100 protein-coding genes and 2 riboswitches (2 of these 102 only partly in view) are annotated in these 115,343 nt (G+C 50.9%); of the genes, 30 read left to right on the top strand and 70 right to left on the bottom strand.

The window, feature by feature from the left end; all coding sequences use genetic code 11:
* Positions 1 to 348, top strand: partial view of a chromate transporter gene (locus V8F51_RS13570; RefSeq protein WP_337100806.1) — the 3' portion only. Its footprint begins 291 nt before the window's first position; the window shows 348 of its 639 coding nt (coding positions 292–639); its start codon lies off the left edge, out of view; its stop codon occupies positions 346 to 348.
* On the top strand, positions 335 to 880 hold the full coding sequence (locus V8F51_RS13565) for a chromate transporter (protein ID WP_337100805.1): 546 nt from the start codon (positions 335 to 337) through the stop codon (positions 878 to 880). Before V8F51_RS13570 ends, V8F51_RS13565 begins: the two co-directional genes overlap by 14 nt.
* A 318-nt stretch (positions 881 to 1,198) precedes the next feature.
* On the opposite strand, the gene V8F51_RS13560 is transcribed toward V8F51_RS13565, so the two are convergent.
* Positions 1,199 to 2,023, bottom strand: coding sequence for a sugar phosphate isomerase/epimerase family protein (locus tag V8F51_RS13560; RefSeq protein ID WP_337100804.1), 825 nt, complete (start codon positions 2,021 to 2,023; stop codon positions 1,199 to 1,201).
* A gap of 20 nt (positions 2,024 to 2,043) precedes the next feature.
* The gene (yidC, locus tag V8F51_RS13555) at positions 2,044 to 2,889 is read right to left on the bottom strand and encodes a membrane protein insertase YidC (protein ID WP_337100803.1); all 846 of its coding nucleotides are present in this window, start codon (positions 2,887 to 2,889) and stop codon (positions 2,044 to 2,046) included.
* A gap of 457 nt (positions 2,890 to 3,346) precedes the next feature.
* Here yidC and V8F51_RS13550 point away from each other — a divergent pair, with 457 nt between their 5' ends.
* Together V8F51_RS13550 and V8F51_RS13545 are read left to right on the top strand one after the other, a co-directional pair.
* On the top strand, positions 3,347 to 4,861 hold the full coding sequence (locus V8F51_RS13550; RefSeq protein WP_337100802.1) for an ABC transporter substrate-binding protein/permease: 1,515 nt from the start codon (positions 3,347 to 3,349) through the stop codon (positions 4,859 to 4,861).
* Positions 4,854 to 5,576 (top strand): amino acid ABC transporter ATP-binding protein, encoded by a 723-nt coding sequence (locus V8F51_RS13545; RefSeq protein ID WP_337100801.1) that lies wholly within the window; start codon positions 4,854 to 4,856, stop codon positions 5,574 to 5,576. Before V8F51_RS13550 ends, V8F51_RS13545 begins: the two co-directional genes overlap by 8 nt.
* A 62-nt stretch (positions 5,577 to 5,638) precedes the next feature.
* Here the strand turns inward: V8F51_RS13545 and V8F51_RS13540 are convergent, their stop codons facing one another.
* The 5 genes from V8F51_RS13540 to V8F51_RS13520 all read right to left on the bottom strand — a co-directional run bounded on the left by V8F51_RS13540 (position 5,639) and on the right by V8F51_RS13520 (position 12,042).
* On the bottom strand, positions 5,639 to 6,736 hold the full coding sequence (locus tag V8F51_RS13540; RefSeq protein ID WP_337100800.1) for a glycoside hydrolase family 88/105 protein: 1,098 nt from the start codon (positions 6,734 to 6,736) through the stop codon (positions 5,639 to 5,641).
* Positions 6,737 to 6,752: 16 nt separating this feature from the next.
* Complete coding sequence (locus V8F51_RS13535) at positions 6,753 to 7,628, bottom strand: carbohydrate ABC transporter permease (RefSeq protein ID WP_337100799.1); 876 nt, start codon at positions 7,626 to 7,628, stop codon at positions 6,753 to 6,755.
* A gap of 19 nt (positions 7,629 to 7,647) precedes the next feature.
* On the bottom strand, positions 7,648 to 8,607 hold the full coding sequence (locus V8F51_RS13530; RefSeq protein ID WP_337100798.1) for an ABC transporter permease: 960 nt from the start codon (positions 8,605 to 8,607) through the stop codon (positions 7,648 to 7,650).
* A gap of 84 nt (positions 8,608 to 8,691) precedes the next feature.
* A complete protein-coding gene (locus tag V8F51_RS13525; RefSeq protein WP_337100797.1) occupies positions 8,692 to 10,254 on the bottom strand; it encodes an extracellular solute-binding protein in 1,563 nt (520 codons plus the stop codon).
* A gap of 225 nt (positions 10,255 to 10,479) precedes the next feature.
* Entirely contained in the window at positions 10,480 to 12,042 is a 1,563-nt protein-coding gene (locus V8F51_RS13520; protein ID WP_337100796.1) for an extracellular solute-binding protein, read from the bottom strand.
* Positions 12,043 to 12,213: 171 nt separating this feature from the next.
* Here V8F51_RS13520 and V8F51_RS13515 point away from each other — a divergent pair, with 171 nt between their 5' ends.
* A complete protein-coding gene (locus tag V8F51_RS13515) occupies positions 12,214 to 14,487 on the top strand; it encodes an AraC family transcriptional regulator (RefSeq protein WP_337100795.1) in 2,274 nt (757 codons plus the stop codon).
* 665 nt (positions 14,488 to 15,152) lie between these two features.
* On the opposite strand, the gene V8F51_RS13510 is transcribed toward V8F51_RS13515, so the two are convergent.
* The 4 genes from V8F51_RS13510 to V8F51_RS13495 all read right to left on the bottom strand — a co-directional run bounded on the left by V8F51_RS13510 (position 15,153) and on the right by V8F51_RS13495 (position 20,537).
* Positions 15,153 to 17,168 (bottom strand): translation factor GTPase family protein, encoded by a 2,016-nt coding sequence (locus V8F51_RS13510; protein ID WP_337100794.1) that lies wholly within the window; start codon positions 17,166 to 17,168, stop codon positions 15,153 to 15,155.
* A gap of 103 nt (positions 17,169 to 17,271) precedes the next feature.
* Positions 17,272 to 17,805 carry a YceI family protein gene (locus V8F51_RS13505; protein ID WP_337100793.1) on the bottom strand — a complete coding sequence of 178 codons (534 nt, stop codon included), beginning with the start codon at positions 17,803 to 17,805 and terminating at the stop codon, positions 17,272 to 17,274.
* Between the two features lie 786 nt (positions 17,806 to 18,591).
* Positions 18,592 to 20,070 (bottom strand): MATE family efflux transporter, encoded by a 1,479-nt coding sequence (locus V8F51_RS13500; RefSeq protein ID WP_337100792.1) that lies wholly within the window; start codon positions 20,068 to 20,070, stop codon positions 18,592 to 18,594.
* Between the two features lie 179 nt (positions 20,071 to 20,249).
* Positions 20,250 to 20,537 carry a hypothetical protein gene (locus V8F51_RS13495; RefSeq protein WP_337100791.1) on the bottom strand — a complete coding sequence of 96 codons (288 nt, stop codon included), beginning with the start codon at positions 20,535 to 20,537 and terminating at the stop codon, positions 20,250 to 20,252.
* Between the two features lie 230 nt (positions 20,538 to 20,767).
* Between V8F51_RS13495 and V8F51_RS13490 the strand changes: the two genes are divergently transcribed.
* From V8F51_RS13490 to V8F51_RS13450, 9 genes are all read left to right on the top strand, one after another.
* Complete coding sequence (locus V8F51_RS13490; protein ID WP_337100790.1) at positions 20,768 to 22,879, top strand: multicopper oxidase family protein; 2,112 nt, start codon at positions 20,768 to 20,770, stop codon at positions 22,877 to 22,879.
* A gap of 132 nt (positions 22,880 to 23,011) precedes the next feature.
* Positions 23,012 to 23,515 carry a hypothetical protein gene (locus V8F51_RS13485; protein ID WP_337100789.1) on the top strand — a complete coding sequence of 168 codons (504 nt, stop codon included), beginning with the start codon at positions 23,012 to 23,014 and terminating at the stop codon, positions 23,513 to 23,515.
* Between the two features lie 133 nt (positions 23,516 to 23,648).
* Positions 23,649 to 24,143, top strand: a complete 495-nt coding sequence (locus V8F51_RS13480) for a hypothetical protein (RefSeq protein WP_337100788.1) — start codon at positions 23,649 to 23,651, stop codon at positions 24,141 to 24,143.
* Between the two features lie 182 nt (positions 24,144 to 24,325).
* Positions 24,326 to 26,599, top strand: a complete 2,274-nt coding sequence (locus V8F51_RS13475; RefSeq protein WP_337100787.1) for a PAS domain S-box protein — start codon at positions 24,326 to 24,328, stop codon at positions 26,597 to 26,599.
* A gap of 113 nt (positions 26,600 to 26,712) precedes the next feature.
* Positions 26,713 to 28,314: a histidine kinase N-terminal 7TM domain-containing diguanylate cyclase gene (locus tag V8F51_RS13470; RefSeq protein WP_337100786.1), complete on the top strand. Its 1,602-nt coding sequence runs from the start codon at positions 26,713 to 26,715 to the stop codon at positions 28,312 to 28,314.
* Between the two features lie 69 nt (positions 28,315 to 28,383).
* The gene (locus tag V8F51_RS13465; RefSeq protein ID WP_337100785.1) at positions 28,384 to 29,751 is read left to right on the top strand and encodes a TrkH family potassium uptake protein; all 1,368 of its coding nucleotides are present in this window, start codon (positions 28,384 to 28,386) and stop codon (positions 29,749 to 29,751) included.
* An 87-nt stretch (positions 29,752 to 29,838) separates the two neighbouring features.
* The gene (locus tag V8F51_RS13460; RefSeq protein ID WP_337100784.1) at positions 29,839 to 30,534 is read left to right on the top strand and encodes a futalosine hydrolase; all 696 of its coding nucleotides are present in this window, start codon (positions 29,839 to 29,841) and stop codon (positions 30,532 to 30,534) included.
* Positions 30,531 to 31,361, top strand: a complete 831-nt coding sequence (locus V8F51_RS13455) for a 1,4-dihydroxy-6-naphthoate synthase (RefSeq protein ID WP_337100783.1) — start codon at positions 30,531 to 30,533, stop codon at positions 31,359 to 31,361. The genes V8F51_RS13460 and V8F51_RS13455 overlap by 4 nt, the downstream gene beginning before the upstream one ends.
* A 150-nt stretch (positions 31,362 to 31,511) precedes the next feature.
* The gene (locus tag V8F51_RS13450) at positions 31,512 to 32,852 is read left to right on the top strand and encodes a glycosyl hydrolase family 28-related protein (RefSeq protein WP_337100782.1); all 1,341 of its coding nucleotides are present in this window, start codon (positions 31,512 to 31,514) and stop codon (positions 32,850 to 32,852) included.
* A gap of 9 nt (positions 32,853 to 32,861) precedes the next feature.
* On the opposite strand, the gene V8F51_RS13445 is transcribed toward V8F51_RS13450, so the two are convergent.
* The 15 genes from V8F51_RS13445 to V8F51_RS13375 all read right to left on the bottom strand — a co-directional run bounded on the left by V8F51_RS13445 (position 32,862) and on the right by V8F51_RS13375 (position 50,492).
* The gene (locus V8F51_RS13445; protein WP_337100781.1) at positions 32,862 to 34,283 is read right to left on the bottom strand and encodes a glycosyl hydrolase family 28-related protein; all 1,422 of its coding nucleotides are present in this window, start codon (positions 34,281 to 34,283) and stop codon (positions 32,862 to 32,864) included.
* A 14-nt stretch (positions 34,284 to 34,297) separates the two neighbouring features.
* Positions 34,298 to 35,710 (bottom strand): sugar transferase, encoded by a 1,413-nt coding sequence (locus V8F51_RS13440; RefSeq protein WP_337100780.1) that lies wholly within the window; start codon positions 35,708 to 35,710, stop codon positions 34,298 to 34,300.
* A 41-nt stretch (positions 35,711 to 35,751) separates the two neighbouring features.
* The gene (locus tag V8F51_RS13435) at positions 35,752 to 36,876 is read right to left on the bottom strand and encodes a glycosyltransferase family 4 protein (protein ID WP_337100779.1); all 1,125 of its coding nucleotides are present in this window, start codon (positions 36,874 to 36,876) and stop codon (positions 35,752 to 35,754) included.
* Position 36,877: 1 nt separating this feature from the next.
* Positions 36,878 to 38,023 carry a glycosyltransferase gene (locus V8F51_RS13430; RefSeq protein ID WP_337100778.1) on the bottom strand — a complete coding sequence of 382 codons (1,146 nt, stop codon included), beginning with the start codon at positions 38,021 to 38,023 and terminating at the stop codon, positions 36,878 to 36,880.
* Positions 37,989 to 39,194, bottom strand: coding sequence for an O-antigen ligase family protein (locus V8F51_RS13425; RefSeq protein WP_337100777.1), 1,206 nt, complete (start codon positions 39,192 to 39,194; stop codon positions 37,989 to 37,991). The genes V8F51_RS13430 and V8F51_RS13425 overlap by 35 nt, the downstream gene beginning before the upstream one ends.
* A gap of 61 nt (positions 39,195 to 39,255) precedes the next feature.
* Positions 39,256 to 40,350 carry a glycosyltransferase family 4 protein gene (locus tag V8F51_RS13420; protein WP_337100776.1) on the bottom strand — a complete coding sequence of 365 codons (1,095 nt, stop codon included), beginning with the start codon at positions 40,348 to 40,350 and terminating at the stop codon, positions 39,256 to 39,258.
* A 20-nt stretch (positions 40,351 to 40,370) separates the two neighbouring features.
* Positions 40,371 to 41,735 carry a polysaccharide deacetylase family protein gene (locus V8F51_RS13415; protein ID WP_337100775.1) on the bottom strand — a complete coding sequence of 455 codons (1,365 nt, stop codon included), beginning with the start codon at positions 41,733 to 41,735 and terminating at the stop codon, positions 40,371 to 40,373.
* Positions 41,736 to 41,785: 50 nt separating this feature from the next.
* Entirely contained in the window at positions 41,786 to 43,069 is a 1,284-nt protein-coding gene (locus tag V8F51_RS13410) for a lipopolysaccharide biosynthesis protein (protein WP_337100774.1), read from the bottom strand.
* 11 nt (positions 43,070 to 43,080) lie between these two features.
* A complete protein-coding gene (locus V8F51_RS13405) occupies positions 43,081 to 44,184 on the bottom strand; it encodes a DegT/DnrJ/EryC1/StrS family aminotransferase (RefSeq protein ID WP_337100773.1) in 1,104 nt (367 codons plus the stop codon).
* A complete protein-coding gene (locus V8F51_RS13400) occupies positions 44,181 to 44,768 on the bottom strand; it encodes an acyltransferase (protein ID WP_337100772.1) in 588 nt (195 codons plus the stop codon). Before V8F51_RS13400 ends, V8F51_RS13405 begins: the two co-directional genes overlap by 4 nt.
* An 18-nt stretch (positions 44,769 to 44,786) precedes the next feature.
* Positions 44,787 to 46,118 carry a nucleotide sugar dehydrogenase gene (locus V8F51_RS13395; RefSeq protein WP_337100771.1) on the bottom strand — a complete coding sequence of 444 codons (1,332 nt, stop codon included), beginning with the start codon at positions 46,116 to 46,118 and terminating at the stop codon, positions 44,787 to 44,789.
* Positions 46,119 to 46,139: 21 nt separating this feature from the next.
* Positions 46,140 to 47,153 (bottom strand): Gfo/Idh/MocA family protein, encoded by a 1,014-nt coding sequence (locus tag V8F51_RS13390; protein ID WP_337100770.1) that lies wholly within the window; start codon positions 47,151 to 47,153, stop codon positions 46,140 to 46,142.
* Positions 47,154 to 47,201: 48 nt separating this feature from the next.
* The gene (locus tag V8F51_RS13385) at positions 47,202 to 47,822 is read right to left on the bottom strand and encodes a YveK family protein (RefSeq protein ID WP_337100769.1); all 621 of its coding nucleotides are present in this window, start codon (positions 47,820 to 47,822) and stop codon (positions 47,202 to 47,204) included.
* 21 nt (positions 47,823 to 47,843) lie between these two features.
* Entirely contained in the window at positions 47,844 to 48,866 is a 1,023-nt protein-coding gene (locus V8F51_RS13380) for a polysaccharide deacetylase family protein (protein WP_337100768.1), read from the bottom strand.
* Between the two features lie 240 nt (positions 48,867 to 49,106).
* Positions 49,107 to 50,492: a glycosyl hydrolase family 28-related protein gene (locus V8F51_RS13375; RefSeq protein ID WP_337100767.1), complete on the bottom strand. Its 1,386-nt coding sequence runs from the start codon at positions 50,490 to 50,492 to the stop codon at positions 49,107 to 49,109.
* Positions 50,493 to 50,575: 83 nt separating this feature from the next.
* Positions 50,576 to 50,660, bottom strand: a riboswitch (cyclic di-GMP riboswitch).
* A 93-nt stretch (positions 50,661 to 50,753) separates the two neighbouring features.
* Positions 50,754 to 50,838: riboswitch (cyclic di-GMP riboswitch) on the bottom strand.
* A 319-nt stretch (positions 50,839 to 51,157) separates the two neighbouring features.
* Between V8F51_RS13375 and V8F51_RS13370 the strand changes: the two genes are divergently transcribed.
* Entirely contained in the window at positions 51,158 to 52,537 is a 1,380-nt protein-coding gene (locus tag V8F51_RS13370; RefSeq protein ID WP_337100766.1) for an NAD-dependent epimerase/dehydratase family protein, read from the top strand.
* Positions 52,538 to 52,637: 100 nt separating this feature from the next.
* On the opposite strand, the gene V8F51_RS13365 is transcribed toward V8F51_RS13370, so the two are convergent.
* The 10 genes from V8F51_RS13365 to V8F51_RS13320 form a co-directional block, all read right to left on the bottom strand.
* Entirely contained in the window at positions 52,638 to 53,318 is a 681-nt protein-coding gene (locus V8F51_RS13365) for a GNAT family N-acetyltransferase (RefSeq protein WP_337100765.1), read from the bottom strand.
* Positions 53,319 to 53,839: 521 nt separating this feature from the next.
* Positions 53,840 to 54,766: a hypothetical protein gene (locus tag V8F51_RS13360; RefSeq protein WP_337100764.1), complete on the bottom strand. Its 927-nt coding sequence runs from the start codon at positions 54,764 to 54,766 to the stop codon at positions 53,840 to 53,842.
* A 226-nt stretch (positions 54,767 to 54,992) separates the two neighbouring features.
* Positions 54,993 to 55,322 (bottom strand): ArsR/SmtB family transcription factor, encoded by a 330-nt coding sequence (locus tag V8F51_RS13355; RefSeq protein ID WP_337100763.1) that lies wholly within the window; start codon positions 55,320 to 55,322, stop codon positions 54,993 to 54,995.
* Position 55,323: 1 nt separating this feature from the next.
* Complete coding sequence (locus tag V8F51_RS13350) at positions 55,324 to 55,758, bottom strand: SRPBCC family protein (protein ID WP_337100762.1); 435 nt, start codon at positions 55,756 to 55,758, stop codon at positions 55,324 to 55,326.
* 239 nt (positions 55,759 to 55,997) lie between these two features.
* Positions 55,998 to 57,221 carry an amidohydrolase family protein gene (locus V8F51_RS13345; protein WP_337100761.1) on the bottom strand — a complete coding sequence of 408 codons (1,224 nt, stop codon included), beginning with the start codon at positions 57,219 to 57,221 and terminating at the stop codon, positions 55,998 to 56,000.
* A gap of 34 nt (positions 57,222 to 57,255) precedes the next feature.
* Positions 57,256 to 57,972: an ABC transporter ATP-binding protein gene (locus tag V8F51_RS13340; protein ID WP_337100760.1), complete on the bottom strand. Its 717-nt coding sequence runs from the start codon at positions 57,970 to 57,972 to the stop codon at positions 57,256 to 57,258.
* Positions 57,959 to 59,797 (bottom strand): branched-chain amino acid ABC transporter ATP-binding protein/permease, encoded by a 1,839-nt coding sequence (locus tag V8F51_RS13335; RefSeq protein WP_337100759.1) that lies wholly within the window; start codon positions 59,795 to 59,797, stop codon positions 57,959 to 57,961. Before V8F51_RS13335 ends, V8F51_RS13340 begins: the two co-directional genes overlap by 14 nt.
* Positions 59,798 to 59,834: 37 nt before the next feature.
* Positions 59,835 to 60,716 carry a branched-chain amino acid ABC transporter permease gene (locus V8F51_RS13330; protein WP_337100758.1) on the bottom strand — a complete coding sequence of 294 codons (882 nt, stop codon included), beginning with the start codon at positions 60,714 to 60,716 and terminating at the stop codon, positions 59,835 to 59,837.
* 50 nt (positions 60,717 to 60,766) lie between these two features.
* The gene (locus V8F51_RS13325; protein WP_337100757.1) at positions 60,767 to 62,014 is read right to left on the bottom strand and encodes an ABC transporter substrate-binding protein; all 1,248 of its coding nucleotides are present in this window, start codon (positions 62,012 to 62,014) and stop codon (positions 60,767 to 60,769) included.
* 43 nt (positions 62,015 to 62,057) lie between these two features.
* Positions 62,058 to 63,287, bottom strand: coding sequence for an amidohydrolase family protein (locus tag V8F51_RS13320; protein WP_337100858.1), 1,230 nt, complete (start codon positions 63,285 to 63,287; stop codon positions 62,058 to 62,060).
* Positions 63,288 to 63,513: 226 nt separating this feature from the next.
* On the opposite strand from V8F51_RS13320, the gene V8F51_RS13315 reads away from it, so the two are divergent.
* Positions 63,514 to 65,217: a PucR family transcriptional regulator gene (locus tag V8F51_RS13315; RefSeq protein WP_337100756.1), complete on the top strand. Its 1,704-nt coding sequence runs from the start codon at positions 63,514 to 63,516 to the stop codon at positions 65,215 to 65,217.
* Between the two features lie 285 nt (positions 65,218 to 65,502).
* Here V8F51_RS13315 and hxlB read toward each other — a convergent pair whose 3' ends face one another.
* From hxlB to V8F51_RS13300, 3 genes are all read right to left on the bottom strand, one after another.
* On the bottom strand, positions 65,503 to 66,066 hold the full coding sequence (hxlB, locus tag V8F51_RS13310; RefSeq protein ID WP_337100755.1) for a 6-phospho-3-hexuloisomerase: 564 nt from the start codon (positions 66,064 to 66,066) through the stop codon (positions 65,503 to 65,505).
* A 13-nt stretch (positions 66,067 to 66,079) separates the two neighbouring features.
* Positions 66,080 to 66,712 (bottom strand): 3-hexulose-6-phosphate synthase, encoded by a 633-nt coding sequence (gene hxlA / locus V8F51_RS13305; protein ID WP_337100754.1) that lies wholly within the window; start codon positions 66,710 to 66,712, stop codon positions 66,080 to 66,082.
* 127 nt (positions 66,713 to 66,839) lie between these two features.
* Positions 66,840 to 67,163 (bottom strand): winged helix-turn-helix transcriptional regulator, encoded by a 324-nt coding sequence (locus V8F51_RS13300; protein WP_337100753.1) that lies wholly within the window; start codon positions 67,161 to 67,163, stop codon positions 66,840 to 66,842.
* Between the two features lie 146 nt (positions 67,164 to 67,309).
* Here V8F51_RS13300 and V8F51_RS13295 point away from each other — a divergent pair, with 146 nt between their 5' ends.
* Both V8F51_RS13295 and V8F51_RS13290 read left to right on the top strand, forming a co-directional pair.
* Positions 67,310 to 69,466 (top strand): YhgE/Pip domain-containing protein, encoded by a 2,157-nt coding sequence (locus V8F51_RS13295; RefSeq protein WP_337100752.1) that lies wholly within the window; start codon positions 67,310 to 67,312, stop codon positions 69,464 to 69,466.
* Between the two features lie 121 nt (positions 69,467 to 69,587).
* Positions 69,588 to 70,154 carry a beta-class carbonic anhydrase gene (locus V8F51_RS13290; RefSeq protein WP_337100751.1) on the top strand — a complete coding sequence of 189 codons (567 nt, stop codon included), beginning with the start codon at positions 69,588 to 69,590 and terminating at the stop codon, positions 70,152 to 70,154.
* An 85-nt stretch (positions 70,155 to 70,239) separates the two neighbouring features.
* Here the strand turns inward: V8F51_RS13290 and V8F51_RS13285 are convergent, their stop codons facing one another.
* Entirely contained in the window at positions 70,240 to 71,034 is a 795-nt protein-coding gene (locus V8F51_RS13285) for an APH(3') family aminoglycoside O-phosphotransferase (protein ID WP_337100750.1), read from the bottom strand.
* A 194-nt stretch (positions 71,035 to 71,228) separates the two neighbouring features.
* Here V8F51_RS13285 and V8F51_RS13280 point away from each other — a divergent pair, with 194 nt between their 5' ends.
* A complete protein-coding gene (locus V8F51_RS13280) occupies positions 71,229 to 72,167 on the top strand; it encodes a phosphotransferase family protein (RefSeq protein WP_337100749.1) in 939 nt (312 codons plus the stop codon).
* Between the two features lie 22 nt (positions 72,168 to 72,189).
* On the opposite strand, the gene V8F51_RS13275 is transcribed toward V8F51_RS13280, so the two are convergent.
* Positions 72,190 to 73,104 (bottom strand): NAD(P)/FAD-dependent oxidoreductase, encoded by a 915-nt coding sequence (locus V8F51_RS13275; protein ID WP_337100748.1) that lies wholly within the window; start codon positions 73,102 to 73,104, stop codon positions 72,190 to 72,192.
* A 329-nt stretch (positions 73,105 to 73,433) separates the two neighbouring features.
* Between V8F51_RS13275 and V8F51_RS13270 the strand changes: the two genes are divergently transcribed.
* The 5 genes from V8F51_RS13270 to V8F51_RS13250 all read left to right on the top strand — a co-directional run bounded on the left by V8F51_RS13270 (position 73,434) and on the right by V8F51_RS13250 (position 78,532).
* Complete coding sequence (locus tag V8F51_RS13270; RefSeq protein ID WP_337100747.1) at positions 73,434 to 74,846, top strand: hypothetical protein; 1,413 nt, start codon at positions 73,434 to 73,436, stop codon at positions 74,844 to 74,846.
* Between the two features lie 27 nt (positions 74,847 to 74,873).
* The gene (locus tag V8F51_RS13265; RefSeq protein ID WP_337100746.1) at positions 74,874 to 75,395 is read left to right on the top strand and encodes a hypothetical protein; all 522 of its coding nucleotides are present in this window, start codon (positions 74,874 to 74,876) and stop codon (positions 75,393 to 75,395) included.
* A 237-nt stretch (positions 75,396 to 75,632) separates the two neighbouring features.
* Complete coding sequence (locus tag V8F51_RS13260) at positions 75,633 to 77,096, top strand: hypothetical protein (RefSeq protein ID WP_337100745.1); 1,464 nt, start codon at positions 75,633 to 75,635, stop codon at positions 77,094 to 77,096.
* A 114-nt stretch (positions 77,097 to 77,210) separates the two neighbouring features.
* Positions 77,211 to 77,768: a hypothetical protein gene (locus tag V8F51_RS13255; protein ID WP_337100744.1), complete on the top strand. Its 558-nt coding sequence runs from the start codon at positions 77,211 to 77,213 to the stop codon at positions 77,766 to 77,768.
* The gene (locus tag V8F51_RS13250; protein ID WP_337100743.1) at positions 77,753 to 78,532 is read left to right on the top strand and encodes a hypothetical protein; all 780 of its coding nucleotides are present in this window, start codon (positions 77,753 to 77,755) and stop codon (positions 78,530 to 78,532) included. Before V8F51_RS13255 ends, V8F51_RS13250 begins: the two co-directional genes overlap by 16 nt.
* Before the next feature lie 111 nt (positions 78,533 to 78,643).
* Here V8F51_RS13250 and V8F51_RS13245 read toward each other — a convergent pair whose 3' ends face one another.
* Positions 78,644 to 79,687, bottom strand: a complete 1,044-nt coding sequence (locus V8F51_RS13245) for an anthranilate phosphoribosyltransferase (protein ID WP_337100742.1) — start codon at positions 79,685 to 79,687, stop codon at positions 78,644 to 78,646.
* Between the two features lie 12 nt (positions 79,688 to 79,699).
* Positions 79,700 to 80,317, bottom strand: a complete 618-nt coding sequence (locus V8F51_RS13240) for an ANTAR domain-containing response regulator (protein WP_337100741.1) — start codon at positions 80,315 to 80,317, stop codon at positions 79,700 to 79,702.
* A 393-nt stretch (positions 80,318 to 80,710) separates the two neighbouring features.
* Between V8F51_RS13240 and nirB the strand changes: the two genes are divergently transcribed.
* Genes nirB through cobA form a run of 3 tightly spaced genes read left to right on the top strand, consistent with a single transcriptional unit; the run spans position 80,711 to position 84,285 of the window.
* On the top strand, positions 80,711 to 83,152 hold the full coding sequence (gene nirB / locus V8F51_RS13235; RefSeq protein ID WP_337100740.1) for a nitrite reductase large subunit NirB: 2,442 nt from the start codon (positions 80,711 to 80,713) through the stop codon (positions 83,150 to 83,152).
* A 13-nt stretch (positions 83,153 to 83,165) separates the two neighbouring features.
* Positions 83,166 to 83,480 carry a nitrite reductase small subunit NirD gene (gene nirD, locus V8F51_RS13230; RefSeq protein WP_337100739.1) on the top strand — a complete coding sequence of 105 codons (315 nt, stop codon included), beginning with the start codon at positions 83,166 to 83,168 and terminating at the stop codon, positions 83,478 to 83,480.
* A 28-nt stretch (positions 83,481 to 83,508) separates the two neighbouring features.
* Complete coding sequence (cobA, locus tag V8F51_RS13225) at positions 83,509 to 84,285, top strand: uroporphyrinogen-III C-methyltransferase (protein WP_337100738.1); 777 nt, start codon at positions 83,509 to 83,511, stop codon at positions 84,283 to 84,285.
* A 614-nt stretch (positions 84,286 to 84,899) separates the two neighbouring features.
* On the opposite strand, the gene V8F51_RS13220 is transcribed toward cobA, so the two are convergent.
* The 20 genes from V8F51_RS13220 to V8F51_RS13125 all read right to left on the bottom strand — a co-directional run bounded on the left by V8F51_RS13220 (position 84,900) and on the right by V8F51_RS13125 (position 105,026).
* On the bottom strand, positions 84,900 to 85,511 hold the full coding sequence (locus V8F51_RS13220; protein WP_337100737.1) for a flavin reductase family protein: 612 nt from the start codon (positions 85,509 to 85,511) through the stop codon (positions 84,900 to 84,902).
* A gap of 32 nt (positions 85,512 to 85,543) precedes the next feature.
* Entirely contained in the window at positions 85,544 to 86,140 is a 597-nt protein-coding gene (locus V8F51_RS13215) for a sigma-70 family RNA polymerase sigma factor (protein ID WP_337100736.1), read from the bottom strand.
* Positions 86,141 to 86,150: 10 nt separating this feature from the next.
* Positions 86,151 to 86,714, bottom strand: a complete 564-nt coding sequence (locus V8F51_RS13210; RefSeq protein ID WP_337100857.1) for a hypothetical protein — start codon at positions 86,712 to 86,714, stop codon at positions 86,151 to 86,153.
* 314 nt (positions 86,715 to 87,028) lie between these two features.
* Positions 87,029 to 87,970, bottom strand: a complete 942-nt coding sequence (locus tag V8F51_RS13205) for a methylenetetrahydrofolate reductase (protein ID WP_337100735.1) — start codon at positions 87,968 to 87,970, stop codon at positions 87,029 to 87,031.
* A 222-nt stretch (positions 87,971 to 88,192) separates the two neighbouring features.
* Positions 88,193 to 89,293, bottom strand: a complete 1,101-nt coding sequence (locus tag V8F51_RS13200; protein WP_337100734.1) for a toxic anion resistance protein — start codon at positions 89,291 to 89,293, stop codon at positions 88,193 to 88,195.
* A gap of 70 nt (positions 89,294 to 89,363) precedes the next feature.
* On the bottom strand, positions 89,364 to 90,134 hold the full coding sequence (locus tag V8F51_RS13195; protein WP_337100733.1) for a hypothetical protein: 771 nt from the start codon (positions 90,132 to 90,134) through the stop codon (positions 89,364 to 89,366).
* A gap of 142 nt (positions 90,135 to 90,276) precedes the next feature.
* Positions 90,277 to 91,311, bottom strand: coding sequence for an ATP-grasp domain-containing protein (locus tag V8F51_RS13190; RefSeq protein WP_337100732.1), 1,035 nt, complete (start codon positions 91,309 to 91,311; stop codon positions 90,277 to 90,279).
* Entirely contained in the window at positions 91,308 to 92,120 is an 813-nt protein-coding gene (locus tag V8F51_RS13185) for an HAD family hydrolase (RefSeq protein ID WP_337100731.1), read from the bottom strand. The genes V8F51_RS13190 and V8F51_RS13185 overlap by 4 nt, the downstream gene beginning before the upstream one ends.
* Before the next feature lie 14 nt (positions 92,121 to 92,134).
* Entirely contained in the window at positions 92,135 to 93,295 is a 1,161-nt protein-coding gene (locus V8F51_RS13180) for a cysteine protease StiP family protein (RefSeq protein WP_337100730.1), read from the bottom strand.
* Positions 93,292 to 94,719, bottom strand: a complete 1,428-nt coding sequence (locus V8F51_RS13175) for a phosphoribosyltransferase family protein (protein WP_337100729.1) — start codon at positions 94,717 to 94,719, stop codon at positions 93,292 to 93,294. Before V8F51_RS13175 ends, V8F51_RS13180 begins: the two co-directional genes overlap by 4 nt.
* Positions 94,664 to 95,809, bottom strand: coding sequence for an HpcH/HpaI aldolase/citrate lyase family protein (locus V8F51_RS13170; protein ID WP_337100856.1), 1,146 nt, complete (start codon positions 95,807 to 95,809; stop codon positions 94,664 to 94,666). The genes V8F51_RS13175 and V8F51_RS13170 overlap by 56 nt, the downstream gene beginning before the upstream one ends.
* Before the next feature lie 291 nt (positions 95,810 to 96,100).
* A complete protein-coding gene (locus tag V8F51_RS13165; RefSeq protein ID WP_337100728.1) occupies positions 96,101 to 96,847 on the bottom strand; it encodes a TerC family protein in 747 nt (248 codons plus the stop codon).
* A gap of 31 nt (positions 96,848 to 96,878) precedes the next feature.
* Positions 96,879 to 98,144, bottom strand: a complete 1,266-nt coding sequence (locus tag V8F51_RS13160; RefSeq protein WP_337100727.1) for a TerD family protein — start codon at positions 98,142 to 98,144, stop codon at positions 96,879 to 96,881.
* Positions 98,145 to 98,252: 108 nt separating this feature from the next.
* Positions 98,253 to 98,834, bottom strand: coding sequence for a TerD family protein (locus tag V8F51_RS13155; RefSeq protein WP_337100726.1), 582 nt, complete (start codon positions 98,832 to 98,834; stop codon positions 98,253 to 98,255).
* 120 nt (positions 98,835 to 98,954) lie between these two features.
* The gene (locus V8F51_RS13150) at positions 98,955 to 99,530 is read right to left on the bottom strand and encodes a TerD family protein (RefSeq protein ID WP_337100725.1); all 576 of its coding nucleotides are present in this window, start codon (positions 99,528 to 99,530) and stop codon (positions 98,955 to 98,957) included.
* Positions 99,531 to 99,569: 39 nt separating this feature from the next.
* Positions 99,570 to 100,163 carry a TerD family protein gene (locus V8F51_RS13145; RefSeq protein WP_337100724.1) on the bottom strand — a complete coding sequence of 198 codons (594 nt, stop codon included), beginning with the start codon at positions 100,161 to 100,163 and terminating at the stop codon, positions 99,570 to 99,572.
* Positions 100,164 to 100,472: 309 nt separating this feature from the next.
* Complete coding sequence (locus tag V8F51_RS13140; protein ID WP_337100723.1) at positions 100,473 to 101,411, bottom strand: MBL fold metallo-hydrolase; 939 nt, start codon at positions 101,409 to 101,411, stop codon at positions 100,473 to 100,475.
* A gap of 261 nt (positions 101,412 to 101,672) precedes the next feature.
* Positions 101,673 to 103,052: a sugar phosphate nucleotidyltransferase gene (locus tag V8F51_RS13135; RefSeq protein ID WP_337100722.1), complete on the bottom strand. Its 1,380-nt coding sequence runs from the start codon at positions 103,050 to 103,052 to the stop codon at positions 101,673 to 101,675.
* Between the two features lie 13 nt (positions 103,053 to 103,065).
* Positions 103,066 to 104,199 carry a glycosyltransferase family 4 protein gene (locus V8F51_RS13130; RefSeq protein WP_337100721.1) on the bottom strand — a complete coding sequence of 378 codons (1,134 nt, stop codon included), beginning with the start codon at positions 104,197 to 104,199 and terminating at the stop codon, positions 103,066 to 103,068.
* 14 nt (positions 104,200 to 104,213) lie between these two features.
* Positions 104,214 to 105,026 carry a DUF6492 family protein gene (locus V8F51_RS13125; RefSeq protein ID WP_337100720.1) on the bottom strand — a complete coding sequence of 271 codons (813 nt, stop codon included), beginning with the start codon at positions 105,024 to 105,026 and terminating at the stop codon, positions 104,214 to 104,216.
* A 222-nt stretch (positions 105,027 to 105,248) separates the two neighbouring features.
* On the opposite strand from V8F51_RS13125, the gene V8F51_RS13120 reads away from it, so the two are divergent.
* The 3 genes from V8F51_RS13120 to V8F51_RS13110 are packed head-to-tail and all read left to right on the top strand — an operon-like array spanning position 105,249 to position 108,008.
* The gene (locus V8F51_RS13120; protein ID WP_337100719.1) at positions 105,249 to 105,893 is read left to right on the top strand and encodes a LysE family translocator; all 645 of its coding nucleotides are present in this window, start codon (positions 105,249 to 105,251) and stop codon (positions 105,891 to 105,893) included.
* Positions 105,894 to 105,937: 44 nt separating this feature from the next.
* Positions 105,938 to 106,942 (top strand): N-acetylglucosamine kinase, encoded by a 1,005-nt coding sequence (locus tag V8F51_RS13115; protein ID WP_337100718.1) that lies wholly within the window; start codon positions 105,938 to 105,940, stop codon positions 106,940 to 106,942.
* A gap of 7 nt (positions 106,943 to 106,949) precedes the next feature.
* Positions 106,950 to 108,008: an MJ1477/TM1410 family putative glycoside hydrolase gene (locus V8F51_RS13110; protein ID WP_337100717.1), complete on the top strand. Its 1,059-nt coding sequence runs from the start codon at positions 106,950 to 106,952 to the stop codon at positions 108,006 to 108,008.
* A gap of 204 nt (positions 108,009 to 108,212) precedes the next feature.
* Here V8F51_RS13110 and V8F51_RS13105 read toward each other — a convergent pair whose 3' ends face one another.
* From V8F51_RS13105 to V8F51_RS13075, 7 genes are all read right to left on the bottom strand, one after another.
* Positions 108,213 to 109,271, bottom strand: coding sequence for an ABC transporter substrate-binding protein (locus tag V8F51_RS13105; protein WP_337100716.1), 1,059 nt, complete (start codon positions 109,269 to 109,271; stop codon positions 108,213 to 108,215).
* 26 nt (positions 109,272 to 109,297) lie between these two features.
* Positions 109,298 to 110,158 (bottom strand): ABC transporter permease, encoded by an 861-nt coding sequence (locus V8F51_RS13100; protein ID WP_337100715.1) that lies wholly within the window; start codon positions 110,156 to 110,158, stop codon positions 109,298 to 109,300.
* Positions 110,158 to 110,952: an ABC transporter ATP-binding protein gene (locus tag V8F51_RS13095; RefSeq protein WP_337100714.1), complete on the bottom strand. Its 795-nt coding sequence runs from the start codon at positions 110,950 to 110,952 to the stop codon at positions 110,158 to 110,160. The genes V8F51_RS13100 and V8F51_RS13095 overlap by 1 nt, the downstream gene beginning before the upstream one ends.
* A gap of 306 nt (positions 110,953 to 111,258) precedes the next feature.
* Positions 111,259 to 111,825 (bottom strand): class I SAM-dependent methyltransferase, encoded by a 567-nt coding sequence (locus V8F51_RS13090; protein WP_337100713.1) that lies wholly within the window; start codon positions 111,823 to 111,825, stop codon positions 111,259 to 111,261.
* 16 nt (positions 111,826 to 111,841) lie between these two features.
* A complete protein-coding gene (locus tag V8F51_RS13085; protein WP_337100712.1) occupies positions 111,842 to 113,896 on the bottom strand; it encodes a methyl-accepting chemotaxis protein in 2,055 nt (684 codons plus the stop codon).
* A gap of 193 nt (positions 113,897 to 114,089) precedes the next feature.
* The gene (locus tag V8F51_RS13080) at positions 114,090 to 115,157 is read right to left on the bottom strand and encodes a sensor histidine kinase (protein WP_337100711.1); all 1,068 of its coding nucleotides are present in this window, start codon (positions 115,155 to 115,157) and stop codon (positions 114,090 to 114,092) included.
* Positions 115,154 to 115,343 carry the end of a response regulator transcription factor gene (locus V8F51_RS13075; protein ID WP_337100710.1) on the bottom strand. 485 nt of this gene lie beyond the right edge of the window, so 190 of the gene's 675 nt are visible here — the last part of the coding sequence; its start codon lies beyond the right edge, outside the window; the stop codon is at positions 115,154 to 115,156. The genes V8F51_RS13080 and V8F51_RS13075 overlap by 4 nt, the downstream gene beginning before the upstream one ends.

Below are 115,343 nucleotides of genomic sequence, written 5' to 3'. Positions count from 1 at the left end.
ATGATCGCTTTGCTCTCCTTCGTGCAATACTTAAGCAGCGCAGCGTTCGTGCAAGGCATGATCGGCGCGGTGACGCCTGTTATTGCGGTCATGCTTGGCATGATGGCGTATGAATTCGGCGAGCGCGCCGTGAAGGGACTCGGCATTTACGTCGGCATCGGCTTCTTCGCCCTCTCGTTCGGTCTGCTTCAAGGCATTCATCTGCATCCTGCTATCGTCATTGTATTATTCCTAGGCTACGGAGCGTTTCACCTGAAGACGGTTGCTGCTATTAAGCGGAGAAAAGAACGCAAGCTGGATCAGCATAAGCCGCAGCAGAAGGAGGGCGTGACTCGTGGATTGGATTAATTTGATTATCGGCTTTTTTATCGCCAACGTGCTTGGCTACGGAGGAGGACCTGCCTCCATACCGCTTATGTATAGGGAAATCGTTACGAACCATGAATGGACGACGTCAACGGAATTTTCCAACATCCTCGCCCTCGGCAACGCGCTTCCCGGTCCTATCGCGACGAAGATCGCCGCTTTCGTGGGCTATGATGTCGCAGGCTTTGGCGGTTCGTTGCTCGCCCTCGCGGCTACCATCGTTCCGTCGGCGGTTGCGCTCATTCTGCTGCTGAAAGTGCTGCAGAAGCATCGCCAATCGCCGGTCGTGAAAGGGATGACGCTGCTCGTTCAGCCCGTCATCGCGATCATGATGCTGCTGCTCACTTGGCAGATGGCCGAGAGCTCCGTCGAATCGATCGGCGTCATTCAATCGCTGATTATCGCGGCGGTCGCCTTCTGGGCGATGCAATTCCGCAAGATCCATCCAGCAATCGTCATTGTGGCCGCCTTCGTTTATGGCGGATTGGTTATCCCGCACTTAAACGTGCTTTAAACAATGCGAAGAAGGGGATGTCTCCCCGAGCAGACGTTCAGTCTGCTCGAAGGGACATCCCCTTCTTTTTTCTATTTCAGGCGTCAAAGTCAAATAGCGTAAACCTTTTTCGCTATTTGGCTCATGGCGGATGATAAACGAGGAATAACGTAAGATTTTTTCGTTATTTTCAATTAGCAAGCGCCAATTGGTGCATTACGGTAGGTTGGTCAGGGAAATAGCGCAAATTGTATTCGCTATTGGACACCTGTTAACCGCTTTAAGTAGATTAACGAAAGTTTCTTGCGCTATTCTCTTCCACCATGCTCCTTAACACGCTTACACACGCCGGCGGATACCTTCAATGTACGATTTGGAATGCTCCATCTGTTGCTCCTTAGCCTCTTCCATAACAATATGGACATGCGGCTTGTAACGGTTCAACAGCTTCATGTACAACTCATAGTTCATTTCGCCAAAGCCGGCAGGCATTGTACCCAAGCTGCCGTCAGGCAGCAGGATTCGGTCCTTCGCATGGGCGGCGATAATTCGGTCGCCGAGCAGCTCGAACGCCTCCTCGATTACCTCGTTCTGACGCGCGAAGTTGGACTCGTTAAGCAGATTACCGGGATCGATCACGACGCCAACCATAGAGGACGGCACTTCTTCCAGCATACGCGCCAGCTCCGGCGCCGCGCCGATCAGATGCCCGCCTGCAGCTTCCAGCCCGACGTATACGCCCCATCGCTCCGCTTCCTCCGTTAATTCCTCAAGCGTCGACTTCATAACCGCCCAATCCCGATCCGTATAATCGCCGCCTTCATAACGCCCCGTCTCGGCCGCAACCATCGGCGCGCCGAACTGCTTCGCATAACGAAGCAGCTCCTTGAACCGATTCACGTTGGCGCGGCGAACTTCCTCATTGCGGTCGAACAAATGCACGTAGCAGCCTAACACGGAGATGGAAACGCCGTTCCGATCGAACTGCTCGCCAATCGCGCTCGCAAGGCCCGGACTCAGGTTGCCGGGCTTGCTGAAGTCGATATCGCTAATCGCCTTCCATAACGCCAGCTGAACATGCGCAAACCCTTTCTCTGCTACTTTAGGGGCAAGCTCTTTATACGGCAGACTGCCGAACAGGTGGGCTAATACACCAACGGACATTCGTTGCAACTCCCTTGAATTTACGCTTTCTGCCCAGCCGCCTTCACATTCTCGGCTTCGGCCCCAGGCTTAGGCGCGTATATTTTTTTGGCCAAATAAGATTGCGCGATCATAAACAGACCGCCGGTTACCCAGTAGAGCGAGATAGCAGCCGGAGCTGTAAAGGCGAATACCGTCATCATAATCGGCGACAGGTAGCCGATGAACTGCATCTGCTTTTGTTGGCCCGTCATGTCCACGCCGATCTGCGACACTTTGAACTGGACCAAATAAACGAGTCCGGCCAAGATCGGAAGAACGTAATCCGGCGACCCGAGCTGGAACCACAAGAAAGAGTGTTCCGCAAGCTCCGGTGTCAGCTTAATAGCGGAATATAAACCGGTCAGAATCGGCAATTGAATCAGCATCGGCAGACAACCTATCGCTAGCGGGTTCACCTGATGCTTCTGATACAGCTGCATCGTCTCCTGCTGCATCTTCTGCTTCGAATCGGCATCACTCTTGCCTTTGTACTTATCTTGAAGCTGCTTCATCTCCGGCTGGAGCGCAGCCATCTTCTCTTTCATCGTCGCTTGCGAGCGGTATTGTCTCATCATAAGAGGCAATAGCACCAAGCGGATAATAATCGTAATCGCCATCACGGCGATACCGTAATTGCCGTCGAACAACTTGGCCATATACTGAATCGAAGCCGACAGCGGATAAATCACATAATGGTTGAAGAAACCCGGCGTGTCGCCGTCGATTGTGCCGCTAGCCGTACTGCAGCCGCTAACGAGCAGCAGCACAGCGAGCATAAGTCCGATCATAATAAAGCGATTGTTCCTTAGAAAAGAAGTGAATCCATTGTTAATGTTTGTTTGCATGTAAATCCTCCTCGTTTGTTTGAACTAGCGTGTACAAACGAGGCTTTACAGTCGGTTATGTCGTCATCCGGCGATTCCTTTCGCTTCTCTCTCCTAACCAGCCAATGGCGAATTGGAATAGTCCGCCATAACGCTTCGGGATATAGCGGCAGCAGCAAGCTGACCACTATGCTTCCCTCCGTAAAAGCATAAGCGTTCGTGTTCACATGAGATGCATACGCATAGGCGAACGAGCAAAGCAAACTAATCGATAATAAGTACGGAAATATATCATGCCATTCCAGTTCTAACAATGGATTCACCTCCCTTCCGTTTCGTTGTTATACGGCTTAAATGCACGGCCGTTCCCTGCAAATAAATAACACCAAGCCAAATAGTAATTTGGGTTGATGGAAATAGTAACGATAAGCTATAGTACCATAGTTGTAAATTCATAATCCACCTGAGAGAGGCTGCCATGACCAGACATAAGCTCAAACGAATCTATACGGCGCTATCCGCCGTCGCAATTCTCATACTCACCATAAGTTTCATCCAGCAGTCACTTCCTCGGCAGCAAAGCTTACCCAGACTGAATGGGGACGTCGCCCACGCGGCGCCTTCCGAAAGCAAGCCTAAGCTTATCATGGGCACATCGCCTGATTACCCGCCTTACGAGAGCGTGGATGCTCTTCATGGCGGAGAAATCGTCGGACTTGATATCGATATAGCCAAGTATATCACCAGCCGCCTAGGATATGAACTGGAAATCGCGAGTATGGATTTCAACGGGCTTATCGCCGCTTTGCAGACGGGCCGCGTTGACTTCGTCATGTCCGGCATGTCCGTGACGGAGGAACGGAAGCAAAACGTAGATTTCTCCAACACTTACTACATCGCGCGCAATACCATCGTCTCCAAGTCCGACTTGCCTTACGCTTCCCCTGAAGCCTTAAAGGGCAAGCGGGTCGGCGTTCAGCTCGGATCGACACAGGATACATACGCTGAATCCCTTCAGGATGTAGAGCTCAAGAAGCTGAACCGCATTCCCGATCTCGTCCAGGAGCTGAAGACGGGACGCGTCGATGCTCTTATCGTGGAAGACGCAGTAGCGGTTGAATATACGAGCGCCAATCCCGATCTTGTCCAGCACTTCGTTCCGGCAACCGAGAAGGAGAACGGATATGCCGTTGCGTTTCCGAAGCAATCGCCGCTCGTCGGCGAATTCAATCGCGTACTCGCGGAAATTAGCCAGAACGGGAAGCTCGACGAAATGATTAAGCAATGGTTCGCGACAGAGGACGAGGATGAGGAATCCGGTGTCCTGAAGAAGCTGAACTTGGATTTCGGCATGCTCGCTCCGTACGCACCATACATGCTGCGCGGCATTTACGTGACGCTGCTGTTCACGCTCGTCTCGGCCCTGTTCGGTTTCGTCTGGGGTACGATATTGTCGCTGTTCAAAATATCAGGCGTAAAGCCGCTGCAATGGTTCGCGACTGTCTACACGTCGGTGTTCCGCGGTACGCCGTTGCTGCTGCAGCTGTTCCTGATCTATTATGCGACGCCGCAGTTGTTCCACTACGATATTTCGCCGTTGCTTGCCGCAGGTCTCGCATTCGGGCTCAACTCCGCCGCCTATTTGTCGGAGACGATCCGAGGCGGCATCATGTCCGTCGATCGCGGCCAGCGAGAAGCTGCTATGGCGCTTGGCATCCCATACCGGACGATGATGATCAGCATTATTTTGCCGCAGGCGCTGCGCTCCATATTGCCCGCGCTCGTCAACGAATGCGTCGCCTTGTTGAAGGAGTCGTCGCTCGTATCCGTAATCGGTGTGCAAGACTTAATGCGACGGGCTAATGTCGTCCAATCGATTGAATTCCGGGCGCTCGAAGCACTGCTGTTCGTAGGCGTAATCTACTACGTACTCGTGCTCATTCTGACATCACTCGCCCATCTGCTTGAAAGGAGGCTTCGCCGCAGTGATTAATGTAACGGATCTAACCAAAACCTTCGGCAAAAACCAAGTGCTAAAGGGCATCACAACGACCGTCGAACGCGGCGAGGTCGTTGCGCTGATCGGACCTTCCGGCTCAGGAAAATCGACGTTTCTCCGCTGTCTGAACTTGCTCGAGACACCGACCTCGGGCAGCATCGTCATCGACGGTACGGTCATCACCGACAAAAGAACGGATATCACAAAGGCAAGACAGCACATCGGCATGGTATTTCAGCATTTTCATCTATTTCCGCATATGACGGTCATCGACAACATTACATTTGCGCCTTGCAAGGTGAAGAACATGCCGATCGAAGAGGCCCGCTTCAAAGCGAAGGAGCTGCTGAGGCGCGTCGGACTGGCCGACAAAGCGGACAGCTACCCGTCTAAGCTATCCGGCGGCCAGAAGCAGCGCGTCGCGATCGCCCGCAGCCTCGCGATGGAGCCCGATATTATGCTGTTCGACGAGCCTACGTCGGCTCTCGATCCCGAGATGGTGAAGGAAGTGTTGACTGTCATTCGCGGCTTAGCCGACAGCGGCATGACCATGCTCATCGTGACGCATGAGATGCGATTCGCGCGCGATGCGGCAAGCACCGTCTACTTCCTTGACGGAGGCCGATTAGTTGAACGCTCCGAGCCCGCAAGCTTCTTCGACAAGCCGCAAAGCGAACGAGCGATAAAGTTTCTAGAGCAGGTGCTCTAAATAGATAAGAGCTGTCCTATATAAGAGCGGTTAGCCCGCTCTTATGGACAGCTCTTTTTCGCTTACTCGCCGATCAGCGCCTGCATCTCGACACACGCCATGACGAAAGCGCCAACGCCATGCAGATCATTCTCGCTCGTCGGACGAGTGACGTAATTCTCGTAATCGCCGGCCGACGTTCCAATGCAGATGTCCGGCAAAATAAATCGGCCCCGCTCATCAACACGGCATACCATCGCCAGTCCCTCAAAGCCCCGCTTCGCCGCATGCAAGCCATCTTCGCCTATAAGCCCAAGCTTGTATGCCTTAGCCAGCGTATAGACGAACAAGCAAGTGCAGGACGTCTCCAGCCAATTATCGGCCAAATGCCCCTTATCCACGACCTGATACCAAAGACCGCTCTCTGCGTCCTGGTATCGCATCAGTGCCTTCGCGAAATCGGCTAGCGAGGCGGCAAGCTCGTCGCGTCCCTCATGCTCCTCGGGCAGCTCATCCATAAACTGCGCGATTGCAAGTCCGTACCAGCCAAGCGAACGGCCCCAGAACTCGGGTGAACAGCCGGTCTCCTTATTCGCCCACGGCATCATGCGGCTCTCGTCCCACCCATGGTACAACAAGCCCGTCCGCTCATCGTACATATGCCGGTGCATGAGCTGTTCTTGATGCAGCACCATGTCGCGCAATCCATTATTTCCGTATGCCCGTGCGTATTTCAAAGCGAAGACGCCGCCCATGTAGAGACCGTCCAGCCACATATTGTACGGGTACTTATCCTTATGCCAGAAGCCGCCCTCCGAGGTACGGTTAAGCGTTTGGAATAACGAGCATAACTTATCGGCCGCGGCGCGATACTTGCTCCCGCCGTTCCGCTCATCAAGGCGGAACAGCAATAAGCCTGCTTGAATCGCATCAAGTTCATCGCGCGCAAAGTAGAAGCTGCCATGATCGTCGACCAATTGATCAACGTAACGCTTGATATATGCGTCGTATCGCTCGTCGCGATCCGCCTCCCACAGCATTTCCATGCCGCATAGGAAGACGCCCTGATGATAATGCCAGCGGCCCGCCGGAGGAAGCTCTTCCGGCAAGTAAACGCTCATTAACGAATCGCAGGCCGCTCTTGCCCATTCAATCGGTGTTGCAGTCGTCTGGTGTAACATGAATATGCTCTCCTCTCTATCCTTTGATCGAGCCGATCAAAGCGCCCTTGGCAAAATGCTTCTGCAGGAACGGATACACGGCCAGGATCGGCAGCGTAGCCACAACGATAACAGCCATCTTCACCGCTTGGTCCGGCGGCGGCACCGAGGAGTCCAGCTCCGAGCTGTAGTCAAGTCCGCTCGCCAATACAACGATCTGCCGCAGCAGCACTTGAATCGGCCATTTGGCGCTGTCATCAAGATAGAGAATGGCGCTCAAGTACGTGTTCCAATAGGTAACGGCATAGAACAGCGAGATCGTTGCGATGGCCGGCATCGACAAGGGCAGCACAATACGGAACAGGATGCCGAAGTCGTTGCAGCCGTCGATTTTCGCCGATTCTTCAAGCCCTTCGGGAATGTTCTGAAAGAAGTTTTTCAGAATAATGAGGTTGAACGCGCTGATCGCCGATGGAATAATCAAGGCTAAGTAGCTATCGATCATGCCAAGCTCCTTCACAACGAGGAACGTCGGGATGAGGCCGCCGCTGAACAGCATCGTGAAGACGACAAGGAACATGACGGCACGGCGGCCGTCAAGATCACGGCGCGACAGCCCGTAAGCCATTAAAGCAGTCATAAGCATGCTGAATACCGTGCCGACCGCCGTCACCCCTATCGAGACGCCCATCGCTCGGAAGATCGTATCGGTCGAAAAGATAAATTTATACGCGTCCCAACTCCATATCGTCGGGATGAGAATGAACTTCTTCATCGCCATCTCCGCGCTTGTCGTGAAGGAGCCTGCCACCACATGGAGGAACGGCAGCACGGTAACTAGCGCGATGACAGCCAGGAGCGTAAAGTTGACCGCCTGAAAGAGGCGCCCGCTTAATGTTTTGTCTTCTACCACTTGAGATTGCCCCCTTCCATTAGTAAACGCCCTCTTCGCCCATCTTCTTGGACAGCTTGTTGGCAAGCATGACCAGGACAAGCCCGATGAACGATTTGAAGAAGCCGATCGCCGTGGCATAGCTGAACTTGCCCTGCTTCAGAGCGGCCGTATATACGTAGGTATCGATGATTTCCGCGACTTCGCGGTTCATCGAGTTGAGCAGCAGGTACACATGCTCGAAGCCAAGCTCCAGCACGTCGCCGATCTTCAGAATGAGCAGGATGACGATGACGCTGCGGATCGCCGGCAGCGTAATATGCCATACTTGTCTCAGGCGCCCTGCGCCATCCATTCTCGCAGCTTCGTAGAGCTGCGGATCAACCGAGGCGATCGCCGCCAAATATATGATCGTTCCCCAGCCCGCCTCGCGCCAGATGACCTGAATGATATAGGTCGGACGGAACCATTCGGGGCTGAGCAGGAAATCGATTTTTTCGAAGCCGAAGAAAGCAAGTAATTCATTCACGATGCCGCCGTCCGACGTGAGCATGACAAAGCTGATCGAGACGATGATGACCCATGACATGAAATGCGGCAAATAAACAAGCGTTTGGAACGTTTTTTTGAAGAAGGATATCCTTACCTCATTCAGCATCAATGCGAGAATAATCGGAATCGGGAAGAAGAACAGTAGATTCATGCCGAACAATAACAGCGTATTGGTCAAAATATTAAGGAAATCCGGCTCGGTGAACAGTCGCTCGAAGTGCTTCAGTCCCACCCAATCGCTGCCTCCGACACCCTTGAACGGCTTGTAGTCCTGAAAGGCAATTGCAATTCCGAACATCGGAATGTATTTGAAAATAATAAAGTAAAACACGCCAGGCAATAGCATCACGTAGAGCCATTTGTTTTTCCATATACGCTTCTTCAATTCGCTGCTGCTCTTCTGCGGTATTCTGCCCCGCTTAGCCGCCTGGACAACCGTTTCCTGCATGCCATTCCTTCCTTTCCACGGGGAGTGAGAGGCCGCCTCCTGCGAAGGCAGCCTCTCCCTGCTTGAACAGTTGCGAAGCAACCGTTATTTCTGATAGGCTGCGTTAAACTCCTCGATAATTTGATCGCCGCCGCGTTTCTTCCAGTCCTCGACCGCTTTGTCGAAGCCCGCTTTGTCGATCGAGCCGTAGATGTATTTGTACGTTGCATCCTTAATCAGCTCTTGCAGCTCTGTGCCCTTCTCCGTATACGTTGCGGAATCAAGCGCCGCGGCTGGATCCTTGATCGCGATCTTCTCGTTCTCGATCGTCAACTGCTCGGCTTTGATACGCGCCTCTAGATCGTGGAAGCCCTCGTAACTGCCGTTCGTCTCCGGCTCGCCGATCAGACTGTCTTTGAACCCTTTCACTTCGCGCTCCGTCAGTTCCTGATCGTCTCCGGCCTTCGCTTTGCCTTCAACGACGGTGTAATGTACGCCTTCCTTGCCCCAGAACATCATATTAGCTACTTCCGGCGTCATCATCTTGTCGAAGAAAGCGAGTATTTTCTTAAGCTCGGCCTCATCCTTGATCGCCGATTTCGGGAACAGCACAACGTTGTTGTAACCGGGAATCGACCAGCTCGCCAGCGTACCGTCAGGAGCGGCAACCATGCTGTGCGTATCGACGACAGCCGTCGGCACGTTCTTGACCAAATCCTTCATGAGCGTATTAACGTCGCTCATCGCTCCGATGTATGCTCCGGCCTTGCCGCTCGTGAACAGGTTGACCTGATCCGTCTTGCTCGTCGCCGCGAAGTCGACGTTCATCGCTTTCGCGTCGCGAACCCGCTTGATGAAATCCATCGTCTCTGCATACTTCGGCGACATGAACTCCGGCTGCAGCTTGCCGTCAACGTCTGCCCAGTTGTTCGGCGTGCCGAACCAGGAAGCGACCGTCTTGAATGCGCCGTAGACGAGATCATTACGGTCGGCTAGACCGAACGTATCCTGCTGGTTATTGCCGTCCGGATCACCCGTCGTGAATTTCTCCAGCATCGCGAACAGCTCTTCCGTGTTGGCCGGCGGGGCGATTCCAAGTTTATCTGCCCAGTCCTTGCGGTAGATCAAACCTTGACGTGCCAGCGGACGTCCGATATAAAGCGAGTACAGCTTGCCGTCTACCTTCGTATTGTTCAAAATCTCTTCCTTCAGCTTGCTAAGATTCGGGAATTCGCTTAAGTAAGGTCCGATTTCCCAGAACTGGCCGTCGCGGATTGCTCCTTTCATTTGAATAAATGTAGCTTGGTTCTTCAGATACGTGACCTGCGGCAGCGAACCTGTCGCGAAGGAAGTGTTCAGCTTCTCCTCGTACGTATCTGCCGGGAAAAATTGATAAGTCAGCTTCGTGTTCGTCAGCTTCTCGATTTCATTCTTAATGGTGTCGGGCGGAGTCTCTGCGGTGTTAAGAGGAAGCATGATCGTAATCTCTGTCGGCGCCTCTGGCTCTTCCGGCTTCGCGGTCTCTTCTACCTTCGTTCCGCCGCTATCTGCGGTAGGGTCCGGCCGTTCCTCGTTCGCGCCTTTATTGTTGTTGCCCGAGCAAGCCGCCAGCAGCATGGTGAATACGAGCACGACGCATAACAGAATCGAATACGATTTTTTGTTCATCCTTCTTTGACCTCCAGTTATCGTTATGGTTTGGTTGGTACGCTTCCAATCTAGCACCCGCCGCAGAAGTGCCGAAACAATCATTTGGCCATATTAGGCGTTGTCTGGCGCGTATCTGAGAAGATGATTATTGTCGGAGGAGATGATAACTGGCTAGAGCAATAACGACGCAATAAAGCCCGCCGCGTCAATTAAGACGCAGCAGGCTTTGCTTTAGTACTATTATTATTTCATAAAATAAGCATCCATAAATTCCTTGGCAATCTCATTGCCGCCTTCGCGACGCCAACGATTCGCTTCTTCGTCGAAGCCGCTTTCGCTCAGATGCCCCAAAATATAATTGTAAGTCGCATCGGACACGATTTTGTACAGCTCCATGCTCTTCTCGTCGTACGTCTTGGATTCCAGTCCGATCGTAGGGTCTTTCACGAGAAATTTCTCGTTATCTGCGCTAAGACGCTCCGCCAGCTCCCACATCGTCTCCTTCTCCGCCGCCTCCAGCACGTTTGGATTGCTAAGATCTGCAATCATTAGCGTGTAAAGCGCTCCGACATCCGTCACCCGCAGCTGCGACGTTTCCTCCGGCAGTACGACCGACTGCCCGCTCAGCGTATAGTGCTTGTTCAAGATGCCGTACCGCAACAGATTTGCGACATCCTTGTCCATCGAACGGTCGAAAAAGGCGAGAATGTCCAGCAGCTCCTCCTCGGTCCGGATCGCTTTCTTCGAGAACAAATACAATCCGTTATAGTTTGGTATCGACCATACACGGTAGCCTGCCGGGCCTTGAATTCGGTTCACAAGCGCAAACCTTGCTTCGGGATTGATCTGCTTGGCTTCATCCGATAGCCGCTGCACATCTGTCATACTGCCAATGTAGACGCCCGCAGCGCCTCGAATCAACTTATCGCGCTGCACTTCCTTGCTCGTTACGGCAAAGTCGGCGTTAATCAGCTTTTCCTCATACAACCGCTTCATGAAGTTCATCGTATCCTTGTACGGCTTCGTCTCAAATTCTGGAATGAGCTCGTTTCCCGAAGCCGATAGCCCCCAGTTGTTCGGCGTCCCAAAGTAGGAGCTGAGCGTCTTGAACGCGCCGAATACGAGGTCGTTGCGATCGGCTAGCCCCACCGTATCTTGCTTGCCGTTGCCATCCGGATCGTTCACTGTAAACTGCTTGATCACTTCGTACAGCTCGTCAAGCGTAGCGGGCTTGTTCATTCCCAGCCGATCGAGCCAATCCTCGCGTATGATGACGCCCTGCCTGGAGGATGGCCTCTCCGTATAGAGACCGTATATGTTGCCGTCGACCGCAGCCTGCGCTAATATATCGGCATCGAGATGCCGTAAATTCGGAAACTGTTCCAAGTAAGGCCCGATCTCCCAGAAGGAGTCGGAACGAATGGCGTTTTTGATAAAAATATAATCGGTGTGCTTCACGAAGGTCGCCTTCTTCAAGGAGTTCGTCGTAAGCGACGTATTCATCTTATCGGTATAAATACCGTCCGGCACCCAATTGATATCGAGTGTCGTATTCGTCAGCGCCTCGATCTGGGCGATTATTTCGTCGCTGGGCGGATGCGGAAAGTGGAGCGGCGCCATAATCGAAATCGATGTCCGATCGTCCTTGCCTGCGGCCGGGTCGGCTTTCGGTTTGCCGCTGCAGGAAGCGCATACAATTGCAATTATCAGAAAAAATGCCGTCCGTTTCAAGAGACTGCCTGGCCTGTTCGGCTTCTCTTCTATCATCGTAATCCCCCTTGCAATATCGAGTGCAGCATGTGCCAATAGCTGTTTCCTGCTTGCCCCGGCAGGCTTTGCACGTCATAATCTAAGCAAATGATTATCGGGCAATGAGATGATTATTGTCCAGTCCGCCGATGATCACTAAAATAATGACTATATCTAAATTCAGATAGGGTGATGGGTACCGTGCGATCTTTAACTTTTCTAAGCAAGATGACGATGTTCGGGGTTCTGCTCAGCACGCTTCCCGTTATTTTTATCGGCGCATTCTCCTACTTTACTTCTTCCAAGGAAATACAGAAAAATGTAAATGAAGGAAAAATGCAACTGATTATGCAAATTAACTCAAATGTAGAGCAGAAACTGACGACTGTCAACCACACGCTGAATCAAGTCATTAACTCCACCGTGCTGAAAAAAGCGATGAACCGCCCGCTAACCGCCGACGACTTCATGCTGTACGACGACCTTCGCAACGAGATTCGGCATATGCAATCGTTCGATACAAAGCTGGAGGATGTCATTCTCGTTAACGACCGCCACAACTGGATGGTGAAGAACTCCGGGTTGTACCCTTTTAAGTCCTATGCCCAATATGAAGAGCTGGCCAGCCTGATGCAGGTGCCGGAGAGCACCTCTTGGGTGCTTAATCCGTCCGAATGGTTCTACAGCGAAGAAAATGCGAACAATGCGTCATGCAGCTACAGCATCAGTCTCGTCAAGAAGTTCCCGACGACGGGCCTCGAGAAATTCGGGCTCGCGCTTGCCAATATTCCGACCTGCAGCCTGCAGGATCTGCTCGAGAGCGACGGAGACAACGCCTCCAGCATCATGATCGTCGACGATCAATATCGTATTCTGCTTCACCCCGACCAGCAGCTTATTGGCAAACCGATTGATGTAAGCGGTTTATCCATGGGGCAACTGTCGCAAAGCGCCGGCCAATTCACCGCCGTTCTGGAGCAGAAGGACTATGCCATTACGTATTACCGCTCCGATTTGAACGGATGGACTTACTTATCCGTGACATCCATCGCCAGTATGACGAAGGAATCGAAAAAGATTGGCTTTTATACGCTTTATATTTGCCTGTTCATGCTCCTGCTGTCCATGCTGCTGGCATGGATCGGCTCACGGCGCATGTACTCGCCGATTCAGCTGTTGCTGAATCAGATCGGCGAGAGACTCGGCGATATTCAGAAGCGCAAGTCGAACGAGTTCCAAGCAATAGGCGAGCAGGTTCATCGCCTGTTCCAGTCGAAATCGCAGCTCGAGAAGGAAGTCAGCCAGCATATATCGCAGGTGCGCACCTTCTTCCTGATCCGGGCGCTGCAAGGAAGCGTCAAGCAGAGCGAGCTGAACGAGAAGCTGATTCAGTTCGGCTACGGCGCGCAGCTTGGCGAATGGAAGTCGATGGCCGTCATCACTCTGCAGATCGATTTCTTCGAGAATAGCCGCTATTCGAAGCAGGACTTAGAGCTGCTGCTGTTTGCCGTTCACAACATCATTGAGGAGCTTATTCCGTTTGGTCAGCGGCTCTCTCCAGTCATTATGGACCATACGGTCGTAACTGTGATCGGCAGCGTCGAAGACGACCGCGCTGAGTTCCATAGCTCGTTGTATGCAATCACTGAAAATTTACAGCAGCAAATTGTGAGCTACTTAAGCGTGCAAGCCAGCATCGGCATGAGCCTTCCGCTTAGCTCCTTCGCGTCGCTTCCCATCGCCTATCGCGAAGGACTGGAGGCGCTCAAGCATCGCATGAAGCTTGGAGAGGGCATCATCATCCAATACGAGAACATTAACGCGGGCAACCCTTATTTGAAGTTGAACTATCCGTCGCATATCGAGAACGAGCTGATGGACACGATCAAGCTGGCGGAGAAGGACAAATCGAAGGAGCTGGTGAAGCTGTTCCTGCAAGCGGTATTCAGCGTGGAGTCATCGCCGCAGGAATACCAGATTCCGCTCGCGCGGCTGCTGAACAATCTGCTTATTGTCATGCAGGAGTCGGGGGTTAGTTTGAAACAAATTCATCCGATGAAGGGCTCTCTGTTGGAGGAGTTATTGGAGCTGCGGACGGCTGCGGAAATTGAGGATTGGTTCTGGACGAGAGCGGTTCTTCCTATGGTCAATATTTTCAAGGATCGCCAAGAGGCGCAATATCATAACATTTCGGAGAAAATCATTGATCTCGTCCAGCATCATTACGATTCCGATCTGACGCTGGAGGAATGCGCGTCGAGACTGCACTACAATGCCAACTACTTAAGCAGCGTTTTCCGCAAGGAAACCGGTTATTCCTTCAGCGAGTACTTGTCGATGTACCGATTCAATATGGCGAAGCGTTGGCTGGCTGATTCCGAGATGCCGATCAAGGACATCGCCGCCAAGCTGCGGTATAACAACCCGCAGAACTTCATACGCTCCTTCCGCAAGCAGGAAGGCATCACGCCGGGGCAGTACAGGGACAAGAAGCGGACCTAAATGAAGCTCTCCCGCTATTGGCGCCGCATGCACAGAAAATACACGGAAATAGCGAAAAAACCTTTCGCTATTTCCTCTAAACACCTAACCCCCAGCTGAGTAGCGCAATGTTTTTGCGCTATTCTCCGTCGCAGGCGCTCCACACTCCCAGTTGAGCGCCTCATGAACAGAAATAGCGAAAAAACCTTTCGCTATTTCCTCTAAACACCTCAACCTCGACCCAATAGCGCAATGTTTTTGCGCTATTCTCCGTCGCAGGCGCTCCACACTCCCAGTTGAGCGCCTCATGTACAGAAATAGCGAAAAAACCTTTCGCTATTTCCTCTAAACACCTCAACCCCGACCCAATAGCGCAATGTTTTTGCGCTATTTTCCGTCGCAGGCGCTCCGCACTCCCAGTTGAGCGCCTCATGTACAGAAATAGCGAAATAACCTTTCGCTATTTCCTCTAAACACCTAACCCCGACCCAAATAGCGCAATGTTTTTGCGCTATTCTCCGTCGCAGGCGCTCCTAACTCCGCTATGAACGCCGCATCTTAAGTCAATCCGACTATTTAGTGTCCCATACTGCCGCTATTGCCGCTCCAACGTTCAGTAGGTGTATCAAGCATGGTTAATCGGACTATGTATGAGCGGATTGAGCTTGAGTAGAGCCAAAATTGCACTAAGACTGTGCAAGTGCCTTGCGAACATACAAAATATATTTTGACTGATCAAGCGGGTTAACGCCGGTACGCGTTCGCTCAGCTTGCACGTCGGGCGGGGATTCCTGATAACCTGCGAAGAACGTCGACATGACGCCGCGTCCTTTCGTAAGCGACCCGAACCTCGCCGGGAAGTCGAGCGACGTCGCCACGGGCAGTATGCCTTCGATCTCCATCCGTTCGCCCCGCACCTCGGGCGTATCGAATTGTCCTCGCATCTGAACGAGCTCGTTCATGATCTTGCCGCCAGTCTCCTCCGGTACAGACAGCCGGAAACGAACCATCGGCTCCAGCAGCTTGACCCCTGTGCGCGCCAAGCCATCCATAATTCCCATTGGCGTAGCTACTGCGAAATCAAGCGGATGCGTATGCCATACATGATGCTCGCCTTCGAGCAGCGTCACCTTAAGATCGGTCACTTCCCAGCCGAACATCCCTTGCTGAAGCGCTTCAGGCACTCGCCTTGCGACCTCGTTCTGGTAGCTCTCCAGCAGCCGCTCGGGCCGGGCGAGCGAGGCGTAGACAAGCCCGCTGCCGAGTTCGCCGGGCTCGATGCGGAAGCGAAGGATCGCCCAGCACGGCTTCGGCATCGTATAGGCGATGAAGCCTTCGCCTGACTGCGCCGGCGTCTCCTTATAGATGACAGACGGCGCTCCGAAGTCCACGGCAAGGCCGAAGCGGCTGCTGAGCACATGGGTCAGCACCTCAACCTGAATCGGCCCCATTACTTTCAGGTGCAGCTCGCGCTGCTCCTGCAGCCATTGCAGATCGAGCAGCGGATCTTCGTCCGCCAGCTCATGCAAGGCGGCGACGACGGCGGTATACTCCGCCTCGTTCCTCCACCGCACTTGCACTGTCAGCAGCGGAACAGCCATCCGCGTCTCGCCGGGCACATAAGCGGCGCTGCCGATAATATCGCCGATGCGCGCCTGATTCCACCCGCAAACGGCGGCGATATCGCCTGCCGCCAGCATCCCGACGTCCTCCGACCGCTGTCCGTCGATCTTCCTTATTTGCGTTACCTTCTCGTCAATCTCCTGCGTCACGTTTCGAACTGAATCGCGATTGCGGACCGTTCCGCTGTACAGGCGGACATAGGCGACACGCCCCATCGCCGGATCACGCTCGATGCGGAAGACGACGCCGGATACCGGTCCATCCGTTGTCCCATCAGCAGGAGGCGGAGGCAGTAGCTTGGTCATCGCATCCATGAGCGGCTGGGTACCGATTCCTTTGTTCGAAGCTCCGAACAGCACGGGAAACAACTCACCGCGGCAAGCCCGCTCGGCTATAGCAGCGCGCAGCTCTTCCCTCGGCAATTCGCCGCTCTCCATATACTGCAGCAGCAGCGCCTCATCATGCTCCGCTGCCGTCTCCACAAGCAATTGCTCGAATCGCTCGGCATCAGCACTTCCCTCCATTGATGCCTGATCCGTCAGCAGATCCCTGCTGCCGGCGAAGCTATCCTCGGCTCCAACCGGAAGCTGCACAGGCGTGGCCATGCCCGACAGCAGCCGTCTGATCTGCAGCACTGTTCGCCATGCGTCCGCACCTACCCGGTCCATCTTATTCACGTACAGCAGTGTCGGAATACCGCGTTCCCGCAGCGCGTGCCAGATGACTTCCGTCTGTGCCTGCACGCCTTCCACCGCCGATAGAATAAGTACCGCTCCATCCATTACCCGAAGCGAACGCTCTACTTCCGATAGGAAGTCGACATGGCCCGGCGTATCGATCACGTTAACCGTCACATCGCGCCAAGTGTAGCGCGTTGCAGCTGCACGTACCGAAATACCCCTCGCTCGCTCCACTTCCATCCAATCCGTCTGTGCCGTGCCGTCATCCACACTGCCCAAGGCACGTATCCGTCCGCTATGAAAAAGGATTTGCTCCGTAGTTGTTGTCTTCCCCGCATCCACGTGCGCGAAAATACCAATATTCCGTATTCGGCCGCGTTCCCCGCTATTATGCACCATGAACCATATCTCCTCGTCTGCCTGATCATACGCCTATCATAATATAAAAATAAAAAACAGCCTACCGGACAATTGCCCGATAAGCCGTTAATAAACGATTCGATTAAGCTGCAATATTCGCTTCGATCTCGATCGAGATCTTTACTTCGTCGCCGATCAGTACGCCACCCGTTTCAAGCGCTGCATTGTACGTTAAGCCGTAGTCGCTGCGTTTCAAGCTGCCAGTTGCGCTGAAGCCTACTTTCTCATTGCCCCATGGATCTTTGCCCGCGCCTTCGAAGCTCGCTGCGAACGACTCCGAGCGTGTTACACCATGCAGGCTTACGTCGCCTGTAATGTTGTATTCGCCGTCATCTGTTTTCACAATGCTCGTTGCTTTGAATGTCAGAGCCGGGTACTTCTCAGTCTCGAAGAAGTCGCCGGAACGAAGGTGAGCGTCACGGTCGTTATTGCGCGTATCTACGCTCGTTAAGTCGATGCTGAAGTCAATCTCGGCCGAAGTCAGATCCTGCGGATCAGCTACGATGTTAGCCTCGAAGGTGTGGAAAGTGCCTTTTACTTTTGCAATCATCATATGCTTTACGGAAAAGTCCACCGCGCTGTGTGAAGCGTCTACTGTCCAATTTGATTTTGCCATTTTAAATTCCTCCATAACGTCATTTATAATTTACTTACATTTTACTATATACTAACTTAATTAATGTTCATGACTTCATATTAGTTGGTTCTCCTGAATTTGTCAAACGTATTTTAGAAGTTTTTTCAACTTTTTTTCTTAAATAGTCCGTAGCTTGTCTGCCCTGAAAAAAAACTACGACCGACCAATTAGCATACAACAATCTGCTCCTGCTAACGGACAGCCGAGGTCCTTATAAGCCTTATTGACGAGTTTAGCTGTTCTTACGGACATATAAGACTCTAACAGGTGTGTTTGGCAGCGAAATCGCTTCGAATGGTGCAGTTAGGGTCTGTCGTGTCCGTAACGATGCAGCAGCGTCCGAATAATGGCCATTAGTGTCCTGTATGTCCGTTAGCCATGGTGCGCTGCAAAAAAACTACCACTACTCCTAACGGACACCAGAGGTCCTTATAGATTTGATTGACGAGTTTAGCTGGTCTTATGGACACATAAGACTCTAACAGGTGTGTTTGACAGCGAAGTCGCTTCGAATGGTGCAGTTAGGGTCTGTCGTGTCCGTAACGATGCAGCAGCGGCCGAATAATGGCCATTAGTGTCCTATATGTCCGTTAGCCATGCAAACAAACAAACAACTAAGCGTCGTCGCTTCAGAAGAAATCCAGCAAAGTACCTTCAAGAGGCAGAAAACAGATACTGTACGTTAATTGGTCAGTTGTTGAAAAAAAAGACCGTCGCAGCAGCCTGCATCATGCAGTTTGCTTCGACGGCCTAAGCCATGTCTTTTTATACAGTTGTCTCCTTCGCAGGAGCTGTGGTCGGCTTGACGATCGCATGCCGCTCCCATGCCCGGCTCCGCCAGCGGAAGAACATAATAACGGCGCGAAGCCATTCATCCGACGCAATCGCCAGCCAGATGCCCGCCAGTCCCATATCGAGCTTGAAAACGAAGAAGTAGCCGAGCGGCAAGCTCATGCCCACCATCGTGAACATACCGATCCATAGCGGGAACTTCGCGTCCCCCGCGGCACGAAGGGAGTTGACGAGTATAATGTTGATCGTCCGCCCCGTCTCCAGCACGATGCTGAACAGCAGCACGTTCGCTCCTAGCCGGATAATATCCTCGTCGTTCGTGAACATGCTCATGAGCGGCTCACGGAATAGCATCACAAGCACAACCGTAATGAGGGTGAACAGGCTCGCATAACGAACGCTACTGAATACGCGCTTATAAGCATCGTCCTGCCTGCCCGCTCCAACGAGCCGACCTACGATGATCGAGGTTCCCATGCCAATCGCAAAAGCGAACAAATACGTGAACATCGAGATGTTCGACGCATACTGCCTTGCCGCCAGCGACGACGCTCCGAGGAACGTCGCGTAATAGAGAAAAATAATTTGGCAGGTCTGGTACATGACCTGCTCGAAAGCCGATGGAATGCCGATCTTCATAATGTTGCCGATATACGTCTTCGACAGCGAGAAGTAATACCGAATCTGCACCCGGACTTCCATAATACGATAGAGCAGCCAGAAGAAAATAAGTAGCGCAAGAAACCGGCTGACAACCGAAGAGATCGCCGCACCCTGAACTCCCATCTCCGGAAAGCCAAGCTTGCCGAATATGAGCGCGTAGTTGCCAATGATATGAATCACATTCATGCCCAGTGAAACATACATCGCTTCCTTCGTATAACCGTGTACTCGTATAATAGCCGAAACCGAGTTAATGATTGCCTGAAGGAAGATCATGCCGCCTACAATCGATAAGTAGCTGCTTGCGTAATCCAGGATCTCGCCTTGCAAATTAAGCCGCTCCAGGAGGGCATGATTGAACAGCAAGAACAATCCGCTTATGATCAGCCCGACAATCAGGTTTAGCGTGACCGCTAACGCCGATATTTTGGCCGCCTCAATAAACTTCTTCGAACCGATATATTGCGCAACGACAATCGATGCCCCGTTACCGATGACTTCCAATATAAGAATCGCAATATGCAAATACTGATTTGATGCACCGACACCCGATACCGCATTGTCGGATATCGCGCTCAGCATGAACGTATCGGCTATGCCCATCAGCATAAATAGGAAAATCTCCAAAAAAATCGGCCATGTGAGCATAAATAGATTCAGCTCGCCGGACCTCGCCTTTCCTTGTCCATTCTTCGTCTCTGCGTTAGTCAAGATGTCACCTTCTTCCAAAATACGTTGCTTCAAGGTGAAACGGCTAACGCCATCCTTTGGTGGCGAGGCGCGTTTCATTCCGGAGAAACAAAAGCAATCCGTATCGTAGCACACCTGCGCCCTTTATGCACTAAACAATATGCAATTTACCGTAATTCAAAATTCGGCTCTGTTGATACACATGCCAAAAAGGCTGCTTCTCCGCGCGTTGACGTCCGGGAAACAGCCCACTTATTTTATTAAAATGATTGCCATCATTAGTCCGTTTCTGATTCATCCGCTTCTTCAGCGGCCTCTGCTTCCTCTTCAGCTGCCGCTTCTTCCTCGGCAACTTCTTCCTCAGCAGCAGCTTCTTCAGCTGCTTCTTCAACTGCTTCTTCCGAAGCTTCTTCGGATGCTTCCTCCTCAGACGCTTCTTCTGCCGCAGCCTCTTCCTCGGCAACTTCCTCGTCAGCAGCTGCTGCTTCTTCAGCTACAGCTTCCTCCGAAATCGCTTCTGCGGCTTCTTCCGCAACTACCAATTCAATCTCTTGTTCTTGGCTCATTTCATTCACCTCCTGCTTCTTAATACCTTAATTGTAGCGCTTTCATAGAAGTTCACAAGAGGTGTATATTGTCGTTTGATAGGAACTATTTCCGCTATTTGTAGAGAGTTCGTCCATTCGTCAAAATACTAGACGCAAGTCTAGTGAAGGCCTAAGACTATCGACGGTTTTGGGTGTTGCCCGCAGCAGATACCATTTAATACAACAATGATTATTGGAGGCTGTCGTCTATGTTTTCTATCGTTATTAACGCTGAGCTTGGCGCGCTTATGCTGTTCGTCCTATTCGCCCTTATCGCGGCCAACAAAGCTTCCAAGCTTATCTATTACCGGACGGAGAAGGAGCTGCATAAGCGTACCCGCAAGCTGTATTTCTGGACGGTGTCGCTTACTGTTCTCGCTTCTATTATGGCAGCGGCGGATATCTTCCTCGCGTTGAACGCGCATCCGCTGCTTTGGCTCGACCGTCTGCTGCTGCGGACGCCGCTCGCCGCGGCAGCCGTCCTTTTCCTATGGTTCGGCGCGATCCCGCGCATACGCATGCTGCTTGCGCGGACACGGCCGCAGACAGAGGCTATACCCGACATGTCGCGCCGCAGGCAAGCGACCGAGCCGTTGCTCGTAACGCCTTACCAGTTCGCCGCGCTGACTGGTGCGGGATTATTTTATTTTGCTTTCGTGCCGCCGATTCCATTCGCCTGGTCGTATATTACGATTCCATTGACGCTGCTCACGGTGCTCGCCTGCTTCTTATGGATGCTGCAGTCGAGTCGCAATCGCAAGGCCTCCGAGTCGCCGGAGGCGTTCTCCTATCGCCCGTGGAGCCGGAGACTGCGTCTTACAGGCACGTTCGCAGCCGTTGCCGCTATCTGCAGCGTCCCGCTGCTGACCGCCATGCAAGGCAGCAAGCTGCCTGATCGGCTGAACATGATGACCGGCAAGCCCGATTACGGCATGGCCTCATCTGCGGAGACGGGGCATAACCATAATCATCAGAACAGCGTTCCAGCTCTGGCTAGCGCAACCGCTGCGGACATCCCCGTCACCGAGCTAACCGGACCGCAGTCAGGCAAAGCCGACCGCAAGTACGCGCTCACCGCTCAGAAGAAGAGCGTGCAGCTCAGCTCCGGTCGCACCATCGAGGCTTGGACGTACAACGGCCAAATTCCGGGTCCTGAGATCCGGGTGAAGCAGGGCGAGCTTGTCGAGGTGACGCTGCTGAATGAGGATATCGAAGGCGGCGTGACGCTTCACTGGCATGGGCTTGATGTGCCCAATGCCGAGGACGGCGTAGCAGGCGCGACGCAGAACGCTGTCATGCCCGGCGAGAAGCATACGTACCGATTCATAGCCGAGCAAGTCGGAACATTCTGGTATCACTCGCATCAGAACTCGAAGGAAGCCGTGCAGAAGGGCTTGTTCGGTGCGCTAATCGTCGAGCCCGATAAGGATACTCACGCCGAAGCTTATGAAGATATTACAATTATGACGCATGTGTGGAATGGCGCAGGCATGGCGATCGGAGCAGATGATACGCTGCAGAGCAAAGCGATAGCACCGGGAACACCCGTTAAGTTGCGGCTCATTAATACCCAAGACTGGGTAAGACAGTCGTTCATCCTGACCGGCACGTCGTTCCAAGTGGTCGCGATTGACGGCACGGACCTGCATGAGCCCGGCGATCTTCTAGGTGAGCGACTAGAGCTCATAACGGGAGGGCGTTATGATGTCACCTTTATTATGCCTGATCATTCCGTCCTGCTAAGCATCGGCCAGAACAAAAAGCTTGGCTTGCTTATGAGCCCCGACGGGAAGGGCGAGCTGCCCGCCATCGCGAAGACGAAGACCGTATTTGATCCAACACGCTACGGCACGGAGACGGAGACCCCTTTTGGCCCAGACAGTAAGTTCGACCGTGAATTTACGATGATTCTGGACAATCGCTTTGCCTTCTATAACGGCGGCTTCGCTGCTTACGATACGATTAACGGCCAAGTATTCCCTAATACGCCGATGTTCGTCGTGAAGGAAAATGAGCTCGTCAAGACGACGATCATAAACCGCGGCTCCGTTGACCATCCGATGCATCTGCACGGCCATCATATGCTTGTCCTGTCGCGCAATAACGAGGACGTTACAGGCAGTCCGTGGTGGTCGGATACGCTAGACGTTGCGCCAGGGGAAGTGTACGAGGTCGCTTTCCTCGCCGATAATCCCGGCTTGTGGATGGATCACTGCCACAATCTGCAGCATGCGGCTGCAGGCATGACCATGCATCTTATGTACGAGGGTGTTACCTCGCCGTTCGAGGTCGGCACGGAGACGCATAATCATCCCGAATAATATTTCCTTCACTGTAAAGAGAACTGGACTTAAGTCCAGTTAAGCAAACTACCCGCAGCATGAGGACAGGTTTTTGACAACTATGATATGCTAATGTCAACAAATTGAAATCAGATTGGAGTGTTCATTCGAATGAATGCAAGAACCATTAGCGGTGCGGTGCTGCTCCTGCTCGGCGTCGTCCTGTTCCTGAATCAAGGCGAATCGTTCGGTCCGGGCAAAATATTCGCTTACTTCTGGCCATCCCTCTTCGTAATCCCGCTTGGCCTATTCTTCCACTGGATGTATTTCTCGATGCTCGGACGCAGAGGCATCGGCGTATTGATTCCCGGCGGAGTTTTGTTCACGGTCGGTATCATCTGCCAATTCAGCATGCTCTTCGACAGCTGGGGATATATGTGGCCGGGATTCATTTTGGCGCCTGCGGTCGGCTTGTTCGAATTCTACTGGTTCGGCAACCGGAACAAGTGGCTGCTTATCCCAATCAACATTCTAACCGTCCTGTCATTGCTGTTCTTCGCCGTCTTCTCGCTAGGCACGCTGTACAACAAGATTTTGTTCAGTCAGCCGCTTATCGCGATCGCCCTCATTATCATCGGGGCATTGACGTTGATCGCCAAGAAGAAAGACATTTAACAAGCCATCAAAGTGAGTCGCCAAGGCCGCAGCCGTCCCTACCCGGATGACTGCGGCCTTGTCCGTTGTCGCATAGAAGCCGGTATATCGTGTACAATGATCGATATACTCATTTCAAGGAGGCTCTACGCCTATGCTTTCTTTTGACCAAAAGCTATCCATCATCCAGTCGTTCGCGGAGCTCACGCAGCATAATGTCTCGCTTGGACGCGTCAACTTCCACTTCGAAGACAGTGCGCATGAGAAAAAAACGGTCATTTATCACCTGCATCCAAACGGCAACGGCTTCGTATTCGCCGGGCTCGTGAACGGCGTGACGACCGACGACAAGGGCATGGTCAACATTCGCGATTACAACGAAGCCGAGCTTCGCGCTTTGATTATGAAATCCATTACTTCCCTCGCCACGACACCAAGATTATCAGCTGCTGCGCCAGCGAAGAGCAAGTCTGCTGGGCGCAAGCCGCCGAAGAAAGAAACATGGGTCGGTCCTGACAATGCGACGCTTACTCTGCTGTTCGAAGACGATCTATGGTACGTGTATGCCGGACTAAGTCTGGAATCGGCATTCGAAACGTATGAAGAAGCAGAGCAGTATTTAGAGGAAGAACAGTTCACCCGAGCGTAAACGGCTTTCGCTACGCACGAACCGTTAGCTGCGTCTTTGGCAGCTCGGTTTTGTGTCGTCCTCTGGCGGCGTGCAGCATTCCACAATCTCCATTGCAATATCCGCGCAACAAAAACAGGATTTTGGCCTCCCGGCGTCTAATTGTTAAGTTGACATACAAGACACCTGGGAGGAACAATCCGTTGTCCATCAAAGCGAAGCTCTCCGTAGCCATTTCGGCCATTGTTGCCATTATCCTTATTCTTAATATTGGAATTTACCATTTCTCCTCTAAGCAAGACCTGCAGGCGAACGCCGAGCAGCAAATGATGAATATCGCCAAGCAGGTTGCCGTATCCGTGGAAAGCTCCGAGAAAGCGAAGCGCTTCATGGAGGACACGATCGGCGAGAAGCTGCGCATGGCGGCTATCGCCGCAAAGGAACAGCTTGATCCGGACATCGACAAGGTGACCAACGAACAACTAGTCGCGCTGAGCAAAGAGATCGGCGTCGATCATATTACGCTTTGGAAGCGGACAACGGACGACATTGTCGCTCAGAAATCTTCCTATCCGAAAGAAATCGGGGCCAGCTCGAAAACGTGGGATTATTGGTATACCGCGTTCAGCCAGTTGTTCGACGAGCATGCTGTTACGATTCCGGAGGGGCAGAAACTGAGTAACTTCTGGTCAGGGCCGATCAACTTCTCCTCCACCGACCCCGATTATACAAACAAATGGGGCTATTATTACGATGGAACAACCAATTACATCATCAATCCATATATAGACGCCCAAGTATTCCTTAATTTCAACGATACAATAGGCAGCGGCGCGGTCATTAACAAGCTGACGGACGACCATCCCGAGCTGCTGGAGGTAACAGGCTTCGACCCTCAATTTTTCGGCAAAAAACCGATTATCAAGATGAAGCAAGGCAAGCCCGTCTACAATTTGGACGTGCGCGACATTCCATTCGGTACTTATAAGTACAAGGATACGTACGTCGATTCTGTCTATATTCAGCTCGCGCTCGACGACAACATGATGCATAGCGTCAAGAAGGTAGTGGGCGGCAATGAAATCATGCGCAGCTTCATGTCAATAACCCTTGATAAAACCTATGTCATCGGCATCACATTCGATCTCAGCAGCATTCAGGATTCGCTGAACCATCAGCTCTTCATCCATTCCGTCATCTCGTTATGCCTCGTGGTCATAACGATGTTTGCCAGCTACTTTATAGCCGGATTCATGATGCGCTCGCTGAATCAGATATTGTTCAAAGTCAACGCCATTGCCGACGGCAACTTCGGCGAGACGATTACGATCCGGAACACGGACGAGCTCGGGACACTCGCCTCGCGGGTCAATACGATGGGCAACAATCTATTTCAATACATGACGCAATTGAAAAATTCCGCAACAGAGCTGCAAAGCATGAAGCAATATTTGGAGTCTTTCGTCAACCATACAGCCGACGCGATCCACGTCACAGATCTGAACGGGCACATTATGCAGGTGAACAAAGCGTTCGAAGCGATGTACGGCTGGACTGAGAACGAGGTGCTTGGCGAGCGGCTTAACAATGTGCCGGTCGACTATGAACGAGATTATCAAGAGATTACCGATAAGGTACTAGCCGGAGGCTCCGTAACCGATTATGAGACGATTCGCTACGACAAGTCGGGAGCTGCGATCGACCTAAGCATTACACTGTCCTCGGTTCGCGACGAGCAAGGAGAGATTGTCGCGATTGCGGCGATCTCGCGGAATATAACGGCCAGGAAACAGACGGAAGAGATGCTGCGGCAATCAGAGAAGCTGTCCGTCGTCGGCCAGCTGGCGGCAGGAGTCGCCCATGAGGTGCGTAATCCGCTCACCACGCTGCGGGGCTTCGTGCAGCTCCAGAAGCAGACGGGCAAGCTGTCTCCTTCCCATCTCGACATTATGCTCGAGGAGCTAGATCGAATTAACTTCATCGTAAGTGAATTCCTTGTGCTTGCGAAACCGCAGGCGATCCATGTGCAGCCGATCGATGTCGTCGATACACTGCAGCAGATCGTCACCCTTCTTGATGCCGAAGCAAATCTGCACAACGTACAGCTCACGGTGAATAAACAGTTAGAGAAAGCCATGGTGCTGGGCGAGTCCAATCAGCTTAAGCAAGTATTCATCAACCTGCTGAAGAATAGCTTCGAAGCGATGACAAGCGGAGGCAATCTGACGATCGACGTATTGCCTTCCACAGGCGTTGGCGTTATCATCCGCTTCACCGACGAAGGGGAAGGCATGTCGGATGAGGATCTGCAACGGCTCGGCCAGCCGTTCTTCACGAAGAAGAGGAGCGGCAACGGACTAGGCATCATGGTCTGCAAGCAGATTATGGCCAACCATAAGGGGAAGATCGAATTCCGCAGCACACTCGGTGTAGGCACCTGCGCTGAGATTACTCTTCCAGGAAGCGGCCGCTACTAGGCGAGCCGCTTTCTTAATTGTTGGTAATCTATGAAAAGATCCTTTGAACCTATGTAATCCAGTGTGCTACACTATCTCCATATCGATTCGTTTAAGCTTGAATGGAGCCTATTATGAACCTAACTATTAATGATTACATCGTTCTCGTAATCATCTCCGGCGTACTTAGCGTGCTGCTGGCCATCTACGCTTACTACATGAAAACCAACTTCACAGGAACCAAAGCGTTTATCTGGTCCTCCATCTTCAGCGCTATCTACACCTTCGCCTTCGCCTTCGAGCTATCAAGCGACTCTCTGCAGGAAATCAGATTTTGGCTCAATATCGAATACTTCGGCTTGCCGTTCATAGCGCCTAGCAGTCTGGTGCTTGTCTTCCATTACATCGGCAACCACACCTATGCCGCATTCCGCAGAAGTTGGCTGCTATTTGTCATTCCGATTATTACGCTCATTATGAATACGACCAATGACTACCATCATTTATTTTACAAGCTGCTCTATTTACGGGCAAATACGCCGACGCCAATGGTCGACATCGTCCCGGGCAGATGGTATTACGTTCATGGCGCTTATACGTTTGGATGCCTGGCGGCATCTATATTTTTGCTAGTTGTGCATTTGCGTAAATCAAGAGCAGGATACCAGAAACAAAACTTCATCATGATCCTCGGCCATCTGCTGCCTATGCTCGGAGCCTTGCTCTATGTACTCGGCTTCACGCCGCTCGGCATGGATCCTGTGCCGATTGTGATGTGCATCACATCCGCTCTCTACATATGGGCTATTGTCTCCGTCGGTATGTTGACCGTATCGCCAATAGCGAGAGATCATATATTCGAGAGTATGCGCGACGGTGTGCTCGTACTCGAACTATCGGGCAGAATCGTCGATTATAACAACGCTGCAACTGCCATTATTCCTTCCCTGAATCCAGCAGCAATCGGCAAGTTAATCGAACAGGTATGGAAGCGAGGCGCAGACACCGGCGTATTCGATAACGACGGTCAGGAGCAGGAAAACGAACAGGAATTGAAGTGGATCAAAGGCGGAGAAACCCATTACTATCGCCTTCGCTCCTCCAAGCTGTTGAATACAAGAGGCGATGTCGCCGGCCGCACCATCGTTATGATCGATATGACTGAACATATGCAATTGCAGAACAAGCTGCGGCGCCTTGCGGAGAGAGATGGGCTAACGGGCTTATATAACCGGACGCACTTTATGGAGATTGCCAATAAACAATTGGAGCAGGCGATAATAAGCCAAACGCCTATGTCGATCATTCTTCTTGATATCGACTTCTTCAAAGCGATTAATGACCGCTACGGGCATAGAGTGGGCGATATTGCTCTTTTGCATGTTGTCAGCCTCATAAATAACATCATATCGCCCGACGCCTATTTTGCACGTTACGGCGGTGAAGAGTTCGTTCTATGCGCACCTAATACCTCGCTGGCACAAGCACTGCAGATCGCCGAGCAATTAAGAGAAAATATTAGTTCAACCCCTTTAATAAGCGGAACGGATACAATATCGATTACTGCCAGCTTCGGCGTAACAGAAAGTAACCAGTCGACTATGCCGCTGGAATATCTGCTTCACGAAGCCGATAACGCGCTATACCATGCGAAGCGCAACGGCCGTAATCGCGTCATCCCGGCAGGCAGCATCGAAGCCCTTGACGAGATTGCGGCCGCAAGGACCTTAAGCTAGTTGACCAGCTACATGTTATAATCTTTATTTACCCATAATAACCGGAAAGAGACAGGTGGAGTTGACACCATGAAGATCGCCGCTTCCCTTCGCAAAAAAATGCGTTTTCGACCGAGCCCCCCGCAGGTCATGCTATTCGGCTTCGTCGTCATTATTATGGTCGGCGCGCAATTGCTGTCACGCCCGTTTGCTTATACAGGAGATCAGCAAATATCTTTTTTGGACGCGCTGTTCACCTCGGCGTCAGCTGCTTGCGTAACGGGCTTGACGATATTGAATACGGGTACGCACTTCTCTACCTTCGGCCAAGTTGTCGTCATCATTCTCGTCCAGATCGGCGGACTCGGCTTTATGACAATGGCGACCTTGTTCGCTCTGCTGTTCAAGAAGAAAATATCGTTCCGCGAGCGTCTCGTTCTGCAAGAGTCGATGAATTACGGCTCTACGGAAGGCATTGTCAAGATGGTCCGCAAGGTGCTGCTGTACGCGCTAAGCATTGAGCTGTCCGGTGCTGTCCTGCTTAGCGGCTACTTCATGATCGAAATGCCAGTCGGCCAAGCGCTTTACTTCGGCGTATTCCATAGCATCTCATTCTTCAACAATGCCGGCTTTGATCTCTTCGGGCAATTCCCCGAGCGGGCTGCCAGCCTCATTCATTATGTTGAGGATCCTTTCGTCAACATTGTCTCGATGCTCCTTATTTTCTTCGGGGGGATCGGATTCATCGTTATTTCGGAATTGCTTACCTATCCGAAGCACAAGAAGTTCAGCCTGCATAGTAAGGTTGTCTTATCCGTAACAGGCGTGCTTACATTCGTAGGCGCAGTCGTTATACTATTGCTGGAGTTCTCCAATCCTTTAACGCTGCAGCCATTGTCCGGAGGCGGCAAGGTGCTTGGCTCGTTATTCCAATCGGTCACAGCCAGATCAGCTGGACTAAGCACCCTCGATCCCAGCTTGCTGCGCGAGGTAACACAGTTTTTCCTCATTATTCTGATGTTCATCGGGGCGGGGCCAGGCTCTACGGGCGGCGGTATTCGTGTAACGACGTTCGCGATACTAGTCGGGGCCATGATTGCCATGATAAGAGGCAAAGAGGATATCGTGCTGTTCCGCTACCGTATTGCGAAGCAGCAGATCCATCAAGCCATTATGCTGACGATGATTTCCTTCGCCATTATTTGCTCAGCTGCCATGGTGCTGTCCATAACGGAGACCGGCTCGTTCCTCGCTATCCTATTCGAGGCGACGTCTGCCTATTGTACGGTAGGCATGTCCTCAGGCTTATCGTCGCACCTGTCCGAAGCAGGCAAGGTTATCATTATCCTGCTTATGTTCGTCGGACGTTTGGGTCCGGTAACGCTCGCCTTCGCTCTCAACTCGCGCTCCAAGAAGGAGCTGTACCGGTTCCCGGAAGGGAAAATTACGATCGGCTAGGCGAGATTTGGACACCCTTTCTAGCGAGTGATACTATTAGAAGATAGATATGTAGTATCAAGTTTCTGTGAAGGAGGCAATTACCCCGTGACCAACATCATTCATAACCGTAACGAAGAACAACAGAGCCGCGGAACGCGCGTGTTGATCGTTACGGCGGTAGATGCCGAGAAGGACGCCGTCTTACGCGGCCTTGGAGGCAACACGAAGGCCGACGTCATAGCTGCTGGCGTCGGCCCTGCTTATGCGGCGGCGAGCACCGCGGTCGCCCTTGCCGCCGCTGACGAGCCGTATGGACTCGTCATTAGCGCTGGCATCGGGGGCGGCTTCGATGGCGTTGCCGCCATCGGTACGCTCGTCGTAGCCGACGAGATTATTGCAGCCGATCTCGGCGCCGAGTCGCACGATGGCTTCATCAGCGTGGACGAGCTAGGCTTCGGCACAGCTCGCCTTGAAGCTGATCCCGCTTGGAGTCGCCGCATCTATGACGCTCTCCAAGCGGCTGGCTTGTCGGCGGTGCTTGCTCCCGCCTTGACCGTCTCAACGGCAACCGGCAGCGCCGCGACTGCTGCAGCGCATGCAGCCCGCATTCCCGGCGCTGCGGCGGAAGGGATGGAGGGCTACGGCGTTGCCGTCGCCGCGCAGCGGCTAGACATACCGTTCACGGAGCTGCGCGCGATCTCGAACGCCGTCGGTCCGCGCGACCGCGCCGCATGGCGCATTGGCGAAGCGCTCGCTGCGCTTGAAGCGGCAAGTGCCGCAATACTGGAGGTGCTGGAATGAATATCGCTTATTCCCCGTGTCCCAACGACACATTCGTGTTCCATGCTTTGGCGCATGGCTTAGTGCCAGGGGCACCGGAGCTTAACGTAACGTATGCGGATATCGACATTACAAACAACTGGGCTGCCCGTGCGGAAGGCCCTGAGGTTATGAAAATCTCTTATGCCGCCCTGCCATGGGTACTGAACGATTATCGGCTGCTGCCGTGCGGAGGCGCGCTGGGCCGCGGCTGCGGACCGCTTGTGCTGACCAAAGATGGCGAGGGCGGCCCAGCCGCGCTAACAGGCAAACGAGTAGCTGTTCCTAGCGAGCGTTCGACCGCATACCTGCTGTTCCGCTTATGGGCTGCGCAACAAGTGCCGGGAGGCGTCGGCGAAATCGTCGTCATGCCTTTCCATGAGATTATGCCTGCCGTACGCGACGGCTTAATCGACGCTGGGCTCGTCATTCATGAAGCCCGCTTCACCTATCCGAACTACGGTCTCAGCAAGCTCGCCGATCTCGGCAGCTGGTGGGAGGAGGATACAGGCTTGCCTATCCCACTTGGCGCCATCATCGCTAAGCGCTCGTTAAATGCCGAATCCATAGCAGGCTGGATTCGCTCTTCCGTCGAGTACGCATGGTCGCACCCCTATGCGTCGCGCGGCTACGTAATGGAACACGCGCAGGAGCTTTCGGAGGACGTTGCCCAGTCGCACATCGATCTGTATGTGAACGAGTTCACCGCTAACCTCGGTGAAGACGGCTATGCGGCCGTTGAAGCGCTGCTCGGACGAGCAGTTGCGGAAGGACTAGTTCCTTCGTTTGATCTCTCTTTAATCAAGTAATGCTGGCAGACTATCCTCTAGTAGGATAGTCTGCTTTTCTATCTCCTTTGGTTTATCTCCCTCATACGGTATGCTATAATCTTGGTAATCCTCTTTTTATCCAACAATATCCACTTGACCTATCATATCAATCGTTAGGAGCTTGTTTGCATGATAAGACGTATTCAGATTGTGGCTTTCGCTTTTGCCGCGATTGCTACCTTCGTTCTTTTATATCCCTATAACCAGGATACCGCCAATGCCGAGATTCCTTATACCGTGAACGTGCTTCATGTCGGTGCCAAAGGTGACGGCAAATCCAATGACTCGAAAGCATTCGCAACCGCACTTCGCAAAGTGTCGGAGAACAAAAATGGCGGCGTCGTGCTCGTCCCCAAAGGCGAATATTTAATCGACATCGCCGAACCTCTCTATGTGAGGAGCAACGTAAGCATAGTTGGACAATCCAAGCCCGTGCTTACGTTCAAAAACTTCTCCGCTACGGATTCGTTCGGATATGAGGGGTTTGACATCAGAGGCTCGAACATTACGATCAACGGCTTGAAGATAGATGCCGGCTTTAAGCTGATTCGCGGAATCGGCATCCATTCCAATGCCAAAAATATTAAAGTAATCAATAGCGTTATTCAGAACATCACTCAGTCCAAAAATCCCAATAGCAGCGCCTATGAGGCTACCGTATCCGGCATACTGGTATATGGCGGCACATCGGACATTACAATCGACAAAAACGTCATTCGCAATATATATGCTTTCAACGCCGACCCCGTCGCACGCGGCATCATGGTCTATGCGGAGGACGATCTCCCTTATGCGCAGCGGGTGAAAATTACGAATAACTACATAAGCAACATTAAACCTCGGGATGACGCCGATGGCATTTATTTCGATATGCCGGAGAAAGACGCCGTTAGTTCTGGCTCCATTGTGGACAGTAACACGATTACGCACGTCGCGAAGCGCGGAATCAAAATATCCGTGCAAGGCGTGACGGTCTCGAAAAACCATATTACGAACGTATATCTGAACAACAACAACTATATGTATCCGAAATGGGACGCTGTTCCTCAGGATATGTTCGCCGGCATTTCCGTCTATGCCAGCAATGTCGTCGTAAGGGACAATGTCATTGACGGCGTCGGGAGCTACTATGCTGGAATCGAAGCCGATCTTGGCGATTTGCGTAATATCGCGATCTACAACAATACCATCTCGAATGGCGCCAAAGCGAATATCAAAAATACGAACGGAATCCGGCTCGGCTCCATCAATAGCTTCAAAGTGCACGGCAACAATATCACGAACATGCAGACCGGCATATTCTCGCCCGTCACAGATACGCAAGTCGGCACAATCAAAACGAATACGATCGATAAAATCGATTTCGGCATACGCTTCACACTTTATACGGAATACAAAAATTCCAAGGTCGTCGTTTCCAACAACGTCATAACGGCCCGCAAATTAAAAATAGAGGCGCTTCCCGACTAGGGTGCGCCTCTATTCTTGTTCTTCTATAATGGTCATGCTTTGATTTCTAGGATCGGATAAAATCATATAGCCGGACGCTGTGATTCTATTATTCTCAACCGTCATCTTCTGCTGATAGTTCGGAGTCAAATAGGTCGAAAGATCAATGCCTCCGCCTTGAGGCATGATGATTATATTATCCGCAATCCGCCCGTTCGAGGAGCTTAGCCACGTCCATATTCCTCTTAACCCGTTTTCAAGCCTGTTCGAGGTTATCGTATATTGATCCACGTTTCCAACGCGTATGGCCGTCGTATCCTCGATTTTACTTGCTTTGCCCATAAACACACGATTGTTTGTTACCGTGATACCCTTGATTGGATCGTAGACTCCGATCTCGATTCCCGCGTAAAAACTTCCGATTCCTTCTAATGTATTGTTGCGAACCGTGACGTTATCGGCATTGATCGTGATGCCCGAGTACATGTCAGCGCCCGTTTTTTTTGACGGATCGCTATCACCGGAACTGTTGTCGCCGAGGTATGTATTCATTATTTTATTGCCTTCTACGACAACGCCGTTCGCGTGAATATTGATAGCCCGCTTGGCACATCTTGCGAACTGGTTGTTGCGGATTACGCTGCCCGTTTGAACCGCTTCGCCCTGCCCTATGTTAGGATCCTCGTAATAAAGGCAATCCGCTTGATCCTTAGGACCGACATCATGGATGTAGCTATTCGAAATCTCCACGTTCATGGCTGCCTTCTCGGTTGCCCCCCACGTCTTCGTAATGTAGATGCCTCTTGCAATGCGAATGCCGTTTGTCGCATGTTTAGCATATACATTCGAGATCTCCGAATTGCTTATTTTAATATCGCTTGTTTCCCCGTACACGACGATGCCGGCAACTAATTGGTCATAGTATTTACTGTTCTTGTCTTCGCTTTGCGAAGCATTGGCGATAAAGGTATTGGTCAGGGATACTTGGGAGCTGCCGGCGCGAACGACGACGACCCGGTTAACCGCTTGATTGCCATCCATAAATAAATGGCGAATTTCGATTTGCTGACCGTGTATGCGAACAATATCCCATCCAAAACGAGCGCCATCGGCTTTGAGCACCGATTCCTTGCCATCCCCGTACAGTTTCGTACCGGTTGGAATATTCAACGGTTTCTCCGGATCAATGATGTAAGTGCCGTTGGGGACGTAGACAATCAGATTTTGTTTGGCAGCCTGATCAATCGCTTGTTGTATGGCAGCCGTATCGTCTGCTATGCCGTCCCCAACCGCCCCAACGTCTTTCACATTAATCGCATTCTCGTATCGGTTAATCTCCTGTACGCTTCCTTCTTTACTGCCATCATAAAACAATGAGAAATACGCTAACGCCATGATTCCAAGCACAATGGAAACGACAATCGCATATTGGATTTTAGAGTATTGCTTCATGCCGTTCCCTCCGTTTACTCCTTCGCGATCGCTACCTCATGCATGGCCTTCTGTATAAGGGCCTTTGTTTTTCTGCTATCATCGCCAGCAGCCGAGACCCCTTTGGATTGCTCTCGAGACAGTACGACAATAATCGTCTGGAACAAAATTTTCAGATCAAGCAGCGGCGAATATGTCCGTATATACCGAATGTCGTAACGAAGCTTATCCGACGGCGTCGTCGTATAATTGGCCATGACTTGCGCGAGTCCTGTCAGCCCCGGCTTGACCATAAGACGATACGTATAATGAGGGAGCTCCTCTTTAAACTGCGTAATAAAAAATTCTCTCTCCGGTCTTGGTCCGACTAAACTCATATCGCCTGCAAGAACGTTGATGAGCTGCGGCAGTTCATCGATTCGGGTGGCTCTTATGAATTGCCCTAGTCGCGTAATACGGGGATCCCTATCGCTAGCCAGCACTGGACCCGTGCTTTTCTCCGCATTATCGACCATGCTTCTGAATTTGTAAAGCTTGAACGGCTTCTCGTAAAGACCAACCCGATCTTGTACGAATAGCGCCTTCCCTTTGGACGAAATCGGAATAACGACGAACATCAGCAGCATAACGGGTGAAGCGATCAGCAATAAAATGCCGGAGATCGTAACATCGATCGTCCGTTTGGCGATCCGCTCCAAGTGCGTCAGATGGGGAGGAACAACGGAATATACTAACAAATCATCAATCTGCTGAGTTTCCGCGTCCATTAAATACAACTCATAAAACTCCGGAATGAGCAGCACTTCGATTCTTTGCTTGCCCGCTTCCCGCATCAGCTTCGTTTTCAACTGCGCCGTTAAGCCCGGCCCCAATAATATAACTTCAATGTCATCGAAAACATGGTCGCCGATGTGCATATCGTCGGTTGCTATAATGATGCGCTGCACATCGAACCAAGCCTTCCCTTTGTCCACCATTTTCTCTACCATGGAAACGTCGATATCGGCTTCCGGCGCGAAAATGACCGCCTTTTTTTTGCCGATCACTTTGGATTGAACGAAAAAGATTAGCAGCCTTAATCCGAATGCAAGCCCCAGTTGGATGAAAAATGCAATAATAGCTATCGTTTTGGGCAGGCTAAACGTCTTGAGCCAATAGCTTAAAACGATCATTTCCGCAATAAATACGACATGTGCCAAAATGAGGTTATACAGAAATTTGGCCGGCTTCCGTCGCCCTGCCAAATCGTATAGATTGAAAAAATAATAAGTCAATAACGTCAACAAGCCCAGCCATGGCGCATATTGCCGGAAAGATTCCCATTCCACGCTTGGTATCGCGCTTTGATACTCCAATTGATAAGCTACGATAAAGCTTACGTATATGAAAAAACAATCAAGCAGCAACAACACGATTTTAAGCCCGTTCATACGAAACAGTTTTGTCATGAAACCGCCCCTTTCTTCCCCTTGTTTATCGAAAGTCGCGGTTACGTAAGGCGTGCATAAGCCTCCGTCATAAGCTGTCTAATGGCGTTTAAATCATAGTGGCTAGCATCCTTATAGCTATTCCGTCCCATTTCGTCCCTTGCCTCTCTGTCATCGTACAATTTGTAAAAGGCCCGAACCGTCTCCGGTACATCGTCTACCGGCACGACGTAGCCGTTATGCCCGCTTACGACGAGATCGCGATTGCCGCGAACTGACGTTACGACCATCGGTTTGCCGACCCCCATCGCCTCGAGCAATACCTTTGGCAGCCCTTCGCGCCGGGACATCAGCGTCACGACGTCGGCTATATTCATAAGCTCCGGAACGTCCCTGCGGAAACCGAGGAATCGAATATCGCCCTCAAGGCCAAGCTCCCGTGCAAGCGATTGGTAGTGGCTCTCCATGGTCCCTGTGCCCGCAATAACGCCAACAACCGGCACTCCCATTTTCTTCAGCTCGCCAATGCTTCGGATAAGCTGCTCCTGGTTCTTATTGCGATTTAGCTCGGCAATACACAGGATGACGTAGGAATCGTCTCTGATGCCCAGTTCCGACTTTAATTCGCTCACGCTAACCGGCTCTAGACTACGGTAACGGCTTAAATCGATACCGACGCCCGGCATATAGATGGCTGACCCGCGAACCGGGAATCGTTTTGCCCGCTCGTAGTCTTCTTTGTTTATGGTGATAAGCGTATCCGTCAGCGATGACATCATCCACTCCACAGGGAAATAAATGAGCCAGTTAGCAATGGAGGCGCCTTTGAAAAAATGAAAGCCATGAGCGGTATATACGATATTTTTCAGTTTCGCACGCCATGCCGCAATCCGGCATATGACGCTTGCATTCGGCGTATGTACATGAACCAAATGATACTTCTCTTCTCGAAACCGCTTGGTAAGCTCCTTCAACGCGGCGATATTGCTTCCCGCCAGCGGGTTGCGGCTGAACGGTATATCCCGGCATTCTACCCCTGTCTTCTTCACGTCTTCCAGGCAATGGTCGGGACTTGCGTATACATGCACCTCATAACCCTGCTCCTGCAGATCCCGGATAAAAGGAAGGTGGAAAGAACTGATATGCGCATATACGGTTGCTACATAGGCAGCTTTCTTGTTGCTCATTTTACTGTTCACCGCCTGCGTACCTTGGAATGTTGCTCATCCCTTGGCGGGCTTCGCCATACAGCTGTTCCCACCGCTCTATGATTTTTTGCATATTATAATGGCTCTCAATGTATGCTTTTCCTTGCTCGCCCATATGGCGCCGCTCGCTTTCGGATTTATCCATGAGAAGCGCCATTTTATCGGCCAGCTCCTTCTCATTCTCCGAGGGCACAAGATAACCGTTCGTCTCGTGATGAACGACCTCGGCGTTGCCTCCTACCTTCGTAGCCACGATTGGCAAGCCGCTTGCTGCCGCCTCCAGCAGCACGATGGGGAGCCCTTCCCATTTGGACGACATGAGGTATGCATCGACAGCATTCATCAGTTTCGGAATGTCGGTCCGTATGCCTAGAAACCGAACGTTCTGCTCGAGTCCCAGATCGCGGCTTAGCTTTTCCATGGCCTCGCGCTCTACGCCAATGCCTGCGATCAACAGCATGCTTGTCGGGTAGCTGCGCACGATCAGGGCGTAAGCCTTTAACATGTTCGCGTAGTCCTTCTCCGGCACAAAACGCCCGATAGCCAACCACACAAATTGTCCGCCTAGGCCCAGCTCGTTGCGTATATTCGAATAATCGTGATCGTTTTTTTCGAATTGGCTCATGTCGATTCCGTTCGGCACGTAAATAATTTTGTTCTCGGGTGCCGCTTTAATATCGATGTAACGGTTTACCGCCTCTTGGCTGACATTGGTAGTCAGATCGCATAGCGGATCGGTAATCCGATACATCCATTCCCGCAATCTGCCACCTTCATTAATATTATGAGCAGTACAGATTAGAACAGGCATCTTCACCAATAGGCGAGCAACGCGAGCCATAATATTGGCATGGACAAGATGACTATGAACAATATCCGGTCCGAACGACTTCACGATACGTCGCAGTTTCAATAGTGCGCGCGGATCTGGCACCCCTTTGTTCATGTGCAACGATTGAATATCTACACCAAGCCTCTTTAGCTCGTCCAAGTAAGCTACCGGTTTGATCATGCTGACAATAAGGATGTTATAATGTTTAGCCCGAAGCCCCCTGCATAATTGGACAACTTGGTTCTCCGCGCCCGCATAATCAAATCCGGTAATGAGAAACAGTATTTTCCGCATGCCATTCCCTCCCTGTTCCCTCTTTCTTGGGCACTAAAGCCATAGCGACGAACGCCATCAATATATACTCGTAATTATAGCCGAAGTCCCCGCTCATTTGGGCGTATCCAAATGTTTGCAACAGCAGCACCAACATAATGTGGTTTTTGGATGCCATCCATATGGAGAACAGAAAGGCGCCGAACCATAGAATTAACCCGATTATCCCTAATTCGCTTGCCATCTCGATGATAACGTTATGGGGATGATCGTGCGTAATCCCGGGAGAGCTTGCGCCAAGCCCCGCACCGAAGAATGGATGCTCCATGAATCTCGCCAGAGCTTCCTTCTGCAGGTTAAGCCTTCCCAAGTAATTGTCGTCCGCCTGCAGCTGATCCCGGTCAAACAGAACCGTAAACCTGCTGCTGTCCAGCCACTCGTGGGAATGACCCACATAGAGGTAGCTGCCGAACAAGACGAATAAAATCGCGAAACACAGAGGAACAGCATACCGGGCAAGTACTTTCAGCTCGCCTTTCCTGTATTTCTGGATTAGGACAAGAGCAAATACAAGAACGTTAACGAGGACAAAAGCAACAAGCGGGCCTCTGGATTGCGTATACAACCCCGAGACTAGCGCGACGGCGATCACGACAAGCCGAATGACCGGATGGATATTCCGCCCCCATAAGCAGACGGCTATTGTAAAGAAAGCGATCCTGGAATCATAGATGGGATTTCCGCCCGGCATGGTCAACCGCCCGGGGAACTCTGAAGTATAGCCGCCGAGAAGTAGATGCATGACCGCATAAGCCAGTCCGAACAACGCAACGACCGTCCAAGAGAAGGTCTTGTATTTTTTGTAAATGATATACGCATAGATACCCGGAATGACCCCGCGAATAAACAAGATTTGTTCTTTCATCATTCCGTCCGATTCGTGCGAAGCCCATGATAGCGCGGTGACACTATACAATAGAAATAGTCCCCATACCCATAAGCCGGGCTCGGTCAACAAGCCTTCTGTACGGGCGGACCTCTTGAGCAGCGCTAAACAAACGGGCAGCAAAGGAGCTGCAATCAAAAGCACAAAGGAGTTTGTTGGTACGTACTGTTTGTAGAAATAGCCGAACATATCGAAATAAACGGCGAAGCCGACAATATAGCCCGCGTCGATATTCAGTTTCAGCATGGTCATGCATTGAACAAAGAAAACGGCCATACTTGCCGCTAACGCCAGAAAGAGTAGCGATTCAACGTTCACGTAGGGTCCCCTTCTTATCCGTAATTTGCTTCATATATGATAGGCGCTGCGCCTCTTTAACCAACGTATCCAAACGAGAGACGCTTTCTCTGTCTACGCGCTTCCCCTGCCACGTTTCTACAAACGCATCGATCGCAGTCAAACCGTTATGAATATTGTCGGGCCCGTTGCGCAGCACGAGAATATGGGGGACATCTTCGTTAAAATCCGTTTCCTCATATGCAATAATAACAGGGAGGCCATTCGCCAGGTATTCCCTTACCTTAAGAGGAGAAGCCTCACTCATCTGCTTCCTGTACAACGCTAGCGTTCCGATCGCAATATCCGCCTGATCCATTAAGTGCTGGTATTGAGGCCTGCTCATCTTGCCGTGAAAATGCATATTGGCCGGAACAGCCTCTTCCAGCTCCGTCCGCTCAGCGCCGATAATATCGAAATGCCACTGCGGACGTGCTTTCGCCAAAATCGAAATATGATCGATACCGTGCCAGGATTGGCCCGCCGAACCTATAAAAACGAATCGTGGCGCAGTGTTAGCGGGAGGAAGCGAAGGTTGAAAATCATCCAATCGTATACCGTTGCCGATAACGACATGATCGCGTACATAACGTTTGGTATGCCCCTCTTCGGCCAACTCGCCGCTTACGAACACAAAACCGTCAGTCGCCCTTAGAACCAATCCGCGCGTTAGCCGGTGGTAATAGTACCTGAGATCGCGATCCATGCGCATTTCCGTCAAGTCGTTTGTATTGATCTCCAATATGGATGCATACTTTCTGAGCAGCTTAGGCAATGAGAAATAGAACAAATCAAACCGATGGTAAATCACCGTTGGCTGCCAGTCGTCTAGTTGTTTCGCGAGTTTTTTGAATTGCGGAAAGCGATCCCCCCAACCGGTATATGGCTGCACGAAACAACGGATATCAGGCAATTCCCCGGCCCACTCGATATCCCCCTTGTGGGTGAACAGAAACAAAGCTACTTCGTTTCCCAACTGATGCCATTGCGTCATTTGTTGAATAACCTTCTTGAAAACGCCGCTCTCGGGACCCTCGTTCCAATGTATCAGGTATGCAATCTTCAATTCACATTCACCTTTCTGCTTTACCGCCTGCCCAGCTGTTCCATAAATGTCTGATAAACAGACCGATCGGATGATTTCACCAGTTGGCTGTTATGCCACAACAGCGTAAAATCGCCATCGTATTGCATGCATGACTTGTAATACTCCCTTATTGCTTGCAGCGCCTGTTGCGAGTCTAAATGCATATATTCGTAATGCAGCAAAGTCTGGTCCATGACAATGAGCGGTCTCTCTGTCAGCTTCAGCGACTGCCTAGTCAACAAATTAAAGACAGGATATTCATAGCATATACCCGAACGGAAGCCGGCAATGTCCGCATAACCGACCGTACTGTCGTATTGCAGGCCGGCATCCTCCCAGTGCTGCCATGTTTCCGAAGCGCTCCATCGCAAGTAATGCTGCCTGCCGCCCCACCGTTGCTGTCTGATCCCGAGCGATTCGGAGATCTCTTTTAGTTTATCGAATTGCCCCCGAATGCTTGCCGAGCTCGTGTATGTATCATAGCTGGGGTGGAGTCCTATCTCATGCCCCCGCTGATTGATCTCCCTCATTATGGAATGAACGTTCGGATCTTCGATCGAATAGTTGCCGTCCATGCCCCGCCTTGTTTCTTCCGTAATGAAGTAGAAGGCACTCTGTATGCCGTGGCGTTCGCTAAGCTCCATTAAATAATGAAACCGATTATAAGGGTCAGTCTCCAACCTTCGGCTGCCTTTCCATAACATGCTTGCCTTCTTCATTCCCGATTCCATGTTATGCCGTCTGACGATATCGCCTAAGCTTTCCTTCGCAATACTCAAAGGCCCTCTCCTATAAACATAATACGGAAAATCCACGTCATGGCTTATGAGCAGCCTAGGTTGTCTCTTCTTTGTTTCCAACCCTGGCCATAGCCGCTTCATGATGCCAAGCAAGAAGTGGATGTATTCGTTTATAATTGGCCTGTTCAAAAATCGTTCTTGCCATGCGAGCGATTGCCGTGCCGTAAATCGATCATGGCTGTCTCTTTCCTTAGACACGAGCTCTTCGTACCTGGTCAACATAAAAAAGGCGCTTCCGAATACATCGATACCGATGTAATACGTCCCCTCTTTCTCCTGGACATATGCTCCGTTCTCTTGCGGCATGCCGTATAGGACGGGCATATCCTTGAATATGTCTACCTCAATCCGCTTTAATGGACGCTGGGGCATAGAATCCGGCTTTAGCCAATCCACATCTTGTACCTGCAGCAGCACATCGGAAAGAGTAAGCGTATCCTTCCGGTTTCCCGTAAGCGTGATTTCCACATCATTCCTGTCTTCGTAGTGAATGCTGCATTCAACGCCAAGGAATTGTTCAAGGATGACTCGGTAGATATATTCTCTCTCAGGTTTACGCGACATTGGAGATCGTAATATAAACAATTCCTTTACCCTCGTTCCTATAAGTGAACTCATCGTCCCCTAAACTTTTTGATTGAAAACCACGATAATGCGAGATGCAATATATAACCGAACGTGGAAGCCAAACTAAAATACAAAATAGCCGTCTCTGCAGGTTGATTGGTCAATTCCCCAAATAATAGTGCGCCTATTATTACTGTTGTTCTTATAAGCTCCCGATAAAGATGCAAATCCTGCCGTTCCATGACGTCAATCGTCGTGCCTACCGAGTTGGCAACAAATTGGCTCAGATACATAATGGACAAGATACGAATGAAATCACCTGACTGCGCCCACTCCTCCCCGAATAGGAAAGCAAAGGTTGATGGGCCAATTAGCACGATCACAATAATAATAAGCAAGCCTAGCAGAAAAACGTTTCGAACCGTTTTGAGAAACAGGGGATACAGCTTCTCCGGCGATAAATTGATATACTCCGACGACTCCGATAAATACACATGGCGAACGGAGGTCATAATTAGCGTCATCGGCGAACCAAGAATTCGCTGGCCAAGCGCCAGCAAACCTGCAACATGCGGTCCGTAATAGGCTGCAATCATAATCATAGGCAGGTACAAACCGATACCGTTTAATACATTCGACGCTAGTGAAAGCATAGGAAATCTACGGTAGCGATAAGCGACCTCCTTTAGATCCTTGCCCGTGGTGACAATGTTTTGATTCTTGACGTCCCTCTTCCATAATCCCCATTGCGAAATAACGCCGCCAAAGCGGCCGATAATCTCTCCCGCTATAAGGCCCGACGGACCGATGTGCAGCAGGCTGAAGCCCAGCTGCGTTCCGACCTGACCGATGCTCTGCGTATACTTTGTTCGCGATAGCTGCCTAAAGTATTTTTTGCGAACCGACCACGAATTCAATATTTGATAGAATCCGGCCCCGAACAGACCAATAATGACAAACAAAAAATAGTTTTTCATACTGGGCTCGTTCATCCAATGCGCAAGAGGACTGGCCACGAAATAGATGGCGATTCCGCTTAATACGCTAACGACTACGCAAATGCGCAAAGAAAGCGTCAGTACGCTCGATGCCGTCTTGTCATCCTCCGGGAGCGTTATCGCATTCTCATAGGAGAGAGAAACCATCATCAACAATATCGCTATGATGGACGTGTACAAAGAGTAAGTACCATAATCGGCCGGATTATAAATCCGCGTAATAATCGGCAATGTCGCAAAGATAATAATCTGGCTTATGATCGTCCCGCTCGCCAGCACAACAACGTTTTTGAAAAATAAATCAGGTGAAAAGTTTTTTAACTTCTTGAGCATAAAAAGGCCCCTTATTGAAGAGCTTCAATTATTTTTTGAATCACGTACTGCTGGACGGTTGCATCGATTTGTGGCCATATAGGAAGCGAAAGCACTTCTTCTGCCAGCTGTTCGGAGACGGGCATCTGAACGCGCATAGACTCATAAATCGGCAGCTTGTGTACTGGAACCGGGTAATAAACCATCGTGCTTATCCCTTCAGCCTCCAGCTTCTTCTGTAGCTCGTCACGTTTTCCATTCGTTACCCGAACCGTATATTGATGGAACACGTGCTTCGCGTAATCGTCCTCGCTTGGCGCAATGATTCCATCGACGCCCTCCAATAGCTTGGCATAACGGTCCGCCGCGGTTCTCCGCCCCTCGTTCCACTCATCGATATGCGGCAGCTTTATCCGCAAGATGGCTGCTTGTATTTCATCCAGACGGGAATTAAATCCGACAACCTCGTTATAATATTTTTTCTTGGAACCATGAACCCGTAACATTGCTGCTTTCTCGGCAAACGAGGCGTCGTTCGTGACAAGCATTCCTCCGTCGCCATAGGCGCCCAAATTTTTGGACGGGAAGAAGGAATAGCAGCCAAAATCCCCGATCGTGCCTACCTTTTTATTTTTATACATACCGCCGAAAGCTTGCGCGACGTCTTCAACAACTACAAGACCATACTTCTCGCTTATGGACATCAAACGATCCATGTCAAGGGTATGGCCAAAGAGATGGACCGGTATGATTGCCTTGGTTTTTGGCGTTATTGCCGCTTCAAGCTGGTTCAAATCAAGGTTATACGTTCTAGGCTCAACGTCGACGAACACGGGAGTCGCTCTTACTTGGCTTATCGCTTCCGCGGTTGCGAAGAAGGTGAACGGGGTCGTGATGACCTCGTCTCCTTCCTGAATGCCTGCGGCGAGGAGCGCTATAACGAGCGCGTCCGTCCCCGAGTTTAACGCCACGGCATGTTTAACACCCAAATACGCGGCAGCCTCCGCTTCAAACTGCTTAACGTTGGCTCCCATTATAAATACGCCATTATCGATGACGCTCTCAAAGGCATTCATTAATTGAGGTTTGAGCTCATTAATCTCATAGCTGAGGTCCAAAATCGGAATATGTTTCATAGTGAACTCCCTTTCGTTTTTCGTACCAAATCCTGTTCCATAGCATACTCGCGATCGCATTCGCCGCAGACGGCTTCATGATTGGAGAAGTGCAAAGTGGCTCCGCACTCGCACACCCAGCCCAAACGTCTTGCAGGAACGCCAGCATGCAATTCGTAAGGGGCTATATCTTTATTAACTACCGCTCCTGCAGCAACAAACGCCCATTCTCCAATGGTTACGCCACACACGACTGTTGCATTAGCGCCGATAGATGCACCGCGCTTAACCGTTGTCTTGTAATAATCGCTGCTTGTGTTACGCGGGAATGCGGATCTAGGCGTTCGTACATTCGTAAACACCATACTTGGACCGCAAAACACGTAATCCTCAAGTTCCACGCCCTCGTAAACCGATACATTATTTTGAATCTTAACGCCGTTACCAACCGATACGCCATTGGCAATGAATACGTTCTGCCCCAAGCTGCAATTGCTCCCAATAACGGATGTAGGACATACATGCGAGAAGTGCCAAATTTTCGTTCCTTCCCCAATAGATGCACCATCATCAATAATGGCGGACGGATGCGCGAAATAACTCATACTTTTGTTACCTCCAGCCTATAGCAAATGGTAGTTTTCCGGTTTATCGTATGACTTCATGCCATTTCGCGTATCGAATAAGCTTTGGCTAGCACGACCGATCAGGCCATAGTCAAATCCGGAATGATCCGTTGTAATGACCGTTATATCGGCTTCAGCCAGTCGTTGCTCCGTCAACTCCACGCACTCATATTGATTACCGTTATATCTAAACGAATCGATATGCGTATCGCTGATCAACACCTTAGCTCCGCGTTCCTCCAGCAGCTCGATAATCTTAAGAACCGGCGACTCCCGATAATCGTCAATATCTTTTTTATAAGCGACACCAAGTAAATAAACCGTTGAACCATTTACCGATTTCTTAAACTTATTGAGAATTTCCCCAATCTTCTGAACGACAAACTCCGGCATTGAATTGTTAATTTCGCCTGCGAGTTCAATAAGCCGAGTATGGTAGTTGTATTCTCTAGCCTTCCAGGTCAGATAGAACGGATCGACTGGAATGCAGTGTCCGCCGAGACCCGGTCCGGGATAGAAGGCCATGAATCCGTACGGCTTCGACTTGGCGGCGTCAATGACTTCCCAAACGTTTATGCCCATTCTGTCACACAAAATGGCCATTTCGTTGGCAAGCGCTATATTAATATGTCTAAACGTGTTTTCGTAGATTTTTTCCATTTCGGCAATAGAGGGGCTGGATACCGCATGCACATCTCCGTCAAGCACTTGCCGATATAGCGTCTGGGCAACTTGGGAACATGCCGGAGTAATTCCTCCAACTACCTTAGGCGTATTTTTGGTATTGAAAAACTTGTTGCCAGGATCTACCCTCTCAGGCGAATAAGCGAGGAAGAAATCCTCCCCGCATCTTAGTCCCGTTGCCTCCAAGATTGGTTTAACAAGCTCTTCCGTCGTGCCGGGATAAGTCGTGCTCTCCAATACAACAAGCATTCCAGGATGCAAGTATTCGGATATCGCTTTAGTCGAACTTTCCACATAACTCGTATCCGGCTGCTGATAGATATCAAGTGGAGTCGGTACACAAATGGCGACCGCATCGACATCGCTTAAGAAGGAATAGTCCGATGTTGCCTGAAGTGACCCGTTCTTGACCATAATCCGCAAATCTTCGTCGATTACGTCGCCGATATAGTTATATCCGCTATTCACCATATCGATTTTTTTTTGCTGAACGTCAAACCCAATAACTTTATACCCCGCTTTGGCTTTCTCGACGGCTAGCGGCAATCCGACATAACCTAAACCTATCACGCCAATGACGGCGGACTTATTTAGCAACTTCTCAATTAACCTATCACTTAACTCGTTAAGTTTAATAGATTCCATATGTATAAGACGCCCCCTGGATTAATTAATTTGTGGTACTACGCTGCCATCCTGGACAATGTCAATAACGAGTTGAACCGCCGCCTTACCGTCCTCTACCGTTACAACCGGTTCGCGATCGTCGCGAATAGCAGCTATCATATCTTCAATTATCTGCTGATGTCCCGATACGCCGTACGGATTGGCTTCAACCTCCTGCTTCAGCAAGTCTATCGCTTCATCACCCATGGATTCGCACTTCCACTGCTTAATCCAATTGGCGGTTACTCCCCCGATAATTGCATAGCCCTTTTCACCGAATACGCTAATGGATTCCTCTAAATTTTTGTCATAAATCGTAGTGGCTGCTTCTACGATTCCAAGCGCACCGCTCTCAAACCGCAGTGTGGCTACTGCAACATCCTCCGCTTCTATCGCTCGAATACGTGTGTCGACCATAGATTTTACTTGAACTACGTTTCCAAACAGCCATTGCAACAAATCCAGATTATGCACTGCTTGATTCATTAATACTCCGCCATCCATCGCTTTGGTGCCGCGCCATGGGGCTTGATCATAATAAGCTTGTCCTCTGTTCCAGCGTACCGTGGCATTTACATGGCTTATTTTTCCGAACATATTTTGTTCCAATGCAGATTTAAGTTGCTTAATGGCTGGCCGATAGCGATTGGGGTGGACAACTGCTGCTTTAACTCCCGAGGATTTGACGGCTGCAGCGATGGCATCGGCATCACCAATTGTTAGCGCAAGCGGTTTTTCAATAATGAGATGTTTGCCCGCCTTAGCTGCCTTAACAGCTAACGGAGCATGCAGACCGCTTGGCGTACATATACAAACTACATCAATATTTGATTGTCGTTCCAGCATTTCATCAATGCTCGAATATCCTTCCGCGCCAGTCTGCTCCATGTATTGGTTCAATCTCTCGGGATTCGTATCGCATATGGCAACAAGGCTCGCTTGATCTATTTTCTCGATAGCTTCTATATGCTTATTAGCAATATGGCCGCATCCTACGATGGCATAATTAATCATTTCCGACTTCACTCCGTCCACTCATTCTATACAAATGACTATCATCGTCTAAACGCTGCTGTTCTCTGCACGCTTTCTTTTGCGTTCTTGCCGCTTCCCTTCCAACATGAGAGCAACGCTTAACCCGACAAAAACTCCTATAAACAAGGAAATCGCTAAATTGAATGCTTTTTTAGGACTGACCGGATCAGATGCTTGTTCAATGCTCGCCAGATCCAATAAAGTTATATTAGCGTATTGAATAATTGATTTGGATTCCGATAGGAACGTCTCACCGTACGCATTGGCAATGGCAACGGCATCTTTCACGTGATCGTCTTTTATTTTAATTTTAATAACAAGAGTATCCACGTTGGTCTCCACTACCAGCTTATTAAGCAATTCGGTTGCAGTAAGGTTACTATCCAACTTTTCTTTCACTTTGTTTGCTATATAATAGCTTTTCAAAGCATCCTTATAAGTGCCAGTTAATAGCTGGCTTGCTAGAAACTCATTATAAATACCTGCATCTCCAGAGGATGCTATGCTTGCAACTACGCTTACACTCGCCTCATAAGTAGGCTTTACGAAAGCATTTAACGCAAAGGCTCCTCCAACAGAGAGAGCTATCACTAATAGAATAACAATAAAATACCGTTTACTCGCTTCTTTCAAAAACTGAATGTCCATTCGTTCACCTCATGTTTGGGATTAATGCTGCGATTGATAGGAAGAACGTCCCTCTTCACTTCTTAACACTTGATTACATAACTCCTCCATATTCAAACTTGTCATCCCGTACTTGTGCTGCAGTTTGTGGTAGTGTTCTAATATTCTCTTTAATACATCCATATTCTCATTGGCATTGCTCGCCAAATTATAGGGATGCCACCAGAGGTGATAAACTTGGTTGTGCTTCGCTGCATAGGTCATTCCATCCAGTATTCGCTTAATACGAAACGGCTCTAGTACGCGGAGCTTGGGGGAGTAAGACCTAAAAAAATGACTTGCCGGTAGGTTTACGGGTAGCTCGGACATTATTTGATCTGCGCGATAGCAATGATAACCGGACAGATTGATATAGGTATCCAGCAGCCGAGCAGCTCTCAAAAACAATGAATCTTTAGTGCTATAGCCGTGTCTGTAAATCCAATGCTTTGGATTTCCGCGATATGACTTAATGCCTAGCCGATTGAGCGTTGGCAAATAGGTTTCGTTAATTTGATTTCTTGGAAATACAATGCTCTCCAAGGTCATACCTTGTTTTTCGGCGATTTGGATGCTTGCCTGTATATCTGCAGCAAATTCTTTCTCCGTCTGGCCTTCTTCTTTGCAATAATAGTGTGAAAAGGTATGTGTGGATATCGCCTGAAATGGCGAATTTCGAATCAAATGAATAAGCGAAGATGCATAGTGGTTAGGATCGACCTTCTCATCTAAGCCTACCTGTTCACTTTTTAAATATGGGTATGGAGATAGATTTTGTTGAACATAACCCGGTTTAATAGATGGTAAACCATTTAACATCGCTTCCTTAGACTCAAAAAATAATAGTCCTACAGTCGCCCAAGTAGCATGAATGCCATATTTCTCAAATAGAGTCAGAACCTCTGGAATTAACTCTCTTTCCTTCGCAAACGTCCTATTATACCAATCTAGATCATAGAGATCCCTTATGCCCCAAAACAACTCAAAATCAAGCGAAATGACAAATTGACCTTTATGTCCAGTCAAAAATCCTCAGTCCTTTATGTAGAGAGTTACTTGCTATTTCCACTAAATTCCCAACATAGTCCAGAACTGTTTGGCTGAACCTGAAAGCATATTCGTATTATAATCTTCAAAACTCGTCAAGTAAATAAAAATGAAACGACATTTTCCGTACCTCTGAGTCACAACTGCTTCTATATAATAAATTCAATCAATAAAAAGACTTCGACATTGATTGTCGAAGTCTTGGTAGTTGAAAAGGTACTATAGAACTTGTACGTTGAAGTTGCTGCTTGCTAGCTTAACAATGAATTGTGTAGCTTGAATGGTGTTATTGGAGCACACAATATTTTTTTGGGAAAACTGCGCAAGGTAAGTCGTTAAATCAATGCCCCCGCCGCTTGTCATTTTAATTTTGTTGTTTGTGATAGAACCGTTATCTGCGTTTTGCCAAGTCCAAATTCCTTTGTCGCCATTCTCGATTACGTTGCCGTCGATCGTGAATTTGTTGATGTTCCCCAGACGGATAGCCGTTTTGCCTTTTTGAACGCTCTTCGGCCCCATTGTAATTTTATTGTTGCTGACCACAATGTTGTTAACCGTCTCAACAGCGCCTACCTCGATTGCAGCATAGAAACTTCCAATACCGCTAATCGTATTTGATTTAATCGTGTTGTTGCTGCCGTATACACTGATAGCCGAGTACATGTCAGGAGCGATCGACCCTTTATCCGAACCCGAAGCGTAATAATTGTTTTGCAGGTACGAGTTCAAAATTTGGTTTCCTGTTACCGTAAGGCCTTGTGCATAAATCTTAATAGCGCGTTTGGCGTTATTGTCGAATTTATTATTCGAGATAATGCTGTTTGTATCAATGCCTTTGCCTGAATCCATGTTTGGATCTTCATAGTAGATGCCGTCGCCGTCATCAGCAGGACCGATGTGGTGTATATAGTTATTAGTAATAGATACATTAGCTGCTGCAGCTTCGCTTTTACCCCATGTCGTTGTTACGTAAATACCTCTAGCAATCATGCTGCCGCCAGTAGGATTGATTGCTACAATATTTTTCACTTCATTGCTGTCGATTGTGATAGCTTTCGTATTGCCGTATACAAGAATTCCCGAAAGCACGCCCGAGAAGTAATCGCTGCTTGTTTTTGTGCTGTGTGAAGCATTCGCTACAATCGATTTGTTGACATTAACGCGCTCACTGCCTCCGCTTACAACAAGTACGCGGTTAACTAGTTTGTTGCCGTCGAGTGAAATATTGCTGATCTCAATATCTTTTCCCGATACACGCATCAATTCCCAACCGAAATCTTTTGTGCTAGCCTTAATGATCGAAGTTGCGCCATCACCGAGCACTTTCACGTTGCTGCTTACAGCGAGCGGATCTTTCGGGTTTACCAGGTACGTTCCTTTCGGAAAGTAAACCGTCGTTTTTTTCGCCGCGCCTTCTGCCAGCGCTTTTTTAATCGAGGACGTATCGTCCGTCTTGCCGTCTCCCTTTGCACCGTAGGTCTTAACATTTATCATACTAGCAGCGTTCGCTTCTTCGATGAATAGTCCATAAAAACCGATGCCGCTCAAAATCGTTACAAGCACCATCGCCGTCATGCTCTTCGTTAGTTTGCTGAAAATTCCCATTCTCACTACCCCCATGTCGTTGAATAAAATAAGATAGGACAATCCCAGAATTCAGGATTGTCCTATCTCATTCCTGAAAACATTTCGGGAACTGGCTGGCATATGGTTTCCCATTTAGCCCCTGTAGTTTTGCGTCCCACGCTTTCACGTGGTTTGCCGTTATCGCTGTTTCCAAATATTAAGTTAGTGGGATTGCAGGTGTGATGAACAGAAAAAGAACCTATGACATGTCATAAGTTCTGTAATAGAACCTGAAAAGTTTTCGGAATCTGGCTGGCATGTGGTTTCCCATTTAGCCCCTATAGCTTTGCGTCCTGCGCTTTCACGCAGTTTGCCTTTTCGACACATCAAGTATATGAAGTTTCTTAATATTTAAATAAATATTACCAGATTAATAGGTATAAAGCAATAGGTTTTACTAGATTCATAGCCTAATTTTAAAAAAGATTCGACACCTTTTTCTCAACCGGCTTATAGCCATAAATTAGAACTTGTTTACAACCTCTTCCTAAACAATTATCATAGTCAAGTAGACCCTGCTATCACCTATTAGACTTAATTTTTAATAATACTCTAGCAGCGTACATAATAGCAAAACGCCGGTTTCCAAAGAACCGCGATCGGACTTCTTCACCTAAAATCAGAAGGGAAAATGGGGTGGTAGCGTGAAAGTGTTAATTACGGGCGGCTACGGATTTATTGGCTCATTCGTTGCGGAGAAGTTTTTCAACGAAGGACATGAAGTCATTATTATAGATAATATGACCTCCGGTCATATATCCAATTGCAAATTCCGCCATATATCATACATCGCAGATGTGGAAAGCACAGTATGCGAATCTATCTTCGAGAACCATAATGTCGATATTGTCGTTCATTTGGCAGCTCAGATCAATGTGGTCACATCGATGGAAAATCCATACGCGGATACAAAATCCAACATCCTGGGACTAACCAACATCTTGCAGCTGGCCGCAAAATATAAAACCAAAAAGCTCATTTTCGCTTCCTCTGCGGCCGTATATGGATTAAATGATCAAATTCCGCTAAACGAGGAAATGCCTTGTCAGCCTGTCTCGCCATACGGAATCAACAAGCTTCTCGGGGAATACTATTGCACAAAGTGGAATGAAATCTACCAATTGGATACGATTTGCTTCCGATTCAGCAATGTGTACGGACCTCGACAAGGATCGATTGGAGAGGGCGGAGTCGTATCTATTTTTATGGAACGGATGCGTGACGGCAAGGAGCTTGTGATTTACGGGGACGGCGGACAAACGCGTGATTTCATATACGTGGAGGATGTTGCGGACGTCATCTATCAAGCAAGCCTTTCCGATCAAAGCGGAATCATGAACTTGTCCACCAATACGGAGCAATCGGTCAATGATTTAGTAAACATATTGGGCAGCATTCAGCCGATAACCGACATCAAGAACCATAAAGCCCGTACAGGCGACATTTATCGATCAAGACTCGACAACACCAGATTAAAGAATGCTTTGAGTTGGTCGCCTAAGTTCAGCTTCGAGACGGGCATTCGCCGCACGTACGAATGGTTCGCGCAATCCACTGCCGATTTAAAGCCGCTAACCAAAAAATCGGATAATACGGGCGCGACGCTCGACGATATTAACATTAATAACGAGCTGATCGCTTCGTCGTTATCCCGAAATATCCGCAGCTTATATCTTAGTCAGCATGAGCGCTATCTGGAAGGCGTGCCTGTTCTTAAGCCTGAAGTTTTCCTTGCCGTTATACGGTCCAGGGAGCACGCAAAACGCAATTACAATGCAAGCTTCGCCCTCGTATCACTTTCAAGGGATATCATTCATGACAGCCCGCTGCTCAAACAAGTTAACGATTCGCTGCGCGAGTCGGATTTTATTGGCCTTGCATTCAACGGCGATATCTATATACTGCTGTCGAATTCGACCTCCGAAGATGCGGTCATCGTCGTCAACCGTCTTAAGAAGCACCAAATTATGGCGCAAGTCGTTTCCCAGGAAGATTATTCGAACTTAGAGCTAATTCAGCAATAGCAGCCATACCTATATTTAAATGAAGAATAATGCAGAGCCGTGCCCGCATCTTTCGCAAAGGATGCAGGCACGGCTCTGCCGCTATCTAACTTTCTTCTCATTATGTAATTATTTTTTGCTTCTTGTTTCGCGCCATCCAGTCGCGTCCCGCTCGGATTACGTCTTTATAGCCCGGGAGCCTAATACCGTAATAAGGCCTAAGCTCTACCTTCCAATACGATTTCGACTCCGATACCGATTCAATGTTAGCTCCCGAGAAATCAAATTCTTTCACTCCGTTTGCACTGAGGTTATCAAAAGCAAAGTCTTGGAGTTGCTGTACGACACCTTTAGTGAGATGTTCGCTCTTACTGCCTGCGATCCAGCCAAAGGCGTGTTCCGCGCTCGTCCTTAATATAATGCATGAGCTTACCGGCTCACCCTCCTTGGAATAACTTACATAACACCTGAACGCTTCGTCACCTAACAGCTCACGCGCCATTTGCAAGTCTCTAACCGTGATTTGGTGACTAAATCCTTGTCTGGCTTCTGTACCTTCCAAGCAATGAAATACAGCTTCGATATCATCCGTTTTAACCGAATAGTAACCATTACTATTTGCCTTTTTTATTTTACTGCGTATAGAGGAATCGACTTGCTCGGGCAAATACGGAAATTGGCTGTGATAGGTATATTTGATGGTTGATTTAAACCCGCTCCATAGGAAGGGACGAATATCGGCAATATTCGGCGGGAATATAAAATTGGCTGACCCCGCCACCTCCGATAGCTTACTCGTCATAACTTCTGAAACGCTATGCCATTGTTTTCCGATTCTTTGTGCATTTGTAGTAGCTGTTGGGTGAAACGTCGTAGGGTGATACGGATTCAGCGGCGGCAAATAAAGTTGTCCCTGCTTGTTGAGAAAGAATAAGCTTTGGCCGTACGCTTCCGAATTTTGAGCTTGAAATTTCGAAAGAATCACTTTGCAATTCCATTTTCTTTGATTGAACTCAGCCCAACGTTCCAGAAACTGTTGTTCATACATAATAGAAAATCTCATCTCCCTCAATATATAACTCAATCGCATGAGTTCTGCAGATTCCTAGTTGCATTACCGTATAATCCCCATACATTTCCTACCATACTGCTCATTGCTCGATGCCGTCAATATATATTTCACTACTATAAATTTTAGAGCTTAACATTTCCTGCTACCGTAATTTATCTCCTATATGCGCAAAAAAGAAAACAAGGCTGGACAGCATTCATTGTATGCCAATGAATGTGGCCCAGCCTTGCAATCTTATATGGAAAACGGATTTACTTTGTCATTCTCTTCTTTGAATTCAATGCCAACCAATCGCGACCGGCTCGAACCACTTCTTTGTATCCGGGCAGCCTAATTCCGTAATAAGCCCGCAAACTACCACCCCAATGAGATTTCGATACCGACACGGATTCAATATTCGCCCCATAGAAGTCGAATACTTTTATTCCGATCTCGCTCAAATCATTAAACTCAAGATTTTGTAGCTGCTGCACGATCCCATCGCTGAGATGCTCGCTTTTGGAAGCCGAAATCCATCCAATTGCGTTTTCATCACCCGTTACCAAGGTAATACTGGCGCTCACCGGTGCTCCGTCTTTGGAATAACAAACATAACCGCGGAACCTTTCTTTACCAAGCAGCTCCTGTGCCATCAATAAGTCCTTAACAGATAACTGATGGCTAAAACCTTTCCTAGCTTCCGTTCCAGCTAAACAATGATGAATAGCTTCCATATCGTCTGTTCGAACGGAGTAGTAATCTAATGTGTTCGCTTTTTTCATTTTGTTGCGCAGAGAAGGGCTGATATGATCTAACGAATAGGGCAAGTCAACATAATATGTATATTTGATATCAGCAATAAAACCCTTCCACAAGAATGGGCGAATATCCGTAATTTCAGGTGGAAAATAAAAATTAGCCGAGCCCGCATATTCATAAAGGCTATCAATAAACACTTTTGAAACCTCATGCCACTGGCTTCCAATCTTTTGTGCCTTATTCGTCGGAGTAGGATGAAAAAAGGTCGGGTTATACGGATTAAGCGGAGGCAGAAACAGCTTTTTGTTGTTATTTAAAAACAACAAGCTATCGCAATACGCATCAGAATTTGATGCTTTATAGGTCTTAACAATTGCATCACAGTTCCATTTCCTACGGTTGAATTCAGCCCAACCGTTAAGGAATTGCTGATCATTCATTAGTGATCGTTAACGCTCCTCTCATTTAAAATTCAACAAAATATAATCATTGCTATACTGCCTGTATTCTTTCATAGCGCCTATATGCCAGAGTATATCTGAATAATCCATGTGATGTTTGCTATGAAAAACACCAACTGCCCATAAGAAGGCTGCTGGTGTTTACTTAACATTTGCCCCTGTTATTCCTCTTTACGTTTGTCCAATGCCAGAGGTTTCAAGGATATCACATTGTTTCATCCACTTCCACATATCTCTTAAGCGCGGCGAGCTTGTTATCCCAGAAGCGCTCGTAAAACGCCAGCCAGCGCTTCAGCTCTCTAAGCGGATCGGGGTCTAGACGGTAGCGCGTCTCGCGCCCGACCTTCCGGTCCTTCACGAGTCCGGCGTCCGATAAGACGCGGAGATGCTTCGACACGGCCGTACGGCTCATCGCGAAGTGCCCGCTGATAGCGTTTAGCGGCAGTTCCTCATCGCCCAGCAGCTCAAGCACCTTGCGCCGCGTCGGGTCGGCTATCGCTTGAAACACATCATGCTTCGGCTGCGGTTCGGCCATCTTAACCCTCTACATAGCTGCTGAGCTTCTGCCCAATGCCAGACCAGCCTTGCTCCATTCTGCCTCGCACGATGTCATGCGGTTCGCCGAACTCGGTCGCCATGCCAGCTGTCCATCCGCCATGAATGAGCGTGAATTCCGTCTCACCTTGCAGCTCGGCCAGCTCGAACGTCAGCGTCCAATCCTTGCCCCAATTAAACGACAAACGGTTCGGCGGATCGACCTCCGTTACTTTGCAGGGCGATTGACCGAATGGTCCTGCATTCAAATGAAACTCGAAGCCGACCACCGTCTGAAAATCGCTCGGCGGCATAAACCAAGCTGCAATGCCTTCTGCCGTAGATACGGCCTTCCATACTTTCTCTATCGGCGCTTTCAACAAGACCGTCTGGCGAATATCCGGCAGCTTGTCCTGTGTATGAATGTTGTCTCCCATAAGTATAACCTCCAATGTTCTAATGATGAACGAGCTTGTCCACTCTAAAATCAATAATTATGAAACCAAATGGTTTCCCATTTAACACTCTCTCATTGTATGAAACCATTAGGTTTCATGTCAACATAGAAAATAATCCCTTGTTCCGCGAATCTATTATGTCCAAGAACGCAAAAAAAGCACTTGCCAAACACCTAGCTTACTTGAATGGTGTCTGGCCGTGCTTCTGAATAGTAACTTTACAAGCGGGTCAAAGCAGCGGGTGCAACAAAACGTTCGGCCGCTTCCTTCCACCTGCCGCCAACCAGCTTGCCGGCGGAGAATACCGCTTCGCGAGGCGGAGCAAGAGCAATCGCATGCTTCGGATTCATGGCGTCTACGAGCATAAAGCTGGCGGGGTCCCCCGCCTTCGGCACGAGCGAGCCCGACGAGATGAGGGGATACGTCCGCAACAGATCCTCGTCGACGATCCAGCCCAGCTTCTCGGCGAGCCTCGAGCCCCTTGCAAGCAAATCGCCGTTGCCGAACGGGCTCCATGCATCTAGAATATTGTCGCAGCCGACGTGAACGCGCACACCTTCGGCGATTAACTGATCGACGCGAGGCATCGGCCGATCGATTGGCACACTCGTAATAATGGCGACGTTGTCCGCCGCAAGCTTCTGCGCCAGGTCGCGCGATTCGCCCTCCGTCACTTGGCCTAGGCAATACGCATGGCTAACAGCCGTACGTCCGCCTTTGCCCGCTTGAACCGTCAAGTCGCCGAAGCGGCTGATCGTGTACAGGCCTAGATGGCCGGGGTCGTGAAGATGAAGATCAACGCCTGCGCCAAATTCCGAGCTAAGCTCGAACATCGTCTCGAGGCTGAAGTCGACTTGACGATCCAGCCCTGCCGGGTCGACACCGCCGACATATTCGGCGCCTGCACGCAGAGCTGCCTTCATGACCTTAACGGAATCGGAGCGCAGCAGCCCTTGCTGCGGAAATGCGACGATCTCGATCTCCATCACGCCCCGGTACTCCTCCCTCACCGCAAGCACATGCTCCAGATGGGAGATACCGATCACCGGATCGACATCGACATGCGTCCGGATCTTCGTCGTGCCGTGACTCAGCAGCAGGTCGATGAGACGCCTTGCCCGATCCGCGGCTGTCGTCGGCATCGTCTTGATCATTGCTTTCTCGAAAGCAAGCTGACCAGGAAGCGTCACGAACGGCTGCAGCGGCTTCCACGGCTCCCCGAGAAAATGCTTATCGAGATGGATGTGCATATCACTCATGGCAGGCAAGTATAGCAGCCCGCCTGCATCCAGCGCCTCTTCTCCTCCAGCTTCGCCAGACCCGCCAGCCATCATCACGCCGATATTTTTCTCCAAGCTAGTAATAACGCCCAGCTCTCGATCAATCGTCATATCATATAAATCTTCGCCTATGCGAATGCGGTTTATTGTTGTTCGCTTCATGCTGCATCACCTTTCGCGACTATAATAAGTTTCTTTAATGTACGCCCAAATAAACCTTGATCATGCGTTCGTCGCCTAGCAAAGCTGCCGCCGGGCCGTGCATGGCCACCGTTCCGTTATCTATAACATACCCTCTTCCCGCTATCGACAGCGCTTTATGCGCCATTTGCTCCACGAGCAGAATCGATACGCCTTCCCGGCTAAGCTCGGAGATAGTCGCGAATATTTCGTTCACGATAATTGGAGCTAAGCCCAGCGACGGCTCGTCGAGGAGCAGTAGCTTCGGCTTGCTGATCATCGCCCGCGACAGAACAAGCATCTGCTGCTCTCCGCCGCTTAACGTGAAGGCCAACTGATGGCGCCGCTCATGCAAGCGCGGAAACCGCTCGAACACGAGCTCCAATTCCTTGTCGAATTGAGCGCGCGAGACGGAACCGATCTTCTGCTTCAGTCCCATCCGCAAGTTCTCGAGTACGGACAACGTCCCGAACACCTCCCGCCCCTCGGGAACGAGCGAAACGCCAAGATTAGAGGTTCGACTGGCGGACAACCCTATAATATCTTTGCCCTCGAATGTCACAGTCCCTCCGCCAGGCTTCACGAGCCCTAACACGGATTGCAGCAGCGTTGTCTTGCCCGCGCCGTTCGAGCCGATAACAGCGACAATCTCGCCTTCGCCTACTTCAAGATCGATTCCCTTCAGCGCGTGAATCGCGCCATATCGCACATGCAGTCCTTTAATGCTCAGCACCGGCCGCCACCTCCTCCTCTTCGCCCAGATAAGCACGGATGACACGGGGATCGTTCAGCATCTGATCCGGACTGCCCGTGCCAATAACGCGGCCAAAGTCGAGCACGGTCACTGTATCCGATACACGCTGTACGAAGTCCATATGATGCTCGATCAAAATAACGGTGATGCCGCCTTTGACCAGCTTCTGCAGCAGCCGCTCCAAGTGTTCGATCTCCGCCGCGGTCATACCCGCAGCCGGTTCGTCAAGCAGCAGCAGACTAGGCTCCGTAGCTAAGGCGCGAGCGATTTCCACCATGCGTTGGTGGCCGTAAGGCAGTTGGCTGGCCGGCAAATCCCTGCCTCCCTCGAAGCCGATCAAGTCCAGCAGCGCATGCGCTCTGGCACGCATCGCCTTCTCCTTGCGGAGCTGCCCCGGCGTGCGCAGAAGCGCCTCCGCGATTCCGCTGCGCTGGCTTCGCGCTACGCCCGTCATCACATTTTCAACTACCGATAATTCCTTAAATAGCCGTGAATGCTGGAACGTTCTAGCAATGCCCAGCTCCGAGACGGAGGACAACGAACGCGGCACAAGCGGCTGCCCCTTCAGAAGAAATCGTCCCTCCTCCGCGCTGTACAGACCCGAAATCACGTTCAGTAGCGTCGTTTTGCCCGCACCGTTCGGCCCGACCAACGAATGCACCTCGCCTGCTTTTATCGTTATGTCGATATCCTTCAGCGCATGCAGTCCGCCAAAATGTTTGTTGACGCCCTCCAATACAAGCATCGCCTCACCCACAGCCTTCGGGACGGCAGCGTTCGGGAACAGCTTCGAATCGGCAAGCGAACCATCCCTAGCTATCGTTTCCGCCGGCCCCAGGTAAGCTTCCAGCCTAGCGCCGACCCAACCGGCTATCGTACCGGCAATCCCTTTGGGCAAGAAATACAGCACCGCGAACATAATGCCGCCGTATAACGCCATACGCAGCTTCTCCATATCGAGCAGCTCCGGCAGGAAAACGATGATCGCCGCTCCAATGACCGGTCCGAGCATTCGCCCCGCCCCGCCGAGAATAACGATCAGCACGAGCTGGACCGACGTCGGAAAATGGTACGTATCCGGGCTAATAAAGCTATTCGTATGCGCGTAGATCGCCCCCGCTAGACCCGCAAGCACTGAGCTAATCGCAAAGCCGACGTATTGCGCCTTGAACTTGCGAATGCCGAGCGAAGCGGCGGCAATTTCGTTCTCTTTGGTCGCGATCATCGCTCTTCCCCAGGAAGAGCGCCGCAGGTTGCGCACAAGCAGCAGCGCTGCCAGCGCAATGACAAGCACGAGCAAGTACATACCCTTTAGATCAAACGTATAGCTTCCTATCTGCGGCTTCGGTATGCCAGAGATACCGAGCGGTCCGCCTGTGACGCCGTCCCAGCGGATCAGCACCTCGTGAATGACGACGCCGAACGCAATCGTAATCATCGACAAGTACACGCCGCCCGCCCGAATCGTCGGAATCGCGATCAGACTACCAATAATAAGCGATGCAACAATGCCGATCAACGCAACAAGCCAGAACGACAGGCCGTATTTGGTGCTTAGATACGACGACGTATACGCGCCAATCGCCATTAAGCCCGCATGGCCGATCGAGACGATGCCGCAATAACCAATGATGATATTCATCCCCGCGCAGGTGATGACGAAGATGCCGATCATGAACATCAAATTCAAATAATACGTATCTACCAGCCATGGGCCGGCGGTTAACAGCGCCAACGCCGCCAGCGCGGCAGCCCAACCGGTGGCTCCCCGGTAGTTCATGCTTTTGCGCAACACTGTGTTCATCTGCGCTCCCCCTGATTGTCCGTCATTACACTTACGCTTACACTTTCACGATGCTTTTGCGGGCGTTGAACAGCCCCATCGGCCTCCAATAAAGGACAAGAATGACAAGGCCGTATACGAACATCTCACGGAAGGCAGTCGAAATATATTGGCCGATGAACACCTCGCCGATGCCGAGCAGCAGTCCTGCCGCCACGATGCCCTTCGGATTGTTGACGCCCGCCAATATCGCCACCGAGATCGCTTTAAGACCGAGCGGCAAGCCCACATCGACCGATACCGCATAGTTGGTGGACATCAATGCACCGCCAATTCCGGCAAGCAAGCCGCTTAATACGTAAGCGACGGCAACGATCCGATTGCTGCTGATGCCCATGATTTCCACGGCCGTCCGATTGTCCGCCGTTGCGCGCAGCCACAAGCCCCAATGCGATTTTTTGTAAAACAATACAAGCAGGACGAGCAGGATGCCGACGACGGGCAGAAACACAAACTCTTTCCAGTAGATGCCCGCGCCGAACAGCCGAAGCATCTGATCGCCGACCGGCGAAGGCGTAACGCCTTCATCCGGGCCGTTGAAATATAACGCCACATCTTGAATAATAATGCCGACCGCGATCGTGCTCAGCACCCATTCGATCGAATTAGCGCCTTTGTCGAACTTGCGGATGGCCAACCTCTCGATACCGAGATTAAGCAGCCCGACCAACAGCGCAGCCAGCACGAATGCTAAGAAGAAGGGGAGCTGCCCCGTTCCGGCAAAGCCGAACATGAGCACTCCTCCAAGCATAACCAGCTGTCCCTGGGACATGTTCAGCGTTCCGTTGACGACGTACGTCAAGCTGTAGCCGAGCGCGATCAGGGCGTACAAGCAGCCTACCGATAACCCGCTAATAACAAGCTGCAGGATCAGCGACATGTCTATCCCTCATTTCCATAGGTCTGTGAAGTTGAAGTGAAGTCCGTTCGTTATTGCTTATCGGAGATGATCAGCTTGCCGTCTTTCCACACGCACATGAGATAGGAGTTGACATCGATGGCATCGTGATTGTCTGTCGTGAATGGCTGCTCCCAATCCTTAATAACGCCGCTGTATGCGCCGAAGCCCGTCTCGAGCTTGTTCTTGATCGCTTCGCGGTCCTTCTTCAAATCGCCGGTCAGCTCGGCAGCGCCAATCGCTTGGAACAGCATCATCGCACCGTCATAACCTTGCGCCGCAGAAGCGAACGTCGTTGGGATATGTCCGAATTTAGCCGTAAAATCCTCCAAAAACACTTTAGCCGGCTCGCGCGTCTGCTCTACGTTGAAGTTGGCCGTCTGAATCGCGTACGTTCCTTCGGCAAGCTCTTTGCCGACCTCTTGAGCGCCTTTATTCGCCATGCCGTTCTCGCCGACGATCGGCACCTTCCAGCCGAGCTTATCCATTGCCTGCATCACGTAACCGTTCGCCGCGCCTTGGCCGAACAAGTAAATGACTTCCGCCCCTGCCTCCTTGGCATGGTTCACTTGGGCGGTCATATCTTTATCCTTCGCGTTGTCGAACGACTCCACCGCTGCCGGCTTCAAGCCTGCCTCTTCAAGCGCCTTCGTCATTGCCGCCGCCGCGCCTTTGCCGTAACCGCCGTTTTCGTGCAAAATCGCGATCTTGTTCGTTCCGAAATGCTCCTCGATAAACTTAAGCGCGTATTTCGCGGTAATGTTGGCATTCATGCGGACGCCGAACGTCCAAGGCATGCCGCTTTCGACCGAAGCCGGAACATTAGAAGTAGCGACCATGAACGGGAATTTCTCTTCCATAATGATCGGCGACTGAGCCAACATGACCGTGCTGTAGAAACCTCCGATCGCCGCATGCACCTTCTCTTTCTGTCCGAAATCGCGGATGATGCTGATGCCGCGCGTCGGATTTTGCTCCGTATCGCGTACGACCAGTTCAACAAGACGGCCATTAATGCCGCCTTTGGCATTCACTTGATCGACCGCTACCTGTACGCCTTGATACAGGTTAATCGAATTCATCGCGTTATCGCCTGTCGCTTCCGTCGATACACCGATCAGAATCGGTTCCTTGCTCGCGCTCGTCTCTGCCGGTTTGTTGCTCTCGGAACCCGCTGTCGTTTCCTTCGCGTTCCCGCCGCCTCCGCAAGCAGCCAGCACCCACATCATCACTGCAACCAACATCACAAGCATAACCTTCGTTCCAACCGTTCTTCTCATCTCTCATCCACTCCCTTATATGTAATGTTTATATGGCCAATCCTTAAACCCCTATCAAAGTGCTTACTATTCGCGAGTCGGCTACCTTCACACCGCGCTTCCACACTGTGCGGCTCTCCGGCTTGTTCAGCAAAATATCCCGCTCCGACCTTTCCCCGAACAGCACCATATCTGCCGACTTTCCTATACGCAAACCATAATCGGTGAGACCCAGCGCAACTGCCGCACCATCCGTCAACATACGTATCACTTGCTTCGCATCGGAATCGCCGCCCATATAAGCGGTAACCGCCAGCAGCCACGCCGTTTCCAGCGGATCCGCCTTGCCGAACGGCGTGAACGGATTGCGCACGTTGTTGACGCCGATGACGACGTTCACGTCCTTCTCCAGCAGCATGCGAACCGGAGTAAGTCCTCTTCGCTGCTTCTCGCGATCTCCCCTGCCGTTAATGAACAAGTCAGTGGCGGGAAGGCTCATAATATGAACGCCCGCTTCTCCAATCAGCTCCGCTACCGCAGCCGCTTGTTCATAGGGCATCGATCCAAGCGAGGTTACATGTCCTGCCGATACAAGTCCCTGCATCCCCGAAGCGATTGTCCGCTCCGCGATGTCTACGATGGCGAGCTGCTCCGGATTATCGGAGAAGTCAGCGTGAAAATCGAGCGGCTTGCCGTATTTCTCTGCCAACCCGAATACGTAATCCAGATGCCCGTCAAGATCGGCATCCTGATACGTAATGCCGCCAACAACGTCTCCGCCCAGCCGAAGCGCTTCCTCCATCAGCTCCGCTGTTCCCGGGCTCTTCGAGATCCCTTCCTGCGGGAACACCACGATCTGCAGATCAAGCGCATGGCAAACCTGCTCCTTCAGCTCAAGCGCGGCTTCGAAAGCGGTTAATCCGAGAATGGGGTCTACCTCGGCATGACAGCGCATATGCGTCACACCGTTGCGGACCGCCTCACGTATTACAGCGAGCGAACGCTCCTTCATATCTGACCGGGTGAAGCTATGCTTCATATCCGCCGTCATCGCGATCGCTTCCTGCAGCGAAGCCGCCTCTCTTTCCATCCGCGATAGCAGGTATGCTTTCTCCAGATGAATATGCGGCTCGACCAAACCTGGCAGCAGCATGCCGCCTCGGCCATTCTCCACTGTCATAGCCGTAGGAGCCAGATCACCCCCGCTAGGCTCCACATACACGATTACGCCGTTCCTCACGCCAACATCCATTAACCGATCTTCACTCGGTAGCCTGGCTCCGTTAATCAGCACATCCAGCAATTCACTCGCCCCCGGACGATTGATATCATTTTTAATGTCATATTATCTAACGCGTATTTCTATAAAAAGAGCATAACGGCTAACATCTCTCTTGTCATTGTTCGTATAATCCAAAATATTGTTCGATCATTATACGATTGATCCAATTCGAGCTTTACACACTCATCCAATGATGTTAGTTTTTATATCATAATAGAATAATTAAGAGGTGATACCGATGCTGCTAGAAGAGCTGTTGGAGGTTAATATTTTTGCCAAGTCGCATGTACTTGCCGGACACGGCGGTTTGTCGCGCAACGTGAACACGGTCAATATTATGGATGCGCCCGATATTATTCATTTTCTGCGACCGGGGGAGCTGCTGCTTACGAACGGCTATTTCATGAAGGAGGGGCCGTCTACGCTATTGGAGCTTATGCGGGATATGAATCGCCTGAAATGCTCCGGAATCGCGGTCAAGACGAAGCGTTTCGCTCTCGACATTCCGCAGGAAGTGTTGGACGAAGCCGAACGGCTGCAATTTCCCGTCATTGAAATATCAGCGGTGGAGCTCTCGCTCGGCGAAATTCTACAGCGGTCGACCAGCGTCATCCTGGACAACAAAAACCATGAGCTGCAGTATGCTCTCCACATTCACAAGCAATTTTCCGAAATGATCATGAAAGGCAAAGGCATCGACGACATCGTCTCGGCGCTTGCCCGCCTGTTGTCTTCACCGGTATTGCTGCTCAGCGGCAAGCTGCAGACCGTCTCGCAATCCGACCACTTCCGTGACGGCGCCCTGCGGCCGCTTCAAGACGCAGTAACTGCAGCGCTTGCCTCCGCACCCTCGCTGGCGGAAACGGCTTCACTTTGCCTGTTGGATCCTGCACATGCAGAGTACCGCAATATGACCTTTTACCCCGTACACACCTACAGGCACGAGGGCTGCCTCATTTCCTTCCAGCGAGATCACGCTCCCTCCAGCCTGTACGGCCTCACCATTGAGCAGGCGTCGAACGTTATCGGAATGGAAATGACGAAGCGGCAAGCCGTTAAGGAAAGATCCCGAAGGTACAAAAACGAGTTTTTCTCCGACTTGATTGACGGATTCATTGGATCGGAACAAGAAGCGCTTCACAGAGGCAAGAAATACGGTCTGAAGCCGCAAGGAACATGGCTCGTTATGGCAGGGCGCAAGGATGATCCAGCAAGTCCGCCTGGCGGCGGAATGACGACGATGCCAGCAAGTCATCCTTCAGATGAGCGCCTCATCTCGGAGAGAGATATGCAATACGAGCTCATCAAACGCCAATTCACACAGCTCAGTCATTCCTTTGTCATGTTTACCAAAAACGATCTGTTCGGCTTGCTGCTGTTCATCCAAGAGGCGAAATGGGAAGAAAACGACTTCCTCAAGCAGCTTGGTCTCATGACCGAGCAGTTGTATCGCCAAACCGGACTCAGTCTGTCGCTCGGCATCGGCAATCCCGTTACAGGCGTGCTCGATATTGGTACTTCGTACGCCGAAGCGGCCAAAGCGCTGCAAATCGGTTATCAGATGAAAAAAACGAGATTCGTGCAGTCCTATCAGTCGAAGGATATCGGCTATCTGTTCCGAATGATTCCTTATGACGAGCTGAAGCAGTTCTACGAGGAAACATTCCAATGTTTTGGACAAATCGAGGACAATGAGCGAAGCGAGCTGCTGCGCACGTTAAGCGTATTTTACGATACGCAGTGTCAGCTCGTCGAAACGTCGAAGCAGCTGTTCGTGCATCGCAATACGGTCGTCTATCGGCTGGAGAAATGCGAGAAGCTGTCCGGCATTAAGCTGAAGGATCCGATGGAAAGCCTTCGATTCCGCATAGCCTTCGCCATCGAGCCGCTCTTGAAAGCGAAGGAGCAGCATACGACTGGACCTGGCGAACTGCGTCAATAAGAGGCTGTCGATTAACTCCGACTAACCAATAGTTGTACGATATATCGTATAAACCAACTTTACGTATAGGTCAAATCAAGGCATTTGATTGAAAAATCGTACAAAACTATCATCTGCGTGGATGAATTATACACTTTTGTATGATAATTCGTATAAGTTTGTACAAAACACATCCGATGAATGAATCGGCGCTCTTCCATACCCACTCAAAATAGATAAAAAAGGAAGGACCTCGAGCATTCCACTGTAAGGTGAAAGCCGAGGTCCTTTTGTCAGAAAGTAATTCTATTCCAAATTCGCGTGATTGCCGTACATCGCTTTGCCATCCAGGCCCAGCTTCTCCATCAACCGCAAAATAACGGCGTCGCCCAGCACTAGCAGCGTTTGCTCGAATAGCGAACCCATCGGCTGCGCCGTCACGCCACCGCCGTCCGAACGATCCTTAGGAGCGCCGGACAGGAGGACAGCGACGTCCGCAAGCCTTCCGATCGTCGATGCAGGCGATATCGTGAAGGCGGCAACAACCGCTCCCAAGCTGCGCGCCTTCTCCGCCATCGGCACAAGCGACTTCGTCTCGCCAGACCCCGTACCGATAATAAGCAGATCGCCCTTGGCTAGACTACGCGTCACCGTCTCGCCGACGACATACGCATCGAGGCCAAGATGCATGAGGCGCATCGCGAATGCGCGCATCATCAGCCCGGATCGCCCCGCGCCGGCTACGAATACACGGCCTGCCTGCGCAATCGCATCGACTAACCGCTCAACCTCTGCTTCGGAAACGCCTGCTAACGCCTGCTTAAGCTCCGCGGCGATTGCCGCTGAATAATCATTCGTCACTGCCGGCATATTAGCGTCCGACCTAACGTTGACGGATCAACTGCTGCATTTGCGCGGCAGCCGCTTGCTTGTCCGCCTGGCCCGTGATGCCTCCGCCGACGATAACGAGATCCGGACTCGCCTCGATGACTTCCGGCAGCGTAGCCAGCTTGATTCCGCCGGCGATAGCTGTTTTGGCGCGCTTCACGACGCTCTTGATCGTGCGGAGATCCTCGAAGGAATTTTGTCCGACGGCCTGCAGGTCATAGCCCGTATGCACGCAGATGTAATCGACGCCCATTGCGTCAACCTCTGCCGCGCGTTCTGCCAAGTTTTTGACGCTGATCATATCGACAAGGATTTCTTTGCCTTGCTTCTTCGCTTCTTCGACCGCGCCCTTGATCGACTCGTCCTCGGCAACGCCCAGCACCGTTACGATGTCCGCGCCCGCTTCGGAAGCCTTCATGACCTCGTAGCCGCCCGCATCCATAATTTTCAGATCGGCCAGCACCGTCAAGTTAGGGAACGCCTCCTTGATTGCCTTCACCGCGTGCAAACCTTCGTTAATAACGACCGGCGTGCCGATCTCTACAATATCGATATAGGATTCCACTTCGCTCACCAATTGTTTCGCTTGCGGAATATCCACTAAGTCCAAAGCCAGCTGCAACTTCATATATTATCGCTCCTCATCCCATCTATTTGACTAACACGACTTATTCTAGATCGTTACAGTCAAAATGAATAGTACGCACTTTGAAGTGACGTAGTACCCATTTGGTAACTAAGAGGAGCGTACTTCGTCACCCTTCTATACGCTCTTGATGCTTCTCGCCCCACTCGGACATGACGTTCAGCAGCTCCTTAACGGTCATGCCGTAATTCGTCAACGAGTACTCCACTTTAGGCGGCACCTGAACATATACCTTGCGCTCGATAATCGCGTCCTGCTCCAGCTCCCGCAGCTGCTGCGTCAGCATTTTTTGCGTAATTTCAGGCATTTCCCGCTTCAGTTCCCCGAACCGCATCGTACCGTCGGTTAGATGGCATAGAATGACCGGCTTCCACTTCCCGCCGATCACCTTAAGCGTCAACTCCACCGATTGTTTAAAACGTGCGTCTCCCATTGCCCATCTCCCTTTCGCATCTTAACCGTTATCATACCATTTAACAGCCGCGCCTTGCTTCATCTGTCATTTCGCCTGAGTAACGCGCGGGACGTTCAGCAATACTAAGAGAACCAATCATTCCAGCAAAAGGAGTCCGTGGACCATTGAGGAAAATCGCATCGATATACGCCGGCGACCTTCGCAGTATCGCAACCAATATCTCCGCTGCGATTCTCGTTCTGGGCTTGGCCTGTCTGCCCTGCCTATATGCATGGTTCAACATCAAAGCATCATGGGATCCCTACGGCCAAACCGGCGGACTATCCATCGCAGTCGTCGACAACGACAAAGGCGCGACGCTTCGTGATACGGCGATCCATGCAGGCCGCGACATTATAGATTCGCTGAAGGAGAACCGCAGCATCGGCTGGATGTTCACCGACGGCAAAGACGCGCTTAAGGGCGTGAAGCATGGCGACTATTATGCGAGCATAACGATTCCCGAGGACTTCTCTGCCAAGCTCGCTACAGTGCTCGATGATAACCCTCAGCAGGCGGAAATCAACTACGTCGTAAATGAAAAAATTAATGCCGTTTCCCCAAAAATTACGCAAAAAGGCGCCAGCGGCATTATCGAGCAGGTGAGCCGCGCTTTCGTACTAACGGCAAATGAAACGATATTCCGCCTGTTCAACGAAATCGGCATCGAGCTGGAAACGAACTTGCCGGCAATCGAGAAGGTGCGCGATACGGTATTCAAGCTGGAGACGCTTATTCCCGAAATCAACCAAGCCGTTCAGGTCGCAGCTGACGACATCAACAAATCGAAGAAAGTCGTCTCTACCCTGCAGACAGAGCTGCCGAAGGCGGCACAGCTTGCGAAGGATGGCGAGGCATTCACCGCTAAGCTCACACAATTCCTTAGCGTAAGCACACAATTACTGGACACTATAGGCCCGTCCGTCAAGCAGGACCTGCAGCTTTTAGCACAGGCGGCTAACACGGTGGAACAGCTGACATCTGCACTCGGCAGCCAAGCCGCGGATCCCGAGGCGCTCAAGGCTTCCCTATCCTCGGCAGCCGACCGGCTGTCTACGGCGTCTTCGCTCGCCGGCAGCCTGATTTCCACGCTTGAGGGGCTAAGCCAAACGGCTGGGAGTGAACGGCTGGACGAAACAATTCAGCGGCTGCAGCAGGTTTCTACCCGTTTGCAGCAGCAGTCGGCAATACTCGAGCGGATTCAAGAAGCGGTGAATAAGGGCGAGCAGCCCGCGGAAGATTTAATCACACAATTGCAGGAGCAATCGAGTGCCGCCGCAAGCTTGCTGACGGATATACTCGGCCGCTATGACAGCGAGATTTTGCCGAACATCACACAAGCGGCGAAGAACGCTGCCGGTAAAGCCGATCAGGCGCACGGACTGCTCGTCGAGGCAGGCAACGCGATCCCGGCTATTGAAAATATCGTGAATGATGCGGCGAAAGGGCTTGCGCTAGGCGGGGAAAAGTTTGAAGAAGCTAGAAAAAGCCTGCCTGCCGCCGAAGCGAAAGTGCAAGCATTAGCCGCACGTATCCGCGAGTTGGAGAAGGAAGGCAATCTGAACGAGCTGATCGGATTACTCCGGAACAATGCGCAGCGCGAGAGCGCGTTTTTCGCCGAACCCGTCGTACTTAACGAACAGCGGCTTTTCCCGATTCCTAACTACGGCTCAGCGATGTCGCCCTTTTATACAACGTTATCGCTTTGGGTAGGAGCACTGCTGCTCGTTTCCCTGCTTACCGTTGATATGCCAGAACAGAATGAATCCGAATCCTATCGCAGCTATGAGGTTTACATTGGGCGCTACCTCACCTTTCTAACGATAGCGATTGTACAGGCGCTGCTTGTCACTAGCGGCGATCTGTGGCTGCTGAACGCCTACGCAGCCGACAAAGGCTGGTTCATTGCGTTCGGCGTCCTGCTTAGCTCCGTGTTCATGCTGATCGTCTACACGCTCGTCTCGATCTTCGGCAATGTCGGCAAAGCGATGGCGATCGTCCTGCTCGTGCTGCAGCTTGGCGGCTCAGGCGGCACATTCCCGGTTCAAGTGACGCCTCCCTTTTTCCAGGCGATCCACCCGTTCCTCCCCTTCACCTATGCGATTAGCCTGATGCGGGAAGCTGTCGGGGGCATATTGTGGGATGTCGTTCTCCGAGACGTCCTCGTGCTAGCCGCTTATGCCGGGCTGACCCTTCTGCTCGGACTCGCTCTCAAAAAGCCGATTAACCGTTACGCCAAGCGAATGGTCGATAAGGCGAGAGAAAGCCGTTTGCTGCACTAGATACCTTATATGGGTATATTAGGAAAAATAAATACTAGATGTAGGCGCTTTCGTAATTTGACTGCAGCGAGGATTGTATGAATAATAAGAATATACCTGTTATTTTGCAAGGAGGCCTACCATGTCCATCATTCCGAATTTATTAGCCTTCAATAAGAAGTTCGTTGAAGAGAAGCAATACGAAGCTTACTTGACGGATAAATATCCCGAGAAAAAAATAGCCATTCTTACCTGTATGGATACGCGTCTTGTCGAGCTGCTCCCAAAGGCGCTTAACCTGCGCAACGGCGATGCCAAGTTCATCAAGAATGCCGGCGCTATTCTGACGCAGCCGTTCGGAAGCGCGATGCGAAGCATACTAGTTGCCGTCTATGAGCTTGGCGCCCGCGAAGTGCTCGTTATCGGGCACGACAACTGCGGCATGACGAATCTCAACGTCGAAGGCATGGTAAGCAAATTCGCCGACCACGGCATTGATCCGCAAGCGGTCGAGACGCTGGAGAACGCCGGCATTCGCATGGATAAGTTCCTCAAGAGCTTCTCGACACCCGAGGAAGGCGTCATGCACAGCGTTCGCAGCATCCGCAAGCATCCGCTCTTTCCGAAGGACATTCCCGTTCACGGCTTCGTCATCCATCCCGAGACTGGCGCGCTAAGAGTGATCGTAGAGGATTACCGCGAAGAATAAATGCCGCACGCAAATGAAAGCTATCCTGCAAGGCCGTCACGGCCAAGGGATAGCTTTTTTGTGCGCCGTCAAGCTATTGTTTTTGTCAGAAAAACTCATCCAGCACCCTGTAAAATTCCAACTTCGCTTTGTCTGCCTCCTGCAATCCATATGCCTCAAGAAACAGAGGGACCCAGCTTTCGCCAAAATTATGGGTGATGCTTCTAACCGCGAGCGCCAAATCCTGATATTTGTCCGCGATTCCCCCTCTGCCCCAATCGATCAATCCGCTGAAAGCGCCCTGATGCAAAATAACGTTCGGCAAGCAATAATCACCGTGCGTAAACACAAGTTCCTCCGTCTGAGGCCTGCGCTTTAGCAGCTCATTATATAGGGCTGCAGCCTTCACCCCTTGCCGCTCCTCGTCAAAATCATCCTCATCCACTAACCCCTGCTCCGTTCTACGCCTCGCCTCCTCCAATACGATGTTAAGCGTACGATCGAACGGACAGCCCGCGATGTCCACGTCATGCACAACCTTAAGGCCAGCAGCCAATTGCTCCATAAACTGCGGCAGCATCGGCTCGTAGATCTTGTCCGATGCGTTCACGCCGGCAACCTCCGACAATAGCAAATATTCATTGCTTTCATCGCGATCGTAAAATAGCACCTTCGGCACGGGCAGCTTTCCCTGCAGCCACACAATCCGATCTCTCTCGTCCGAGAGGCAGTCGTCCGATACCAGGGATTGTACCTTCAAATAGCTTGTCCCCCTTTCGCCGCTTAATCGATAAGTGCGAGAAGCCGACATGCCAAGCGTAATTCGCTGCCATTGGCAATCGCCCGTCATTGACAGCAATGGCAGGGGCAACATATCTTCTCCTCTATCCTTTTCAGACACGTGAAAACCTCTCCTTCGAACTCTATGCCCTGTAGAACAACCTCATCCATCTACCATAATCAGGAATATAGATTAAAGCAACACCATACAGCGAAATGGCGACGGTACAGTTTATCTATAATTCGTTTTCACCCTTGTAACCGCCTTGTTCGTTCACCTATACTGATCGAAAAAAGAGGAGGTGCATGAACGCCATGTCACAAGAAAGCCCAAAGTTAACCGTCAAGGAGGCCGAGGAGCTGCTGCTGAGCCACTGGGGCGAACCGGCAGAGGAAGTGTCGCCGATCGGCAACGGCCACTTCAGCTCCGTCTTCTCGTTCAAGAAGGATGGAAAGTCCTTTGTCGTCGGTATCGGTAGAGCCGAGCCCAGCGACGAAGCCGATTATGCGCGCAGCAAATTCATCTCCAACCTGCTCGTCGCCGGCGGCGCCCGTTATCAGCAACTGTTCGGCCGCGGCACGAACGGCACATATAATTTCATCTTACGCGAGTACATTCCAGGTCAAGTCGTCGCCGACCTGCCGGATGAGCAGAAGGTTGCCGTACTTCCGGATCTCGTCCGCGCAATCAGCGAGATGAATCAAGTGCCGCTGAACGGCAACACCACCGGTTATGGATTCATTAACCGTACCGGCAACGGAGAATCCCGATCATGGCATGACTATATTCGCCGATTCTATGCCGAAGATCAGAGAGGATCGTTCTGGGAAAATTGGCATGAGCTGTTCCGCACCAGTTGCTTAGAACGGGATGTTTTCGAAGAGATCTATAACCGACTGCTCGTGTATAGCGCCTATAATGAACCCCATCGTTATTTCGTGCATAACGACTGCCACCAATGGAACATCCTTTCGGATGGAGTGAAGGTTACGGGCATTATTGACGCCAACGCGATGTATGGCGATTTTGTAATCGATATTGCATCGATTGCGGACGCCGTCCCAGGCCATGACATACCTGAAGCGTTCCGGCTTCATTACGAGGAGCTCGGCAAGCCGATTCCGCAATTCCACGAACGCTATACCGGGGCCCTTTACTATAAAGGTCTAGATGCTCTGCGCTTCTACGCCCATCAGGGCTGGACTCAGGCTTATGCGGAGGAGCGCGACCGACTGCTCGCGATGCCAAGCTAACCCATCCCAATGAGGGGATCGACTACAACAAATCGAAGTCTTCGTTAATGATATCCCCGTTCACGCCAAGCGCGGCGCGGCTGCCGTCTCCTGCTGCAATAATGAGCTGAGCCGGCGTTATAAGCGCGCCGTCGCCCGCCGCGTACACGCCTCGCACCGTCGTTCGGCCGTAATCGTCCTTAACAAGCCCGCCATGTTCGTTCATCGCACAGCCCAGCTTCTCGCCAAAGTCGACCGCGTGCCGCCATTTCGGCGATAGGAAGCCGCCCGATCGCTTCATTTCCGAACCGTCCTCGAACTGTATACTCTGCAGTTGTCCCCCGCTCCCCTTAAGCGCCCTGATCCGCCGCTCCTGCACCCTTATCCCCTTACGAACGAAATTCGCGATCTGCTCCTGCGTCAGCACTTGCCTGCCATTCGTGCATACGACTAGGTCTTTGCTCCAGTTGTACACGAACTTAGCTAACGATACCGCATGCGTTCCGCTTTCTCCAATCACGACAAGCGGCTTATCGCGCAGCTCCCAACCGTCGCAGTACGGGCAACTAAATAAGCTTTTGCCGTAATAGTCTTGGATTTGAGGGACAGAAGGCAATGACTCCTTCAGACCTGCCGCCAATAGGATCGTTCGCGCATGATGAACGATACCGTCCCCCGTTCTCAATAGGAAACTCCCTCGGCCACTGTGCCTCACCTCAGTTACGCGCTCCCTCTTCACCGTTACGTTCGGATACCGCGCAATATCTTGATGCGCGAACGCCCTGAACTCACTCGGCTTCACGCCATCCCTCGTTATAAATCCATGCGACTCCCGCGTAACCGCATTTCTTGCCCGATTATCGTCGAACAGCAGCACATGTCTCCGCGAGCGTCCAAGCACCAGCGCAGCACTGAGTCCTGCCGGCCCTCCTCCGATAATGGCGCAATCGATGTGCATGCCGCACCTCCATTCATCTATGCTATAAGTCGAAAAACGTATAACTTCTTATATTTCTAACAATGCTCATTCAGACCGCATTTTTCTTATTCGTTCACTATAGTAGGAAGGATGCCCCGTAACACGCCGTTCGATAACCTTTATTTGGAAAGATAAAACACTTCATAGAAAGCGCCGTCAGTAGTCATAACTGGAATATCATGCTAGTATATAATTACAGTTTTACAGGTACGGAAACGCTTTATAACGCATATAGGATTGATCCATTCTGCCTTATCATCGGAGGGAATTCATTGCCTAAGGAAGCTTTACTTAAGAAACCGTCACTTATGCCTAAGCACATTAAGTCAACGCCTGGACAACCCTCCATTACCGTTGGGACGACGTCGGAGACCGGATCGGCGATCGGCGGGACGCTAGCTCTCCAGAGCACGGCGGGCAATAAAGCGACGAAAGCTGCCAAAGCGGAATTGGCCCATACCGAAGGCGGATCGGCGGCAATCATCGGCTGGCTGAAGGGCGAGGCAGCTAAGGATAAGAAGACCGATCTATTCGCGCATTACGAGGGACTTGCGCCGCTGAGCAAGCAGCTCGCGCACTTTCGCTTCGCAGGCGGCGGCACGCCTTCGCTCGCTAAGGCGAAGAAGTTCATGACCGGCTTCTTCGGCCGCAGCGTAGATTGGGACAAGTTCTCGACGATTATTCGCGACATCAACAAAGAAAATACGCAGAATCATAACGCAGACACGAGCCGCGACTTCACCGGCTATGGGTTGGCAGGCGTTAAAGGCGCTTCGCAGGGCGCATCCGCCGGCGCGACGGCCGTCGGCAAAGTGGCTGGAGGCACAGCAGAGAATGCGGCGAAAGCCTCTAACAGCCTCGGCCCCGCGACGTCCATTCTTGGAGGCTTATCTTCCGGCTTGCAGGTGGCCAATGCGGTTCATAACGATAACGACTCCATGGAAAGCTACGAGCGGTTCGATAACGCCGTCGGCCAAGGAGGCGGCGGCCTTGCCGATATGGCAAGCGCCGGCGCCAACAGCGCGATTAATATGCATAAGGCGCTCGGCACCGTTGCAGGCGTTGCGGCTACGACCGCGGTTGGCGCAGCCAGCATTGTCGGAGGCGCCGCCTACATGGTAAGCGGGACTGCCGGCGTAATCAATCATCACAAGCGCGTGAACAAGCTGAATGAGCTTGAGAAGAACGCCGGCAAGGACGATGCCTTGCGCGAGGCCGCAAGCTTCGGAGCCAAGTCGCAAAGCATCAACCGCGCAACAAGCGGCATGACAATACTCAAGGGTGCCGCCATGATCATTGGCGGCGGCTTGCTGCTAGCCAGCGCTACGACGCCTGTCGGCTGGATATTATTAGGCGTAGCCGGCGCGATCGGCGGCGTCGCGGCCGTGTACAAATTTTATAAGAAACGCGTTCGCCAGAATGAAGTCGTTGATCGCTTCTTAGACGTCGACAAGAAGATCGAGAAGCTTCAAGCCGGCAACCCTGACGAGAAGGTGAGCCGCGATGAGGTTCGTCAGAAGCTGCTGCAGAAGAGCGGCTTCAACAGCATGGCTCAATGCTACAACCAGATTACGGCCGACCTGGCGCAGACGATCTTCAACAAAGGCGTTAAGGGCAAGGATCAACAATATGTTGAGCTTCTCTCCAACATCGGCTTGAAGGTGGATCATAAGAAGCTGACGCCGAAGCCGGATATGATCGCCAAGAAGCTCCACAATTAATGAATAGACTGGAAGGATGGTTACCGGATGACCGCTCAATTGCCTTATGCTTTGCTTGTTCAATTAAAGGCGCAATATGATGAACTCGAAATTCCTTCCGCCATTGTAGAGGCCTCAGAAGAAGGACCAGCCACGCTCGTCATTGTGTTCGACGACATTGGCCAGGAGCAGCGCGAAATTCATATGGAGCTGTCCTTCCTGCCCGGCTTGTCAGAGGCGGACGATGCAGGACTATACTTTCTGCAGACATTCGTCATGATCGCCGAAGAAGTCCCTGCCGCTCATTACCGCGAGCTGCTCAGTCTTGCCGCCAAGCTGAATACAACGCTCCCGCTTGGCGCATTCGGCCTGTTCGAAGAAACCGGCGTTGCTTACTTCAAGCATAACTGCATGCTTCAGGCGAGCAACGGCGAGGCTGCGAATGTGAAAGCCGTCGACGTTCAAAGCGGTCTTATTCTGCATCTGCATCAGCTTTATTATGACGGCTTGCTGGAGGTTGCCTTGGACGGCTCTTCGGCAGCAAACGCGCTCGATAAGTTGCCCCTCTAAACAGAATTTGGCGCATCCTCCTTATACGTCGAACTACCTGACCCGCAAGCCGCTGGACTGGCTTGCGGGTCATTTGATGAGGGATGAACTTTTTTCGACAGTATATGTTGAATTATGTATAAATAATCCGGCAGCATGCCCTTTCCCCCTATAGTGAAAACTGGAAATCCATGCTACTATTGAACCACTACGAATTACGCACGGACAGGCAGCTACAAGCCAATGGAGGGGTCTATTTTGTCGAAAGAATCAGCGCAAACGAAGCAGCCAACACCAGCGCAGAGCAAATCATCCCCAGAGTCGTCTGCCAGGGCAGCAGCGTCGCCGCTGCAATTAAGCGCCTCGCCCGAAGGCGCGCTCGCTCTGCAAAGATCAGCGGGCAATAAGGTTGCCCAAGCGGCAGGCGGAGCGACACCGCCCGCTGCAGGCGGATCGGCAGCTATCGAGAGCTGGGTAAAAGCCGAGGCGACCAAGGATAAGAAGACGGACTTGTACGGCTACTTCACGGGACTTAGCCCGATGCAGCGGAAGATCGCCATCAACCTGTTCGCTGGCGGAACCGGCGCCCCGTCCTTAGCCAAGGCGAAGAAGAATTTGACCGGTTTCTTCGGCAGAAGTATCGATTGGGACAAGTTCTCGAAGATCGTGCGTGCAGTCAACAGCCAGAAGACGCAGAACTATAACGAGGACACCGATCGAGACTATGTTACCTATGCCACAACGGGCGCAGCCGCCTCCGTAGGCGCATCAAGCGCAGCCGCCTCTACCGTCGGAGAAGTGCAGGGCATGGCGGGCGCCGCCAAGGAAGGCGCCATGGGCGCGGTTATCGATATGGGCCCCGCTTCAGCAGCGCTTAGCGGCGTAACCGCGGGTATGCAAATTTATAACGCCGTGCAAAATCACGACGAGTCGCAAGGCGGCTTCGACAAGTTTGAGAACGCCGTTGGCGAAGGCTTCAGCGGCGCGGCCGATCTCGCCCGCTTCGGAGCTACGGGCGTTGTTAATACGCAGAAATACATGGGTGCTGCCGTCAGCGGCGCGGCAACGGCAGCGGCAGGCGCGGCAGGCGTTGTCGGCGGCGCGGCTTACTTGGCAAGCGGCGTAGCAGGCGTGTACACGCACGGCAAGCGCATGAACAAGCTGAATGCGCTGGAGAAGGAGACGGCTGGCAAGGATGCGAGCCTAAACCAGGCTGCCGGCATTGCCGCAAGCACGCAGAAGATTAACCGAACGAAGAGCGGGGCAACGGCGTTGAAGGGCGCCGCGATGATTATCGGCGGCGGTCTTCTGCTCGCTGCCGGCGCGGCAACCCCGGTCGGCTGGCTGCTGCTCGGAGTGGCAGGAGCGATCGGCGGCATCGCGGCGATCTACAAATTTTACAAGAAGCGCACGCGCAAGGAAGAAGTCGTCGACCGCTTCCTCGATGTGGACAAGAAGACGGCCGAGCTGGAAGCAGCCAATCCTGCGCAGAAGCAGGACAAGTCGAAGGTCCGCGAGATGCTTCTGCAGAAGAATGGCTTCAACAGCGTAGCCCAGTGTTACGCGAAGATCGTGACGGACCTGGCGCATACGATCTACGAGAAAGGCGTCGTCGGCAAGGACGCGCAATACGAGGAGCTGCTTCGCAATATCGGCCTGAACCCGGACCACACGAAGCGGACGCCGAAGCCGGACTTAATCGCCAAGAAGCTGCATAGTTAATCCATTCAAAAGCTTTTTGAGCTGTCCCATCCTTGGACTGTTCAAAAAGCTTTTTTTTCGCAGACAAGACTGCATTGGCCAAGAAGTTATGGTAAAATAAGGCTATACAAATGGATGGAAGAGGTGATTCATATGGGAGATAAAGCTGTGAACGCGGATTGGACTAGACTGGGTGTGCCTGAGATATATAAAAATACGGAGGGCCGCGTGATTATGGTTGTGGACGGCAAAACAATTGAAATGACGGTCCAACGGAACTCTCTAGAACCGACTTTATCAGAACCCGTCTCACCCTTAGCCTATTATGACATCAACTTCAGGTCTGTTGAAGCTGCAAACCTACATTCTAATCTCGCTGCTTATGAAGGAATCAAGCTGATATCCGCCGATGCGCCTCCATTCGCTGCAGCCATGTCTACTAATCATTACAAGCACCTGGAGGATATCGTATTATACATTCATTCCGAGCTATCTAACGCAGTAGCCAGGGGAGAAGACGGATTGACAGAAGCTAAGATCGACATTGCCTATAATGCCGGACAAGTATTGCTTAAGAGAGATCTCGATGATTATACGCCCAAAATGTTAAATGCCATATTCGAACCTCTAGGAGTCACATTCAAAGAAGTGGAAGAATGGATTAGGAGGGATTCTAATTGGCAAGATTGGTAGTCCTTTTCGGCCCTCCCGCTATAGGCAAGAGCAGCAGCCTCAAGATAGAGAAGGTTAAATATAAAGGATCACAGTTTGTTATGGTAGACAAAGATGTATTGAACAACACTTTCTTTGAACCAAAGCTCAAGAAATTAGAGTCCAACTCTCCTACTGACATCTTAAAGTTAACCGTTAACCGATTAGTTGAGTTAGCGGCCGGAGAGATGAAAGATCGCCTTTCGAATAATTCGGGATCCAACAAACCGCTAGTTGTTATTCTGCAAGCTGTTAAGTTAAGCGGCATCAAACATTGTATTGAAGTTTTGCTTAGATCCGGGTTCGAAATGGAATTTATACTTTTGGCAGCCCAGGATTCAGATATTCTACTTCGCAGGATAAATGAGAGAGCCAGTAAGCCTGACTTCATTGGAGCCGATCCCATGCCGTTAGAAGTATTGGATCGTATCGCCAAAAGCTGTAATCAGACGTTTAGTCAACTATACTCGGCTGTTTCGGCTACCCCATCAATTATTACCTCATTTTCTAAAGAGAGCGCAATCGCTAACCCTACGGATAATCTAGAGATTTTCAGGCAGTTTAGAGAGAAAATCAAGTTTAGAGTCAAACTCCTCCGAACAAGGACTGCGCTCTCCAGCTTATTTGATACACCCGGATTAGATGTTGTAACGACTTACTACGATCAATCAGATATTCAACTAAAGGATGGATGTATTGTATTGGGCAGCGAGGAAGCAGGGCTGTACGAGCTCTCGATAGCATAATCCCTATGAAAGCATCAATAGCACGCAAAAAGGTCATACCGCCTCAAGGCAGTATGACCTTAATTTTTATATATTTTCACCTAACGACGAATATTATTTGCTCTGCTGCCACTAGCTGCGTCCCGCTTGCGCGATGCCGCTTCTCATCATCGCTTGCCAGTTCCGGTACAGCTCGAGGGGAGCGCCATTATCAAGCAAATGCTTGCACGTATACAACCCCTCTTCGATCGACTCCACCTTATCCGCAAGTCGCAGTCGAACGGCGCCATTCAGCAGCACTTGATTAGTGAAAGCCATATCTCCGCGTCCTTGCAGCACGTCCTCGGCTACGCTGATCTGAAGCTGCGGCGTCCATTCCATCTCCGGCAGCGGCGTATCCAGCCCGTAGGTCTCAGGATTGATAACATGAAGCTGCGCCTCGCCGTTCTCGACAAGATAAGTGCGCGTAGGACGCTCGATGAACAGATCCTCCGAGCCTTCCGCCCCTTGCACGATTAGCGCCTTCTTATATTTGAGGTTCGTTACCAGCTTGGACATGCGGTCGAATACAGTGTTGTGATAAACGCCGAACACGAGGTAAGGAGACAGCGAGTAGTCAATCAGCTTCTCCGCCGTATTCAACACGGTCCGCATGCCCAGCTCCTCGCGAATCGAGCGGATCGCCTTAAGGGGCGGACACCATTGCTCGGCCGGCACATACAGGACACCCGTGCTCTCCGCTGCTTGAATGATTTGATTCTGCGGTACACGCTCCGCATCGATGCCGAGCTGCAGCAGCAAATCCTGCAGCGTAATGCCCCACTTCGGAGGCAGCGACGCTGTGCCGTGCAGCGTTACCGGCAGCCCTGCAGATGCAAGCAGGAACGCAGTCGGGAACGTGGCGATAAACGATTTTTTTCGTCCATCATACGGACCTGCACAGTCCAGTCCCTCTTGAATCGGCGAGCGGAACGCTTGGCTGCGGCATACAGCCGTGAAAGCCTCCAGCTCCTCCACCGTTTCCATTTTGATCCGCTCGGCAATGAAGAAGGCGCCAATCTGCGCCGGTGTTGCATTCATATTTAATATCGCGTCTGCCGCTTGATGCGCTTCCTCGTAGGTCAAGTCACGAGCGCCGCGTTTGCCTCGGGCAACTTCCTTTAATAGATTGATCATCATACGGCCCCCTTATTTCTGATCCTGCAATATTTGATATACCTTCACGATAGACGTCGCCACGTCAACCATACGTTTGCGTTCATTCATCGCCTGCTTGCGCAGCAGATCATAAGCCTCGGCCTCGGATACGTTTTTTATTTTGCACAGTATTCCCTTCGCCGCATCGATCCACTTACGCTCCTCCATACGCGACTCCAGCTGCTTGCGTTCATTGTACCATTGCTGACGCTCCATACACTGCTTAGAACCGAACTGAAGAGCCCAGTGGAGCTCCGGCCCGCTCATGCTGGGCGTTAATATGCCATCCACCGGAGCATCGTCCTCACAGAATGCGGCGGACAAGGAAGCTGCCGTCGTACTGCACCACCACAGGATCGGTACGCGCTTCCGCTTAAGCAGCTTCGTTCCCCATGCCTTCACTTCGTTCAACGGGACGTGAAGAATAACCGCATCCGCACCGTCTATATATTTCGCCGTCTGATCATCCCGATCGAGCAGCGTAACTTGATAACCGTACTCTTCCAGCAAATATTGCGGCGTATGTCCCGCAGGACCACGACTTGGCAGCTTCCCGGACACCTTAAATGCCGGATCACGCAGATTGTCAACCACTAACATAGAACGCATGCAGGAGCGCCTCCTTCATTAGACTTTACAAACGCATCCGATTGTCTCCGCCCTACAAAGGCGCAAGTTCACGATTCCCGGTGAATGATAAGTCCCTTCAACAATGCCTGTTATAGCCTTTGTGAATATATATAACATAGAATACAGGAAAATGTCGATATGTCATTGAACTAAAATTTCCATGTTAACTATGTTGACATAAGGCTGGTTGACGTTGTATATTTACGTTACCATTAAAAATATGATTCTCGAATACAACGATGTATTCGTTTGAAGCGGCAATGACGCCTGCTTTCGTTCTCATGGGAGATGTATGCCATCCCGTGTTTCGAAAGCGGGCTTTACTCATTTTACAGCCTAATATACAGAGAGTTAGCGGGAGGAGAGAATATCATGACACAACCTAAAAAACTAGTGCTTATCGGCAACGGCATGGCGGGGGTGCGCGCCATTGAACATTTGTTGAAGCTGACGACCGATGCTTACGAGATTACGATTTTCGGCTCAGAGCCGCATCCTAACTATAACCGGATTATGCTGTCGTCCGTTCTCGAAGGCGGAGCAGACATTAACGAAATCGTTATTAATGATTGGAACTGGTACAAAGAAAATAACATCGAGCTGCACACAGGCCATACGGTCACGAAAGTTGACACGAACAAGAGAAAAGTATTCACCCACCTCGGCCTTGAGGCAGAATACGATACCCTCGTTATCGCCACCGGCTCGAATCCGTTCATGCTGCCGATACCAGGCTCTGATAAGGAAGGCGTTATCGGCTTCCGTGATATTCGGGACTGCGAGATTATGATCGATACGGCCAAGGCGTACAAGAAGGCGGCGGTTATCGGCGGCGGCCTGTTAGGACTCGAAGCAGCGCGCGGTCTGCTCCATCTTGGCATGGAAGTTGACGTTATTCACAGAAATGCTTTCCTAATGAATAGAGAGCTTGACGAGCCGGCTTCCGAGATGCTGAGACGCGAGCTGGAAGAGCAAGGCATGAATTTCCTTATGAGTAAACAAACGGCGAGCGTTAGCGGCGATAAGCGCGTAACGGGTCTTACATTCTCAGACGGCACCGAGATCTGCGCCGACCTGGTCGTTATGGCCGCCGGTATCGTACCAAATATTGAGCTAGCGAGAGCAACGGGCTTGGAAGTAGGCCGCGGCATTATCGTCAATGACTACATGCAGACCAGCATCCCTGACGTTTATGCAGTCGGCGAATGCGCCGAGCACCGCGGTGTCGCTTACGGACTCGTAGCACCGCTTTATGAGCAAGGCGCGGTACTAGCGAAGCATTTAGCAGGAGTTGCTACCGACGGTTATCACGGTTCGATTACGTCGACGAAACTGAAAGTATCGGGTGTAGACGTATTCTCCGCCGGCAAATTCAGAGATACGCCTGGTACCCGTTCTATGCGGATACAGGATGATATTGCTAGCACATATAAGAAAATCGTAATCCAAGACGGCAAATTAATCGGAGCCGTACTATTCGGAGACATATCCGACGGAGCCGAGCTGTTCGCTAAGATCAAGAAAGGCGAATCCATCGAAGGCCGCGAGAAAGAAATTTTGCTCGGCTTCGCCCCAGGCGGAGGCGGTGCCAAAAAGGATCCTACCGCTCACCTTGCCGCGTTAGCCGACGACGAAATTATTTGCGGCTGTAACGGCGTATCCAAAGGCGATATCGGCAATGCGATCCTGAACAAAGGCTGCAACACTGTCGGCGCCATTAAAGCGTGCACGAAAGCTGCTGCATCGTGCGGCGGCTGCAAAATCGATGTTGAAGGCTTGCTCCATCTGTACGCAGGCGACGCTGTCGGCGAGCCGGTCAAAGAAGGCATTTGCGGCTGCACCACGCATTCAAGAGACGAAATAGTAGCTGAAATTAAGCGTATGGGCCTCAAAACAATCAAAGAAGTGATGAACGTTCTCGAATGGAAAAACGCTGAAGGCTGCTCGAAATGCCGCCCTTCGCTCAACTATTACCTCGGCATGCTATTCCCTAAGGAATACGTGGACGAGAAGGAATCCCGCTTTACGAACGAGCGTTATCACGCGAACATTCAAAAGGACGGCACGTATTCGGTCGTTCCGCGTATATACGGCGGCGTAACATCGCCGGAAGAATTGAAACGCATAGCCGACGTGGCCGTGAAATACGATGTGCCGCTCGTCAAGTTCACAGGCGGTCAGCGCCTAGACTTGCTAGGCGTCAAGAAAGAAGACCTGCCTAGCATGTGGGAAGATCTCGACATGCCTTCCGGACACGCGTACGGCAAGACGCTTCGTACCGTCAAGACTTGTGTCGGCAATACGTTCTGCCGCTTCGGCACACAAGACGCAATGGGCATGGGTATCAAGTTGGAAAAAGCTTTCGAACGCATGAATGCGCCGGCCAAAGTCAAGTTAGCCGTGTCCGGTTGCCCGCGCAACTGCGCGGAAGCGACAATCAAGGATGTTGGCCTCGTTGCGATCGACGGCGGCTGGGAAATTCATATCGCCGGCAACGGCGGCGTGCACGTAAGAGCAACCGATCTGCTCACGGTTGTAAAGACTGAGGAAGAGGTTATGGAATGGTCGTCGGCGTTCCTGCAGCTGTACCGCGAGGAAGCGACATGGGGCGAAAGAACGATGCACTGGGTTGAGCGCGTCGGTCTCGACTATGTGAAGAAGGCGCTGGAGGACCATGAAGTACGTATGGCGCTGAAAGATCGCTTGGACAAAACGATCAGCCTGCAAGAAGATCCTTGGAAACAAATCATAGAAAATAAAGAACTGCGCAAAAACTTTGAACAGATTACTACACCGCAACCGGTACAAAGCTAGGAGGAGCCTTCATATGACAACAAAATTTTTGATTGCCAATTTATCCGATATTGATGTGAAGAGCTCCCGCAAGCTTAAGATCGATGATAAGGAAATTGCTTTGTTCCGCCTAAGCGATAACAGCATTCTAGCCGTTGATAATAAGTGTCCTCACAAAGGCGGCCAACTTTCGGAAGGGATGGTGTGCGGCACGGCCGTACACTGCCCGCTCCATGATTGGAAGATTGACCTTCACAGCGGCCGAGCGCAAGAGCCCGATGACGGCTGCATTACGACCTACAAAACGGAAGTCGACCACGAGAGCGGCTCCATATATGTATACGCATAATCAATTGATAAGATAAGGAGCGGCATCTATGAAAAATACGGCGTATGGCACTGTGTACATTGTCGGAGCAGGTCCCGGCGATCCCGAACTCATTACGGTCAAGGCAATGCGCCGTATCCAAATCGCCGATGTCATCCTCTATGATCGGCTGGCAAGCGAAGAGCTGCTTCAATATGCCAGGCAGGATGCCGAGCTTGTGTACTGCGGCAAAGCGCCTGGAGCGCATGCTATGCCGCAGCAGCAAATTAATGAAGCGCTTGTCAGCTATGCATTGCAAGGGAAAACCGTCGTCCGACTGAAAGGCGGAGATCCATTCGTCTTCGGCCGCGGCGGCGAGGAAGCGCTTGAGCTCGCTTCTTGCGGCATCCCGTACGAGATTGTGCCGGGTATTACGTCCGCAATCGGAGCTGCCGCTGCTGCCGGCATTCCAGTTACGCACCGCGAATACGCCTCTTCCTTTGCCTGTGTGACCGGCAACCGTTGCCACGGCGACCAATCACCCGTGCGCTGGGACTTGCTAGCCCATAGCGTTGATACACTTGCAATCTATATGGGCGTCAGCCAGTTGGGCGCGATTCGTGAGGAATTACTAAAGCACGGCAAGCCATCATCCACTCCTGTCGCTCTGATCGAACGCGGAACGACAGCAAGCCAGCGTATCATTATTGGCACACTGGCCGATATTCATAAACTTGCCGCTTCCATGCACTTAAGCAATCCCGCGCTCATCATCATCGGAGAAGTCGTTCGTGTACGCGAACGACTGCTGCAAGCCGAACAGCAAGCTGTAGCTTTAATAAGCTAAGTCGGAGCTCTAATGAACCTAGAACAATCAGGCGCTATGCCAAGCTTTTGCAGAAGCTGGCATAGCGCCTGATTTACGTTTAATGCATCCGCATTTTGATTGGATTTCGGAGACTGTCGATTTAATTTGGCTCTCTTAGGGGTGCACTAGCCTTCTGGATGGATTTTATCCAATCAAAAGTAATTTTATAGGCGTTTTTGGTCGATTAGACTGTATGAAATACAGGCAAAAGAGCGCAGCATTGAGAAAAACTCCTATCGGAGTACTTCGAGGATGAGCGACCGCGTTTAAGCGGATGTTTTTATCGCCAATCTGAATAATCTCCTTTACGCTTTATCGCTGTAAAGCACTTAAACATTCTGATGTGGTAAGAAGAAACGCCTGACGGGCGTCCTTTTCTAGGACGCCGTCGTTTCGTCGAAACGTATAGGGAAAGTATGTGCAAAATCATATACTTTCCTATACATCAAACGTACACAACCGTCACCGTCCTTTGGCGGCGCAAGCAAACGTTTAGCGGATGAAATATAAGCCCAGTATAGACTCGAATTTTATACTCTCTTATATTTAAAAAAAGGAGAACCCCGCCACCCCTGGCGTGATTCTCCCATGAATTAATTCGGTCGCTCCAACGAGAATGTCTCACCGAGCTTTGCATAGTCGCTGCCTGCCAGCCTGCTTACCGGCTTCAGCTCCTGCACCTTAATGCGGCCGTTATCGTACAGCTCGTCGGCCACGTGGAAGTAAACGACACGACCGATCAGCAGATCGCATGCAGGCGCCCCATCCTTCTCGCCTAACGGAATCACCTGCTCCAGCACGCATTCCATCCGAATTCTCGCCTCGGCGATACCGGGCACGGCCACCTTGCTGCTCGCGACCGTCGTTAAGCCCGCAAGTTCAACCTCGCTCTCCTCGGGTTCAAGACTAGCTGCCGTAATATTCATCTGATCGACATACGTCTCATCGGAGATATGAACAACGAATTCGCCGCTCGCAACCGCGTTTCTTGCCGTATCTTTCATTTCGCATTGCTTGCGCTGCACCGAAATCGATATAAGCGGCGGATTAGCCGTCACGATATTGAAGTAGCTGAATGGAGCCGCATTCACCGTACCGTCTGCTGTCAACGTAGTCACTAGAGCGATCGGCCGCGGCAGTATGCTGCCAATCAGCAGCTTGTAGCCATCCCGCTCATTAAGATGCGCAGCGTCTAAGCTTTTCATAACCTTGAATGCCCCTTCCTTTTCCCAACTGATTAGATCATCGATAGCATCAACAGGTTCGCCCGCAAAAATACGCCGCCCCATCTTTTCTTAATGAACTGGCGCGCGCGGAACAACCTCGTCTTCACCGTGTTAATCGGCAAGCTGTCCTGTACGCTCATCTCCTCTAGCGACATCTCCAGTATGTAGCGCTGATAGACAAGCTCCTTATATTGCTCAGGCAGATGATTAATTATGGTATGTACTTGATTGTTCAATTCCTTCTCGATGACTTGATCGATCGGCAGCTTATCAAGGTCTGGCAGTATATCCAAGAAGGAATTATGGTCCGTCAATTCCGGATTGACCGCATCAAGCGACAGCTTCTTGCGCACCTTCTCCCGGCGCAGGATGTCGTAGCAAACATTTTTGCATATTTCGAACATCCAGGTTGTGAAGCTCTTCTTCTCATCGAACCGATGCAGGTTCAAATAAATGCGAATGAACGTCTCCTGCACGACATCTTCGCACTCCTGTTTATTGCGCAATATCCGAAAGGCAAAATGGTATACCTTGTCCTTATGGATCGACAGCAGCTCCCTGAACGCATTCGGGTCGCCGCTACGCGATAGCTGGATTAATTCATTCATCGTCTCACCGTCACCATCTTTTGTCGTTTCTGCGCTTCATATCAAAGCCGTTTATATCCGAGAGGCGCTCCAGCGTCTCCTTATAAATGCGGATCAGCGTCTGCACCTTGTTGAAATCTTCATCCTCCGGCCCGTAGCCGTCCATATACATCCGACTGATAATGTCTTGGAAGAAGGCAATTCGCTCTTGAAGCTGCTCCTTCTCCATCTCCAATATATCTTCGAACGTATTCGACTCAATAAAGTCCGTCTTGTCGTCATCATTCGAATCCGTACCGCGGCGCTGCTGCCTCTCCGCAGGTACGGTGCGCGGATTCAGCTCAATCGTCGTCCGCAGCGAGGTAAGCGTAATGTTCTCGCGTGCCAACAGTACATGAAAATCTTTGTTCTTCAGCAGTTCCGCAACAACCAGCGCGCACATTTCCTTATTCTGCAGCAGGATGCCGTCAAAAGGATGCAGAGTCCACTCGCCGTATTGGGTGAACAAATTGAACATGAACGTCGTACTGCCGTACTGATAATAAATGTTGATCTGTGAATCATCCATTAACTCGAATGAAAACTCCAAGCGCACTCCCTCCATTCCGCCATTCCAGCTTTAACCTTCTCTGTCTCTATTCTATCAAATTCGCTTACGTAAGGATAGCAGGTTCAATCTCGCCAATCCTCAACTTTCCCAGCCCGATCTTTCAAAAAAAAGCCCCATCGCTGGGGCTTCAAGTGTATGGCTATCCATCGTTCAATTCGGCTATAGCTTCCGCTTTCTCACTGCTTGCTACGACAATCAACACAACGATGATAACGCCCAGCAGGATCGAGGGTACCATAGAGCCTCCTCTCCTCTTCATCCAGTTACCATTACTGTATGTGGGAGGGCTTGACACTATGTTAACGAATCACAGCGCTGAGCAGCTTCTTATCCATAATCGCTCTTATATCTTTAGCAAGCTGGATAGAGGCTTCAATCTCGACCTTTCTCGTCGACACGCTCTCTACGCTGCAGCCGATCGGAACGCCTTTCTCCAAGCCGAATTCGAACAACTCTTCAAAAATCTTCCGCGATAGATTAATAGACTTGTCCAATATATCGTTGGAATTAACAAGATCGTTCTCCAGCCATCTCGGAATGCTGATTCCAAGCCACTTCATGAACTCCAGCGTCTTCTGCGAGCCGCATGGCGCAAGGTTGAACAGGATCGGCACCATTTCAAGATCATTGTTCTTGAAATGGTAGTAGTAATCAGATAAGAAGTTCTTAGACGCTTCCAGGTTGTACGTCGCCTGCGAAATGAAGAAGTGACAGCCCTTAGCCGTTTTCGTCGCAACCCGAATATGTTCGTCGTTCTTCTTCATATGTCTCTCCGGAATGACGACGCCGCCGAGCACGATGCGGTCATTGAGCTTCTTGCTCAGCTCGTAGGCGTCCAGCAGGTCCAGCTTGACTTGCTGCTGACTGGAGGACGCGCCAACGAATACGGAATAGCGATCCTGCTCCCGTTCTCCAAGCACCCAATTGGACATTTCCTCTTCGGTATTGTTGCCGACGCAGCGATAAATGATCTTCGGCACATCAAGCTCGCTTAAGTATTCCTTGCAAAACGTATTCGGGTCCATTGCCTCGAGATACGGGAATGGCCGCTCCTCTCCGGTTCTTGCATCCTCTTCCTGCACATCGTAAAGAATAAGCCCGTCCAGCTCCAGACTGCTCAGCCGTTCGCGCTGCTTTTGCGCAATTTCATTCATCTTCTCGGGCGTATGGCTTTTCTTCGGCGGCGTAATGCCATATGTCAATATCCCCGTGGATCGGTTCAATATTTTTTGCTTCAACATGTATCGAACACTTCCTTTCGATGCCGCTGCAAGTTGCAAGGTACGCAGCCGCGATTCCGCTATAGGATGTTTCCTGCAAACAGTATAATTCCTTCTATAATAACCGCTTTCAATCCTCAATGCTAGTCCATACTAGCAAATTCCAATCGTTTCAATCGGAATTAATTTATTCGGCAACAAAAAAAGAGGAACGCCTAGGCGTTCCCCCTCTTCTTCCAGTCATTATTTCAAAAAGCTGCTCAGCTCATCGCTTGACGCGGCATCCTTAATCGCTTGCGGCGTAGCTGCAGCGTTAAGACCAAGGCGTTGATTCATCTGGCCGTTGATGGCCGTCATCTTGACCGTATAGTCTTTGCAGCTGTCGATGATACGGCGATTCGACTGTTCGGACGAATCAAGCGCAGCCATCAGATCGCCAATCGCTTGGTTGACAGCCTCCATCGACATCGACGGCTTAGACAGTAGTTCATTCGTTTTTTCCGTCGTCGTCCGAAGCAAACGAGCATTTTCCTTGAACTGCTCCTCGATCGTCCGGTTCGTCGCGTCAACGGCTGCGATTACTTTTTCTTGATCGTTCAGCGCAAGGGCGATCATCGCCGACACCGTAATCAAGTTCGTCGTTTTGTCGATCGCATTGCTCACCGAATCAATCAGCTTATCGTTGTTGTCGTTAATAATATCGGTAGCGGCAATCGCTTGATTATAGAGCATGATCATCTCGGTCATCGATTGGATACGCGTAACGACCTTGCGAAGGCCCCGTTCCAGATGCGTCTTGCGGGATTCGTTCTCCGGCTTCGCGATTTCTGCCTCGAACAAATCTTTCAGCTTATCGCCGAAAGCAATTTTCGTATTCAAGTTATAGATCTCATCGATCGACGAACGCTTCAGCTGACGCATATTGACGATGTTCTCTTCAAGGGAGTCCTTGCCATCGCGAAGACCCGTAACGATCACATCGACGTTTGTCTTCACCGTCTGATACTTGTACACGTAGTTCTTAAGCGGGCTCTTGCGAAGCAGCTTTCCTACGAATCCAACGTTCTTGCTTTGCTGCAAGCTCTCGCACTCGCTGCGCAGCTTCAGAATCATGTTGGATACATCAGCTCGGTTGCCAGACATCAGGTCGTTGACAGGACGGTCGAGCATCTTCAGCGTCTGTCCAGCTTTCTCCTGCGTCTTCGTACCAAGCTTGCCGATCTCGTCCATTAAGAGATCAAGCGACAACGTGTCAGTCTGCGCCACCTTCTGTATAAGCTGAGACGCCTCCTGCTCCACCTTCTGCTCGTCTTCCTTCTTCAAATTCATCATTTGAACTGCCATCTAAACTCCTCCTACAACGATTTATTAGTCTTAAGCTTCAGTCGCGGTGCGAATGATCACTTTGGCGATTCTATAAATCGGAGCCTCTGTAGCGTTGGTGAATAAGCTCCGCCTTGGTCTGCAGCTCAAGTAAGTCCTTATGCTCGATCGTAGATGCGATATCGGAAATTTTCGTATCGACATCCTTAAGGCCATTCAACAGCGTGCGGCGGTTCTTGCTCTTCGCTTCTCCGCTGAGGCGTAGGAACGGATTAATAAAGCCATTCAAATCTTTGAGGACCAGTCTGCGGATCGTATGATTAATGTTGCCGTCGCCCAATTGGTCAATCAGCGGAATGACCCGCTGCACGCGAGCGAACAACGATAACGACTTGTCGACGATCTCGCTGTCGAGCGTGTTCTTCCGGCCCTCGGATATAATCATGTCTTCCAATACTTCCAAATATTCAATGACAGGAGCAAACTCCGCGCTAACCTCCGGCTTCCGCTTCGTCTCCTCTACTACGGGAGCGGCGCGAGATGGTTCCGGCTGTTGCTGGAAGGGTGCGCCCTGCTGCGGGTTGAAGAGATGAGGACTATATTGCTGTCCTTGTGCCGGTTGACCTTGTATTTGACCTTGTACAGGCTGGCCGCCATTATATCCGCCGTTTGGCAGCTGCTGCGAAGGCGGCGTAGCGTCGATTGAATTCCGTGTTCTGCTTCGACTTGGAAGGAGACCGCCAACCATTGCTCCTACAGCAGGTATGATAAGCGATGCGAACTCAGGCAGGAAGAAGCTCGAAATGATTGCGCCTGCGTAGCCGACGCCCGCTCCTACCAGCATATTTTTTTTCGATCCCATGAATCCCGACCTCCTAAAGCCGTGTCTTTATAAGCCAAGTTATAGAGGTGCAACTTATAATTCCTTATATTGTAGAAATAACATAAGGGTCATGTCAACTCACGCACGTGCTTCAGAGGTCGAATTCAGCTAGCAAATCGTCTTATTTGGACCAATCGTGCATGCGCATCGGCTGCTCAATATGGCTTGCCCAGATGCCGAATTCCGGGGTAATCGGTCCAACCTCTCCGCCTAGAGCCGACTTCACTGCAAGATATGGGAAGTTGACGCCCGACAGACAAGTGACATGAAGGCCGCCGGACATTCTTGGATTAATCTCCAGCAGTTTCGGCGTATCGCCGTTATATTTCATTTGTATGTTGAAGTTGAATGGAATATGGAACGTATCTGCAACACGGTGAGCGATTTCGATCAGCTCCGCATTGTTGTCCAATACGCGCAGGCGACCGCTCTCCTTACGCCTTGGCACCGCAGCCAGCAAGCGGCCGTTCTCGTCAGCGAGACAGTCAATGCTGTATTCATGGCCCGGCAACAGCTCCATCACCATCAGATCATCGAAGGTTTCTACACTCGACAGCGTGCGATATGCATCTTCGAAAGACGTAAGCTGCGTGACATAACCGAACAACTCCTGCAGCCGATCACGCTCATTATCGATAATTCGGAAGCCAAGACCGCCCTCCGAATTGTTCGGCTTAAAGCATACGCGATGTCCGGCGGCAACAAGACGCTCGTACGCAGCCTTGAAATCATCGGCATTGTTCACGATCTCGTAAGCGGGAATTTCCATAATGCCCTTGCCGGCAAGCGACTTATAGAACCGGTCCTTCTCGACAAGCGATTCCAGCAGCACCGTATCGCGGCAGACAAGCACCTTCGTGCCGATTGCATCGAATAGATGCACATGCTTAGCGATGTCCAGCATCTTAAGACGCGGAATAAATACGTCAATCTCATGCTTGCGGCAGAAATCGACCAGGTACTGAACATATTCCACACCTTGCAGCACCGGCTCAATCTCAGCATAATCGCAGCCCTGCAGCGACATATGCATCGGATCGGGATGCGTACCGAAAATTTTGAACTCCACGCCGTCCGGATTACCGCGCAAATGATTCATATATAAATAGGAAACCGAGAACCATCGATTGAAATACAGATTAACCTTCTTCTTCATGCCGGATTGTTCACCGCTTTCAATTGTTGTGAGATATGATGGACATAATTTACGATTTCATTAGCCGCGAAGATACCGGAGCGCTCTGTGAATCTTATCGTCACCGACGCTGGATCACGCCGCTTCTCGCGGAACAGCTCGCCATGGGCGGGCGCGATCGCATAATCCGCCTGATCCAGCAGACAACGGTCAAGCAGTGAGTCGCCTGAGGCAATCACCTCATGCTCCCCGAGACGCTTCTTAATATGGGCGATTGCATCCCATTTGTTAATGACGGAAGGTACGAGGTAGATTTTGCGCCCTTGAATGGATACTTCCCAGCCCAGCGGCTTCACCGCCTCGGCCTTCTCCATTACGGCTTCCAGGTCCATCCGATCGCGATCGATCAGAATCGAGTAGAACAGCTCGTCGCATAAGTCCTCGCGCAGCACCCAATCGCTCTCGAGCAGGCCCGCGAAATGCTGCCTCACTTCCGATGACGATGCCGCGCCAGCTTCCAACTTCCGCTCGACATGCGAGCGCCATTCACGGTCTGGTACGCCATTTTTCATAATATTGCCGCCGTTGCTCGTCACCGCGTATTTTGGAACGATCACGTCTTGGAAAATATGAATGCGCCGATATTGCGCTTCCGTTCGTGTCGTTACCGGAACGAACTGCACGTCGCGCGGCAAATAGGCGAGCAACCGTAATGCTTCCTGCGAAATATGGGCAATCGTCTTGTCCTGATACCTCTCCGCAGGCACGATGCCGTACGAATCAGTCGGCACGCCGATCGATCTTGCCGAATAAATTAATGTTTGGTCCAAGTCGCTTGCATAGATCATTCCGTATCGCCTTTCAGCGGTTTAATAATACCGCAGCAAGAATATGTCAGCTCGGGGAGAACCTCTACCGTTGCGCCCCGATCCTCGGCCAGCAGCAATATATGCTTCAAGCCCGGGTTGTCCAATCGGTTCACGATTATCATCCACGGCATACGCCGCAGCAGTACTCTTGTTGTCTCGCCTACGCCCGGCTTCACCAGATTAACGTTGTCGATGCCGTATTTCTGCTGCAGCATGCGAATGTCGGCAAGCCCTTGCCACGTCGCCTCGGCGGGATGTCGCTCCATTTCTTCCGCTTGCGCAGCCGCCTCGTCCGCAATATCCGGAAAGCTGGCCGATACGGTATCCACGAACGTATGCGACAAATCCGCTTCCTTCCACTCCTCATAATACTTCGCGCCATGGAAGTCGCCAGGACCGATCAGATCATCGCGTTGTACAGTGCGGCTGATTAAGCCCGAGACCGTCGCATTGAGGCAAGCGCTCGGGATCAAATAATCGTCGCGCGTGCCGAACAGCGTACAGCAATGGCCGGGATCGGCCAGCACCGCTAGATCATCATTCATGCGATAGCCATATTTAGATTCGAATTGTCCGGCCGCTTCGGCCAATACACCGCGAATCGCACCCTTGCCCGTCCAGCCGTCTACGAACTGAAGCTCTGTATGAGCCCCATGCTGCTGCAAAATATATAGGATAGCATTCTCGTCAATGCCTTTGCCGCGAATAATAGAGATGCTGTAGTGCTTAACGTCCCAGCCGTAGCGATAAGCCAAATACCGCTTAATCAGAATACCCGCAGGCGTCCCGCCTCTCGCGAGCGAGACAAGCACTACGTCCTTGCCTCGCTTCGCCGCAATCCGCTCTGCAACAATGGCCGCCGCAAGGGCGACATCCCGAGCGGACTGATCCAGCGTCCGGTGGAATAGCTCGATATACGCCGCAGAAGGCTCATATTCCGTAGGCAGCATCTCGGAATAATGTACGCCTGATTGAATTGCCGCTTCCCGCTCCTCGGTCGTCCGTTCAAGCTGAACCGCGCTTATATCCTTCAGAAGAAACGTCACATCAGAAGTATCATAGCTGCCAATAGGCGATGGAGGTGCAATCATCTTCTCTGACAATCGTACATCAGCTTCATTGTTCTCCGTCTTCATTGATCGAGACTCTCCCAGCCGTGCGTATTCGCGGTCAGGAACACCGCATGCACTTTACTGCCTGCCAGCCTCCGCAATATCTGAAGCATCGGCGCAACGCGCACCTGCGGCATATCCCGCTCGAACAAGACGAATATGTCGTCATACTGCCCCGGCGCCACATTGTAAATGAAGTGCCGTACATCAAGGTCCTCCGGCGACGGATACGGCTGTCCGCTCGTCACCGCATACCCCGGCTCGTCCGATGTGTGAATCGGGCTGCGCGTCGTCGATTGGTAGCGGACGCCCGCTCCCATCTCTGCCGCGATGCGCATCGGCACATACATGAATTCGCTCGTGCCCATGACGAGCGTCCGCTCGCTGCCGCGCTGCTGCCGCAGTTCTTCCGCCACTAGGCTGATCTCTCCGTCAATCGCTGAACGCTGCGCCGCCTCGATACCGAATCGACCCGTTGCGATTGTGTACGGCGACCCGTTAGGGTAACCGCTCGTATCCACTGAACCTACCGCAAGCTTTACCTGCTCTAAGCTATCTCCTAAGTGAACAATAGAAAGCTCCGCTTCCGGCAAGCCCGACAGATCGCGAGGTACAGGTATCTCGTCAGGCGGGCTGCCTACCGCCGTAATTCGCCCCTTCAGCAGGCATACCGATTCAATTGCAATGCCAAGCTCAGCTTGCAGCTCCTCGCAGGCGCGCTCATCGCTCTCTGATCGCCAATCGAGCAGCGAAGCGATGATATATCGCTTGCGCGGAAACTTCGACTGAATATCGCGAATAATATTAAGCGCCGTCTTGCCGGTCGTAATCTCGTCATCGACCAACACAATCGGCTCCGTACCGGACAGCACTTCCGGCTTCAAGGCATAACACCGATGAGCGACCGCGTGGGAGTGCTCTTCCTCGAAGTTAATAACGGATACCAGCTCGGGAATATCCTCGCGAGTCGTATGAATATAAGTCGCTCGCTCCGCGAGCACATTGTACATCGCATGACCAAGCGCCGTAGCCGTCTCAGCGAAGCCGATAAAGGCAATCGGCGCCGATGGCGACAGCTTAGCAGCCACCAGCGCTTCGTAGGCAGCCTGCGCCTGGCTCTCGTCACGCAGACCTTGCAGCGCCTGTTCCAGCAACTGCTTAGAGCGAAGCGCTGTATCATCATCCTGCTCCGTCAGAAGCAGCAGCGCAAGCGCTGCGCCGCTTAGAAGCGACGTATACGGATTTACCGGAATATGCTTGCCGAGCATTTTGCTGACGAATAGGAAGGAACGTTTCTTATTAATTCTCGCCGCCATTGCGAAGAACAAATCAACCGGCAGCTCGAACGGGTTATGGGTCACTTCAATATCGACCGCAATTCGGTCCAATATATTAACTGTATACTTGCTCATGTCCGGGCAATAATCCGATAAAATGCTGCTGCTCATGTAACACCCCGTAAATTTGTGATCTCGCCAGTATGCGCCTTGCCCAGTTCAGATGCGGCTTAATTTCATTCATCTTGTTCGCGTATTGGCTCTTCATGACGCCAAGATAGCCGTTATTGTTCGAAATAATGCTTGTTGCATCGATATACTCCTCATGGGTGACGGCATACAGCGCTTGAACCGGCTTAATGTGCGTCGGGTGAATAATCGTCTTGCCTGTAATGCCGTTTTCCTTATCCATGATGACTTCCCGAATAAGTCCGTCCATAGAGTTGGATATATAAAGCGAACGAAGATCGCGGCCAACATGGCCGAGCGCTTCCTCGAACGGTGTTATGCGAAGCTGAGGTTTGAGCACGCGCTCCCGGTTGGAGAAATATTCCCACACCGGACCGGAAATGACGTACCCGGAATCGACTCTGCCAAAAATATTAATAATATCTGCGATCGTATCGCGAATCGGCGCAATCTCGTAGATCGTCATATCCGGACTTCGGCGAAGCCCGAATAAACTTGAGAAGTCAGTAGCCCCAATCCGTACATTAAGTACGTATGACTGATACTTGTCCAGTATACGTTTAATGCCAAGCAGCGTTTCCACCCTGCTCTCGCGGTAAATAACCGATGCCGTCTCCAAAATCGGCATCCCGTACAGTACAGGACTCGATTCTCCCCTGTTCTTGTTGTACGAAGCGATTTCATAGAAATAAGACTCGCCGTTCTCCGGCGTAAACTTGGGCAGCACGAAGCCGGTTATATGCGTAATTAACTGCTCGAATGTCCCTATCAATCTCTTGAGCTGATCCACGGATCGAACTCTTACGAAAATAAGCGGAAGCTGCGAATCGGGCAGCACGCCGATCTTCACATAGGAGGCAATGAGAAAAAGCTGCTGCATCAGCATCTCTTCAGCAAGCTCGACTTGCTGGTCACCGACCGCATCCTCCAAATCTATGACGATGGACGCAAGCCCTTCATGCTTAGCGTTTAACAGGTCTTCTGCAATCGTTTGCCGAGTAGCCGGCATATATAAAGCCGCGCCAACTGCGTATGCGAGCAGGTCTTTGTCGGAGGATTGGTTGAAAGGTATGGGCGGACTGACGAACAATGCAGTCTCTTCTTCGCGTGTTAAATAGTTAAAATATCTCAGAGCCGTCTCCTCCTTATTTCGAATGCATGGTTACTCGGCAATCGTTAATGCTGTCGATGGATACCATGGTTCATGATACAGAAACGACTCCGCCTAAGTACACGCCGCGGGTGCATTTCCATGCAACCTGCGGTATGTGTGTTACTACCAAAGGACGGAGCCGTTCGCAACAGACTATAACTTTCTTTTTTGTGGCGGGAATTCATCAATCATTGTCGTTTCATTAGGTCATTAAGCGCCTTGCTTCTCTTCCCGCTTCCTCTTCATCGAACTTAACAGGATTGTACCGCCAAATACGACGATTAGCAGCCCGAAGAAAATGAAATGGTTCAGCTCATAATGCAACAAGGCAGCAGCTAGCATCTTAGCCGAAATAAGCGCAATCATGATGAATGCCGTTATCTCAAGCTCAGGGAACTTGTCGATCAGCTTCAAGAATACTTGCGCGACGCCGCGCATCATCAGAACGCCGAGGAGTCCGCCGACGAACAATACCCATACTTCTTCGCTGACGCCGAAAGCGGCGATTACGCTGTCGATACTGAACGCAATGTCCATCAACTCGACCATAAGTACCGTGCGCCAGAAGCCGAAGCCTTTGTTCTTCGTCTCGCTTTCCTCTTCCTTCTTCTTAAATATACCTGAATAAGCGATATAAAGCAGGTACAGCGCGCCTAACACTTTTATCCAGGTAATCTGAACAAGAACCGTACCTAAACCGATCGCGATGAAGCGGAAGACATAGGCGCCAATAATACCGTAGAAGAGCGCTCGCTTCTGCTGTTCCTTCGGCAAGTGCTTAACCATAACCGCAAGCACAAGCGCGTTATCTGCCGACAATAACCCTTCAAGCAGTACTAATGTGGCGATAATGGTCCAGCTTTGCGGGCTTGTCAACGTATTGACAACCTCTTGCCACGAGAAAAAATGACCGTAGTTTTCTACGACACTGTTAAAAAAGTCTACCACCCTGTCCATCTCCTCATAGTGCGATGACTAATGCAAAAAGCTATTTGCTGCCTGCAACCCAACGCAGCCCCCAGCCATAAGCCTGGTCAATCTCTCGATGTCCATTATAGAACTGAACGAGCCGTTCAATACTGAACGTCTCATTGTTCACATTACGAATCATAGCAATCGCACACATTCCTTTGCTATTATCATGCTCGTTCATATGGACTACGATTTCCGGGCCGCCTTCTTGCTTCACGGTTACGACGCCATCGGCTTGCGACCAGCTTGTCACGCCTTCATAAATGAAGGTGAACACGAGAATCCGCTTAATGTCGGCAATTCGCGCACCGTTAATACGCAAGTTCTCTCCCGTCTTGACTGAGCCTGTCCGATCATCGCCGTCAAGCGCTATGAACGGTGAACGGTTCAACTGTCCGAACCTTTCTCCGAGCGCTTGAATGACGCCCTTCTCCCCGTTATTCAGCTCATATAAGCAGGCAAGATCCAGATCGACCCCTTTACTTCCGCGTCCGAAGAACCCGCCGCTCTTCGTCTGCTGATTCCAGTTCAGGTTGATCAGAATTTCGCCCAAACCGCCTGCCGTTTTCTTCAAATTAATCGTATCGCCTTTTTTCTTCAGCTCGATCTTGCTCAAGTTGAGATTAAGCGGTACGGGCGGCGATTCTTGCTTCGGCGCTGGCGGCTGAGCAGGCGGCGCCGGCCTTGGGGCTGGCGGTTGCGGTACGGGCGACGGCGGCGGCGCTGCCGGCTCATCGTTCACTTCAATGCCGAAGTTGCCGCACAACGCTCCGAGTCCACCGGCAAATCCTGCACCGATCGCATTAAATTTCCATTCACCATTGTATCTATATAATTCTCCCACAACAATAGCTGTTTCAACGGAGAAGTCGTTTCCAAGGTCATATCGAAGAACTTCAGCGCCGGTCTGCTTATTGACGAACCGGATGAAGGCGTTCCCCACTTGTCCAAAATTTTGCTTGCGGTTATCGCTGTCATAGATCGTCAAGGAAAATGCGACCTTCTCTATGGCAGCCGGAACCTGCTGCAGCTTGATAACGAACTGCTTGTTATCCCCTCCAGCTTGTCCATCTTGATACGAAATGAAGCTAGTCGTCGGATTATTATAAAAGATAAGATCGTCGTCTCCGGCTACCTTGCCGTTTCCCCGGAGCAGAAATGCCGAAGTATCAAGCTCCATCGAGCTTGGCGCACGCCAGCCTAGGCTGACAACTACCTCGGTTAATCCTGGATTCGTCTTCGTCAGATCGGCCTTCTGGCCTTTAATAATTTGTACGGTCATCCTTCTCTCCACCCTTTGGCACTTTGCTGTGTCAGGCATAATCGGTACTTCACTTCTTATTGAAGAAAGGTGATTCAGCTTATCGCTTCATCACCAAGCTACATTTACCTATGACGCATCCAATCCGTAGTTCTTGCAAAGCGCGCCCAAGCCGCCTTGGAAGCCGCTGCCGATCGCTTGGAATTTCCAATCCGTTCCGTGACGGTAAAATTCGCAAAATACGACCGCTGTCTCGGTCGAGAAATCCTCACCTAGATCATAACGCATAATTTCGCGATCCGTTGCGGCATCTACGACACGAACAAAGGCATTCGTTACTTGACCGAAGTTCTGCCCGCGCGATTCATAGTCATAGATCGTTACGGTGATGCCGATTCGATGAATCGATGCAGGGATCTTGCTAAAGTCGACCTGGACTTGTTCATCGTCCCCATCGCCTTCACCTGTACGGTTATCTCCCGTGTGGAGTACCGAACCTGCTCCGCCGCTCTTATTGTTGTAAAATACGAAGTCGTCAGCGCCCTTCGCCTTGCCATCCTCATAGAGAAGGAAAGCTGATGCGTCCAAGTCAAAATCGTTGCCGCCGTTATATTTGTTCGTGTCCCAGCCAAGTCCAACTACAACTTTCGTGAGCCCCGGATTTGTTTTGGTTAGATCGATCCTCTGTCCTTTGGAAAGACTGATTGTCATACGAATCTCCTTCTTTCTTCATGAATGTCCAGCCAGGCGGGCTTTCTAGAAACCCCTGTAAGATTAGGCAAACTCAAGACCTTCCGGATGGAAAGCCTTGAGCTTGTGTGAGGTTGTTGCTTATGCTAAGCCGTAGTCGCGAGTCAGACCCGCAAGACCGTCTCTGTAGCCGCTGCCGATTGCGTTGAACTTCCACTCGCCGCTGTGGCGGTAAAGCTCGCCTACAACTACGCCGGTCTCAACGGAGAAATCTTCGCCTAGGTCGAAGCGGATCAACTCTTGGCTCGAAGCTTCGTTAAGAATACGCGCATAAGCGCGGGATACTTGACCGAAGTTTTGGTTGCGCTCATTCGCTTCGTAGATCGTAATCGTGAATGCGATTTTCTCTACGTTAGCCGGAACGGAATTCAGATCGATTTGGATTTGCTCATCGTCTCCATCGCCTTCGCCCGTACGGTTGTCGCCCGTGTGTACAACGGAACCGTTCTCGTTCTGCTTGTTGTTGAAGTAGATGAAGTTTTTCTCGGATTCAACTTTGCCTGCCGCGTTCGTCAAGAAGACCGATACGTCAAGGTCGAAGTCTTTGCCGCCGTCGTATTTATTCGTGTCCCAACCTAAACCTACTGTGATTTTGCTCAGACCTGGATTCGATTTCGTCAGGTCTACCTTCTGACCTTTGGACAAGTTAATAGCCATGGTTCATTCGCCTCTTCTCATTAGTTTAAATAGATATTATTATTTATAGCGGTTTGCGAGCAGATTGATATGCGGAGCATGCGTTCCTTCACCAATCGCGGCAAATTTCCACTCGGAGCCGTGACGGTACAATTCACCGCATACAAGCGCGGTCAGACCGGAGTAATTGTCGCTCAAGTTGAACTTAATCAACTCATTGCTGCTATTTCCGTCCATGATCCGAATGTACGCAGACTGAATCATTCCGAAATCCTGCTTGCGGTTCTCGCAATCGTAGATATTAACGACGACAAGCACCTTATGAACATCCGAAGGCACCTTCGCTAGATCTACATAAATTTGTTCGTCGTCTCCGTCGCCATCACCCGTCAAGTTATCGCCGGAGTGAATGACAGAGCCGCACGGACTCGTCTTATTGTGAAAACATACAAGTTGATTGTCTTTCGCCAATTTATCAAAATCGTTCAGAAGAAGGGCGGACGCATCGCAGTCGATGTTCGGAGCTTTCTTCATTCCGAAGAAACCTTTCGTTTGGACAGGGTCCCAGCCAAGACCGACGATAACCTTCGTAAGTCCAGTATTGCCTTTCGTCAGATCAATCTTTTGACCCTTTACTAGATTAATCGAAGCCATTTTATATGTTCACCTCCTTTCCTTGCAGAGTCGCTCGGCAACTTTCGCAAATTTTCAGATATGTCGTACTATAACGTTGTATCTTCAGGAAAGGTTTCAACTTTTTTTGGGCTCGATACCGCAAATACGGGTCATTAGCCTCACTTAACAAGCTGGCACGAGCACGAAAGCTTGTCCATAACAAGACATGCCGTCATTATTGTGCCAAAACAGTCTTTTGCCGATTCATTCGAACTTCCGAATATTTTACTATTATACCATTTTAGATCATGGAAGCGTTAGTTGTTATTTAGTGAAGACGCAATTCGACTAACCCTCCCTTGTCCACCAAGCCGACACTGGATAATCCGCCGCATCCAGATAGACCGTCTCGCCAATCTTCGGCGTTGCAATCGACGCACCGAGGCGCGCCGCTTCCTTCACCGCCCGCTCGACCGGGTCGGTCCAGCTATGAAGCGCGAGCGTAAAAGCCCCCCAGTGAATCGGAATCATCGTTTTGCCGCGGACGTCAAGATGCGCTTGAACCGTCTGCTCAGGCATCATATGTATGGCCTCCCAGCGCTCGTCATACTGCCCGCACTCCATTAAAGTCAGATCGAACGGGCCGTACTTGCCCCCTATCTCGCTAAAGTGCGGTCCGTAACCGCTGTCGCCGCTGAAGAACACGCTCATGTCATGGCCTTGAATCACCCAAGAGCACCACAGCGTAGCGTTGCGGTCCGTCAAGCTTCTGCCCGAGAAATGTCTGGCTGGCGTGCAGGCCAGCGTCATTCCTTCGTAATCGAACTCATCCCACCAATCACCTTCAGCAATCTTCTGGCTATCAACGCCCCAGCGCTGCAGATGCGGACCAACGCCCAGCGGCACGAAAAACTTTTTAACCTTGTCTTTCAGCTTCATGATAGAGCCATAATCAAGATGATCGTAGTGATCATGGGAAATAAGCACCGCATCAATGGTCGGAAGCTGCTCAATATCGATCGGAAGCTGCTTGCTGAAGCGTTTCCCTCCGATTATCGGAAAAGGAGAAGGCGCATTGCCGAGCATCGGATCGATCAGAACGGTTTTTCCTTCCATCTCCAGCAGCAGCGCGGAATGGCCAAGCCAAGTAATCGCTGGACGCTTCGCTTTCTGCAGCCGAGCGGCGTTCAACGTCTCTACCTTAACAGGCTTGCTTGGACGGCTCTTCGGATTGCCTTTTAGAAATTGGAAGGCTACCTTCACCTGCTCCCCGAAACTCATATTCATAGAAGTAGCAATTGCATTAATGAATTTGCCGTTCTCATACTGACTGGATGCGCTCAATGCTTCCTTCCGCTCCTTCGTCAGCTTGCCGCCGAAGGCCGGATAGAAGTTAAGCAGCAGGTACGTGAAAACGGCTATAACAACGATAATTTCGATAATAAAGATAAAGATAACAGCTCACCTCTTATAGAGAAATCTGCCGAGCTGACGCTAGGCAGCGAGTCTATTATCAATCATATAATAAATGACAGCCATAAGTCCAAATTATGCCTCTGACCGCCCCAAGCCCTCATAGCTCAGCGCGCTTTCCCAGGTCTCAGCTAAGCTTATTTCATCTTCCTTAAGCAAGCTTCCTCCGATGTCGTTCTCTATAATGACAAGCGTCCTTAAAGCCTTCGCCCCATATCTGGTGCCGCTTGCTATATGAAGCACATCCCCCGCTTCGATTCGGCGCAGCTCGCCGTTGCACAGGAACGAGCCTTCACCCGACGCCACGGTCCATACCTTCGTCCGCTTTATATGCATCATATACGCGGTATGCCGATCTGCTTCGATCTCCAGCTTCCTCGTGACGACTTCTGCCCGCTCGCCTCTCGCATGATGCAGAACGCTCATTTTCCCCCACATCTTCTCCTCATACATCGGATAGGGAAGAGTCGTTCCGAGCTTCTCCTTGATCAGACTCGACTTGTCTTTGCGGGCGACTAGAATACCATCTGCACTGGCAGCTACTATAATATTCGGTACGTCGATAATATGGATTGGTCTCGATAGCTCGTTGATCAAATGGGTTTGCCCACTGCTGTCCGTTATATCGCCGAGTCCCACTATGGCGCTTCCCATATGGCTGGTTAGCGTATTCCAGTTCCCTAGGTCGTCCCAAATCCCGGCATAAGGCAATACGATAGCGCGAGCAGTCTTCTCGACAATCTCATGGTCGAAGCTGCTTTCCGGCAGTCCTTCATAGAGGGCATTCCAATCCTTATATTGCGTAGGAAAATTCCTCTCTTGCAAGGCGTCCAGCATGAACTGCAGCGAGAACGCGAATACACCGCAATTCCACATCGCCCGCTTGCGGATCAGCCGCTTCGCCAGATGCTGATCCGGCTTCTCCACGAACTGCTCGATTGGAATATATGCGCTCTCCCCGCCGCCCTTCTTCGGTACAATGTAGCCATATTGCTGGCTTGGATAGGTTGGCGGCGTGCCGATCAGCGCCAGATCCGCGCCCGACGCAGCTAGAGCGGCCGGCATCTGACGCAAGGTGGCGAAAAAATCTGCTTCCACATAAGCGTCGGCAGGAATGACACAGATCGTCTCGTCCAGCGGCACGCCTAATTCGGAATGAAAGTAGCTGGCGGCCAGCGCAATTGCCGTGAACGTACCGCGCTTATAGGATTCGGTCAGCAGCGGAATACGGTTGCCAATATGGTTTTTTGTTATTTCCGTTTGGCTCTTATGGGTCATAATATAAGCCGATTGCAGCAGTCCCGCCGCTTCCAGTTGCTTACTTATACGCTGGATCATTGATTCCATGCCGCCAGCCCCGTCAGGCAAAAGCCGTAAATAGATTTTGGACCGTACATCGTTGGACATCGGCCATAGCCGCTTGCCTGAACCTCCCGATAAAAGCACTACTCGCATCTTTCATTCCTCCTTATTGCAGCTTTACTCCCAATCCTCTGCCTGCTATTTGATTGACTGCCCGCTTCATCGCCGCACCCGAGCTGCCCCACGTCAACTTCCGTACATCACGCAATCCTTGCTGCCCCTTCTTCTTGCATAGCCATGGATGATCGTAAGCGTATTTCATCTGCCGCTTTAAGCTTCCGATGTCTGCCTCCGCCCATTGCTGCCCGCTCTCTGCGAACAAATGGCGGAACGAGCGCGAAATGGCATGTTTGCCGTTCATCCTAGATGAAGGGTTAACCAGTTTATAATTGACCAAAAAGGAATTGCGCCTCGAAAGAAAATCCATATGACCGCCCCAACCCGTGGCGATAACCGGCGTGCCGCTTGCCAACGCTTCAAGAAACGGCAGTCCGACGCCTTCCCCGCGGGTCGGCAGCACGAAGGCATCTCCGAGCGTATAGATGCCGGCAACCTCCTGCTCGCTTATATGGCGTGCAATAACCACAATTGGCGCTGTTTGCTTAACAATGCCGAGCTTCTTCTTATAGCTCGAAATCTTATTCTTGATCCACTGCTCGTTTTCGCTGCTGCTATATCCGCTTGTTTTAATAACGAGCAGCACTTTATCTTTGGCCGAGAATTGCTCCCAGTAAGCTCTGAGCAAAGCCTCGGGGTTTTTGCGATGTTGGAAGCCGAATACTGATACGAACACGAATCGCCCCTTGGCCTCGCTAAGAGAAAGCTTCTTAGCTCCCGGACGATACTTCCTCGTATGCACGCCATGCGGCACAACATAGATCGGAACCTTCACGCCGCTTGCCCGCAGCGCTCTCTTATTCTGCAGCGAAGGGATAAACACCGCGTCAAACTTGTTGATTTTAGCACGCCATCGCTTCGGAATCCTGGTCGTCTCCCAGACGGTGTTCAATATAATCGGTTTATAATAAGGCCTAAGCTTGCCGAATTGGATCGTGTCCGCGGTATGGTGATAGATCAATGGATTGCGAGCGCCCACCGGCAAAACTTTGCGATGTTTGGCAGCTCCGACCTTGACGTTAACTCCCTGCTTCCTAAGCGCATTTACGTATTCTCTGCTTGCTATGCCCGTTCCGCTCTTCCTGCCTATCGGCCCTTCCCATACAACCGTAAGTTTCGACACGATGCGGCCGCCTTTCATTTTCGTTTGTAAACTTCTCGTTTGTGGAATGATAATGAACGGTATTTCCCGCTCATCTCGGTCCATTTTTGTTGCGACATGCGCCGAACGCTCATCTGAAGCCCCTTATTGCGATTGGTTGTCAGAACAAGCCGATCCCGATAGCGAGCGTACAAATAATTGCCGTACGTCTCGTACTCTGAGAAACCGAATTGCCTCTTCTTATCGACGCTGTCTAGAATAGCCTGGTACCACTTTTTGCCGTGCAGCTTCTCCATGTATCGCTTCATCTCGGCCAGCTTAGTCCGTTCGAACAGCATGTAGTGCGTCACGAAAGATCGCTTGGCCGTTACCCGCTGCTTCATTAACCTGCGGTACGAGTTGAAATATTCGTCTTGGCTCCAATTGCGGCAATACAGCACGGTTTTCCCGCCGGTCCGGAAGTTATGGCGACGAATAAGGACCGTATCTGCATCTATGATGAGGAAAAAATCTTCCTTACATATGCGATCGCCGCTTAGCTTCAGCAACTGCTGATAGAGCCAGCCTGCGCGTTCCCACTTGGCAGAATGGTATTGAATTTCGTTTTTTGTAAAAGGAAGAACCGTCTTCTCGTCGACGAATTTGCAGCCCTTCTTACGGCACAGCTCCATGATCGACGCCTTGCGCGGAGAAACGATATAGATATTGCTAATCGTATTAACCGACTGCTTGCGAACAGCGTCGATGACGAAGGGCAGCGTCTCCAAATCTTTCTCGATCGCGGGTATAAGCACGTCGATCCGGGGGTTACGTTCATTCCGCGACTGTCCAGTTTGAACAAGCGACATCGCTCTCAACTCCATTTCGCAATTATTTGCTTATCATATGCGACCCGAAAAGGTATGGAATGGGCAAAGGAAAGAGAGTAGATGAAAGAGGCTTATTGCCAATCATAGATTGATAGATTGTCATTCTATGCAGCGGGAAATGCAGGCGTGTGAGAAAAGCTCCTGTAAAACACTCAAACATTCTGATGTGGTAAATTAATGAGAGAGAGGATAGATGTAAGGGTGGAATTATGGCTTCCGTTTGTGCAAGGTTTTTTGTTCTCGTTATCGCTTTGCTTCGATTTAGGCATCGTGAATGTCGCAATTATTAAGACGGGGATGGAGCGCGGCTTCAAACCGTCGTTCATGATCGGGTTCGGCTCCTGCTTCGGGGATTTATTCTACTTGTCACTAGCACTGCTCGGGGTGAGCGTCGTATTTGAGATTGCAGTCATCAAATGGCTGTTCTGGATTATCGGGTCCGGCGTGCTGTTCTACTTTACTTACAAAATGTTTCGCGAGACATGGCGACCGCGCGAGCTTCCTATGGACGCAGCTATTTCGGCCGAACGGTCGCTGTTTCGTGATTGGCTTGCCGGCGCGGGTCTTGCCGTCTCTTCGCCTACCGTCATTGCTTGGTTCGCATTCGCGGCAGGAACGCTGCTCGCCACGTTCGATTTGTCGGACCGCAGCGCATTGCTCGTATTCATAGCTGGATTTTTTACAGCTGGACTTCTTTGGTCGCTTGGCGTAGCACTCGCGAGCAGCTTGTCCGGCGCTTTTTTCAAGGAAAAGATCGTGAGAGTGCTGTCCTTTGTCTCCGCTATGCTGTTCCTCTATTTCGCTATTAAAGTATTTTGGGACGGGCTGCGCGATGTCATAGGGTAGAAGGACAAATCATTCCACAATCTGCTAAACTAGTCATTAACAAAATGAACAGAACGAATGGAGCTGATGGAATGACGACGATGAAGGAAGTAGTCATTGGCATTGATGGCGGCGGGACTTACACTCGCGTAGCAGTGGCTGATCTATCAGGAAATGTAAGAGCATCAATTGTTGTCGATGGCGCTGCCTCGCTCCACAAGGATTTGGCTGCAGCAACGAATGTCAGGCAAGCGATTGTCTCCGCCCTTGCAGAAGCTGGCGCCGAGCTGCATCAGGTTCGCGGTGTCGCCGCGGGCATTGCGAGCTATAACTCCCCTGCTGATTTGGAATGGGTGGAGCAGTTGACCGACGTGCCCGGTCTAGACTGCCCTAAGTGGCATGTCAATGATACGGTAGCCGCTCACTACGGAGCGCTTAAGGCGCGGCCGGGAATTGTCGCAATCGCAGGCACAGGCTCCAACATACTGGCGATTACCGAGAGCGGACAAGCCATTAGCAATTATAGCTTTCATCATTATGCAGCAAGCGCAGCACGCTTCATCGCTTATGACGCCGTGTATGAAGCACTGGCAGGCCGTACGGACGAATCAGACGGCGAGCTTATATCCGCCATGCTTAACCATTGGAAATGCTCTACGCTGGATGAGTTCGCATTGCTTGCCCGCAGCGGCTTCGAAGAAGATGCCAGAGAGAGAAATCGCAGATTCGGCCAATTCGCTCCCTGCTTAACTTCCGCGGCGGCGGAAGGTGCAACTCTTGCCGTTCGTGTGTGCGATCGCGCAATCGAGCAGATGATTGTCGGCATCGAGTTGCTCGCCCGCTCCTTCGAGTCGGAAACCATTCCGGTTTCCTTTATAGGCAGCGTCGCCAACAGTCCGTACTTCCTCCGTACGCTTGCGGCGAGGCTCACATTAGGGCGGAATCGGAGCTATTCCGTCACTGAGCCGTCACTTCCCCCTGTCGCAGGCGCCATACTGCTTGCGCTGAGGCGACTAGACATTCAGATCGACGAGGAGAGCTTGCAGCAGAAGCTCATCGCGACGGGTTAATACGACTATGCGCTATTGGCTAATCGGTCTCACCGTCGTCGTCCTGGGTACAGCATCCGTATTCCTATATTTATTCCTTAACTCCAAGTCGTTGGAGGGTCGTTACGAAAAACGATCTGAAGAGCGCCAGACATGGCTGTATCAGCTGCAAAATTTTGTGCCGGAGGAAGCTTCCGACAGCGGCTATTCTCTTGCTGTCATCGATCCGACCGAGGACGGGACAGATGAGACGAGCTACAGCAAAGAGCGGATTAAAGCGCTCAAGGCAGCCGGCGTCTCACCGATTGCTTACTTAAGCATCGGCGAGGCGTCCTACTTCCGTACCTATTGGCAGGAAGAGTGGGGACAATTCCGTAATGGCGCACTCCGCATCGAGAAGGGAGCCCCAGCTTGGATCGGCACAGTAGCCAATCCGAATTGGCCGGAAAGCGTCAAAGTTCGCTATTGGGATGAGGCATGGTGGAACAACATCATCCGCCCCCGTCTTGACGCTATTATCGAGGCCGGATTCGACGGCTTATATATGGACATTGTTGACGCCTATTATTATTGGGGTGAAGCCGAGAGCTACGGCGAAGGGCTCGAAGAGAAGCGCGAAGGCGATCCTATCGATGAAGAAGATTCAGCGAGACGCATGATCGCCTTCGTACAACGAATTGCCGAGTATGCAAGAGGCAAAAACGAATCGTTTCAGATTTTCCCCCAGAACGGGGAAGGAATCGTGCAATACGATACGGACGGAAGCTATGTTGAGACAATCGACGGCATCGGTATCGAAGACCTATGGTTCAACGAGACGAAGCAGCAAGAACAAGACGAGATCGATTACCGCTTAGCCTATATCCGCCAAATAGCAGACGCAGGCAAGCGCGTATTATCTGTTGATTATGTCGATCAGCCTGGCGGCTTCCCGTTTACGAACAAAATCCGTATTCTGCGTTATGCGGTCCTCTGTCAATCCGAAGGGTTCTATTGTTACGCCGGGCGCAGCAACCGCGAGCTTGACATCTTGAACGTCATTGAAGACGTCCAGCCGGTAGGTCGTCCAAGTTCGCTTATAAAATAACAGGAATTCCTCCAGTTAATTTCATCAATATTACTCATCAAACTGAGAATCGGGTATATTAGCGGGAGTAATTCCATCTATTTGATCAAAATGAGCGTAGAGCAACGCAATAACGGGAGAAATTCCAGTTAATTTGCAATTTCCTCATAGAAGCAACAAGAAGACCGGTCGCATACGCGAGCCGGTCTTCTATAGCTCTGCCTCTTACTTCGCTGGCAAGAACTCTGTCGTAAAGATTTCTTTCGCATCGAACTTCTCTTTCAGCAAGCCGAGATCTGCGAGCTGCGTGATCAGTGTCGTCCACCGCTCTTCGGACATATAACCGAAGCCGTGCTCGGCAGCATCGCCGCCGTATACGAAGTTCGTTTGCGCTTCGCCTTCGAAGTTCAGCGCGTCAAGCTCGATGTTCGGGTTCGCCGCATGAATGACTTCGTTGATCTCCGCCGCGGAATCCTTATAGGACAACCAACCCTCGGAGAACGCTTTTACGAAACGCGCAACCGTCTCTTTGTTTTTCTCCAAGTAATCTTTCGTTACGAACAATACGATGTTGTACGGGTCATAACCCGCTTCGGAGATAAGAATCGTCTTCGTCTTCACGCCTTCCTTCTCAAGGAAATACGGCTCGGAAGTGACGAATGCTTGGCTTACCGATTCCTTATCGGCGATGAAGTTAACATGCTGGCCGTTATAAGCAACTTCCTTCGCTTTGCTCAGATCAAACTTGCTTTTCAGGAAGTCCCAGTATGTAATACCAGGTTGAATGTAGACCGAGCGGCCTGCCAGATCATCGAATGACTGGATGTCCGCATTCTCATGGAACATAAGCGCTTGCGGGCTGCCTTGCAGCGCCGCCGCTACGCCCACCAGCTCGATGCCTTGGTTTCTAGCGATAACCATTTGGTCGGCATGCACAAGACCGAAATCCGCTGCGCCGGAAGCGACGATCTGAATCGCCGATACTTGCGGACCGCCTGGTTCGATCGTAACATCAAGCGCATTGTCCTTGAAGATGCCTTTCTCTTGCGCCGCATATACGCCGCCATGCTGTGCTTTCGGGAACCAGTTGAGTACAAGCTTTACTTTTTCCACAGGTACATCTGTTGCAGCCGGCGCATCCGTAGCTGCTCCGTTTGTTGCTCCGTCCGTTGCCGCAGGAGCGTTCGTCGGTTCGTTGTTGTTGCCTCCGCTGCCGCAAGCCGCTACGAATACCGCCACCAATAGACACAAAATAAGTACTTTACCTTTTTTGAAATGTTGCATATTCTCTCTCCTCCGCCTATATCTATTTATTTTTCAACCTTCATAGCCGACTCATGCCATGATCCCAATACCCACTTGGCAAAAATGCTGACTATTAGATAAAACCCAATACCTAGAATGGCGGCCGCGATACCGCATGCGAATAGGAATGGCGTCTTCACTTGAATGGCAGCGACCGTGATCGCATAACCGAGACCACCCTTTCCTCCGCCAATACCCGCGACGTATTCACCAACAATGGCGCCGACGATCGACAGCGTACAGGAGATTTTCAGACCAGCCATAATGTAAGGCATTGCAGCCGGAATGCGCAGCTTCAGCATTTTCTTCCACTTGGAAGCGTTATATAGCGTGAATAACTCATCCATGTTCTTGTCTACCGAGTTCAGACCCATAAGCGTATTAGAGATGATAGGGAAGAAGCCGATCAAGAACGAAATGACAACAATGGATTTGTACCCCGCTCCGAACCAGATCACAACAATCGGCGCAACCGCGACAACGGGAATCGTCTGCAAAATAATCGCATACGGGTAAATGCTTCGTTCCATAATCTTGGAGCTGGCGAGCAGTACGGATAATAGGATGCCTATGACCGCGCTAACCGCAAATCCGATTAGAGATTCGACAACCGTAATTTGAATAGCCGCAGTCAGAATACTCCAGTCCTCTATAGCAGCTTTATACACATCCGATGGCTTAGGAAATATGTAATGCTTCAATCCCAGCATCGAGGGGATAATCTCCCATAACGTAATGAACACGATGAATGCGATAATCGGGCCGAGATAATAGTGCTTGAAGCGATGCCAGCCCTGATTCTTCTTTACCATCTGCCCCACTGGAACAATGGTTTTGCCAGCCGTTTCGACACTTGAGATCGACATTATCCCAGCTCCCTTCGGTCTGCCCCGTGCTCCAGATGACTCGATGCCAAGTCCACATATTCGGAAAACTTCGGAGTCGTTCTCATACCGAGCTCTCGTGGATAAGGAAGGTCAACATCGATGATCGACGATACTCGGCCTGGACGGGCCGACATGACGACGATACTCGAAGAGAGAAACACTGCTTCATAGACGTTATGCGTAACGAACAGCACGGTCATCTTCTCTTTTTGCCAGATATCGAGCAGCTCCATTTGGAGCGACTGACGCGTTATCTCGTCGAGCGCAGCGAATGGTTCGTCCATAAGCAGAAGCTTCGGTTTCGCAGCCAGCGCCCTGGCAATCGACACGCGCATCTTCATGCCGCCCGACAGCTGTCTCGGATGAGCCTTGATATGATCCTTCAAGCCGACCATCTCCAGCACATGAAGCGCCGTTTCCTTGTGCTCCTTGCGGCTTCCGCCCCGAAGCTCCATCGGCAGTACAACATTGTCCAGCACAGTGCGCCATGGCAGCAGATTAGCATCCTGGAACACGAAGGCAATGTCGTTCGATTCGCGAACGAGCTGCTTAGGCGATTTGCCATTCACCGTCACCTGGCCCGAAGTTGGCTCCACCAGACCCGCTACCATCCGAAGTGCCGTCGACTTGCCGCAGCCTGATGGCCCTAGAAAGCTTACGAACTCTCCCTCTTGAATCGTAAAATGAATGTCGCTGAGCGCTAACGTTCCGGTACTAAACATTTTGCTCACATGCTCGAAGGCTACCAGTTGCTTCTCCGCTGTTCCCGCCATACGTCCCTCTCCTTTGCGCTAATCGTTATCGGCATCTATTCGATCAGATCGATTATTAATTACGTGTTAAGTTAAGTAACATATTAGCATCGGTATTTGCTTGATACAATATTCAAGGTAGCCAAATTTACGAAATTTGTTTGTTCACTGTACCCAAAATGGCATTATTATGTTATGTTTATGTCCGGTATTTGCCTTCCAACATAATTTTCATCACCAAAATATCACATGCATATCGATCCCAGAAAACGCAAAGAGGCCGCCCCAGCCATATACAATGACTATTGGGACAACCTCTATTCCACCTTACTCATGTATTCGATTAGGCACATCGTATAGGTATACGGGAGTGCGGTAAACATCGCTGCATACGATAACCCCGTGAGGCGGCCAATCCGGCAAAGCAAAACATACGCTGATAATACGCGCTCCCGGCTTCGCCTTCTCTTTGAAAATACCGCTTAACCGCTTCATAGCACCGGGATAGAGGTAGCAGACGATAACATCAGCTTGCTCGTACGCTTCCTTGTAGATGTCTCCTCTGCGAAAGGTGACGTTGCTCCGCCATAATGCAAATCTGGCCAGCTGCGAAGTCCATAACGGAAGGGAGGCGTTCTCGACGCCTTCCACCGTACTTCCTTTGCATTTCTCTGCGATATGCAAAGCTAGATGTCCCCAGCCGGAGCCCGCTTCAATGACTCTTATCGGCCCGCTCATTCGGCCGATCACCGTAGACACGGCCATGCGGGCCTGCGACGAGGAAGGCATCGGCGATATGCCGTTGCGCCAGCTTCTGTAGACGATCGAGACGAGTCCAATCAGCACAACTCCCGCAACAATAGTCATGAACGTACTATAGAACGCAGAGCTCACCCCGCCTCACTCCTGCCTAATTAACCTTGAATTTCGATGCAGCCTCCGCCAAGTCTTTGGTAAGGGAGTCGATCGTCCCAACCATACCGGCAAGCTGCTGCGCCATTGCGGATTGCTCCTGCATCGTCGCCGTGACCTCTTCAACCGAAGCCGACACTTCCTCTCCCGTTGCCGATAAGCTTTGCGCGGCCTCCATGACGTCGTCCTTGTCGCGCTCCATTTCCATGACGCGGCTGGACATTTCATGGATTTCATCCGCGATATGCGACACGTTTTCGAAGATTGCTTGGAAGGCGTCCTTCGTTTCTTCTACAAATTGCTCTTGCAGGGCGGAAATATTTCGAATTTCCGATACGCTCGCATTGTTTTCTTGAACGAAGCCAAGGTTCTGCCCGATAATCTCATTGATTTCCTGGGACTGCTTCGTGCTTTGCTCGGCCAACTTGCGGATTTCCGACGCGACGACGGAGAAGCCCCGCCCATGTTCGCCCGCTCTGGCCGCTTCGATAGAGGCGTTCAAAGCAAGTAAGTTCGTTTGGCCCGCAATATCCTTGATCGCTCCCGTAATTTGGCTAATGTTGGTGGAGCTGTGCTGCAGCTTGGCTGTGATTTCCGAAATTTTTTGAACCTCATGCTCGTTTTGCTCTTTCACTCGGATCAGGTTCTCAATGACTTCGCGGCTTTGATGGAAAATGTCTACGATTTTCTCGGCTTCCCCTTTAATTAATTCCGTTTTCTCTCGCAGCGAAACGAAGCTTTCTCCGAAGCCATGGAATTTGTCGACGATCTGCTCGGTGTCTTTCGATTGCGTGTCCATTGCCCTTGCGATCTCTACGCTCGTTGTTGTTGTTTCCGTAATCGAAACGGCCGTTTGCTTCGCAGAAGTATCCAGCTCATTGGTGCTCACCTTCATGATCCCGATGGACTGGTTCATGCTGCCTATCAATTCTCTGTTGTTAAGAACCATTATATTAAAGCTATCCGCAAGATCCTTGAATTCGCTCTTGTATTTCGCGTCATCCCTTACCGTCAAATCGCCGGATGCCATTTGCTTGAACAACTTAGACAGCTTGATAAGCGGTCTCGTCATGCCGCGAGAAATAAAGATGCCCACTGCAATAGCAAGAAGGATGGCCACCAAGGTCACGACAATTAACTCTGTCATCATTTCTCTGACAGGCTCGTTAATATGCTCGTAGGATTCTGTCAATGTGATGACAAAATCGGCATCGGGGATTTTCGTGAAGCTTACGATACCGTTGCCGCTTTCCGCGTCGCCCTGAATGGGGGATCCTGCAGCCCTTTCTTTCAACCATTCATCAAGACCCGGGGAGTCCAATTTCTCACCCACGCTGTCCGGATTCACATTGTCGTAAATCACAATACCAGAGCGACTTAGTATAGATAGGCTTCCTTCTGTCTTCACGCGCTCCAGCTTATCAACAAAAAACGATGCGTCAATCGTTCCATTGAAAACCCCTATTACAAGTCCCTTCTCACTTATGATTGGCTCTGCAAAAGGAATAACCAGTTTCCCGGTGCTTTTGGAAATGATCGCATCGCTAATAAACGATTTGCCTTTTATCGTCTCTTGAAAATACTCCCGGTCCGTCCGATCGCCTCCGACATCGCTCTCGGAAGACGAAGCAACAATAATCCCATTCGCATCTATAAGTTGAAAGGATTGAAAGCCTTTTGTTTTTTCGATACCCGACTTTAATATGGCATTGGATTGCGTCAACAGCTCATTGCCCGGCGAGAAAAATTGATCGTCCGTCATTTGGCCGGCGCTTCTGAGCGCCAACAACGACTTGAATGTATTATGATCTGCGGCCAATGCAACGCTCTGTCTCTCTGACAATACAGAAGACCATAAGTTCTCTCCGATCAGCGTTCCGCGGATTAACAAAGACTCTTTACTTTCTTTGAACAACAGATCCGAATTGCTCTGATAAATCATCGTCGCCGTGCCAGCGAAAACAACCGCCACCAGCAAAGAGATGTAAATCGGCAGCTTCCATTTCAGTGATACGTTTCGTTTCAAAAAATTGACCCTCTTTTTCTCTTTCATCTCGTCATCGCTCCTGTACCGGGCTTGTACCCGCATGCTTGTACTTATACCTTACCTTTTATATCGGATGACAAGTAAGGCTACAGGCATCATTCGACAAATTTTTATTCATTTTTTTAATTTTTCAAGGTCATCTCCCTATCAAAAAAGCTTCATCCGCACGGATGAAGCTCCATCGATTCCAATATTGGTTTTACTGCGCTCTGCGCGGCAGCCTGACTTCGAAGATCGAGCCCTCGTTCAAACGGCTCTCCACTGTTATGCTGCCTTGATGCAGATCGACAATCTTCTGCACGATGGACAGTCCAAGCCCGCTGCCTTCAATCGTTCTCGTCCGCTGCTTGTCACCTTTATAGAATCTCTCGAACACCCGCTTCCGATCTTCATCCGTCATACCTATTCCTGTATCGGCAATACATACGATCGTGTGCTCTTGTGTCTGCTCAAGCGTCAGCTTGATGCTGCCGTGGGCGGGAGTGAACTTGATTGCGTTATGAATGAGATTCACCCACACCTGGCTTAACAGCTCCTCATTAGCTACGATCTCAGCCTCGGCAAGCGCCAAGTCGAGTTCTAGCTCTTTCTCCAGCCATTGCGGCTCACAAGCGAGCACAATCGTCTCCAGCTGGGTATCCAGCCTGAACGTCCGGAGCTCAAGATGCTGTTCGTCGGCCTCCAGAGAGGTGAGCTTGAGCAGGTTGTCGCTAAGCTTGGACAGCCTCGTCGTCTCCTTCTCAATAATCGCCGAATAGCGCATTCTCTCCTCTACCGTCAAATCCTCGCGTTGCAGCGTGCTCGCGAACCCTCTGATCGACGTTAACGGCGACTGAATTTCATGCGACACATTGGAGATGAATTCCTGCCTAAGCCGTTCCACCTGCTTCAGCTCCTGTGTCATCTCGTTAATTGATTGCGCGATATTGCCGATCTGCCCATCGTATCTGCCTTCCTGGTCGACGACGACATTGAAATCGCCTTTGGCGATTCGGCGCAGCGCATCCATCATCTCGTTCCACACTTTCCGTTGCTTCGGAAGCGTCAGCAACCCGACCGTCATCCACGTCACAACGATGAACAGCAGGCCAAGTCCCCAGTTCACCAATTGCACCGTGTAATCGGACCACGATACTTGATGGGAGCGGTAAAACCAACGAGCGAGTAAATACGCAAGCGAGAACATTCCGCCGCAAAATACGAGCACAAAGGAGACTGCGGCTACTCCGCGAAGCGCAATCTGCAGCTTCGACAGCTTGCGCTTCATCGCTGCACCTCCAGCCGGTAGCCGAGCCCGCGAATCGTGCTAATCTTCACCGATACTCCCCAAGCCGCGAATCGTTCGCGAAGCCGGTTCACATGCACATCGAGCGTGCGTTCATTGCCTTCGAAGTCGTAGCCCCAGATCGCTTCGATAAGCTGCCCCCGCGGCAGCGTCCGCCCCATGTTGCTG

This window comes from Paenibacillus sp. YIM B09110, from assembly GCF_037167145.1.
Lineage (GTDB): Bacteria > Bacillota > Bacilli > Paenibacillales > Paenibacillaceae > Pristimantibacillus.
This window is presented reverse-complemented; position numbering and strand designations above follow the sequence as displayed.

Coding starts and splice junctions, on each gene's coding strand:
- V8F51_RS13560 (WP_337100804.1), bottom strand. CDS start 2,023: ATGTCCGTTGGTGTATTAGCCCACCTGTTCGGCAGTCTGCCGTATAAA.
- yidC (WP_337100803.1), bottom strand. CDS start 2,889: ATGCAAACAAACATTAACAATGGATTCACTTCTTTTCTAAGGAACAAT.
- V8F51_RS13550 (WP_337100802.1), top strand. CDS start 3,347: ATGACCAGACATAAGCTCAAACGAATCTATACGGCGCTATCCGCCGTC.
- V8F51_RS13540 (WP_337100800.1), bottom strand. CDS start 6,736: ATGTTACACCAGACGACTGCAACACCGATTGAATGGGCAAGAGCGGCC.
- V8F51_RS13530 (WP_337100798.1), bottom strand. CDS start 8,607: ATGCAGGAAACGGTTGTCCAGGCGGCTAAGCGGGGCAGAATACCGCAG.
- V8F51_RS13525 (WP_337100797.1), bottom strand. CDS start 10,254: ATGAACAAAAAATCGTATTCGATTCTGTTATGCGTCGTGCTCGTATTC.
- V8F51_RS13515 (WP_337100795.1), top strand. CDS start 12,214: ATGACGATGTTCGGGGTTCTGCTCAGCACGCTTCCCGTTATTTTTATC.
- V8F51_RS13510 (WP_337100794.1), bottom strand. CDS start 17,168: ATGGTGCATAATAGCGGGGAACGCGGCCGAATACGGAATATTGGTATT.
- V8F51_RS13505 (WP_337100793.1), bottom strand. CDS start 17,805: ATGGCAAAATCAAATTGGACAGTAGACGCTTCACACAGCGCGGTGGAC.
- V8F51_RS13500 (WP_337100792.1), bottom strand. CDS start 20,070: ATGAAACGCGCCTCGCCACCAAAGGATGGCGTTAGCCGTTTCACCTTG.
- V8F51_RS13495 (WP_337100791.1), bottom strand. CDS start 20,537: ATGAGCCAAGAACAAGAGATTGAATTGGTAGTTGCGGAAGAAGCCGCA.
- V8F51_RS13490 (WP_337100790.1), top strand. CDS start 20,768: ATGTTTTCTATCGTTATTAACGCTGAGCTTGGCGCGCTTATGCTGTTC.
- V8F51_RS13485 (WP_337100789.1), top strand. CDS start 23,012: ATGAATGCAAGAACCATTAGCGGTGCGGTGCTGCTCCTGCTCGGCGTC.
- V8F51_RS13480 (WP_337100788.1), top strand. CDS start 23,649: ATGCTTTCTTTTGACCAAAAGCTATCCATCATCCAGTCGTTCGCGGAG.
- V8F51_RS13470 (WP_337100786.1), top strand. CDS start 26,713: ATGAACCTAACTATTAATGATTACATCGTTCTCGTAATCATCTCCGGC.
- V8F51_RS13465 (WP_337100785.1), top strand. CDS start 28,384: ATGAAGATCGCCGCTTCCCTTCGCAAAAAAATGCGTTTTCGACCGAGC.
- V8F51_RS13455 (WP_337100783.1), top strand. CDS start 30,531: ATGAATATCGCTTATTCCCCGTGTCCCAACGACACATTCGTGTTCCAT.
- V8F51_RS13450 (WP_337100782.1), top strand. CDS start 31,512: ATGATAAGACGTATTCAGATTGTGGCTTTCGCTTTTGCCGCGATTGCT.
- V8F51_RS13445 (WP_337100781.1), bottom strand. CDS start 34,283: ATGAAGCAATACTCTAAAATCCAATATGCGATTGTCGTTTCCATTGTG.
- V8F51_RS13440 (WP_337100780.1), bottom strand. CDS start 35,710: ATGACAAAACTGTTTCGTATGAACGGGCTTAAAATCGTGTTGTTGCTG.
- V8F51_RS13435 (WP_337100779.1), bottom strand. CDS start 36,876: ATGAGCAACAAGAAAGCTGCCTATGTAGCAACCGTATATGCGCATATC.
- V8F51_RS13430 (WP_337100778.1), bottom strand. CDS start 38,023: ATGCGGAAAATACTGTTTCTCATTACCGGATTTGATTATGCGGGCGCG.
- V8F51_RS13425 (WP_337100777.1), bottom strand. CDS start 39,194: ATGCTGAAACTGAATATCGACGCGGGCTATATTGTCGGCTTCGCCGTT.
- V8F51_RS13415 (WP_337100775.1), bottom strand. CDS start 41,735: ATGTCGCGTAAACCTGAGAGAGAATATATCTACCGAGTCATCCTTGAA.
- V8F51_RS13410 (WP_337100774.1), bottom strand. CDS start 43,069: ATGCTCAAGAAGTTAAAAAACTTTTCACCTGATTTATTTTTCAAAAAC.
- V8F51_RS13405 (WP_337100773.1), bottom strand. CDS start 44,184: ATGAAACATATTCCGATTTTGGACCTCAGCTATGAGATTAATGAGCTC.
- V8F51_RS13400 (WP_337100772.1), bottom strand. CDS start 44,768: ATGAGTTATTTCGCGCATCCGTCCGCCATTATTGATGATGGTGCATCT.
- V8F51_RS13395 (WP_337100771.1), bottom strand. CDS start 46,118: ATGGAATCTATTAAACTTAACGAGTTAAGTGATAGGTTAATTGAGAAG.
- V8F51_RS13390 (WP_337100770.1), bottom strand. CDS start 47,153: ATGATTAATTATGCCATCGTAGGATGCGGCCATATTGCTAATAAGCAT.
- V8F51_RS13385 (WP_337100769.1), bottom strand. CDS start 47,822: ATGGACATTCAGTTTTTGAAAGAAGCGAGTAAACGGTATTTTATTGTT.
- V8F51_RS13375 (WP_337100767.1), bottom strand. CDS start 50,492: ATGGGAATTTTCAGCAAACTAACGAAGAGCATGACGGCGATGGTGCTT.
- V8F51_RS13365 (WP_337100765.1), bottom strand. CDS start 53,318: ATGACGAGTAAGCTATCGGAGGTGGCGGGGTCAGCCAATTTTATATTC.
- V8F51_RS13360 (WP_337100764.1), bottom strand. CDS start 54,766: ATGAATGATCAGCAATTCCTTAACGGTTGGGCTGAATTCAACCGTAGG.
- V8F51_RS13355 (WP_337100763.1), bottom strand. CDS start 55,322: ATGGCCGAACCGCAGCCGAAGCATGATGTGTTTCAAGCGATAGCCGAC.
- V8F51_RS13350 (WP_337100762.1), bottom strand. CDS start 55,758: ATGGGAGACAACATTCATACACAGGACAAGCTGCCGGATATTCGCCAG.
- V8F51_RS13345 (WP_337100761.1), bottom strand. CDS start 57,221: ATGAAGCGAACAACAATAAACCGCATTCGCATAGGCGAAGATTTATAT.
- V8F51_RS13335 (WP_337100759.1), bottom strand. CDS start 59,797: ATGAACACAGTGTTGCGCAAAAGCATGAACTACCGGGGAGCCACCGGT.
- V8F51_RS13330 (WP_337100758.1), bottom strand. CDS start 60,716: ATGTCGCTGATCCTGCAGCTTGTTATTAGCGGGTTATCGGTAGGCTGC.
- V8F51_RS13325 (WP_337100757.1), bottom strand. CDS start 62,014: ATGAGAAGAACGGTTGGAACGAAGGTTATGCTTGTGATGTTGGTTGCA.
- V8F51_RS13315 (WP_337100756.1), top strand. CDS start 63,514: ATGCTGCTAGAAGAGCTGTTGGAGGTTAATATTTTTGCCAAGTCGCAT.
- hxlB (WP_337100755.1), bottom strand. CDS start 66,066: ATGCCGGCAGTGACGAATGATTATTCAGCGGCAATCGCCGCGGAGCTT.
- hxlA (WP_337100754.1), bottom strand. CDS start 66,712: ATGAAGTTGCAGCTGGCTTTGGACTTAGTGGATATTCCGCAAGCGAAA.
- V8F51_RS13300 (WP_337100753.1), bottom strand. CDS start 67,163: ATGGGAGACGCACGTTTTAAACAATCGGTGGAGTTGACGCTTAAGGTG.
- V8F51_RS13290 (WP_337100751.1), top strand. CDS start 69,588: ATGTCCATCATTCCGAATTTATTAGCCTTCAATAAGAAGTTCGTTGAA.
- V8F51_RS13280 (WP_337100749.1), top strand. CDS start 71,229: ATGTCACAAGAAAGCCCAAAGTTAACCGTCAAGGAGGCCGAGGAGCTG.
- V8F51_RS13275 (WP_337100748.1), bottom strand. CDS start 73,104: ATGCACATCGATTGCGCCATTATCGGAGGAGGGCCGGCAGGACTCAGT.
- V8F51_RS13270 (WP_337100747.1), top strand. CDS start 73,434: ATGCCTAAGCACATTAAGTCAACGCCTGGACAACCCTCCATTACCGTT.
- V8F51_RS13265 (WP_337100746.1), top strand. CDS start 74,874: ATGACCGCTCAATTGCCTTATGCTTTGCTTGTTCAATTAAAGGCGCAA.
- V8F51_RS13255 (WP_337100744.1), top strand. CDS start 77,211: ATGGAAGAGGTGATTCATATGGGAGATAAAGCTGTGAACGCGGATTGG.
- V8F51_RS13245 (WP_337100742.1), bottom strand. CDS start 79,687: ATGATCAATCTATTAAAGGAAGTTGCCCGAGGCAAACGCGGCGCTCGT.
- V8F51_RS13240 (WP_337100741.1), bottom strand. CDS start 80,317: ATGCGTTCTATGTTAGTGGTTGACAATCTGCGTGATCCGGCATTTAAG.
- nirB (WP_337100740.1), top strand. CDS start 80,711: ATGACACAACCTAAAAAACTAGTGCTTATCGGCAACGGCATGGCGGGG.
- nirD (WP_337100739.1), top strand. CDS start 83,166: ATGACAACAAAATTTTTGATTGCCAATTTATCCGATATTGATGTGAAG.
- cobA (WP_337100738.1), top strand. CDS start 83,509: ATGAAAAATACGGCGTATGGCACTGTGTACATTGTCGGAGCAGGTCCC.
- V8F51_RS13220 (WP_337100737.1), bottom strand. CDS start 85,511: ATGAAAAGCTTAGACGCTGCGCATCTTAATGAGCGGGATGGCTACAAG.
- V8F51_RS13215 (WP_337100736.1), bottom strand. CDS start 86,140: ATGAATGAATTAATCCAGCTATCGCGTAGCGGCGACCCGAATGCGTTC.
- V8F51_RS13205 (WP_337100735.1), bottom strand. CDS start 87,970: ATGTTGAAGCAAAAAATATTGAACCGATCCACGGGGATATTGACATAT.
- V8F51_RS13200 (WP_337100734.1), bottom strand. CDS start 89,293: ATGGCAGTTCAAATGATGAATTTGAAGAAGGAAGACGAGCAGAAGGTG.
- V8F51_RS13195 (WP_337100733.1), bottom strand. CDS start 90,134: ATGGGATCGAAAAAAAATATGCTGGTAGGAGCGGGCGTCGGCTACGCA.
- V8F51_RS13190 (WP_337100732.1), bottom strand. CDS start 91,311: ATGAAGAAGAAGGTTAATCTGTATTTCAATCGATGGTTCTCGGTTTCC.
- V8F51_RS13180 (WP_337100730.1), bottom strand. CDS start 93,295: ATGAAGACGGAGAACAATGAAGCTGATGTACGATTGTCAGAGAAGATG.
- V8F51_RS13175 (WP_337100729.1), bottom strand. CDS start 94,719: ATGAGCAGCAGCATTTTATCGGATTATTGCCCGGACATGAGCAAGTAT.
- V8F51_RS13165 (WP_337100728.1), bottom strand. CDS start 96,847: ATGGACAGGGTGGTAGACTTTTTTAACAGTGTCGTAGAAAACTACGGT.
- V8F51_RS13160 (WP_337100727.1), bottom strand. CDS start 98,144: ATGACCGTACAAATTATTAAAGGCCAGAAGGCCGATCTGACGAAGACG.
- V8F51_RS13155 (WP_337100726.1), bottom strand. CDS start 98,834: ATGACAATCAGTCTTTCCAAAGGACAGAGGATCGATCTAACCAAAACA.
- V8F51_RS13150 (WP_337100725.1), bottom strand. CDS start 99,530: ATGGCTATTAACTTGTCCAAAGGTCAGAAGGTAGACCTGACGAAATCG.
- V8F51_RS13145 (WP_337100724.1), bottom strand. CDS start 100,163: ATGGCTTCGATTAATCTAGTAAAGGGTCAAAAGATTGATCTGACGAAA.
- V8F51_RS13140 (WP_337100723.1), bottom strand. CDS start 101,411: ATGAATATGAGTTTCGGGGAGCAGGTGAAGGTAGCCTTCCAATTTCTA.
- V8F51_RS13135 (WP_337100722.1), bottom strand. CDS start 103,052: ATGCGAGTAGTGCTTTTATCGGGAGGTTCAGGCAAGCGGCTATGGCCG.
- V8F51_RS13125 (WP_337100720.1), bottom strand. CDS start 105,026: ATGTCGCTTGTTCAAACTGGACAGTCGCGGAATGAACGTAACCCCCGG.
- V8F51_RS13115 (WP_337100718.1), top strand. CDS start 105,938: ATGAACAGAACGAATGGAGCTGATGGAATGACGACGATGAAGGAAGTA.
- V8F51_RS13110 (WP_337100717.1), top strand. CDS start 106,950: ATGCGCTATTGGCTAATCGGTCTCACCGTCGTCGTCCTGGGTACAGCA.
- V8F51_RS13105 (WP_337100716.1), bottom strand. CDS start 109,271: ATGCAACATTTCAAAAAAGGTAAAGTACTTATTTTGTGTCTATTGGTG.
- V8F51_RS13100 (WP_337100715.1), bottom strand. CDS start 110,158: ATGTCGATCTCAAGTGTCGAAACGGCTGGCAAAACCATTGTTCCAGTG.
- V8F51_RS13095 (WP_337100714.1), bottom strand. CDS start 110,952: ATGGCGGGAACAGCGGAGAAGCAACTGGTAGCCTTCGAGCATGTGAGC.
- V8F51_RS13085 (WP_337100712.1), bottom strand. CDS start 113,896: ATGAAAGAGAAAAAGAGGGTCAATTTTTTGAAACGAAACGTATCACTG.
- V8F51_RS13080 (WP_337100711.1), bottom strand. CDS start 115,157: ATGAAGCGCAAGCTGTCGAAGCTGCAGATTGCGCTTCGCGGAGTAGCC.